Source organism: Oceaniglobus sp. K40-3, assembly GCF_055808395.1.
In genome coordinates this window covers 113331-227508 of the sequence record NZ_CM147868.1, presented here as the reverse complement: position 1 = coordinate 227508, position 114178 = coordinate 113331, and the positions used below count along the sequence as shown (strand labels likewise).

The window sequence follows — 114178 nt, the reverse complement described above, 5'->3', positions numbered from 1 at the left end:
GACGCGCAGACTTTCCAGATAGGGCACGGGCGTCTTCCTTTGATTATCAACGATTCGTTGAAATAGCTTACCACTTTGCCCCGTATTTTCGACCAATCAGAAAAGGTAATTTGCCATTGCCAGCGTCGTTATCGCCAGCAGGCATGGGAGGAAAGATGACCAACAGATCCGAAATTCGGCTGATTCTGAACGACAGAACCATCACCCTGGACCGCGTAGGCGCCAGCGACACGTTGCTGGATTTTCTGCGCATCGAGCAACGCCTGACCGGTGCAAAAGAGGGCTGCGCCGAGGGGGATTGCGGTGCCTGCACGATATTGGTCGGGCGATTGCAGGACGGTGTTCTGCGCTATCAGCCGGTCAACGCCTGTATCCGGTTGCTGGCGTCCCTTGATGGCTGCCATGTGGTTTCGGTTGAGTATCTGTCCGGCCCCGGTGGTCGGTTGCACCCGGTGCAACAGGCGATGGTTGAACATCACGCGAGCCAGTGCGGGTTCTGCACCCCGGGGTTCGTGATGTCGCTGTACGGGTTGTGGATGGAAAACCCCAACCCAAATGAAACCGAGATCGAAACCGCGATTCAGGGCAATCTTTGCCGCTGTACCGGGTATGAACCGATCATTCGCGCCGCCAAGGCCGCGACACGGCTGGGCACCCCGGGAAATGACGTCATAACCCGCGAACGTGAGAATATCACTGCCCGGCTGGCCGCCCTTGGCGATGGCCAGCGGGTTGAGGTGACCAAAGACAACAGCCGATGCATTCTGCCCGCCTCGGTTGATGATCTGGCCGATGTGCTGTTGGAAACCCCCGAAGCCACCATCGTTGCCGGGGCCACGGATGTGGGCCTTTGGGTTACCAAATTCCTGCGTGATATTTCCCCTGTGGTTTTCCTGAGCCACCTGGATGAATTGCGCGCGATCGAGGTTGGCGACGATGCAATCCGGTTCGGCGCCGGGGTCAGTTATACCGACAGCCGCGAAGCGCTGAGCGCCGATTATCCCCACCTTGCAGAGTTCTGGGACCGCATCGCCGGTTGGCAGATCCGCAATATGGGCACGATTGGCGGCAATGTGGCCAACGGGTCGCCCATCGGGGATACGCCGCCGGTTCTGATCGCGTTGGGGGCGTCGATCACCCTGCGCCGGGGGACCGCGCGGCGGACCCTGCCGATCGAGACCTATTTCATCGACTATGGCAAACAGGATCTGGCCGCAGGCGAGTTTCTGGAATCCATATCCGTACCGCGCCCCGCCACCAACACGCGGCACGCAGCATACAAGATTTCCAAGCGCCGTGACGAAGATATCTCGTCGGTCTGTGCTGCTTTCAATCTCACGGTCGAGAACGGCACGATTGCGGCCGCCCGCATCGCCTTTGGCGGTATGGCGGCGACGCCCAAACGTGCCGCAACGGTCGAGGCCGCACTGGTGGGGGCGGCCTGGAGCGAGGCAGCGTTGATTGCCGCCGCCGAGCATCTTGGCGAGGATTTCACCCCAATGAGCGATTGGCGGGCCTCGTCCGATTATCGGTTGCAGGTGTCGAAAAACCTGTTCCGCCGGTTCTGGCTGGAACAACAGGGTGCTGCGGCACCTGTGCGGCTGAGCGCGTGAGGGGGAGAACATGCAAATGAAAACCGACAAAATCGTGCCGGCCGCTGAGGTGATCAAGGGCGGCGTTCACAGTGACCTGCACCACGAAAGCGCGATCAAACACGTCACCGGGCGCGCGGATTATTGTGACGACATCCCAGAGCCAGCCGGCACGCTGCACGCTTATCTTGGGCTGTCCACCCGCGCCCACGCATTGATCCGCGATCTTGATCTGAGTGCGGTGCGCGCCGCGCCGGGCGTTGTTGGCGTTCTGACTGCCGGGGATATTCCCGGGGTCAACGATGTCAGCCCGACGGGGTTGGATGATGAGCCGGTCCTTGCAACCGACAAGGTGGAATTCTGGGGCCAGCCGATGTTCGCGGTCGTTGCCGAAACCCGCGATGCGGCCCGCCGTGCGGCGAAGCTGGCCAAGGTCACTTACGAAGACCTGCCTTTCGCGCTTGACCCGGAAGCGGCGCAAGCGGCCAATATGGGCTATGTGACGCCGCCCCTGACGCTGAAGCGTGGTCAGGCGGAACAGGCCATGGCGAAAGCCAAACACCGGGTCAAGGGCAAGCTGCGCCTTGGCGGCCAGGATCACCTGTATCTTGAGGGGCATATCGCCTTTGCCATCCCCGGTGAAGACGACGATGTGATGGTTCATTCGTCAACCCAGCATCCGTCCGAGGCCCAGCACATGGTCGCCCATGTTCTTGGGGTGCCGTCCAACGCCGTCACCGTGAACGTGCGCCGCATGGGCGGCGGTTTTGGCGGCAAGGAAACCCAGATGAGCCTGTTTTGCGCCGTCGCTGCCATTGGTGCGAAGAAATGGAACCGCGCTGTCAAAATCCGCCCGGACCGCGATGATGATATGACGGCCACGGGAAAACGCCATGATTTCGTGATTGATTACGAAGTGGGCTTTGATGACGATGGCCGGATTGAAGCGGTGTCCGGTGATTTTGCGGCGCGCTGCGGCTTTTCCTCGGATCTGTCCGGCCCGGTCACGGATCGGGCGCTGTTTCACGCGGATAACGCCTATTACTATCCCAACGTTCTTTTGCATTCGCATCCGATGAAGACGAACACCGTGTCCAACACCGCCTTTCGCGGTTTTGGCGGCCCGCAGGGCGTGGTCGCGGCAGAACGGATCATGGAGGAAATCGCCTATCATCGCGGTGTCGATACCCTGGAAATCCGCAAACGCAATTTCTATGGTGACGACGGGCGCAACGTTACGCCCTATCATCAGACCGTCGAAGACAACATCGCGCCCCGGATCGTGCAGGAGCTGGAAGAAAACGCCGACTATCAGGCGCGCCGGCGCGCGGTTCTCGACTGGAACGCCGCTGGTGGGATCATCCGCAAGGGTATTGCGCTTACGCCGGTAAAGTTCGGGATTTCGTTCACGGCCACATGGTATAATCAGGCCGGCGCCTTGCTGCATATCTATTCCGATGGGTCGATCCAGTTGAACCACGGCGGCACCGAAATGGGGCAGGGGCTGAACACCAAGGTCGCGCAGGTGGTCGCGGACGAACTTCAGGTCGATGTGGACAAGATCAAGATCACCAGAACCACGACGGAAAAGGTGCCGAATACCTCGGCCACGGCTGCGTCGTCCGGGTCTGACCTGAACGGCATGGCGGCGCAGGATGCCGCGCTTCAGATCAAGCGGCGCCTTGTCGATTTTGCCGCCGAACGCTGGCAGACCGAGGTGGGCAATGTCCGATTTGTCGCGAATGCGGTGCAGGTGGGGGATGAGGTCATTCCCTTTGCCGACTTTATCAAACAGGCCTATATGGCGCGGATTCAGCTTTCGGCGGCTGGATTTTACAAAACCCCGAAAATTCACTGGGATCGTGCCACGGGCAAGGGGCGGCCGTTTTATTATTATGCCTATGGTGCGGCCTGTTCCGAGGTGTCGGTCGATACCCTGACTGGCGAATACCGGGTGGAACGCACGGATATTCTGCATGACGTCGGGCGTTCGCTGAATCCGATCATCGACAAGGGCCAGATCGAGGGGGCGTTTGTTCAGGGCATGGGATGGCTGACCACGGAAGAGCTGTGGTGGGACAAGCAGGGCCAGTTGCGCACCCATGCGCCCTCGACCTATAAAATCCCGCTTGCCTCGGATCGTCCGCGTGTTTTCAACGTGGCTTTGGCTGATTGGTCGGAAAACCGGGAAAACACTGTCAAACGGTCAAAGGCCGTGGGGGAACCCCGTTCATGCTGGGTATTTCGGTGTTTGAGGCGCTGTCTCATGCCGTGGCCAGCGTCGGGGATTACAAGACATGCCCAAGGCTGGACGCGCCCGCAACGCCGGAACGTGTCTTGCTGGCCATCGAGCGGCTGCGGCAGGCCTGAGCGATGTCGCTTTTCGCGTTTCTGGATACTCAGCCTGCGGTGATTCACGTGCGCCTGACAGTCGTGCGCGGATCATCCCCCGCGAGGCGGGGGCCGAGATGTTCGTCGCGCCCGATGGGTTGCACGGAACAATCGGCGGCGGCCAGTTGGAATATATGGCAATCGACAAGGCGCGGGTGATGCTGCGCTCTGGTGCTGTTTCGGAAGATATGGATGTGCCCCTTGGCCCCGAAATTGGCCAATGTTGCGGCGGGCGCGTTGAATTGCGGCTGATCCGCATGGGCGCCGAGGATCGCACCGCGACCTGCGCCGCTGAACAGGCCCGCATTTCCGCTTTGCCCCATGTTTATGTGCTGGGCGCTGGTCATGTGGGGCGGGCGCTGGCCGTGTTTTTTCAGGCTCTGCCCGTGCGTTGCATTGTGATCGACAGCCGGGCGAATGAACTTGGGTTGGTAGCGGCGGATGTTGAGAAACGCCTGTCCGCGCTGCCCGAGGCCGACATTCGAAACGCGCCGCCGGGCAGTGCGTTCATTGTTCTGACCCACGATCACGCGCTTGATTTCCTGCTGACCGCCGAGGCGCTGGCGCGCAGGGATGCGGCCTATGTCGGGTTGATCGGCTCTGCCACCAAACGTGTGCGGTTTGAGCGGTTCTGCAAAAGCGAGGCGCCAAACGCGGCAATCGCGCAATTGACCTGCCCCATCGGAGCAGGAGGCAGCGCCGACAAGCGGCCCGAGGTGATCGCCGCCTTTGTCGTGGCCGAAGTCATGGCCCGGCTTACCACACCTGCAATTCAGCCAACTGAGCCTGCCGAATAACGGCACACCATCCCGCGCAACCGCCTGAGGAGGGGCGGCGCAGGATGTGACATACCAAGGGAGGGACCCCCAATGTCAGACGCGACCCATAGTTACAAAATGTTCACAAGGAGCGATTTCAGCGCCTTTTGGGCGCTGTTTACCGACAACCTTGTCAATCTGCTGATCCTTTCGGGGGTCTGTCAGTTCGTGTTTCAGATGCCCGCCGAAATCGTGTTTGGCCGCATCGTTCCGGGGGCGGCAATCGCCATTCTCGCCGGGGTGGTCGTTTATACCTATATGGCGAAATGGGCCGCCAAAAAGTATGGCAAGGACGTAACCGCCCTGCCTTACGGTATCTCGACGCCGGTGATGTTCGTTTATCTTTTCGGCGTGATCGGCCCGATCTATTGGGCGACGCAAGACCCGCTTCTGGCCTGGCAGGTTGGCATTGGGGCCGGTTTCATGGGCGGTATCGTCGCGGCCCTTGGTGCGCTCGTCGGTCCCTATCTGAAACGGATCACCCCGCGCGCCGGGATGCTGGGCACCCTTTGCGGTATTGCACTGGTGTTTATCGGCTCGGTGCCCTTGGCCGAGATTTTTGAACATCCGATCATCGGGTTTACCTCGCTGCTGTTCATTCTCTGGGGGCTGATTGGCCGGTTCCGCCTGCCGGGCAATATTCCTGCCGGGTTGGTTGCCATCGGCGCCGGGACAATCATTGCGATTTTTCTGGGCGAATCCACGTTTGACGTCAGTGGCATCGGGTTCTATCCGCCGGTGCCGTATTTCGGTGATATGATCGCGGGCATTCAATACCTGTTCGGCAACCCCGAATTGTTCCTCGTGCTGATCCCCGTGCAAATCTATAACTTCATCGAAACCATGAACAACGTCGAATCCGCCGAAGCGGCGGGCGACAGTTATCCGGTGGGTGTCTGTCAGGTGACCGATGGTGTGGGCACGATGATCGGCGCGCTGTTCGGTTCGCCCTTTCCAACAACGGTTTACATCGGTCACCCGGCTTACAAGCGTCTTGATGCCCATGCGGGATATATCGTTGGCGTGGCTGTCGTCATTGGCGCCGCCGCGTTCCTTGGGTTCCTGTCGTTCCTTGCGGGGCTGATCCCGATTGCCGCCGCTGCGCCGGTTCTCGTGTTCGTTTCCGTCAGCCTGATCACCAATACCGCCTTTGCAGTAAAGCCCGCGCATATGGCCGCCGTTTCCTTTGCGATCCTGCCGCATATTTCGGAATTCCTTATGACAAAGTGGGGGTCATTGATGAATGCCCTGCGCAACACGGGGGTTGAGGGCCTGCCGTCGCTGGGAGATTCCGCTTTGACACAGGCGTTGTTGCAGGAAGGCGCCCATTACGAGGGCCACCTTGCGCTCAGCCAGGGGGCGATTTTGACCGGGCTGATCTGGGGCGCGATCGTGGCCGATGTCATCGACGGGCGGTTCCGCACTGCGGGCGGCTTTGCGGTGGCCGCTGCCGTGATGTCATCGGTGGGGATCATCCATTCGTTTACCCTGCAAATGCCGCAGCTTGACGGCATTACGATCGGTTACCTGATCGTTGGCGCGTTCCTTTACTTTTACCCGATGTTTGCCCCGAAAGAGGATCTGGAGCATCGGATCATTGTTCCCGACGAACCCGATTTCATCGACGACAATACGCCGGCACAAACCGTCTGACGTATCAGCCGGGGCGCCCATCCCGGGCCGCCCCGGCCCCATTCACCAAAGAGGCATACCATGACCGACACGCTGTTGCGGGGGCGTCTTTTGACGTTCCATCACGAACCAACGGATGGGGACGATACCGACGCCTATACCTATCTGGAAGACGGGGCGCTGTTGATCCGGGACGGGATGATCGTTGCCAGCGGTGATTTCGCTGATGTGGTCCCCACGGCCCCCGACGCCCCCGTCACCGATCATCGTCCGCACCTGATGATGGCCGGGTTCATCGACACCCATATTCATTTTCCACAGGTTCAGATCGTGGCAAGCTGGGGCAGCCAGCTTTTGGACTGGCTGAACGGCTATACCTTTCCGGCAGAGGCCGAATATGCCAACGCACAACATGCCCGGGCGATGGCAGGGCGGTTCTGCACCCTGCTCAGCGATCACGGCACCACCACCGCTGTTGCCTATTGTTCGGTTCACAAGGCCTCGGCCGAGGCATTTTTTGCCGAGGCCGAGGCCCGCAACATGCGCATGATCGGCGGCAAGGTGATGATGGATCGCAACGCCCCCGATGGGGTGCTTGACACGGCGCAATCGGGATATGACGACAGCAAGCAATTGATTGCAGATTGGCACGGCAAGGGGCGCGCGTCCTATGCGATTACCCCGCGATTTGCGATCACTTCGACACCGGAGCAGATGGAAATGGCCGGCGCGCTCGCCGCTGAACACCCCGAATGCTATGTTCAGACCCACCTGTCAGAGAACCTCGCCGAGATCGCCTTTACCGCCGAACTGTATCCGGCGGCGCGCGATTACCTTGACGTTTACGAAGGTTTTGGCCTGCTTGGGGCGCGCACTTTGCTGGGGCATGCCATCCATCTCAAGGATCGGGAAATTCAGGCGCTGGCGGATACCGGCTCTCACCCGGTGTTCTGCCCCACGTCGAACCTGTTTCTGGGCAGCGGCCTGTTTGACGATGCCGGATTGCGCGGGCGCGGTGTGACCAGCGGCATTGCCACGGATATCGGGGGCGGAACCAGCTATTCCATGCTCCAGACCTTGAACGAGGGTTACAAGGTTCTGCAACTGCAAGACCAGAAATTGCACGCCCTGCGCGCGTTCCACTGGATCACCCGTGGCAATGCCGAGGTTTTGGGTATGGCTGACAAGATCGGAACGCTGGATGTTGGAAGCGAGGCTGATATTGTTGTTCTGAATTCACATGCTACACCGGCCATGGCCCTGCGGATGGGCCGGGCCGAAACCCTGACAGAAGAATTGTTCGTGCTTCAGATGATGGGCGATGATCGCGCCATCGCACAGACATATGTGGCTGGAACACCCCAGAAAGGACAAATGACATGATGACATTCACCCGGCTTGACGCCGCCGATGCCGACACCCTGATTGCCGGAGCGGCGGCCCATGCGGTTGAAATCGGCGTGCCCATGTGTATCGCGATCACCGATGAAAGCGGCCAGCTCATCGCGTTCCGGCGTATGGATGGCGGCAAGGTGACATCGACAACCATCGCCATAGACAAGGCCTTTACCGCAGCCGGCGCCAAGAAAGCGACCCATGACTATGGCACCGCCAGCCAGCCGGGCGCACCCGCCTATGGCATCGCATCGGCCATTGGCGGGCGGTTGATGGTGGTTGGCGGCGGCTTGCCGGTGATTGTCAACGGCGAGGTCGTCGGCGGTATCGGGGTCAGTTCAGGCACCCCGGATCAGGATCGGGCCGTCGCCCAGGCCGGGATCGACGCCTTTCTCGGCCAAGTCTGAAATTATGGTGTGGTGAATACCCCCGGGCGGCCCCTGTCGCCCGGGGGCCGATTCTATCTGAAACAGCGTGAATGCCGGAAACCGGGATTCGCCGGACGGCGTTTCTGATCAATTTGCAGGAATGTCGCTGGAAACACCTGATTTGGGCTGGCAGGGGCTAGGGGACTCGAACCCATGACCCTCGGTTTTGGAGACCGATGCTCTACCAACTGAGCTAAACCCCTGTGCCGGGGCCGTGGGTAAGGCCATTCGCCAGGGAAATCAAGGCAGGAATTCAAGGAGAACCGAAGGGATTTGAAAAGCCGGTCATTCAGCTCCCTTTGATGACTGGCGACGGGGCCTTTTTCTCTGCGCGAATCGGGGTGGCGCAGATCGACGGGATCAGCGATGGCGGCGTGTTTGCCGCCATCCGCCCCGCCATGGCTCATTGGGGCCGGCCATGCTGTCGCCCCATTGATCGGAATGCCACGGGCTGAGGTTTACAGGGGATATCCCGATCAAATTGGAAGTTGGGGCTTGATTACCCGGGGTCGGATGTGCAAGTCCCACCCATCACGCAAGGAACCCATCTATGGCCACCAAGACCAATCCGCTTCAGTTCATTCAGCAGGTACGTGCCGAAATCGCCAAGGTCGTCTGGCCAAGCCGGCGCGAGGTGGTGCTGACCACCGTGATGGTGTTCATCATGGCGACGCTGACCGCGACGTTTTTCTTTCTTGTGGATCTGTTGATCCGCACCGGGCTTCAGGCTGTATTGGGCATGTTTGGCTGAAAACGCCTTGAACCCTTGGCGCAACGGCGTTAAGCGATGCTGCGATCCCCACTATTGGCGTGCCTCGATTCGCAAGGCGCGCCGATTTTTATTGGGGCAGGGCGGGTAATCGCCTGAAACGAAAGACAGTTCCGGCACGGTCCGGCGATACGGAAGGGCGATGGCAACATGGCGAAGCGTTGGTATTCGGTGAGCGTGCTCTCGAATTTCGAAAAGAAAATCGCCGAACAGATTCGCACTGAGGTGATCGAGAAGGGTCTCGAGGAAGAGATCGAAGAAGTTCTTGTTCCCACCGAAGAAGTGATCGAAGTGCGGCGCGGCAAAAAGGTGCCGACCGAACGGCGGTTCATGCCCGGTTATGTTCTGGTGCGTATGGAAATGTCGGATCAGGGCTATCACCTGATCAACTCGATCAACCGCGTGACGGGGTTTCTTGGCCCCCAGGGGCGCCCGATGCCCATGCGCGACGCCGAGGTGAACCAGATCCTCAACCGTGTTGAGGAAAATGAAAACGCGCCGCGCACCCTGATTTCCTTTGAGATCGGTGAAAAGGTGGCGGTCACCGACGGGCCGTTTGAGGGCTTTGAGGGCATGGTCGACAGTGTCGATGATGAACACCAGCGACTCAAGGTGACGGTGTCGATCTTTGGCCGGGCCACCCCGGTCGAGCTGGAATTTACGCAGGTTTCGAAAGAAATCTGACGTCAACCGTGGAAGGCGCGGGGCCGCGGCCCCTGACCGGACCACGACAACCCAAGATCAAGGGGCGCGCCCTGCGGTCGTTGTTGGACGGGTTTCGATCCGTTCGTGACAAAGGAGAGGCCAGATGGCCAAGAAGAAAGTCGGCAGCCTGAAGCTGCAAATCAAGGCGGGTCAAGCCAACCCAAGCCCACCCGTCGGCCCCGCACTGGGCCAGCGCGGCATCAACATCATGGAATTCTGCAAGGCATTCAACGCCAAGACCCAGGAGATGGAGCCGGGCGCCCCTTGCCCGACGGTCATCACCTATTTTCAGGACAAGTCGTTCACGATGGAGATCAAGACTCCGCCGGCGTCCTACTATCTGAAAAAAGCTGCCGGTCTCAAGCCTGTCGGCAAGCGCGCGCGCCCACAGGGATCGCCCAAGCCGGGCCGTGACATTGTGGCCAGCGTCACTGTCAAGCAGGTGCGCGAGATCGCCGAAGCGAAGATGAAAGATCTGAGCGCAACGGATGTCGAAGCCGCCATGAAGATCATCGTTGGCTCTGCCAACTCCATGGGCATCGAGGTGAAGTAAGATGGCAAAACTCGGAAAACGCATCCGCGCCGCCCGCGAAGCTGTTGCTGGCAAGGCCAATCTGACCGTTGAAGATGCGGTCAAGCTGGTCAAATCCAACGCCACCGCGAAGTTTGATGAAACCATCGAGATTTCCCTGAACCTGGGTGTCGATCCGCGCCACGCCGACCAGATGGTCCGCGGCACGGTGAACCTGCCCAACGGCACCGGCAAGACGGTGCGCGTTGCGGTGTTCGCCCGTGGCGCCAAGGCCGATGAGGCCACGGCAGCCGGGGCCGATATCGTCGGCGCCGAGGATCTGATGGAAGCGATCCAGGGCGGCAAGATCGATTTTGACCGCTGCATCGCCACGCCCGACATGATGCCGGTCGTTGGTCGTCTTGGCAAAATCCTTGGTCCGCGCAACCTGATGCCGAACCCGAAAATCGGGACGGTGACCATGGATGTGAAAGAGGCGGTTGACGCCGCCAAGGGTGGTCAGGTTCAGTTCAAGGCCGAAAAGGCCGGTGTGGTGCACGCCGGTGTCGGCAAGGCATCGTTCGATGAGGCCAAGCTGGTTGAAAACGTGCGCGCCTTTGTCGACGCCGTGAGCAAGGCCAAGCCAACCGGCGCCAAGGGCACCTATATGATGGCGGTGAACCTCACCTCGTCGATGGGCCCCGGCGTAACTGTTGACGTTGCCAACGCAACGGGTAACTAAGCGAGATCTGGCAGAGAAGTCTGCCGATGGCAGGGCCGCAAGGCCCTGTCCTGTCCGAGACGGAGGGTGGGCCGAAGGGCCGTTAAATCCTTCCTGAGATGGGAAGCGAGACGAACTTTCAGAGGGATTTTCCCTCGGGCGGTTTTGGCCTCGGGACCCTGAAACGGACCCGACCCTCGGCATTCGCCGGGGTAAATGAGAGCCGGAGGGGGAGACTCTTCCAAACTTGGAGTGAAACTGTGGATAGAGCCCAGAAAGAGAAAGTGGTCGAGGAACTCGGCCAGATCTTTGAAAGCTCTGGCGTCGTTGTGGTTGCCCACTACGCCGGTCTGACAGTTGCCGAGATGCAGGATCTGCGCGCGCGTATGCGTGAAGCAGGCGGGTCCGTGCGTGTTGCCAAGAACAAGCTCGCCAAGATCGCCCTTGAGGGATCAGATTCGGCCGCAATGGCCGATCTGCTCACGGGCATGACCGTTCTGTCCTATTCCGAAGACCCCGTGGCAGCAGCCAAGGTGGCGGACGAATATGCCAAAGGGAATCAAAAGTTTCAGATTCTCGGCGGTAGCATGGGTGGAACGGCTCTGGATACTGCCGGTGTCAAAGCCGTCGCTGCAATGCCCTCACGTGATGAGCTTATCGCTTCGATCGTGTCGTGCATCGGGGCGCCTGCCAGCAACATCGCCGGGGCCATTGGCGCGCCAGCAAGCAATATCGCAAGCATCCTCTCGACCATCGAGGAGCGCGGCGAAGCCGCGTAAGCAACATGTCAATCGGCGTGGGGTTGTCAAAACGCACGTTGGAACACATCTGAAAGAACGGAAAGCAAAATGGCTGATCTGAAAAAACTGGCTGAAGAGATCGTGGGTCTGACCCTTCTCGAAGCACAAGAACTGAAAACCATCCTCAAGGATGAGTATGGCATCGAGCCTGCCGCAGGCGGCGCTGTGATGATGGCTGGCCCTGCTGATGCGGGCGGCGCGGCTGCCGAAGAGCAGACCGAATTTGACGTGATCCTGAAATCTGCCGGTGCGCAGAAGATCAACGTCATCAAAGAGGTGCGCGGCATCACCGGTCTGGGCCTGAAAGAAGCCAAGGATCTGGTCGAAGCTGGCGGCAAGGCTGTCAAGGAGCAGGTTTCGAAAGCCGAAGCCGAAGAGATCAAGGGCAAGCTGGAAGCAGCTGGCGCCGAAGTCGAACTCAAGTAATCCGGTCGCACCGGATCGCTTATCGGTCCTTGCGTCCCTCTGCGCTGTGGTTACCCGCAGCGAGAAGGGACGCAAGGACCGCCGAGCGCCAGAACAACGGCTGGCTCCGAAGTGTTTTCGGGGCCAGCCGCCCGCGTCTTGGGAAGGGCTGTGCGCCACAGTCTTTCCCAAGCCGCGGTTCAGGATCGGGAGGTCGCCTGTGGGAAGGCGGCCAGGTATTGATCTGAACAAGAGCTTTCGTGAGGGCCATCCGCCGCCGCCCACCGGTGGATTGCCCGCGAAAAGAAAGGTGACGCCACATGGCATCGACATTCCTCGGCCAGAAACGCCTGCGCAAGTACTACGGCAAGATCCGCGAAGTTCTTGAAATGCCGAACCTCATCGAGGTTCAGAAATCTTCTTACGACCTGTTCCTGCGGTCGGGTGATCAACCCGAACCGATGGACGGCGAAGGTATCAAGGGCGTGTTCCAATCGGTTTTCCCGATCAAGGACTTTAACGAAACCGCTGTTCTTGAATTCGTCAAGTACGAGCTGGAAAAGCCCAAGTACGACGTCGAGGAATGCCAGCAGCGCGACATGACCTACAGCGCGCCGCTCAAGGTGACGCTGCGTCTGATCGTGTTCGATGTGGATGAGGATACCGGCGCCAAGTCGGTCAAGGACATCAAGGAACAGGACGTGTTCATGGGCGATATGCCCCTGATGACCCACAACGGCACGTTCATCGTCAACGGCACAGAGCGGGTAATCGTTTCCCAGATGCACCGCTCTCCGGGGGTGTTCTTTGACCACGACAAGGGCAAGACGCACAGCTCGGGCAAATTGCTGTTCGCCTGCCGGATCATTCCCTATCGCGGCTCCTGGCTCGACTTTGAATTCGACGCCAAGGATATCGTATTCTGCCGGATCGACCGTCGCCGCAAATTGCCGGTGACGACCCTGCTCTATGCTCTCGGGCTGGATCAGGAAGCGATCATGGACGCTTACTATGATACCGTTACGTTCAAGCTGGAAAAGAACAAGGGTTGGGTGACCAAGTTCTTCCCCGAGCGCGCACGCGGCACCCGGCCGGGGCACGATCTGGTGGATGCGGCCACCGGCGAGGTTATCGCCGAGGCAGGCAAGAAAATTACACCCCGCGCGGTGAAAAAGCTAATCGATGAAGGTAAAGTTACCGATCTGCTGATCCCCTTCGATCAGATCATTGGCCGCTTTGTCGCCAAGGACATCATCAACGAAGAAACCGGCGCGATCTATGCCGAGGCCGGCGATGAACTGACCTGGGAGCTGGACAAGGCCGGTGAAGTGACCGGCGGCACGCTTTATGAGCTGATTGAGGCCGGGATCACCGAAATTCCCTGCCTTGACATCGACAACATCAACCATGGGCCGTACATGCGCAACACCATGGCGGTCGACAAGAACATGGGCCGCGACACCGCGCTCATGGATATCTATCGCGTCATGCGCCCGGGCGAGCCGCCCACCGTCGAGGCCGCGTCAAACCTGTTCGACACCCTGTTCTTTGATTCCGAGCGTTACGATCTGAGCGCCGTGGGGCGGGTGAAAATGAACATGCGCCTGAATCTTGATGCCGAAGACACCCAGCGCACCCTGCGCCGGGAAGATATCGTCGCCTGTATCAAGGCCCTGAACGACCTGCGCGACGGGCGTGGCGACATCGACGATATCGACCACCTTGGCAACCGCCGGGTGCGCTCGGTTGGTGAGCTGATGGAAAATCAGTATCGCGTTGGCCTGCTGCGTATGGAGCGTGCGATCAAAGAGCGGATGTCATCGGTCGAGATTGACACCGTGATGCCGCAAGACCTGATCAATGCCAAACCTGCCGCCGCCGCCGTGCGCGAATTCTTTGGCAGCTCGCAATTGTCGCAGTTCATGGATCAGACGAACCCCCTGTCCGAAGTGACGCACAAGCGCCGCCTGTCGGCCCTTGGGCCGGGCGGTCTGACCCGCGAACGCGCCGGTTTCGAAGTGCGTGACGTTCACCCTACCCACTATGGCCGGATGTGCCCGATCGAAACACCGGAAGGGCCGAACATTGGTCTTATCAACTCGCTGGCCACCTTTGCCCGCGTGAACAAATACGGCTTTATCGAAACCCCTTACCGGGTGGTCACAGACGGACAGGTGACCGACGAAGTTCATTACATGTCGGCCACCGAGGAAATGCGCCACACTGTGGCCCAGGCCAACGCCAATCTGGACGAAAACGGCAAGTTCGTGAACGAACTGGTCAGCACCCGCCAGTCGGGCGATTACATGCTGGCGCCCAGCGAAAGCGTCGATCTGATCGACGTGTCGCCAAAACAGTTGGTTTCGGTTGCGGCCTCGCTGATTCCGTTCCTTGAAAATGACGATGCGAACCGCGCCCTTATGGGGTCGAACATGCAACGTCAGGCGGTTCCGCTGCTTCAGGCTCAGGCCCCCTTTGTGGGCACCGGCATTGAAGAAGTGGTTGCGCGCGATTCCGGCGCGGCCATCATGGCCCGTCGCGGTGGTGTGATTGACCAGGTGGATGCCACCCGGATCGTCGTGCGTGCCACCGAAGATCTGGAATTGGGCGACGCGGGCGTTGATATTTATCGTCTGCGCAAGTTCCAGCGTTCGAACCAGAACACCTGCATCAACCAGCGTCCGCTGGTGAAGGTGGGCGATCAGGTGCGGGGCGGCGAGGTGCTTGCCGATGGGCCCAGCACCGACATGGGCGAACTGGCCCTTGGCAAGAACGTCATGGTCGCCTTCATGCCGTGGAACGGCTATAACTATGAAGACTCGATCCTGATTTCCGAACGGATCACCCGCGATGACGTGTTTACCTCGATCCACATCGAGGAATTCGAGGTGGCGGCCCGCGATACCAAGCTTGGGCCAGAGGAAATCACCCGCGATATTCCCAACGTGGGCGAAGAGGCGCTGCGCAACCTTGATGAGGCGGGCATCGTCTATATCGGGGCCGAGGTCGGGCCAGCCGACATTCTGGTGGGCAAGATCACGCCAAAAGGCGAAAGCCCGATGACGCCGGAAGAAAAGCTGTTGCGCGCCATCTTTGGTGAAAAGGCTTCGGACGTGCGTGACACATCCCTGCGCCTGCCGCCGGGGGATTTCGGCACGATCGTCGAGGTGCGTGTATTCAACCGCCACGGTGTGGAGAAAGACGAACGCGCGCTTCAAATCGAACGTGAAGAGGTCGAGCGTCTGGCCCGCGACCGGGATGACGAGCTGACGATCCTTGAGCGCAACATCTATGCCCGTTTGCGCAGCATGATCGAAGGCCGCGAAGCGGTGAAAGGCCCCCGGGGCGTAAAGCCGGGCACGATGATCACCGCCGATCTGCTCGATAACGATCTGACCCGCGGTCAGTGGTGGCAGTTGGCCCTGGCGGAAGAGCAGGAAGCGGCGCAGGTCGAGGCGCTGAACGCCCAGTTCGACATTCAGAAAAAGGCGCTGGATGCGCGTTTTGAAGACAAGGTCGAAAAGGTGCGTCGTGGTGACGATCTGCCGCCGGGCGTGATGAAGATGGTCAAGGTGTTCGTCGCGGTGAAGCGCAAGCTGCAACCGGGCGACAAGATGGCCGGTCGTCACGGCAACAAGGGTGTGATTTCGCGCGTTGTTCCGATGGAGGACATGCCGTTCCTCGAAGATGGAACGCCGGTCGATTTCGTGCTGAACCCGCTGGGTGTGCCGTCGCGGATGAACGTCGGTCAGATCCTTGAAACCCACATGGGCTGGGCCGCGCGCGGTCTGGGCCTGAAGGTTGACGAGGCGCTGGACGAATACCGTCGCTCGGGCGATATGACCCCGGTGCGCGACGCGATGAAAATCGCATATGGCCAGAATGTGCATGATGAAGTGCTGCACGACATGGACGAGGCGCAGATGCTTGAGGCGGCGCAAAACGTGCGCCACGGGGTTCCGATTGCCACGCCGGTTTTCGACGGCGCGAAAGAGGCCGATGTGAACGACAGCCTGCGCCGTGCAGGGTTCGACACCTCGGGTCAGTCGCGCCTGTTCGATGGCCGCACAGGCGAGGAATTCGCGCGCAAGGTGACGGTGGGCATGAAATACCTGCTGAAACTGCACCACCTTGTAGATGACAAGATCCACGCACGTTCGACCGGTCCGTACAGCCTCGTCACGCAGCAGCCGCTGGGTGGTAAGGCACAGTTCGGCGGACAGCGTTTCGGTGAGATGGAGGTTTGGGCGCTTGAGGCTTACGGCGCCGCCTATACCTTGCAGGAAATGCTGACGGTCAAATCCGATGACGTTGCCGGGCGCACGAAAGTGTATGAAAGCATCGTCAAGGGCGAGGACAACTTTGAAGCCGGGGTGCCGGAATCCTTCAACGTTCTCGTCAAGGAAGTGCGCGGCCTCGGCCTGAACATGGAACTCCTGGATGCGGAGGAAGATGAGGAGTAGGGGTCAGCCCCCTATTCCCCTTCGCGCCCATTTCCCCTTTTCGTAAGGAAAAAGATGAACCAGGAACTCACAACCAACCCGTTCAACCCGCTTGCGGCCCCCAAGACGTTTGACGAGATCAAGATCTCGCTCGCGTCGCCCGAGCGGATTTTGTCGTGGTCGTTCGGTGAAATCAAAAAGCCGGAAACCATCAATTATCGCACGTTCAAGCCCGAGCGTGACGGTCTGTTCTGTGCCCGTATCTTTGGCCCGATCAAGGATTACGAATGCCTCTGCGGCAAATACAAGCGGATGAAGTATCGCGGCGTCGTCTGCGAAAAATGCGGTGTCGAAGTGACGCTGCAAAAGGTGCGCCGCGAACGCATGGGCCATATCGAACTGGCCTCGCCCGTCGCGCACATCTGGTTTCTCAAGTCGCTGCCCTCGCGCATCGGCCTGATGCTCGACATGACCCTGCGCGATCTTGAGCGGGTTCTGTATTTCGAAAACTATGTGGTGATCGAACCGGGCCTGACCGATCTGACCTATGGTCAGATGTTGAACGAAGAAGAGTTCATGGACGCCCAGGATGTCTATGGCATGGATGCGTTCACCGCCAACATCGGCGCCGAAGCGATCCGCGAAATGCTGTCGATGATCGACCTTGAAGCCGAGGCCGACCGCCTGCGCGAAGAGCTGAAAGAAGCGACGGGCGAATTGAAGCCCAAGAAGATCATCAAGCGCCTGAAGATCGTGGAATCCTTCCTTGAATCCGGCAACCGCCCGGAATGGATGATCCTCACCGTCGTGCCGGTGATCCCGCCCGAGTTGCGCCCGCTGGTGCCGCTGGATGGAGGCCGCTTTGCCACGTCTGACCTCAACGATCTGTATCGCCGGGTCATCAACCGCAACAACCGCCTCAAGCGGCTGATCGAATTGCGCGCGCCCGATATCATCGTGCGCAACGAAAAGCGGATGTTGCAGGAATCGGTCGATGCGCTGTTTGACAACGGCCGTCGTGGCCGGGTGATCACGGGGGCCAACAAACGCCCGCTGAAATCGCTGTCCGACATGCTGAAAGGCAAACAGGGCCGTTTCCGTCAGAACCTTTTGGGCAAGCGGGTCGATTTTTCGGGCCGTTCGGTGATTGTGACCGGGCCGGAACTGAAACTGCACCAGTGTGGTTTGCCGAAAAAGATGGCGCTGGAGCTGTTCAAGCCGTTCATCTATTCGCGGCTTGAGGCAAAGGGCCTGTCCTCCACCGTCAAACAGGCGAAAAAGCTGGTGGAAAAGGAACGCCCCGAGGTGTGGGACATCCTGGATGAGGTGATCCGCGAACACCCCGTCATGCTGAACCGGGCGCCCACGTTGCACCGTCTGGGTATTCAGGCGTTCGAACCCACGCTGATCGAAGGCAAGGCGATTCAGCTTCACCCGCTGGTCTGTTCCGCCTTCAACGCCGACTTTGACGGCGATCAAATGGCCGTTCACGTTCCGCTGAGCCTTGAGGCCCAGTTGGAAGCGCGCGTGCTGATGATGTCGACCAACAACGTGCTGTCGCCTGCCAACGGCGCGCCGATCATTGTGCCGTCACAGGATATGATCCTTGGCCTTTATTACATCACCATGCAGCGTGAGGGGATGAAGGGCGAGAACATGATCTTTTCGAACGTGGACGAGGTGCAGCATGCCCTTGACGCGGGCGAGGTGCATCTGCATGCCAAAATTCAGGCCCGTCTGCCGCAGATCGACGAGGAAGGTAACGAAGTGCTGATGCGCTTTGAAACCACCCCCGGCCGGGTGCGTCTGGGCGCGCTTTTGCCGCTGAATGCCAAGGCGCCGTTTGATCTGGTCAACCGTCTGTTGCGCAAGAAAGAAGTGCAGCAGGTGATTGATACCGTTTACCGGTATTGTGGCCAGAAGGAATCGGTCATCTTCTGCGATCAGATCATGACCATGGGTTTCCGCGAGGCGTTCAAGGCCGGGATTTCGTTCGGCAAGGACGACATGGTGATCCCTGACACCAAATGGCCGCTGGTTGGCGAAACCCGCGATCAGGTGAAGGATTTCGAACAGCAGTACATGGACGGCCTGATCACTCAGGGTGAAAAGTACAACAAGGTTGTCGATGCCTGGTCCAAATGTAACGACAAGGTCACCGAGGCGATGATGTCGACGATTTCGACCTCGGGGCACGACGAGAATGGTGCCGAAAACGAGCCGAACAGCGTTTACATGATGGCCCACTCGGGCGCGCGTGGTTCTGTCACCCAGATGAAGCAGCTGGGCGGGATGCGCGGCCTGATGGCCAAGCCGAACGGCGAAATCATCGAGACGCCGATCATCTCGAACTTCAAGGAAGGTCTGACCGTGTTGGAGTATTTCAACTCTACCCACGGTGCCCGTAAGGGTCTGTCGGATACCGCCTTGAAAACGGCGAACTCGGGGTATCTGACCCGTCGTCTGGTGGATGTTGCGCAGGATTGCATCGTGCGCCAGCACGATTGCGGCACCGAACGTGCTGTCACCGCCAAGGCCGCCGTCAATGATGGTGAGGTCGTGGCGTCTTTGGGCGAACGTGTTCTGGGCCGTGTCGCGGCCGAGGAACTGATCCGTCCGGGCACCGACGAAGTGATGGTCGCCAAAGGCGAGCTGATCGACGAACGTCGCGCCGACATGATCGAAACCTCGGGTCTGGCCACGGCGCGTCTGCGTTCGCCCTTGACCTGCGAGGCGGAAGAGGGCGTTTGCGCCCAGTGTTACGGGCGCGATCTGGCCCGTGGTACGCTGGTCAACCAGGGCGAGGCGGTGGGCATCATCGCCGCGCAATCCATCGGTGAACCCGGTACACAGCTTACAATGCGGACGTTCCACATTGGCGGCGTGGCCCAGGGTGGCCAGCAATCGTTCCAGGAAGCGGGACAGGAAGGCGTGGCCGAATTCCGCAACGCCAACCTGCTGACCAATGAGGCGGGCAATTCCGTTGTCATGGGCCGCAACATGGTTCTGGCGATCATGGATGAAAACGGCATCGAACTTTCCAACTTCAAGCTGGGCTATGGCACCACGGTGCATGTGGCCGAGGGCGCGAAAATCGCCCGCGGTGACAAGCTGTTCGAATGGGATCCTTACACCCTGCCGATCATCGCCGAAAAATCCGGCACGGCGCGGTTTGTCGATCTTATCACGGGCCTGTCGGTGCGTGACGATACCGATGATGCGACCGGCATGACCCAGAAGATCGTGACCGACTGGCGTTCCGCGCCGAAAGGCAATGAACTGAAGCCCGAAATCATCATCGTGGGGGAAGATGGCGAACCGATGCGCAACGATGCGGGCAATCCGGTGACCTATCCGATGTCTGTGGATGCCGTCCTGTCGATCGAGGAAGGCGCCACAGTCAAGGCTGGTGATGTGGTTGCACGTATCCCGCGCGAGGGTGCCAAAACCAAGGACATCACCGGTGGTCTGCCCCGTGTGGCCGAATTGTTCGAGGCGCGCCGCCCCAAGGACAACGCGATCATCGCGGAAATCAATGGTCACGTGAAATTTGGCAAGGACTACAAGAACAAGCGCCGCATCGCGATTGTTCCCGTCGAGGAAGACGGCGTTCCTGTCGAATACATGGTTCCCAAGGGCAAGCACATCCCGGTGGCCGAAGGCGATTTCGTCCAGAAGGGCGATTACATCATGGATGGCAACCCGGCGCCGCACGATATTCTTGCGGTTATGGGGGTCGAGGCTTTGGCCGATTACATGATCGACGAGGTGCAGGATGTGTATCGTCTGCAAGGCGTTAAGATCAACGACAAGCACATCGAGGTGATCGTGCGCCAGATGCTCCAGAAATGGGAAATTCTGGACAGCGGCGAAACCACGCTGCTGAAAGGCGAACATGTGGACAAGGCCGAATTCGACGAGGCCAACGAAAAGGCCGCCAAGAAGGGCGGGCGCGAGGCCAGAGGCGAACCAATCCTGTTGGGCATCACCAAGGCGTCGCTGCAAACCCGCAGCTTCATCTCGGCGGCGTCGTTCCAGGAAACCACCCGCGTGCTGACCGAGGCATCGGTGCAGGGCAAGCGTGACAAACTGGTCGGCCTGAAAGAAAACGTCATCGTCGGGCGTCTGATCCCGGCAGGCACAGGTGGGGCGACACAAAAAGTGCGCCGTATCGCCGCTGAACGTGATCTTAAAGTGCTGAAAGCGGCCCAGGCCGAAGCCGAAGCCGCCGCAGCACTGGCCGCGCCGTCAGAAGATGTCAGCGAGGATGTTTTTGACAGGCTCGCTGGTGATGACACCCGAAAGCCGCGACGAGTAATCATCGCCCGGTCTTCGGACAGGACAGATTGCAAAAAAGGGCCTCGCCAACCGGCGAGGCCCTTTTCCTTTGGCAGCGGGAAATTTCGGGTCAATTTCCTGTCACGTATCGAAAATGCGGACAAACGATAATTCCACGGTAGCGGGCGCGATGCGTATGATGCGTCGTATCGGGCCGTCGGGCCCATTCTTTCCAAAAGGAATTGCCATGTCGACCCGAGAATTTCGTAAACCCGGCTTTGCGCTCGCGCTTTTGCCGATCCTGCTGACGCTGGCCGTTCTTGCGCTTCAGCTTTTTTATTATGGCAAGTTCGTTCCGCATATCCCGCTGGCCATCGGCATCGCAATCACCGCGCTGGTGGGGCTGTATCTGGGCCATGACTGGGAAAGCATCGAAGAAGGCGTGTTCCACGTCATCAAGATTTCGCTGCCATCGGTTTCGGTGCTGATTGTCGTGGGGATGATCGTCGGCGTATGGATCGCCAGCGGCACGGTGCCGACGTTGATCTATTATGGCCTGCTGGTCCTTAGCCCACAGATTTTTCTGGCGGCGGCGATGATTCTTTGTTCGGTGGTTTCGGTATCTCTGGGCACGTCCTGGGGGACGGTCGGCACGGTTGGTCTGGCGCTGATGGGCATTGGCGCCGGGTTCGGCATTCCGGTGTATTGGACAGCCGGCGCGGTTGTTTCCGGTGCGTTTTTCGGTGACAAGATTTCGCCGTTGTCAGACACCACCAACCTTGCCCCGGCGGTGACCGGCACCAACGTGTTTGATCACATCCGCAACATGCTGCCCACCACGGTGCCGTCCATGCTGGCCGCTTTGGCGATCTATATTTTTGCCGGTTACTTTCTGATCGACGGCGGCAACACGTCGTTTGAACAGATTGATGCGATCACGGTCGCGCTGAACGAAACCTTCTGGATTTCGCCCTGGTTGCTGGCGCCTGCGTTGCTGGTTATTGTGCTGGCCATTCTGAAAAACCCGCCGATCCCGGCCCTGTTCGCGGGGGTGGTTGTCGGTGGCGCCATGGCGATGTTTTTTCAGGGTGAGAACCTGCGCGACATTTTCACCTATGCCAACTCGGGGTTCTCGATTGACACCGGCGTGTCCGAAATCGACACGCTGTTGAACCGGGGCGGCGTGCAGTCGATGATGTGGACCATCAGCCTCGTGCTTTTGGCGCTTGGGTTCGGCGGCGCACTGGAGCGGACACGCTGCCTTGAGGCCGTGATCGATCAGATCATCGCGCGGGTCAAATCCTTTGCCGGGATTCAGACATCGGCGATCATGACCTCGATGGCGACCAACGTGGTTGCGGGTGATCCCTATCTGTCGATCGCATTGCCGGGCCGTATGTATGCGCCGGTGTATCGCGGGATGGGATATTCGACCCTGAACCTTGCGCGCGGCGTCGAAGAAGGCGGCACGCTGATTTCACCGTTGATTCCGTGGAACGCGGGCGGGGCCTTTGTGATTACCGCACTGGGGCTGGGGATCAGTGACGGTCACTTTGAAAACCTGCTGTATATCCCGCTGGCCTTTGCGTGCTGGCTGTCACCGCTGATCGGTATCTTCTATGCGTGGAGCGGGCTGTTTTCACCCAAGGCCAGCCCCGAGGAAGAGGCCAAATGGGACGCCGACGGTGAGGACCGGATCGCCCTGACGGGCCAGCCCGCCACCGCCTGAATACTGCCCATGGCGCCGCCCCTGCCAAAGTGGTAATGCGGCGCCATGGGTATGCTGACGGATAACATGCGCGGTGCGCTTTTGATGACGATCTGCATGGTCGCCTTCACCGTCAACGACGCCTTTATGAAATTTGTTCTGGGCGAGTTGCCGCTGTTTCAGGCCTTGTTCCTGCGCGGGCTTATCACCTCGGTGTTGCTTTTGGGTATTGGGTTGGCCATGCGCGGCCTGCATCTGCCCCGGCTTGGACGTGACCGGTGGCTGATTGCGCTGCGGACATTGGCCGAGCTGTTTGGCGCGCTGTTGTTCATGTCCGCGCTCAGGCAGATGCCGCTGGCCAATGTTTCGGCGATTCTTCAGGTGTTGCCGCTGACCGTTACCCTTGCCAGTGCGCTGCTGTTTTCCGAACCACTGGGCTGGCGGCGGCTGACCGCGATTTTCGTGGGATTTTGCGGCGTTCTGCTGATTGTACGTCCGGGGCCGGAGGGGTTCAATATCTATGCCCTTTCCGCCATTGGCGCGGTTGTCGCGGTGACCCTGCGTGATCTGGCTGCGCGGGGATTGTCGCGCGATGTCTCATCGCTCAGCGTGGCGCTGATCACCTCTGTGGGGGTGGGCGCGATGGCAGGTGTCGGCGCGCTGTTCACGCCCTGGGTGGCTGTCGCGCCCCGAGATCTGGGCCTGCTGTGCGGCGCGGGCGTGTTCGTGATCGCGGGGTATTTGTCCAGCGTCATGGCCATGCGGGTGGGCGAGATCGGCTTTATCGCGCCGTTCCGGTATGCCAGCTTGATCGCCGCGCTGATCCTTGGGTTTGTCGTCTTTGGTGACTGGCCATTGCCGCTTACCCTGCTGGGGGCGGGCATCGTTGTGGCAACGGGGGTATTTTCCCTTTACCGCGAACGCAAGCTGCGCCGCAGGCTTCAGCCCACGCCGGTTGCACCACCGGCCTAGGCAGGCTGTCGCACCATGACGCGGCAGGCCCGGGACAGGGCCTTTGCTTCGTAAGGGCGCAGGCAGGGGCGGGCGGTGTGTGTGTGGCTGATGCGGTCACTTTGCCCGGCATCCAGTTCACGCAGGGTGCCCTGCGCCCGCTGTTCGCGCACCCAATTCGCGCCGACATCCCCAAGATAAAGGGATTCAACCCATACACCGGCGGCCTGCACCAGTTCATGTTCGTCGAACAAAAGATGCAGATAGGTCACGCCAGATCCGCCGAGAGGTACGGCAGAACCCGCCAGAAATTTGACCGGAACCAGAAATTCGCCCGATCCGAACATCAGGTCGATCTCGGGGCCGGACACCGCAATCCGGTGATTGGGCGACAGGGAAAGATCAACGGGGTTGCCAAAGGCACCGGCGGGCAATGTCACGGGCCGCAGCATTGGCAACCGCGCAAGAATTGCCGCCGACAGATGGGTTTTCCCGATGGCGCGCAGGGGCCGGGCGGGGCCATCCTTGACCAGAACCTTCTGACCGGGGGACAGGGCTTCGACCGGGATGGCGCCGCCGGGCACCGCGATCAACGTCCCGGCGGTCATGCATACCGTGCTGGCCGTGCCGGGCGTCGGATCGGTTTCTTCAAAGTTGCCGTTGCTGTCACGGGCGAATGCCCGCCCGTTGGGCGCATCGGAATGTATCGATTCGCCGCCTCCCGATTGGGTCGCGCCCGCCGGAAACCCGGGTGGCGGCGTTGCGTCCCGGGGCGGGGCGCCATAGCTCATCGCGATAAAAGTGTTGTTGGCGGGGTCGTAAAGATAGACGGTGTCGAACTTGCCGCTTTCTCCGTCGGGCAGGAAATTTCCGTTGTTGGGAATTCCCGCACTGTAATACCCGGGCGGCGGCGTGCCGCTATATTCCCCCACCAGCGTTGCTGTTTCGCCGGGGGCAAGGGTATCGCCCGGCCCGAAGGTATGCAGCAATCCGTTTTTCTGGGACCAGACCTGCAATCCATCCAGCGCGGCGGTGCTGTTGCTGGTATTGGCGAATTCGATGTATTCGTCGGCCTTGGTGGCCTTGCCGTCGCCATCAGTGTCGATGGCAGTGCCGCCGGCGTTATCCGCCAAAAGCTCGCTGATATAGATCTCGCTTGCGAGAGTGTCCGCCATGCCTGTATTGCCTTCTGCCCGACCCCATGAAAGGGGTGCTGCCACCCCGGTTTGCCCGGGTGCGGCGCATTGTCAGACCTTCGTTAACCAAATGGGCGTGAATGGGGCGGAAACATGGCAATAACAAGGCGGCGCGCGGGGCCGGTGATGCCCACAGTCCTGGCGCGCTGAGTGTTGACACCCTCCGAGACTCGGCCTATACGGCGCGCACCAAGGTGGGTGGACCCTCGAGTCTTGCCCACTTTTTACAGAACTGATGTGGTCACGATCCGGTCTCTCAAGGCTCGATCCTCTGGAAACCCACCGCGTGTTCCCCGCAAGGGCGAGCAGAGCGGTTTTTGTGTTTTGCGGACGCGTGAGGCGCATGAGAATTCACCGGGGCGCGCGCCCCACATGGCCCGGTCGATGCGGGCGAAACATAGTCGCCCCGGTGGGGCGCGCATTTAAATGTGTTGCAACACGGGGATAAGACCGGAATGCCAACGATCCAACAGCTGATCCGCAAGCCGCGGCAGCCGAAAGTAAGAAGCTCAAAATCCATGCACCTGCAGGGATGCCCGCAAAAACGCGGCGTCTGCACGCGTGTTTATACCACCACGCCGAAAAAGCCGAACTCGGCCATGCGTAAGGTTGCCAAGGTGCGCCTGACCAATGGCTTTGAGGTGATCAGCTATATCGGCGGCGAATCGCACAACCTTCAGGAACACTCGGTGGTTCTGATCCGTGGCGGCCGCGTAAAAGACCTTCCCGGTGTGCGCTATCACATCCTGCGCGGTGTTCTGGATACCCAGGGCGTCAAGAATCGTAAACAGCGCCGCTCCAAGTATGGCGCGAAGCGTCCGAAATAAGAGGATTTCAGCATGTCACGCCGCCACGCCGCCGAAAAACGCGAAGTTCTGCCGGACGCCAAATATGGTGACCGCGTTCTGACCAAATTCATGAACAACCTGATGATCGATGGTAAAAAATCGGTCGCCGAGCGTATCGTTTACAACGCGTTCGAACGGGTCGAAGCCAAGCTCAAGAAGTCGCCCGTCGAGGTGTTTCACGAGTGTCTGGACAACATCAAGCCCTCCGTCGAGGTGCGTTCGCGCCGCGTTGGTGGTGCCACCTATCAGGTGCCCGTCGAAGTGCGCCCCGAGCGCCGCGAGGCCCTGGCCATCCGCTGGTTGATCGACGCGTCCAAAAAGCGCAACGAAAACACCATGGAAGAGCGTCTGGCCGGTGAATTGACCGACGCTGTCAATGGTCGTGGGTCCGCCGTGAAAAAGCGGGAAGACACCCACAAGATGGCCGACGCCAACAAAGCATTCAGCCACTACCGCTGGTAATTCAATCTGCGGCGCGCCATCCGGGCGCGCCCGCCGCACAACCTCTCTCCAGGAGCAGCCCCAATGGCACGCGACTATCCCCTCGACCGCTACCGTAACTTCGGGATCATGGCGCATATCGATGCAGGCAAGACCACCTGCTCCGAGCGCATCCTGTTTTACACCGGCAAATCGCACAACCTCGGCGAAGTGCACGATGGCGCTGCCACCATGGACTGGATGGAGCAAGAGCAGGAGCGTGGCATCACGATCACCTCTGCCGCGACCACCACGTTCTGGGAGCGGACGGAAAACGGCGTTGAGCCGGATTCCAAAAAGCACCGTATGAACATCATCGACACCCCCGGCCACGTTGACTTTACCATCGAAGTCGAGCGTTCGCTGGCCGTTCTCGATGGCGCGATCGCCGTTCTGGACGCCAACGCCGGTGTTGAACCACAGACCGAAACCGTTTGGCGCCAGGCCGACCGGTACAAGGTGCCGCGGATCGTGTTCGTCAACAAGATGGACAAGATCGGTGCCGACTTCTTCAACTGCGTCCACATGATCAAGGACCGCACAGGCGCACGTCCGTGCCCTGTTCAGCTTCCGATCGGCTCCGAGACCGAGCTTGAAGGCATCGTCGACCTGGTCACGATGCAGGAATGGGTCTGGGAAGGCGAGGATCTGGGCGCGAGCTGGGAACAGCGCGAGATTCGCCCCGCGTTGGCCGAGAAAGCCGCAGAAATGCGCAACGAAATGGTGGAAATGGCCGTCGAAATGGACGACGCCGCCATGGAGGCCTATCTGGAGGGCGAAGAGCCGGACGTGGACACCCTGCGCAAGCTGATCCGCAAGGGTACGCTCAGCATGACGTTTGTTCCGATCCTTGCCGGCTCCGCGTTCAAGAACAAAGGCATGCAGCCGCTGCTGAACGCCGTGATCGACTATCTGCCCAGCCCGCTGGATGTGGTTGATTACATGGGCTTCAAGCCAGGTGATGAAACGGAAACCCGCAACATCCCCCGTCGCGCCGATGATGACATGCCGTTCTCGGGCCTGGCGTTCAAGATCATGAACGACCCCTACATGGGCACCCTGACATTTACCCGCGTCTATTCGGGCAAGATGGAAAAGGGCGACACGCTCCTGAACTCGACCAAGGGCAACAAGGAACGCATCGGCCGCATGGTGATGATGCACTCGAACAAGCAGGACGAGATTTCCGAAGCCTGGGCGGGCGACATCATTGCGCTGGCGGGCCTGAAAAACACCACGACCGGTGACACGCTTTGTGCTGTCAACGATCCGGTGGTTCTGGAAACCATGACATTCCCCGATCCCGTGATCGAAATTGCCGTGGAACCCAAAACCAAGGCCGACCAGGAAAAGATGTCGTTGGGCCTTCAGCGCCTCGCGGCAGAAGATCCGTCGTTCCGCGTCGAAACCGACATCGAATCGGGTCAGACGATCATGAAGGGCATGGGCGAACTTCACCTCGATATTCTGGTGGATCGTCTCAAGCGCGAATTCAAGGTTGAAGCCAACATCGGCGCACCGCAGGTGGCGTACCGTGAAACGATCTCGCGCGAGACCGAGCATACCTACACCCACAAGAAGCAATCCGGTGGTTCGGGTCAGTTCGCTGAGGTGAAGATGATCATCACTCCGACCGAGCCGGGCGAAGGTTATTCGTTCGAAAGCAAGATCGTCGGCGGTGCGGTTCCGAAAGAATACATCCCGGGCGTCGAAAAGGGCGTAAAGTCGGTCATGGATTCGGGTCCGCTGGCAGGGTTCCCCGTCATCGATTTCAAGGTCCAGTTGATCGACGGCAAATTCCACGACGTTGACTCCTCGGTTCTGGCCTTTGAAATCGCAGCGCGTCAGTGGATGCGTGAAGCGATGAGAAAAGCCGGCGCCAAACTGTTGGAGCCAATCATGAAAGTCGAAGTGGTGACGCCCGATGAATACACCGGCGGTATCATTGGCGATCTGACCTCGCGTCGGGGTCAGGTTCAGGGGCAGGATTCGCGCGGCAACGCCATCGCGATCGATGCTTTCGTGCCGCTGGCCAACATGTTCGGCTATATCAACACGTTGCGTTCCATGTCGTCGGGTCGTGCGAACTTCACCATGCAGTTCGACCACTACGAGCCGGTGCCGCAGAACATCAGCGAAGAGATTCAAAGCAAGTACGCATAAGCGGGGCGGCGGGGTGAACCCCGCCCTACCCACCATCCGTAGGGCAGGGGCCTCCCTGCCGCACCCACACGAAAAGAAGGAGCCACACCATGGCAAAGGCAAAGTTTGAACGTAACAAACCGCATGTGAACATCGGCACGATTGGTCACGTTGACCACGGCAAGACGACATTGACGGCTGCGATCACGAAGTATTTCGGTGATTTTCAGGCCTATGACCAGATCGACGGCGCGCCCGAGGAAAAGGCCCGCGGCATCACGATCTCGACCGCGCACGTGGAATATGAGACCGAGGCACGCCACTATGCCCACGTCGATTGCCCCGGCCACGCCGACTATGTGAAGAACATGATCACCGGTGCGGCACAGATGGATGGCGCGATCCTGGTTGTGAACGCCGCCGATGGCCCGATGCCGCAAACCCGCGAGCATATTCTGCTGGGCCGTCAGGTGGGGATCCCCACCATGGTTGTTTACATGAACAAGGTCGATCAGGTTGACGACGAAGAGCTGCTTGAGCTGGTCGAGATGGAAATCCGCGAGCTTCTGTCGTCCTATGATTACCCCGGCGACGACATTCCGGTCATTCCCGGGTCTGCTCTGGCGGCGATGAACGGCACCGATCCCGAGATCGGCGAAGAATCGATCCGCAAGCTGATGGCGGCTGTGGATGAATTCATCCCGACCCCCGAACGTGCTGTGGATCAGCCGTTCCTGATGCCGGTCGAGGATGTGTTCTCGATTTCCGGTCGCGGCACGGTTGTGACCGGTCGTGTGGAACGCGGCGTGATCAACGTGGGCGACGAGATCGAAATCATCGGTATCCGCGACACCAAGAAAACGACCTGCACCGGTGTGGAAATGTTCCGCAAGCTGCTGGATCGTGGTGAGGCGGGCGACAACATCGGCGCGCTGCTGCGCGGTGTGGATCGTGATGGCGTCGAGCGCGGTCAGGTTCTGGCCAAGCCGGGTTCGGTGACGCCGCACACCAAGTTCGAGGCCGAGGCCTATATCCTGACCAAGGAAGAGGGTGGCCGTCACACGCCGTTCTTTGCCAACTATCGTCCGCAGTTCTATTTCCGCACGACGGATGTGACCGGGACGGTTGTTCTGGCGGAAGGTACGGAAATGGTGATGCCGGGCGATAACGTGTCTTTCGGTGTTGAACTGATCGCACCGATCGCCATGGAGCAGGGCCTGCGTTTTGCCATCCGCGAAGGTGGCCGCACCGTCGGCGCCGGCGTGGTGAGCAAGATCACCGAATAAGCGGCGCGCTCATCGCTCCCTGACGGTCGCTCTTCGCGAAGAGGGACGACAGGACCGATGAGACGCTGGATGAAAGATCAGGGTTCGATGTGGGGGTGCCAATACCGGTTCCTCCACCTCTCAACCTCAATAGCCGCGAAAGGCAATTGCAATGGCCGCTAGCCAAAACATTCGCATTCGGCTCAAGGCGTTCGATTACCGCGTGCTGGATGCCAGCACCCAGGAAATCGTGAACACCGCCAAACGGACGGGCGCCCACGTGCGCGGCCCGATTCCGCTGCCGAACAAGATCGAAAAGTTCACCGTTCTGCGTGGCCCCCACGTCGACAAGAAATCCCGTGATCAGTTCGAGATCCGCACCCACAAACGGTTGCTGGACATCGTCGATCCGACACCCCAGACCGTGGACGCGCTGATGAAGCTCGACCTGGCTGCCGGCGTCGATGTCGAGATCAAGGTATAAGGAGCGATGGATATGTTGCGCTCTGGCGTTATCGCGAAAAAGGTCGGCATGACCCGCCTTTTCATGGACGACGGGAAACAGATTCCCGTAACCGTCCTTCAACTGGACAAGCTGCAGGTTGTGGCGCAGCGCACCATCGAACGTGACGGTTATACCGCCGTTCAACTGGGTGCCGGCACAGCCAAGGCCAAGCGGACAAGCAAGGCCATGCGCGGCCACTTTGCCCTTGCCTCGGTCGAACCGAAGCGGAAGATCGCGGAATTCCGCGTCGCCGCCGAGAACCTGATCGGTGTTGGTGAGGAAATCACCGCAAACCACTACTTTGAAGGTCAGTTCGTCGATGTGGCGGGCACCTCGATCGGTAAGGGTTTCCAAGGGGCCATGAAGCGGCATAACTTTGGTGGTCTGCGGGCGTCGCACGGTGTGTCGATTTCGCACCGGTCGCACGGGTCCACCGGTCAGTGTCAGGATCCGGGCCGTGTGTTTAAAGGCAAGAAGATGGCCGGTCACATGGGGGCTGCCCGTGTCACCACGCAGAATCTTCAGGTTGTGCGCACCGATGCCGACCGTGGCCTGATCATGGTCAAGGGGGCCGTTCCGGGTTCCAAGGGTGGCTGGGTCACGATCAAGGACGCGGTGAAAAAGCCGACGCCCGAGAATGTGATCTATCCCGCTGCGCTCAAGTCTGCCGCTGAGGAAGCCGAACGTCTGGCTGCCGAAGCTGCCGCCACCGCCGAAGCCGAAGCAAAAGCCGCCGAAGAGGCCGCCGCTGCCGAAGCTGCCGCCGCTGAGGATGCCGCGCTGAAGGAAGCAGAGGCACAGATCGCATCCGAGAGTGCCGATACGGACAACTCGGACGCTGAGAAGAAGGAAGGCGACCAATGAAACTCGACGTGATCAAACTGGACGGCGGCAAAGCCGGGTCGGTCGATCTTGGCGACGAGATCTTCGGTCTGGAGCCGCGGGTGGACATCCTGCACCGTGTGGTTCGCTGGCAGCGCAACAATGCGCAGGCCGGCACCCACAAGGTGAAGACCCGCCGCGAAACCTCCTATTCGACCAAGAAGATCTATCGCCAGAAGGGCACCGGCGGCGCACGTCACGGTGACCGGAATGCTCCGATCTTCCGCAAAGGTGGTATCTACAAGGGTCCGACCCCGCGCAGCCACGGTCATGAGCTGACCAAAAAGTTCCGCAAGCTGGGTCTGCGTCATGCGCTCAGCTCGAAGATGGCCACCGGAAATCTGGTGGTGATCGAAGACGCGGCGCTGGCTGAACTGAAAACCGGCGCACTGGCCAAGCAGATTGCATCGCTTGGCTGGAAGCGGGCGCTGGTGATCGACGGGGCCGAAGTGAATGAAAACTTTGCCCGTGCCGCCGCCAACATCGACGGTCTGGATATCCTGCCCACCATGGGCGCGAACGTCTATGACATTCTCAAGCGTGACACGCTAGTCATCACCAAGGCCGGTATCGAGGCGCTGGAAGCGAGGCTGAAATGACCACCAAGGCAGAACTCTATGACGTGATCCGCAAGCCGGTCATCACCGAAAAGGCCACCATGGCCTCGGAAGCCGGAGCTGTTGTGTTCGAGGTGTCGATCGACGCCAACAAACCGCAGATCAAGGAAGCCGTGGAAACCCTGTTCGGTGTCAAGGTGAAGGCGGTCAATACCACCATCACCAAAGGCAAGGTCAAACGGTTCCGTGGTATGCTGGGCAAGCGTAAAGACGTCAAAAAGGCCTATGTGACCCTTGAAGACGGTAACACGATTGACGTTTCCACCGGTCTCTAATACCTGACCTGTTATAGCGCAGCCCCGGATTCGTTCCGGGGCTCGTTTCTTTCGAATTCGGGGACCTGCTCAGGGCCCTATACATCGGGGACCTGCAAAGGGCCCTTTATACCAAGAGACGGGCCAAATCGCCCGCAAAGCAAACGGAAGACACAAGCATGGCACTCAAGTCGTATAAGCCGACGACGCCGGGCCAGCGCGGGCTGGTGCTGATCGACCGCTCGGAGCTTTGGAAAGGACGCCCGGTCAAATCCCTTACCGAGGGTTTGACCAAGAATGGCGGCCGGAACAATACCGGACGGATTACAATGCGTCGCAAGGGCGGTGGGGCCAAGCGCCTGTACCGCATCGTCGATTTCAAGCGCAATAAGCTCGACATCGCCGCGACCGTTATTCGCATTGAATATGACCCGAACCGCACGGCGTTCATCGCGCTGATTTCCTATGACGACGGCGAGCAGGCCTATATCCTGGCCCCCCAGCGTCTGGGCATCGGTGACAAGGTGATCGCAAGCGCCAAGGCCGACATCAAGCCGGGCAACACGATGCCGTTCAGCGGTATGCCGATCGGTACGATTGTTCACAACATCGAGATGAAGCAGGGCAAGGGCGGCCAGATCGCACGCGCCGCCGGCACCTATGCCCAGTTCGTGGGCCGGGATGGCGGTTATGCTCAGATCCGCCTCAGCTCGGGCGAGTTGCGTCTGGTGCGTCAGGAATGCATGGCCACCGTTGGCGCCGTGTCCAACCCGGACAATTCCAACCAGAATATCGGTAAGGCCGGTCGCAACCGTCACAAGGGCATTCGCCCGTCGGTGCGTGGTGTCGTGATGAACCCGATCGATCACCCCCATGGTGGTGGTGAAGGCCGGACATCCGGTGGTCGTCACCCGGTTACCCCCTGGGGCAAGCCGACCAAAGGTGCCAAGACCCGTAACAAGAACAAAGCGTCGCAGCGCCTTATCGTCCGCTCGCGTCACGCCAAGAAGAAGGGGCGCTGATCCATGTCACGTTCTGTCTGGAAAGGCCCGTTTGTCGACTCGTTCGTCCTCAAAAAGGCCGAAGCGACCCGCGAGAGCGGCCGCAAGGAAGTCATCAAGATCTGGTCGCGTCGTTCGACCATTCTGCCCCAGTTCGTGGGCCTCACCTTTGGTGTGTATAATGGCAAGAAACACATCCCGGTAAACGTTTCCGAGGATATGATCGGCCAGAAGTTCGGTGAATATTCGCCGACCCGTACCTATTACGGTCACGCCGCCGACAAGAAGGCGAAGCGCAAATGAGCACGGAAAAGAACCCCCGTCGCGTTGCCGATAACGAAGCTCTGGCCAAGGCCCGCATGTTGCGCACCTCGCCCCAGAAGCTGAACCTGGTTGCCGCCATGATCCGTGGCAAGAAGGTGGAAAAGGCTCTGTCCGATCTGACCTTCAGCAAAAAGCGGATCGCGCAGGACGTGAAGAAATGCCTTCAGTCTGCCATCGCCAACGCCGAGAACAACCATAACCTGGACGTTGACGAGTTGATCGTCGCAGAAGCCTGGGTTGGCAAGAACCTGACCATGAAGCGCGGCAAGCCCCGTGCCCGTGGCCGGTTTGGCAAGATCGTCAAGCCGTTTGCCGAACTCACCATCAAGGTCCGCCAGGTCGAGGAGCAGGCATAATGGGACAAAAAGTAAACCCGATTGGCATGCGTCTTCAGGTCAACCGCACCTGGGACAGCCGCTGGTACGCTGACACCAAGGAATACGGTGATCTTCTGCTGGAAGACATCCGTATGCGCGAATTCATCAAGAAAGAATGCGCGCAGGCCGGCGTCAGCAAGGTGATTATCGAACGCCCGCACAAAAAGTGCCGTGTTACGGTTCACACTGCCCGCCCCGGTGTCATCATTGGCAAAAAAGGCGCCGACATCGAGACGCTGCGCAAGAAACTGGCCGCGATGACGGACAGCGAACTGCACCTGAACATCGTCGAAGTGCGCAAGCCCGAGCTGGACGCCGCCCTTGTGGCCGAAAGCATCGCCCAGCAGCTTGAGCGCCGGGTGTCGTTCCGCCGCGCCATGAAGCGCGCTGTGCAAAACGCCATGCGCATGGGCTCGCTCGGGATTCGCGTCAATCTTGCCGGCCGTCTTGGCGGCGCCGAGATTGCCCGGACCGAATGGTATCGTGAGGGCCGCGTGCCTCTGCACACCCTGCGGGCCGACATTGATTATGCGAACTACGAAGCCAAGACCGCCTATGGCATCATCGGCATCAAGGTTTGGATCTTCAAAGGTGAAATCATGGAGCATGACCCCTCGGGTCACGACCGTCGTCAGGCCGAGCTTCAGGAAGGCCCCACGCCGCGCGGCGCCGGCGGCCGGCGTTAAGGAGTAACGGATATGCTACAACCAAAGCGCACCAAATTCCGCAAGATGCACAAGGGCCGGATTCACGGTGATGCGAAGGGCGGGTCCGACCTGTCGTTCGGCACCTACGGTTTGAAAGCGGTCGAGCCCGAGCGGATCACCGCCCGTCAGATCGAAGCTGCCCGTCGTGCCATGACCCGCCACATGAAGCGTCAGGGCCGTGTCTGGATCCGCATTTTCCCGGATCTGCCCGTTACCTCGAAGCCCGTCGAAGTTCGGATGGGTAAAGGTAAGGGTTCGGTTGATTTCTGGGCTGCCAAGGTCAAGCCGGGCCGGGTCATGTTTGAAATCGACGGCGTGCCGGATGTTATCGCCCGTGAGGCCCTGCGCCTTGCCGCGATGAAGCTTCCGATCAAGACCCGCACGGTCGTTCGCGAAGACTGGTAAGATCGCCGCCTCGCGGTGGAAATTGAAAGCCCTCGCTGATATTCAGCGGGGGCTTTTGCCGTCATAACCTCTGAAACCCGGAGCCGAACTCCCATGTCGAAAACCTCATCTCTGTTTGTCACCCGCCTGTATCACGCCGGTTTGTCGGAATTGGGCAAGCCGGTCGATGTTGCCGAGCTTGAGGTATCCTGTCTGTCGATCGCCGAAGATGACGAGGCGGGACAGGCGTGGTGCGAGGCAAACGACTATGCGGGCTACACCAGTTATGCGTCGCTGACCGACCTGCCCTGGCGGTTTTCGATCTTCAAGGATCTGGTCAAGGTGCTGGACAAACATGTTGCGGTCTTTGCCAGGGATGTCGCTTTTGATCTGGGGGATAAAAAGCTCAAACTCGATAGCCTGTGGGTTAACATTCTGCCCGAAGGTGGCATCCACACGGCCCATATCCACCCCCATTCGGTGATCAGCGGCACCACCTATGTGGCGATGCCGACCGGAACCAGCGCGATCAAATTTGAAGACCCGCGTCTGGCGATGATGATGGCCGCGCCGGGGCGGCGCAGTGATGCGCCGCGCAAGCTGCGCCAGTTCCACTATGTCGCGCCCGAGGTTGGCGATGTGCTGTTGTGGGAAAGCTGGCTGCGCCATGAGGTGCCGATGAACTTGGCCGAGGATGACCGGATCAGCGTCAGTTTCAACTACGCCTGGGGCTGACGCGCCTATCCCGGGAAAATACGCGCCATCTCGGCGTTGTAATGTGCCCAGGTGATTGATGCCTTGTTTCCGGCCAGCCCGTGGTAATGCGATTTGCCCGAGGCGGTGGGCAGTCCCGCCCAGATTTTCGCGAGGTTCACCATAAAGGTTTCGCGCGACATCTGGCCTGACTGCAGGGCTTCCAGGCCCGCTTCGGCCAGCAGGATATCGGCCATTCTGTCCTGTGCTGCTGGCGAAAATCTGTGCTGTTCGCCCAGACCAAGGGTACGGGTGAGGCGCCGCAGGGTCGCCGGGATGAATTGATACCGCCCGATGGCGTGGGGTTGACCGGGGGTGTTTTCGATCCAGCGAAAGATTTCACCGATGGTCATTGTCGTGGGAGGTTTTACCGGCCTGATCCGCGCGCCGTGTTGCACAGCATCATAGCCGTGGCGGCGCGATTCGGCGTGGCCGATCAATTGGCGCAGTTGGTCCACAGGTGTGCCGCGCAGGGCAGGGGCGGCGTTCGTGTTGGGCGGGCGGGTGCCGACCATCGCGCGCGGTTGGACGCGGGCGAACAGGCTGGCGCCGGTCTGCCCTATAAACAGGCTTCCGGCTGCGCGGGTCGTAGTGCCGCCCTCGTGGCGGATCTGCACAAGGGGACCGCGCGCGCGCAGCAACGGGGCATCACGCACCAGCGTCACCACCTCGGCATAGGCGATGAAGGGGACGAAAAGCAGAAGAAGGGTATAGAGCAGGCGGCGCATCAATGCCTCGGTCAGGGATTCGGGGTTCAGCATCGCCCGAATTGGTTTCCAAACCCTTGCGCTGTGGACAACATCAGCGGAATAATCCGCAATCGAGCATTGGGACTTGCGCCCGAGGCCAGCGCGGTGTAGGCGAGCGGTTCATCAAGATCTCCACCGGAATCAGGGTGACCCTCAGCGGGCCCTCCAGTGATGTCGAAAGGATATGGCAATGAATGCCGCAGAACTGCGTGACAAGACCCCGGATGAGCTGAAGGATCAGCTTGCCCAATTGAAGAAGGAGGCCTTCAACCTCCGCTTCCAGCAGGCCACCAGCCAGCTTGAGAACACCTCGCGCGTGCGCGCCGTCCGTCGTGACGTCGCCCGGGTGAATACCATTCTGAACGAAAAAGCCGCTGCTGCGGCGAATGCGGAGGCGTAAGAGATGCCCAAACGTATCCTCACCGGCACCGTTACCTCGGATGCCAACGCCCAGACCGTCACCGTATCAGTTGAACGGCGCTTTACGCACCCCGTTCTGAAAAAGACGATCCGGAAGTCGAAGAAATATCGCGCACATGATGCCGAGAACAGCTTCAAAACCGGCGATCAGGTGCGCATTCAGGAATGTGCCCCGATGAGCAAGACGAAACGCTGGGAAGTGATCGTCGGCTGAGGCGTCGGGCGCTTATCGTTCCCTTCCGGTCACTCTTCGCAAGAAGCGACCGTCAGGGAGCGCCGCGCGCCCCCGTCGCACCGGCGTTCACGCCAGTTTGATCGAAACCATGGGGAGAAGGCCAGAGTAGCCCCCAAAGGTCAGGAGAAACCACATGATCCAGATGCAGACCAATCTGGATGTTGCTGACAACAGCGGCGCCCGCCGTGTTCAGTGCATCAAGGTCCTGGGTGGTTCCAAGCGTAAATACGCCTCCGTCGGCGACATCATTGTCGTCTCGGTGAAGGAAGCCATCCCGCGCGGCCGCGTAAAGAAAGGTGACGTCCGCAAGGCCGTCGTCGTGCGCACCGCCAAAGAGGTTCGTCGTGAAGACGGTACCGCGATTCGTTTTGATCGCAACGCCGCCGTGATCCTCAACAACAACAACGAACCCGTTGGCACCCGTATCTTTGGCCCTGTTGTGCGCGAATTGCGCGCCAAGGCGTTCATGAAGATCATCAGTCTCGCCCCGGAGGTGCTGTAACAATGGCAGCGAAACTGAAAAAAGGCGACACCGTCGTCGTGCTGACCGGCAAGGACAAGGGCAAGCAGGGTGAAATCACCCAGGTGATGCCTGCCCGTGGCAAGGCCGTGGTCGAAGGCGTCAACATTGCCATCCGCCACACCAAGCAATCCCAGAATGCCCAGGGCGGCCGCGTCCCCCAGGCCATGGCGATCGAGCTGTCTAATCTGGCCATCGTCGATGCAAACGGCAAGGCAACCCGGGTCGGCTTTCGCGAGGAAGACGGCAAGAAGGTTCGTTTCGCCAAGACCACGGGAGACGTGATCTGATGCTGGACAGTGCAAATTACACCCCGCGCCTTCGCACGGTTTATGCGGACACCATCCGCGCCGCCATGAAGGAAGAGTTCGGGTACAAGAACGACATGCAGATCCCGCGTCTGGACAAGATCGTTCTGAACATTGGCTGTGGCGCTGAAGCGGTGCGCGACACCAAGAAGGCGAAGTCGGCTCAGGAAGATCTGACCGCCATTGCCGGGCAAAAGGCTCTGACGACCGTTGCCAAGAAATCCATTGCGGGTTTCCGGGTGCGCGAAGACATGCCTTTGGGTGCCAAAGTGACCCTGCGTGCCGACCGGATGTACGAATTCCTTGATCGTCTGATCACCGTGGCAATGCCCCGCATCCGCGATTTCCGCGGCGTTTCGGGCAAGAGCTTTGATGGGCGTGGCAATTATGCCATGGGCATGAAAGAGCACATCGTGTTCCCTGAGATCAACTTCGACAAGGTCGACGAGGTCTGGGGCATGGACATCATCATCTGCACCACCGCTGACAACGATGCAGAAGCCAAGGCGCTGTTGAAGCATTTCAACATGCCGTTCAACAGCTGAGCCTGGGAGAAAACATCATGGCAAAGAAAGCAATGATCGAACGCGAGAAGAAGCGCCAGAAGCTGGTGGATCAGTACGCCACCAAGCGTGCGGCGCTGAAAGAGATCGCGAACGACGAAAGCAAGCCGATGGAAGAGCGTTTCAAAGCGCGCCTCAAGCTTGCCAAACTGCCGCGCAACAGCTCGGCTGTCCGTCTGCACAACCGTTGTCAGTTGACCGGTCGTCCTCACGCTTACTATCGTAAGCTGAAGGTCAGCCGTATCATGCTGCGGGAACTTGGCTCGTTGGGCCAGATCCCCGGTCTCGTGAAATCCAGCTGGTAAGGAGGGCAGACTATGAACGATCCTATCGGCGATATGCTGACCCGTATCCGCAACAGCCAGATGCGTGGCAAGTCCACGGTCATCACACCGGCCTCCAAGCTGCGCGCCTGGGTTCTGGATGTGCTGGTCGACGAGGGCTATATCCGCGGCTATGAAAAGACCACCGGAAAAGACGGCCACCCGGCCATCGAAATCGGCCTGAAGTATTACGAAGGCACCCCGGTGATCCGTGAAATCAAACGTGTTTCGACCCCGGGTCGCCGCGTTTACATGGGGTCCAAGGATCTGCCGAGCGTTCGGCAGGGGCTTGGTGTCTCGATTGTCTCCACGCCCCACGGCGTGATGTCGGATGCAAAAGCACGCAACGCCAATGTCGGCGGCGAAGTGCTCTGCACCGTATTCTGAGGAGCGCGCAGATGTCTCGTATTGGTAAGAAACCTGTTCAGATCCCCAGCGGCGTTACCGTGTCCGTTTCGGGCCAGACGATCGAGTTGAAGGGCCCCAAGGGCACCCGCAGCTTCCGCGCGACAGATGATGTCGACATGATCGTCGAAGACAACGCGATCAACGTCAAGCCGCGCGGCACGTCCAAGCGGGCGCGCCAGCAGTGGGGCATGACCCGCTCCATGGTGGCGAACCTGGCAACCGGCGTCTCTACCGGGTTCAAGCGCGAGCTTGAAATTCAGGGTGTGGGGTATCGTGCCGCGCTTCAAGGCAAGGTTCTGAAGTTGAACCTCGGCTATTCCCACGACGTGGATTTTGAAGTTCCCGATGGTGTGACGGTGACCGTTCCCAAGCCGACTGAAATCACGCTGGAAGGCATTGATGAGCAGCAGCTTGGTCAAGTGGCGGCCAACATCCGTGCATGGCGCAAGCCCGAGCCCTACAAAGGCAAAGGCATCCGCTATAAGGGCGAATTCATCTTCCGCAAGGAAGGCAAGAAGAAGTAAGGACGCGAAAAATGGCAAACAGCAAAAGAACCCTGTTTCTGAAGCGCCGCCTGCGCGTTCGGAACAAACTGCGGAAGATGAACGCCGGGCGTATGCGCCTGTCGGTGCATCGTTCGAACAAGAACATCAGCGTGCAGTTGATCGACGATGTGAACGGCGTGACCCTCGCCTCGGCCTCTTCCCTGGAAAAGGATCTGGGGATTGTGGGCAAGAACAACGTCGAAGCGGCGGCCAAGATCGGCACCGCGATCGCCGAGCGTGCAAAAGCCGCCGGTGTAGAGGCCTGCTATTTCGATCGTGGCGGTTTCCTGTTCCACGGCAAGGTCAAGGCCCTGGCCGATGCGGCCCGCGAAGGCGGTCTGAAGTTCTGAGTTACGCGGCCCCGGTGCACTCCGGGGCCGTTTCCCTTGCAGGTGGTGCGCCACCTCGATGATCCGGGGGCCGATGGCCCACCTGGATTGTGACAATCGCCCGATCCGGGCACATCCAAGGAGCCTTTCATGGCAAGAGATGACAATCAAAGGGGCGGTCGCCGCAACCAGCGTGACGAAACTCCTGAATTCGCCGACCGTCTGGTCGCGATCAATCGTGTGTCCAAGACCGTCAAGGGTGGTAAGCGTTTCGGCTTTGCCGCACTCGTCGTCGTGGGCGATCAGCGGGGCCGTGTCGGGTTCGGCAAGGGCAAGGCCAAAGAGGTGCCCGAGGCGATCCGCAAGGCCACCGAGCAGGCCAAGCGCCAGATGATCCGCGTGCCCCTGCGCGACGGTCGCACCCTGCACCACGACACCCACGGGCGCCACGGTGCCGGCAAAGTGTTCATGCGCACAGCCTCTCAGGGTACTGGTATCATTGCCGGTGGTCCGATGCGCGCCGTGTTTGAAATGCTGGGCGTGCAGGACGTTGTTGCGAAATCCATCGGGTCGCAGAACCCCTATAACATGATCCGCGCCACCATGAACGGCCTGACCCGCGAATCCAGCCCCCGGTCTGTCGCGCAGCGTCGCGGCAAAAAGGTGGCCGATATCCTGCCCAAGCGCGAAGATGCCACCCACGCATCCGATCAAGTGGCTGAGGAGGCCTGATCCATGGCTAAAACCATCGTTGTCAAGCAGATCGGAAGCCCGATCCGCCGCCCCGCCATCCAGCGTGCAACGCTGAAAGGCCTGGGCCTGAACAAAATGCACCGCACCCGCGAACTTGAGGACACCCCCTCAATCCGTGGCATGGTCGCCAAGGTTTCCCACATGGTGGAAATCATCGAAGAAAAGGGCTGACATGTCGATTCGGTGAAAGCCCGTCCCATGATCAGATCAATCAGCGCCCCGGTCAGAAATGACCGGGGCGTTTTGTGTTTCTTGGCTTTTGCTCTGGCGCGGCCTAGTGTCAGGTCATTCCGCTGCGTCAGGTGGCGGCAAGGGGGGGCATGGCAAATTTGTTGGAAAGCTGGCAGTTCTGGGCGGTGTCGGCGGCGGTTTTCGCCGCGTTGACGGCCATTCTTGCCAAAGTCGGGGTTACGGATGTCGACCCGGACTTCGCGACATTTTTTCGAACGATCGTGGTGGCGCTGGCCTTGGGCACCCTCGTGTTTGCCACTGGGAAAATGCAAAGCCCCGGAGCGATTCCCTCTCGAAGTCTGGTGTTTCTGGTCCTGTCGGGCTTGGCGACGGGGGCGTCCTGGCTGTGTTATTTCCGCGCGCTTGGCCTTGGCAATGCGTCGCGGGTGGCACCGGTGGACAAGCTGAGCATTGTTCTGGTCGCGGTGTTTGCGGCGATTTTCCTGGGTGAAACCCTGTCTGTCACGGCCTGGTGTGGAATTGCCCTGGTCGGGGCGGGGTCATTGTTGGTGGCGATTGGCTGAAACGGGCGGCCTTTTGGCTTGATCTGCCCTATTGGGCGATTTATACGCGCCAGGTGGCCATCCGCGCCACTGATTCACGTAAAGCCGTGGCCGTGCCGCTCCCGTCGCTGGGGGCATGCGTCCGGCATAAGGAGCAAGCGACATGAAATTGAATGAACTGCACGACAATCCCGGTGCCACCAAAAAGCGCAAGCGCGTTGGTCGCGGCCCGGGTTCGGGCACAGGTAAGATGGCTGGCCGTGGTATCAAGGGCCAGAAGTCGCGCTCGGGCGTGGCGATCAAGGGCTATGAGGGCGGCCAGATGCCGCTTTATCAGCGTCTGCCCAAGCGTGGCTTTAACAAGCCGAACCGCAAGGAATTTGCCGTCATCAACCTGGGCATGATCCAGAAATTCGTCGATGCGGGCAAGCTGGGCGCCGAAATCACCGAGGCCGAGCTGGTGGACAGCGGCGTTGTGCGCCGCAAGCTGGACGGTATCCGTGTGTTGGCCAAGGGTGAAATCACCTCTGCCGTCACGCTGACAGTGACCGGCGCGTCCAAGGCCGCCGTTGCGGCGGTTGAAAAGGCGGGCGGCTCGCTTACGGTCACGACAGCGGCAGCCACCGAATAAGCGGTTGTGAGCGGCCGCCGCGCCGCTTACATCTGTTTCAGTATTTTCCTAGCGCCGCGTGATCCGGGAAATCGGTTCCACGCGGCGTTTGCATGAAAGAGACCCGTAATGGCATCAGCAGCAGAGCAGATGGCCGCGAACATGAGCTGGGGCGCCTTCGGCAAGGCAACCGAGCTGCGCGCCCGCATCCTGTTTACCCTCGGCCTTCTCGTCGTTTACCGCCTCGGCACCTATATTCCGGTTCCGGGCATTGACGGTGCGGAATTGCGCCAGTTCATGGAACAGGCCTCCACCGGCATCGGCGGCATCCTGAACATGTTTACGGGCGGTGCGATTTCCCGCATGGGCATTTTTGCCCTGGGGATCATGCCCTATATTTCCGCCAGTATCATCATTCAGTTGATGACCGCCATGGTTCCCCAACTTGAGCAACTCAAGAAAGAGGGCGAACAGGGGCGCAAGAAGATCAACCAATATACCCGCTATGGCACCGTTCTGCTGGCCACGTTTCAGGCCTTTGGTCTGGCCAAAAGCCTTGAGGCTGGCGGCCTGGTGACCGATCCGGGCATCTATTTTCAGGCCGCCTGTGTGATCACCCTGGTGGGTGGCACCATGTTCCTGATGTGGCTGGGCGAACAGATCACCAACCGTGGCATTGGCAACGGTATTTCGCTTATCATCTTTGTCGGTATCGTTGCCGAGGTTCCCGCCGCGCTGGCGCAGTTCTTTGCATCGGGCCGCAGTGGCGCGATCAGCCCGGCGGTGATTGTCGGGGTGATATTGATGATTGTTGCTGTCATCGGGTTCGTCGTGTTCATGGAACGGGCGCTGCGCAAGATCCACATTCAATATCCGCGCCGTCAGGTGGGAATGAAAGTCTATGACGGTGGGTCGTCGCACCTGCCGATCAAGGTGAACCCGGCGGGCGTTATCCCGGCGATCTTTGCCTCTTCGCTGCTGTTGCTGCCCACCACCCTGGCCACCTTCAGCGGTCAGCAGACCGGCCCGGTGATGTCGACCTTGCTGGCCTATTTCGGCCCGGGTCAGCCGCTCTATTTCGCCTTCTTCACCGCGATGATCGTGTTTTTCACCTATTTCTATACTGCCAACGTCGCGTTCAAATCCGATGACGTGGCCGAGAACCTGCAAAACCAGAACGGGTTCATTCCCGGCATTCGCCCCGGCAAGAAAACCGAGGAATACCTCGATTATGTCGTGGCGCGGATTCTGGTGCTTGGGGCAGGATATCTGGCGGCGGTCTGTCTGCTGCCTGAAATCCTCCGCCACCAGCTTGCAATTCCGTTCTACTTTGGGGGTACGTCGGTTCTTATCGTTGTCAGCGTGACCATGGACACGATACAACAGGTCCAGTCCCATATGCTGGCCCACCAGTACGAGGGCCTGATTGAGAAATCTCAGCTGCGCGGTAAACGGCGTGGCAAGAAAGGGACAAGCAGACGATGAACATCATTCTTCTCGGGCCGCCGGGGGCGGGCAAAGGAACTCAGGCCCGGCGTTTGGTGGACACGCGCAACATGACCCAGCTTTCAACCGGCGACATGCTGCGCGAGGCACGCACAAGCGGCACAGAAATGGGCCGCGTCGTGGCCGAGGTGATGGACCGGGGCGATCTGGTGACCGACGAGATCGTAATCGGGTTGATCGAGGAAAAGCTGAACGGCGATCACGGCGGCGGTTTCATCTTTGACGGGTTTCCACGTACCCTGGCCCAGGCAGATGCCTTGGGCGACTTGCTGGCCCGTCATGATACCACTCTGGATGGTGTGATCGAAATGCAGGTGGACGATACTGCATTGGTGCAACGGATCACCGCGCGGTCCACCTGTGGTGATTGTGGTGAGGTTTATAACGACATCACCAAGCCCCAGCCAGCCGATGGAAAATGCACAAACTGCGGTGCGAGCAATTTCGTGCGCCGGGCGGATGACAACGAAGAGTCCCTGAAACAGCGGCTGATGGAATACTACAAGAAAACGTCACCCCTGATCGGCTATTACTATGCCAAGGGTGATTTGCGCACGGTTGATGGGCTGGGTGAAATTGATGCCGTTGCGGCAGAAATCAGCAAGGCACTGGGGTAGGTGGGCAGGGGGTTGACCCTGCCGCGAATCCCTCGTAAGCCGCGCCATCCCACTAGGGAATCGTAAGTTTCGGGGTCGCGCCCTGAACCCTGCAATCAGATAATCGGTGCAGCCCGTGGCAGAAATCGCCTCGGGCTTGCGTTGTGAAAAAAGGGTCTGGCACTACGGACCCGCAACGAAGAAGGAACAAACCACGTGGCACGTATTGCCGGCGTAAACATCCCGACTGCAAAGCGGGTTCCAATCGCCCTGACATATATCACCGGAATCGGCCCCAGCTCGGCCAAATCCATCTGCGAAGCGGTCAACATTGATCTGACCCGTCGCGTCAACGAATTGTCCGATGCCGAAGTGCTGGCGATTCGCGAACATATCGACGCGAATTTCACGGTCGAAGGTGACCTGCGCCGCGAGACGCAGATGAACATCAAGCGCCTGATGGATCTGGGCTGCTACCGTGGCCTGCGCCATCGTCGCAACCTGCCTGTGCGCGGCCAGCGGACCCACACCAATGCGCGCACGCGCAAGGGCCCCGCAAAAGCCATCGCCGGCAAGAAGAAATAAGGGAGGACCTGACAAATGGCACGTGATCGTCGCGTTAAAAAGAAGGTCTCCAAGAACATCGCCGCTGGCGTTGCTCATGTGAATTCTTCGTTCAACAACACCAAGATCCTGATTTCCGATGTGCAGGGCAACGCCATTTCATGGTCGTCAGCCGGCACTTGCGGGTTCAAGGGATCGCGCAAATCCACCCCTATGCCGCGCAGATGGCCGCTGAAGATGCGGGCAAAAAGGCACAGGAACACGGCGTGCGCACGCTGGAAGTGGAAGTTCAGGGGCCGGGTTCGGGCCGCGAAAGCGCCCTGCGCGCCCTGGCTGCCGTCGGGTTCAACATCACGTCGATCCGTGATGTGACGCCCATGGCCCACAACGGGTGTCGCCCGCCAAAGCGCCGCCGGGTCTGATTACATTTCGAAACACGCGCAGGTCATGGTTCCCCGTGGCCTGCGCGCGTCATTTTTACCTCGGGTTGTCGGTCGTCGGGGACATGGGCGGCAGACGTGAATTGAGGAGATACGCATGATCCACAAGAATTGGGCCGAGCTGATCAAGCCGACACAGCTGGTCGTCAAGCCCGGCAATGACCGGATGCGCCAGGCCACCGTGATTGCCGAACCGCTTGAGCGTGGCTTTGGCCTGACTCTCGGCAATGCCCTGCGCCGCATTCTGATGTCGTCGCTGCAAGGCGCGGCCATCACCAGCGTTCAGATCGACAACGTGCTGCACGAGTTTTCGTCGGTGGCTGGTGTGCGCGAAGACGTGACCGATATCGTTCTGAACCTCAAGGGCGTGTCGATCAAGATGGATGTCGAGGGCCCCAAGCGGGTGACGATTTCCGCCCGCGGTCCGCAGATCGTGACAGCCGGTGACATTTCCGAATCCAGCGGCATCGAGGTGCTGAACAAGGAACATGTGATCTGCCACCTCGACGATGGCGCCGATCTGTTCATGGAACTGACCGTGAACACCGGCAAGGGTTACGTATCGGCCGACAGGAACCGCCCCGAAGATGCGCCCATCGGCCTGATGCCGATCGACGCGATCTATTCGCCGGTCAAAAAAGTGTCGTATGATGTGCAGGCGACCCGCGAGGGTCAGGTGCTCGACTATGACAAACTGACGCTGAAACTGGAAACCGATGGGTCGGTCACCCCGGACGATGCCGTGGCCTATGCCGCGCGCATTCTTCAGGATCAACTGTCGATTTTCGTCAACTTTGACGAGCCGGAATCGGCCCGCACCGACAACGACGACGAGGGGCTGGAATTCAATCCGCTGCTGCTCAAGAAAGTTGATGAACTTGAACTGTCGGTCCGTTCGGCCAATTGTCTCAAGAACGACAACATCGTCTATATCGGTGATCTGATCCAGAAAACCGAAGCTGAAATGCTGCGCACACCGAACTTTGGCCGCAAATCCCTGAACGAGATCAAGGAAGTGTTGTCGGGCATGGGCCTGCACCTTGGCATGGACGTGGAAGAATGGCCGCCCGAGAACATCGAGGATCTGGCCAAGAAGTTCGAAGATCAATTCTAGGAACTGACACGCGGGGCAGGGTCTGCCTGCCCCGACGACGACCCTGGGCAATTCCGCCCCAACAGAGCGCCGGACACGCATCTGGCTGCCGTACAAAGTACAAATAGGAGAAACGACAATGCGTCACGCACGGGGCTATCGCCGCCTGAACCGCACCCACGAACACCGCAAGGCGCTGTTCGCCAACATGGCCGGATCGCTGATCGAACACGAACAGATCAAGACGACCCTGCCCAAGGCGAAAGAACTGAAGCGGATCATCGACAAGCTGATCACGCTTGGCAAACGCGGCGATCTTCACGCCCGTCGTCAGGCCGGATCGCAGTTGAAGCAAGATGCCTATGTCGCCAAACTGTTCGACATCCTCGGCCCGCGCTATGCCGAACGTCAGGGCGGGTACTGCCGCGTTCTGAAGGCCGGATTCCGGTATGGTGACATGGCGCCCATGGCCATCATCGAACTGGTTGACCGCGACCCCGACGCCAAAGGCGCCGGCGACCGCGCCCGGTTGGAAGCCGAAGAAAACTGATCTGCACAGCCCTGTGACACAGGCTATGTGATCCGAAAAGGCCCGATGTTGATCGGGCCTTTTTTGCGTTTTGGCGCAGGTTCAGCCGTCGCTGCCGCCTTCGCCCACCAGAACGAAGGGCGCCCAGATGCGGGGGTGGGCAAACCGCGCCTCGGAGGTGTCCTGCATCAGATCCAGCATGGCGCGCTGCAATGCCTCGGCCCGGGGACGGGGATCGGCGCCATACATCCGGTCGAGCATTCCCGTGGTCAGCACCGATGCCGCGTAATCATCGACCGGCCAGTGGGACACAAGGATCGCCCGCGCCCCGGCATAGAGAAACGCCCGCGCCAACCCCGACAGCCCCTCTGCCCCCGGTGTCCCGTCGCTGCCTGCGGTGTTGCAGGCCGACAGGATCACCAGTTCCGCCGACAGTTTCAACTGCGCCGCCTCGCTGGCTGTCAACAGGGCATCGTCGCGTTCGCTGGGCGTGGCTGGTGGGGTAAACACCAGCGCCGGTTCCCTCAGTCCCGGCAGTCCATCGGCCAGCAACCCGTGGGTGGCAAAGGCAACGACACGGGTATGGCTGAAATCGCTGTCCTTTACCTGTGTTTCTGTCGCGCGTTCACCCAGATAAAGCGCGGTGTCATCCGCCCCCATGGTGGCCGCCAACCGGCGCAATTCACGCGCGGTATTGGGCAGGGGGGCGAGATCGGCGACCCGGGCAACATCGTCGTAAACGCCACGGGTGATGATCGTGGGTGCCCCGGTATCGGCCTGCGCCAGATCAAGGCGATACCCCAGCACCGGATCGCCAAAGCCGATGAACGGATCACGCGCGCCCCCGTCGCTGCGCCCCCGCGCAAACCGCAGCACCCGCAGGGCCGAAACATTGGGCAGCGTGGTTAACGCATGGTGACGGATCAGCCAATCCGTGGCACGCAGCGCCGCCGGATCACCGTCGTCACCCTGGGGGGCATCGCGCACCAAAAGGGACAGGGGCAGGCTGGTCAGAGGGCCGTCAAGCACAGTCATCACATGCCGCGCATGGCCAAAGACATGCTCCAGCGGCGCGAAAAGATCGGCATATATGTCATGGGCGGTGTCCCGGTCGAACGGTTGGGCCTTTGGTTTGGCCCGGCCGGGGTTCAGGGCGATCCCGGCCCGTTCACCGCCCTGCGCCGAAAGCTGCTGACGCAGGTGTTTCACCCGCGCGCTGCGATCCTCAAGATAGGTTTCCGAACGATACCAATCGGCGGCAGTGGGGGTGATCGCCCAGATATAGGTCAGCTTGGTGTCGCTCAGGGTGAACAGCAGGGCCTCGTCCGGGTCAAGAATCGCCTGCACCTCGGCCACGCTCAGGGGGGCCGGGCGGGTCAGCTCGCGGAATTCGGGAAACCCGGCGCCGATGTCGGTGTCAAGTTCGCGCAGACGGGCGCGCAGGGCGGTGATTTGGCGGGTCAGGTCGGCCTGCCGCACCTCGCTTGCCGCGCCGTTTATGCCCGCCGCGCGGGTCAGTGCCGTGGTGAGTGTGGCGAGGGTTTCGCCGCCATCCTGCTGTTCGCGCAACAAGGCGGCCAGTTCCGCACTGCCTGACGCGATGCGAGTGGCCGATTGGGCCAGCGCCTGACTGGCGGCTGTGATCGCTGCACGCTGGGCGGTGATGAACACATGATCCATGATTTCGGCCCGCGTCGGTGCGGCGCTGGCCCCGGTGGCGCCAGGCAAAAGCAGGACTGTAAGGTAAAGGCGGAGCAGGATTGCCAACATGGCCCTGATTATTCCACCGCTTTGGGATTCTGGGAAGCCCCGCACGGATGACAAACATGGTCAGCGTTTGACGGCGCCGCGAATGTCGGACAGGGCAAAGGCGCCGATCCGGGTGCCGATCAGGTAATAACTGCCCATCCCGATCAAAACCAGCAGGGCAAGCGCAAGAAATTTCAACCCGGCCATGCCGAACAGCGGGCCTAGCAGAACCGCGCCAAGCCACAGGCACAGGCCCATGCCTGCCGAGGCAAGGGTGATCCGCCAGACCCGGCGGCGCAACCGGTTGTCAAACCGCGCCGCCGCCCCCATCGAACGCCCGCCCCGCGCCAGCAGCCAGACCATGGCCCAGGCGGCCACCGTGGTGCCGATGGCTGCGGCCAGATACCCGATCAGCGGCATAAGCCCGATGGCCAGCACTGCATTGACCACCAGCGACACCAGCGCAAAGCGGAACGGCGATCTTGTGTCTTCGCGGGCGAAAAACAGGGGTTGCAGCACCTTTTGCAGAACGAACGCGGGCAGGCCCAGCCCATAGATGGCCAGCGCCAGCGCGGTTGCGGCGCTGTCGTCGGCCCCGAAGGCGCCGCGCTGAAACAAGGTGGTGACAAGAGGCAGGGGGATCACGACAAAGGCCACCGCCGAGGGCACAGTGAGGGTCAGCGCCATCTCCGCCGCGCGGTTAAAGGCATGTTGCCCGCCTGCCGTGTCGTCGGCGGCCAGACGGCGCGACAATTCGGGTAACAGGACAACGCCAATGGCAATGCCCACCACCCCCAGCGGCAGTTGATACAGCCGGTCAGCATAGTTCAGCCATGCAATGGCACCGTCAAAGAAACTGGCCACTTGCCGCCCCACCAGCAGGTTGATCTGCACCACACCGCCGGCCAATGCGGCGGGGGCGGCGATGATGGCCAGCTTTTTCAATTCGGGTGTCAGGCGGGGGCGGCGCAGGGTCAGCCGGAATCCGGCCCGCGCGGCGGCGACCCAGACCAGCGCAAGCTGGGCGATGCCGCCAACGGGCACCGCCCATGCCAGGGCCAGACCAACCCGGGCGCTGAGCGCTTCGGAGGTTGCAGCTCCGACAATTCCGACACCCAGAAGGGTGGCGATGAACACGACGTTCAGCAGCACCGGCGCGGCGGCAGCGGCCAGAAACCGGCGGTTGGCGTTCAGAACGCCCGACACCAGCGCGGCGAGAGAGATGAACAGGATATAGGCGAAGGCCATCCGCCCATAGGTGACAGCCAGATCAAACCGTTCGTCCCCGATGAATCCGCTGGCCATGGCGGTGACAAGGGCGGGCATGAAGGCGATCCCGACCAAAGTGAACAGCGACAGCACCAGGATCATCCCGGCAAAGGCATCCTGCGCAAACCCACGCGGATCATCGCCGCTTTCCAGTTTCTTGGAAAACAGCGGGATAAAGGCCATGTTGAACGCGCCTTCGGCAAAAAAGCGGCGGAACATGTTGGGCAGGGAAAAGGCGACAAGAAACGCCTCGGCCACCGGCCCGGCGCCCAGATAGGCGGCGATCAGGATGTCGCGCACAAAGCCCATGATCCGGCTGGCCAATGTCCAGGCGCCGACGGTGAAAAAACCACGCAGCATCAGGCGCGCGCCCGCTCCGAGCCTTGGGTGATGGCTTCGCGCAGTTTGCGTTCCAGCCCGCGTTGCTTGCTTTCGGTATAGAATTTCAACCCGAACATATCCTTGACGTAAAAGGTATCGACCACCTGTTCGCCATAGGTGGCGATCACGGCGCTGGCGATGGAAATATTCGCGGCGGCAAGGGTGCGGGTGAGATCATACAAAAGGCCCGGGCGGTCGCGGGTATCGACCTCGATGATGGTATAGATTTCCGAACCGTCATTGTCGAAGGTGATCGAGGTTGGCACACGAAAGCCGCGTTCGCGCTTTTTCATCTTGTCGCGGGGTTCAAGGGCGTCGCGCGCCACCACTTCGCCTTTCAGCGTGCGGTCGATCATCTTGCGCAACCGGCCCAACCGCGATTCCTCATAGGGCGATCCTTCGCCGTCCTGCACCCAGAACACCGCCGTGGCAAAACCATCGTTGCTGGTATAGGTGCGGGCATCCACGACATTTGCACCCACAAGGGCCAGGGCGCCCGCGAGACGTGAGAAAATACCCGGGTGATCGGCCATGGCAAAACAGGCGCGGGTTGCGTCGCGCTCGGGGTCGGGTTTCAGGTCAATCCGAATATCGCCTTCGCCCATATCGCGCAGCAGGCGGGCAAACACCTGATGGGCGCCGGTATCCAGGCCTTGCCAATAGGGCGGGTAATGGCGCTGGGTTTCAACGCGCAGGGCGGATTTATCCCAATCGGCCAACGCCTCGCGCAGGCGTTTGCGCGCTTCGGTGCCGCGGGTTTCACGGTTGAGATCCTCCAAGCCGTTTTCCAGCGCATCGGCCGTTTCCCGGTGCAGGGTGCGGATCAACTGGGCCTTCCAGTTGTTCCAGGTGTTTGGCCCGACCCCGCGAATGTCACAGACCGTCAGCAACGTCAGCAGATCGAGCCGCTTGCGGTTGCGCACCGCCTTGGCGAAATCGCGGATCGTGCGCGGGTCGGACAGATCACGCTTTTGCGCGATGTCGGACATCAGAAGGTGATAACGCACCAGCCATTCAACCGTGTCCACCTCGGCCTGTTTCAACCCCAGACGCGGCGCCACCTTGCGCGCGATCCTGGCCCCCAGAACCGAGTGATCCTCATCGCGGCCCTTGCCGATGTCGTGCAGCAACAGGGCGACATACAAAACCTTGCGGTTCAGCCCGCCGCCTTTGGTGATGCCTGTGGAAATGGGCAGTTCGCTGTCAAGGTCGCCATGTTCGATCTGGGCCAGGGTGCTGATCACCTGGATCGTGTGTTCGTCCACGGTATAATGGTGATACATGTTGAATTGCATCATCGCGACGATGGGTTCGAATTCGGGCAGGAACGCCGCCAGCAGGCCCAGTTCGTTCATCCGCCGCAGGGCGCGTTCGGGGTTGGGGTATTTCAACAGCAGGTCCATGAAAATCCGCACCGCCTCGGGGCTGCGGCGGACCGGATCGTCGATCAGGCGCAGATTGGCGGCGATGGTCCGCATGGCATCGGGGTGCATCAGGTTGCCGGTGCGCATGGCCTCATCGAAGATGCGCAGCAGGTTCAGCGGATCGGCCAGAAACGCCGCGCGATCCTCGTAACAGATCCGGTTGTGGCGGATCGTATAGCCGGGGCGCACCCGTTTGCGGCGGCGTCGCAGCAGCCCGACAAGGCTGGGCGCCTCTTTCTTGTGGTCGGCCTCAAGCGCGGTGAGCAGGATGCGCGTCAATTCACCCACCTTGGTGGCGTGGCGGAAATAGCTCTGCATGAAATGCTCGACCCCGCGCCGCCCGCCCTTGTCCTCATAGCCCATACGTTCCGCCACTTCGACCTGCATGTCGAAGGTCAACTGATCCATGGCGCGCCCGGCGATCAGATGCAAATGGCAGCGCACGGCCAGAAGAAACGTCTCGGCCTTGTTGAAGCTGCGGTATTCATCTTCGGTAAACACGCCCGCCTTGACCAGTTGTCTGGCCTTGGTGACACCGTTCACATATTTGGCGATCCAGAACAGGGTTTGCAGATCACGCAAACCGCCCTTGCCCTCTTTCACGTTCGGTTCGACCACATAGCGCTGACCGCCCTGTTTGCGGTGGCGTTCGGTGCGCTCTGCCAGTTTTGCAGCGATGTATTCGGCGCCGGTGTTTTGGAACAGCTCGGTTTTCAGCTTGCGTTCCAGCAGTTTGGCAAGTTTTTCGTCGCCGCACAGGAACCGGCGTTCCAGCATGGCGGTGCGCACGGTGTAATCTTCGCGGGCCATGGCGATGCAATCGCGGATCGTGCGGCTGGAATGGCCGACCTTCAGGTGCAGATCCCAAAAGACATAGAGCATGGATTCGATCAGGCTCTCGGCCCAAGGGGTGAGCTTGTGAGGCGTGACGAACAGCAGGTCGACATCGGAATAGGGGCACATTTCGGCGCGCCCGTATCCCCCTATGGCCAACAGCGAAATACGTTCCTCTTCTGTGGGGGGCTGGCCGGGTGCAGGTGGCGGCGGGCCGCATCAAACACTGTCGTCACCAGGCAATCGGTCAGAAAGCTATAGGCGCTCACGGTTTCGCGTGCGGCGTGGGAATCGGCAGTAAAGGCCGCATCGATCAATGCGCGGCCATGGTCCATCGCGGCCTTCAGGTGACGAACGATGCAGGCCCGGCGCTCCGAGGCGCCGGAAAACTGTGCGATGTCATCGTCGATTCCCTGCCGGACGGCGGCAATGTCGAAAATCGCATCGCTTGCGCAGATCAATGGCACCGGCCGCACCTGGGACGTTGCCACCAAGGGGCGATCCATGTTGTCCGCCCTAGAAACCGGCACCACCAAAGCTTCTTGGGGCGGGGTCGATGACGACAACCTGATTGTTCTGGATCTGGGCCACGGCCATGCCCCGCTGATTCGTGCCATCGGATTTCAGCCGGAAAACCCCGTTGACCCCTGCAAAACCGGACCCTTGGGTCAGGGCGCGGGCGGTCAGGGCATCCTGTTTTCCGGCCGCGACAAGGGCGCCGATGGCCGCGATGCCATCATAGGCCAGCCCGGCAATGGGGTGCGGCGCGGTGCCATAGGCCTGTTGATACCGGCTGTTGAAACGGGCGCTCAGGTTCGGATCGGGAAGCGCGAACCAACTGCCCTGAATACCCTTGAGCGACAGCGCACTGTTGGGAATATCCAATCGTTGCAGGCCGATATACTGCGCCACCGATGGCGGAAGGCCCGCCGGAGGGAGCCCGTCAACAAGGTACGACAGCGCGCCGGCGGTGCCCGATGTCATGAACACGGCATCCGCCCCTGCGCTTTTTGCCTCAGCGGCGATGCCGGGAATCGCGGCGTTCACACCCTGTTGCGACAGTTCGAAAGAGGCAACACCGGCCAGCTTGACGCCATTGGCCCGAATCGCGCCAAGGATGGCGTCGCGCCCGTGCTCTTCGGCGGTGCTGCGCCCGTGAACCACAAAGATGTTGGATTTGCCCTGACTGCGGGCATAGCCGACCAGCCGGTCCGCCGTGTTCTGAAAGGTGTTGCCCAGCACAAACACGTTGCCCCCGGCAATCGAGGTGTTGTTGGACAGCGTCAACAGGTTGACCCCGCGCGACGCCACGGCAACGCCAGCGGCGTTTGCGGCCTGGGCAAAGACCGGGCCGATGATGATCTTGGCGCCTTCATCCACAGCGCGGGTGGCCACCTGCGCGGCGGTTCCGGCCTGTCCGGCGGTGTCATAGACCCGCAAATCAATTTTCACCCCGTCCAGATCGGCAATCGCCAGGCGGGCGGCATTTTCCAGACTTTGCGCCAGAATTGTCCCGCCATCGGGGGAACTGGCCGGAACCAGCAGCGCCACAGGCACCGGGGCCGCGGTGTTGATCGACGGCCCGCCGCCGCCGCCGGCTCCTATTGCGACTGGGTCGCACCCGCTCAGGGACACGGCGGTTATCGCGACGGCTGCGATCCGGGCAATCGGCTTGCAGGCGGTGGACAAAAAGGCAAACATCGGCGAACTCTCTTGCGGCACAGGTGGATCGGGCCTTTTGACCCTAGGCGCTGTTGGCCACGGTGTAAATCGGAGACAGCCGCGATGACACGGATAGCGCAAATTCGCCCACTCGCGCCGGGGCTGCATCTGGTGGCGACGCCCATCGGAACGGCGCGTGACATCACGCTCCGGGCGCTGGATATTCTGGCGTCCGCCGATGTGATCGCCGCCGAAGACACCCGCACGACGCGGCACCTGATGGATTTGCACGGCATTCCCCTGGGGGATCGCCGCCTTGTGGCCTATCACGATCATAACGGTGCGGCAGTGCGGCCAAGGCTGCTTGACCTGATGGAGGAGGGGCAATCGCTCGCCTATGCCTCGGATGCGGGAACGCCTTTGGTGGCTGATCCGGGGTTTGCCCTGGCCCGTGATGCCATCGCAAGGGGAATCGCGGTGACTGGCGCGCCCGGTCCCTCGGCGGTGATGGCGGCGCTGATGATCGGCGGCTTGCCCACGGACCGGTTTTTGTTCGCCGGGTTCCTGCCAACGGCCAAGGGCGCGCGGCGCCGGGCGCTGGGGGAACTGGGGCCGGTGCCCGCCACATTGGTTTTTTCGAATCGGCCAAGCGGCTTTTGCAAACTCTTAAGGAAATTGGTGCAACACTGGGGCCAGAGCGGCAGATTGCGGTGTGCCGCGAATTGACCAAGAAATTCGAAGAGGTACAGCGCGGCACGGCGGACCAGGTGGCCGAACATTATACGGCCCATCCGCCAAAGGGCGAGGTCGTGATCCTGATTGATCGCAACCGCGCCGGGGCCAGCGCCGAAGATATGGAGACTGCGTTGCGCGATGCGATGGAACGGATGTCACTGAAGGATGCCGCGCGCGCCGTGGCCGAGGATCTGGGTTTGGCCCGGCGCGACGTTTATCAGGCGGCGTTGGCCATGGACGGCGGGGAATGAGCGGGCTTGTGTCCTATTGCGCCGGTCTGGCCGCCGAAGACCGGATCGCGGCGGAGTATGAACGACGCGGTCACCGGGTGTTGCAACGGCGCTGGCGCGGGCAGGGCGGCGAAATCGACCTGATCGTGCAGGGGCCGGGCGGGTTGGTCTTTGTCGAGGTTAAGGCATCCCGCACCCGTGCCCGCGCGGCGCAAAGGGTCAGCCGCCGCCAGATCGAACGTCTGTACAACGCCGCCGCAGAATATCTGGCGGATACGCCCGATGGACAATCCTCAGAGGTTCGGTTCGATGTGGCGCTGATGGATGGCGGCGGGCAGATCGATATCATCGAAAACGCGTTCATGTGATCCCGGCGCCCGATCTGGCCCCCGAAGTCGGATCAGACCATTGTCATGTCCGCAACACCGCGCCATGAAGGGAAAAACACGCACAGGAGAAAACATGCCCCTGAAGGTCGCCATCCAGATGGACCCGATCGGCCCGGTCGATATCGACGCCGACAGCACGTTCCGCATCGCGGAAGAGGCACAGGCGCGGGGGCATTCCCTGTTTTATTACACCCCTGACCGGCTGTCCTGGCAACAGGGCCGGGTCATGGCGCGGGGCTGGCCGCTGACGGTACGGCGTGAACGGGGCAATCATTTTACCCTCGGCGATGAGGTTGAGGTCGATCTTTCCGACTACGATGTCGTTTGGCTGCGTCAGGATCCGCCGTTTGACATGGGCTATATCACCACGACCCATATCCTCGATTTCCTGTCACCCGGCACCTTGGTGGTGAATGATCCGTTCTGGGTGCGCAATTATCCCGAAAAGCTGCTTTGCCTGCGCTTTCCTGATCTGATTCCGCCCACCACCATCGCCCGCGATTTGCCCACCCTGCGGGCGTTCAAGGCGGAACATGGCGATATTATCCTCAAACCGCTTTACGGCAATGGGGGCGCCGGTGTGTTCCGCCTCGGCCCCGATGACCGCAACATCGCCAGCCTGCATGAGCTGTTCGCGGGCATCAATCGCGAACCCCTGATCGTGCAGAAATACCTGCCCGCCGTCACCAAGGGTGACAAGCGGGTGATCCTGATTGATGGCGAACCCGTGGGCGCGATCAACCGCGTTCCCGCTGCCGGCGAAACGCGGTCCAACATGCATGTGGGCGGGCGGCCTGAAAAGGTGGCGCTGACGGAGCGTGACCTTGAAATCTGTGCCGCCATCGGCCCGCTTTTGCGCGAAAAGAACCAGATTTTCGTGGGCATTGATGTGATCGGCGATTGGCTGACCGAAATCAACGTGACCTCGCCCACCGGTATTCAGGAATTGGAACGCTTCGACGGCATCAACATCACCGCCGGGCTGTGGGATGCGATCGAGGCGCGCCGCTGACGGTTTGATTGTTCGGGGTCAACTGCCCGGCGGCAGGCGAAAACTCAGCGCCTCGGCGATATGGGTGGCGCTGACGTTTTCGGTGTCATCAAGATCGGCGATGGTGCGCGCCACCCGCAACACCCGGTGATAGCCCCGCGCCGAAAGGCCGAACCGGTCCGCCGCGCGCAGCATCAGGGCGCGGCCATCGGCGTCTGGCGCGGCGATACGCTCCAACACGCTGCCTTCTGCATCGGCATTCACGCTCACCCCATCGTCCCCGGTGAATCGTGCGGTTTGTCTGTCTCGCGCTGCGGCCACGCGGGCGGCCACCATCTCGGATCGTTCGCCGGTTGCGGGCAGGTCGAGATCGCTGAACGCCACCGGCGGCACATCGACCCGCAGATCGAACCGGTCCATCAGCGGCCCGGAAATGCGCCCCAGGTAATCTTCACCACACACCGGCGCGCGGGCGCAGGCGCGGGCCGGGTCGGCCATATAGCCGCATTTGCAGGGGTTCGCCGCCGCGATCAACAGAAACCGGCAGGGATAGCGCACATGGGCATTGGCCCGGGCGATCACGACCTCGCCGGTTTCGATGGGCTGGCGCAGGGTTTCCAGAACGCTGCGTTCGTATTCGGGGAATTCATCCATGAACAACACACCGTTATGGGCTAGCGAAATCTGCCCCGGCTTTGCGCCTTTCCCGCCCCCCACAATGGCGGCGCGCGATGCGGTGTGGTGCGGTTCCATGAAGGGGCGGTTGCGTGAAATGCCGCCCTCGCTCAGCAATCCGGCAAGCGAGTGGATCATTGACGTATCCAGCGCCTCGCGCGGGGACAGGGGCGGCAAAATGCCGGGCAGGCGCTGTGCCAGCATGGATTTCCCCGACCCCGGCGCACCGATCAACAACAGATGATGGCGCCCGGCGGCGGCGATTTCCAGCGCCCGCTTGGCCCGTTCCTGGCCTTTCACCTCGCTCAGATCGCGCAGGGTGGCCGGGGTGTTCACCTGACCGGCGGTGGCGGGGGGCAGGGCGGCCTGCCCGGTGTAATGGCGGATCGCGGCGGTCAGGTTTGCGGGCGCAATCACCGTGGCGGCGGCAACCCATGCGGCCTCGGCTCCGCAGGCCTTGGGGCAAAGCAGGGTCTTTTCCTCTTCGGCGGCGGTCATGGCGGCGGGCAGGGCGCCAATCACCGGCACAAGGGTGCCATCCAGCGACAATTCCCCAAGGGCCAGTGTGGATTCAACCGAATCCTTGGGCAGGATATCGAGCGCGGCAAGCAGGGCGAGCGCGATGGGCAGGTCGAAATGTGACCCCTCCTTGGGCAGGTCGGCGGGCGACAGATTGATGGTGATCCGTTTGCTGGGCAAAGCGATGGACAGGGCGTTGAGCGAGGCGCGCACCCGTTCGCGGGCCTCGCTGACGGCCTTGTCGGGCAGGCCGACGATGCTGAACGCGGGCAGGCCGGGGGCAACGGCGCATTGCACCTCGACAAGGCGCGCCTCGATCCCCTCAAAGGCCACCGTATAGGCCCGCGTTACCATGAATTCCCCTTTCGCCCTGATGGTTAACGGCTAGGGGGTCATGGTTTAGGAATGGTTAACGACGCATCACGGCGCGATCCGATCTATTCACGCAAGATGATTGATCGGCGCCGCCGTGCCGGGGGGCCATAGGTGATGCGGGTCAGCGACAGGTTATCAATCCTATGGCCCAAAGCCTGTTCCGGGGTCTGCCCGGTGGCGCGGGCGATCTGGGTCAGGATCACACCGATATGGGCCACGGCGATGATGTTTTGCCCTGTATGCAGGCGGTTCATGGCATCCACACAGCCGCCGATGCGGGCCGTGGCCATGTTCCAGCTTTCGCCGCCCGGGGGTAACATCGCCGGGGCGTTCCCAATAGGCGCGCGACAGATCGGGGTCGCGGGCGGCGACGGCATCAAACGTCATGCCATCCCACACCCCGAAATCAAATTCGCGCAGGGCGGGGGCATGGGGCAGGCGGTGGCGCGCGCCGACAATCGCATCGGCGGTGGCGATGGAGCGGATAAGATCGGAGGAAATGACCAGGGCATCACCGGGCAGATAGGTGCTCAATCGCTCAAGCGCGGCGGTGTCTGACAGATCGGCGGGCACATCGCGGTGGCCGGTAAAGGCCTTTTGATGGGTGGGGCCATGGCGCACCCACCACCAGACCGCGCTCATGTCATGGCCTCGGGCAGGGTGCCTTTCAGCACCATGGGCAATCCGGCCATGACGGCAACCACCAGACCGGCGCGCGCCGCCATCTGCCGGTTCAGCCGCCCCTGAGCGTTGCGGAATTGCCGCGCCAGCGCGTTGTCGGGGACGACGCTTTGCCCCACCTCGTTGCTGACCATGACCACCGGGCAGGGGGCGCGCGACAATGCGGCAAGCAGTGCGTCACAGGTGGCGGTGATGTCCGATCCCGCCAGCAGATGATTGCTCAGCCACAGGGTGAGACAATCAATCAGCACGACATCGCCCGGCGCGGCAGCGGCCAGCGGCGTGGCCAGATCAAGGGGCGCCTCGATCGTGTGCCAATCCGGCCCCCGGGCCGTGCGATGGGCCGCGATCTTGTCGCGCATTTCACTGTCAAACGCCTGCGCCGTCGCGATATAGACCCGCCGTAACGGCGCGCAACACACCAGTTTTTCGGCAAAATCCGATTTCCCGGAACTGGCGCCCCCTAGCACGAGGGAAAGTTTAGGCAATGTCATAGGCAACTTTCTTTGATCCGGCGGCGTTCCTGCACTGTATATTGTTTGTAAATGTTCACTACCGCCCGGTGTGCCGGGTCGCAACTGGGGGATATTGCCATGGCCCTTGATGGCTTCAACGATCAGACCTTGCCCCGCCGTGCCATGAAGGCCGAGCTTCTGGATGCCGAAACCGAACTGCGCCTTGCCTATGCGTGGCGCGACCAGCGTGACGAACAGGCGCTGCACCGGTTGATCACAGCATATATGCGGCTGGCGATTTCCATGGCCGCCAAATTCCGCCGCTATGGCGCGCCCATGAATGACCTGATCCAGGAGGCATCTTTGGGCCTGATGAAAGCGGCTGATAAATTCGATCCTGATCGCGGCGTGCGGTTTTCAACCTATGCGGTCTGGTGGATCAAGGCCAGCATTCAGGATTATGTGATGCGCAACTGGTCGATGGTGCGCACCGGGACGACCTCATCGCAGAAATCGCTGTTTTTCAATATGCGCCGGGTTCAGGCCCGGCTGGAGCGCGAAGCCACCGCGCGGGGCGAACAGCCCGACAAGCATCGCCTGCGCGAGATGATTTCAACCGAGGTTGGCGTGCCGCTGCGCGATGTCGAAATGATGGACGGGCGGCTTTCGGGGTCGGATTTTTCGTTGAACGCCACTCAAAGCGCCGAGGATGAAGGGCGCGAATGGATCGACGCCCTTGAGGATGAATCAGAACAGGCCGACGAAGCGGTTGCGCGTGACAAGGATCTGGACACCCTGCGCCAATGGCTTTTGTCGGCGATGGCGCAGTTGAACGCGCGGGAACAGTTTATCGTGCGCGAACGCAAATTGCGCGATGACGGGCGCACGCTGGAATCCCTCGGAAACGAATTGGGCCTGAGCAAGGAACGCGTGCGTCAGCTTGAGGCGGCGGCGTTTGGCAAGATGCGTCAGAGCCTTGAGGGGCATTCGCAGGATGTTCTGGATCTGATCGGGTGAGGGCGGTTGTTCCGCTGGCCCTGCTGTTGTGCGTGGCGGGCGGCTGGCCGGTGACGGTGGCGCCCGGTTCGGTCGCGCTGGGCGGGTATGATGTGGTGATCATGGGCGAGGTCCACGATAACCCCACCCACCACGCCAATCAGGCCGGATGGGTGGCGCGGCTGGCGCCAAGGGCGCTGGTGTTTGAAATGCTGACCCCGGCTTTGGCCGACGCCGCCGCACAATCGGGCGCAACCGATGCGGTGACACAATGGAGCGCGCGTGGCTGGCCCGATTTCACCATGTACGCCCCGATATTTGCAGCCGCCCCCGATGCAGAGATTTTCGGCGGTGACGTGGGGCGTGATCAGTTGCGCCTTGCCGTGGGGCAGGGGGCGGCGGCGGCCATGGGGGATGCGGCGGCAATTTTCGGGCTGGATGTGCCGCTGCCCCGGCTTGAGCAGGAGGCCCGCCAATCGCTTCAGGCTGATGCCCATTGCGGGGCTTTGCCCGATGCCATGCTGCCCGGCATGGTCGAGGCGCAGCGCCTGCGCGATGCTGCCCTGGCCCGCGCGGTTGTGGCCGCTTTGGTGGCGGTCGGCCCGCCCGTTGCGGTGTTCACCGGCAACGGCCACGCACGCACCGATTGGGGCATGCCGGTGGCCTTGCGCGCCGCCATGCCCGATCTGAAAATCCTGTCTATCGGCCAGTTGGAAACCGCCCCGACCGAGGTACAGCCCTATGACGTGCTGACCCTGGCCAATGCGCCCGACCGGGGTGATCCCTGCGACGCGTTCCGCTGAGCGGTGGGGCGATTGCCTGTTTCGGTGCAACGCCCTAGGATCATGCGAAACAGATGGGCGAGAGATGATGCAGGGCAAACATATCCTTTTGATCATCGGCGGCGGAATCGCGGCGTTCAAATCGCTGGATCTGATACGCCGGTTGCGGGAACGCGGGGTGCGCGTCACCCCGGTGATGACCCGCGCCGCCCATGAATTTGTGACCCCCCTGTCGGTGTCGGCATTGGCGGGGGCAAAGGTGTTTACCGAGCTGTTCGATCTGACCGCCGAGTCCGAGATGGGCCATATCGAACTGTCCCGCGCTGCCGATCTGGTGGTGGTGGCCCCGGCCACCGCCGATCTGATGGCCAAGATGGCAGGGGGGCATGCCGATGATCTGGCCTCTACCGTTCTGATGGCGACGGACAAACGGGTGCTGATTGCGCCTGCCATGAATGTGCGGATGTGGAATCATCCGGCAAATCAGCGCAATCTGGCCATTCTGCGGGGCGATGGCATTTTGGTCTGTGGCCCGAACGAGGGCGATATGGCCTGTGGCGAACACGGCCCCGGGCGCATGTCGGAACCGTTGGAGATTGTCGCGGCGATTGAAAATGCCTTTGGTGATGGCCCGTTGAAAGGGCGTCATGTGTTGGTGACATCGGGGCCGACCCACGAACCGATTGATCCGGTGCGCTATATCGCCAACCGTTCGTCCGGCGCGCAGGGCACGGCGCTGGCCCGGGCGCTGTTGGATCTGGGGGCAAGGGTGACATTCGTAACCGGCCCGGCGCAGGTGCCGCCGCCCGTGGGGGCCGATGTGGTGGCGGTGGAAACCGCGCGCCAGATGCGCGATGCGGTGATTGCCGCGCTGCCCGCCGATGCGGCGGTGTTTGCCGCGGCGGTGGCCGATTGGCATGTTGTGGGCGCGTCGGATCAGAAGATCAAGAAAACCAAGGGCGGATTGCCCAGCCTGAGCTTTGGCGAAAACCCCGATATTCTGGCCGAAGTGGCGCAGATGCAAACCGGGCGTCCGGGGGTGGTGGTAGGCTTTGCCGCCGAAACCGAAGATGTGATCGCCCATGCAACCGCCAAAAGGGCGCGCAAGGGGTGTGACTGGATCGTCGCCAATGATGTGTCACCCGCAACCGGCATCATGGGGGGCGGAAAACGCGGTGACCCTGATCAGCGACAGCGGCGCCGAGCCATGGCCCCGGATGAGCAAAGACGCCGTGGCCGCAGGTCTGGCGCGACGGCTGGCCGACGCATTGGGCGACTAAGCGTTTCTCGCAGTTTCCAAAGCATTCACCATCACCCAGCGCGTTGAAATCTCTGATTTCAGGCCGTGTTCGGTGATTCAGGTTTTTGCGAAAGTGTTTTGGCGAAACCGCGCGCCAATGGCGGCAACCGCCCCGAATGCATGGTCGGGCACTTGACGGTTCGCGGTGACATCCTTACATACCGACGGTCGGTTTGTATTCGGGGCGAAAAATGAACACTTCAAAAGATGCCGTGGCGTCGATGCCCAAGCGCCAGCGCTTGGCACCCGAAACGCGTCGGGCGCATATTCTGGACGCGGCGCAAGAGATGTTTTTTGCCCGTGGCTGGGAAGATGTAACGATTGCCGATGTGATTGCCGGGGCGGGTATGTCGAAAGGTGGGTTTTATCACCACTTTGCGGCGAAAGAGGATCTGCTTGACGGTGTGGTCGAACGGTTCACCAATCAGGCCTTGACCGCTGCCGAGACCGCCCGGGCAGGCACCTCAGGTGGCGCGCTTGCGCGGTTCAACGCGTTTCTGGCCGAGACGAGCCGCTGGAAGGCGGCGCAGGCGCCGCAGATGCGGTTCTTTATGGATGTCATGGTGCGCCCGGGAAATGATTTTCTGTTCCATCGCATTTCGCGCGCCGCCAGCGCCGCCGCATTGCCTGTATTGCAGGGGATGATCGCCGAAGGTGTTGCAGACGGCAGTTTCACCGTGACCGACACGGAACTGGTTGCCGAAACGATCACGGCGCTGTCCCAAGGGCGGCGCGGGGTGGCCGAAGCCGCGGTTCAAAGGGCCGAGGCCGGTGATCTGGATGGGGCGACCATGCTGTTGAACACCCGGATGGAGGCCGAAGGCGCGTTGATCGACCGGCTGCTGGGCTTGCCCCAGGGCAGTATCACACTGTCCAACCCCACCGAATACCGTCTCATGCTGCGCGCAATCGCGGGCGACTGAGCCATGGCAGGGCGGGAACCCGCCCGGTTCACCTTACCGAAAGCAGAAAGGAAACATCATGCTGACCGTAAAAGAACTGAAACCAAACGTTTGGGAAGTGACCCTTCAGGGCGTTCTGGAAAAGAGCGACATCGAAACGATGGAGCGCACGCTGACCCCGGCCTTGAAAGGGCAGCACCCGCTGGGCCTGATCATCCGGGCCGAAGGCTGGAAGGACGTTACTGCCGGTGCCATTGCCGAGGATATGAAGTTCGAATTCGGCCTTTTGGCCCAATGGGCGAAAATCGCGAAAATGGCGCTTGTGACGGATCTTCAGGCCTTCGCGGCCGTGCTGAAATGGATAGACCCGATCATGCCGATGATCGACATGAAGACGTTCGGTTCCTCTGATGTTGCCGCCGCCGAGGCATTCGCCGCTGACCTGCCCCCCGCCAAAGACCGGGCCGCTGGCCGTGGCGTGACGCTTTTGGCGGATGGCACGGACGGGGTCATCGCGTTTGAGATCGACGGGATGATCACCACGGACGATCTGCAAAAGGTGATGGAGCCACTGGGGCCGATCCTTGACGGGGACGGGAAAATCAACCTGCTTGCCAAGTTTACCGACTATGGTGGCTTTGATCCTGCTATCCTCATGGACGGGTCGTTCATCGGCTCGAAGATGGGCGCGATCACCCATGTGGGGCGCTATGCCATCGTTGGCGCGCCAACGTGGATAAAGACCATGGTTGCAGGGGTGGCGCCGATGATGCCGTTCGAAATGCGGTTGTTTGATGCGGACGATGAGGCCGAGGCCGGCAAGTGGGTCGGCTTGGCCTAAAGGGAAAAGGGGCGGTTTGACAGCGGACCGCCCTTGTTTCGATGCAGCCGGGCAGGCGCAGCGACAGCCTTTTGCCTGCGCAATTCCACATCTAATTCAAGGAGATCGCCCGTGGCGCGCCGATCCAGCCCAGACACCACCGCGACGCAACCCCCGCCAAGCCCGATTGGGCGATGAGCAAGGGCGAGGCCGAGCGTGCGCGCCGCACCGCTGCGGGCCTGCCGCAAAAGCGGCGCAAGTGGCCGTGGATCATTCTTGGGCTGCTTGTGGTTGCGGGGGCTGGATACGCCTATTTTGCCGCGCAGAAAGGCGCGACCCCGACAGATACAGCGGCACTGCCCGAGGCATCCGCGCCGGTGATGCAGGTGAACACGGTCGAGATGACGACCCTGCAACCGATGACATTGCAGCGTACCGTCAAGGTGATCGGCACGCTTGATCCGGTGCGCCAGGCACAGCTTTCGGCGCAGGTCAGCGGCCGTATCGAAGAGGTAAAGGTGCGGCCCGGTGACAGTGTCGTGGCCGATGATGTGGTGGTGCAGGTCGATATCGAAACGCTGACGCTGGAACTTGACCAGATGAAAAGCAATGCCGCCGCGACCAAGGCGCAACTTGAACTGGCCGAGGCAAAGTTGGAACGCGCGCAGGCGCTGGTTGATCGCGGGATCACCACGACCTCTAACTTTGACGAGGCGAAAAGCAATGTGCGCGGGCTGCGCGCCAGCGTCAGCGCGTTGCAGGATCAGGTTTCGGGGGCAGAACTGCGGCTGCGCAACGCCACGGTCCGCGCGCCTTTCGATGGGGTGATTTCGGCCCGCGCGGTCGAACCGGGGCAATATGTCGGCACTGGCGCGGCATTGGTTACGGTGGTTGATCTTACCTCGGTTGAAATGCAGGCGAATGCGCCGGTCGGGGCCGGATCGTTGTTGCAGCGGGGTCAGAACGTGACCGTCAAGGTTGACGGAATCGCGGGCCGGTCGTTCACCGGCAAGGTGACACGGATCAACCCGGTGGCACAGGAAGGCACGCGGACAATCCCCGTATATGTGTTGATCGACAACGCGGATCACGTTCTGTTGGGCGGTATGTTCGCCACCGGCCAGATCGTTGTGCAAGAGGAGAAAGACGCTTTGGCCGTGCCCACGGGCGCCTTGCGCGAAGATGCGCAGGGCCATCACCTGTTGGTCATTGACGGCGATCATCTGCGCGCGCAGCCGGTTGAAACGGGCGGCGAATGGGCGGGGGGCCTGACCCGGATCATATCAGGGTTAAAGCCCGGTCAAAAGGTTGTCACCGCGCCCCTGCCAGAGCTTGCCGATGGCGACGCTGTTGAGATCGTGGGGAAATAAGCCAATGTTCCTGACCCGTATCAGCGTCAACGCACCCGTCTTTGCCACAATGATCATGGCCGCGCTTTTGGTGATCGGCAGCTATTCTTTCATGCGTCTGCCCATCGAACAATTGCCCGATGTCGATTTCCCGGTGGTCGCTGTGGTGGTCAGCTATCCCGGGGCGGCCCCCGAGGCGGTGGAAAGCGACGTTGTCGAACCCATCGAGGAGGCGGTGAACACGATCAGCGGCATTGATTACATTCAAAGCACATCGCGCGCGGGGCAGGCGATGGTGATCCTGTTCTTTGACATGGACGTGGACAGCTCGATCGCCATGCAGGATGTGCGCGACAAGATGGGCGGGCTTTCCGGCCAGTTTCCCGACAATGCCGATGATCCGTTGCTGTTCAAATTCGACCCTTCGGAACTGCCGGTTATCTCGCTTGCCGTCAGCGCCGACTCCATGTCGTTGCGCGATCTGACCGCCCTGACCGAAGACGTGATCGAGCCTCGGTTTTCGTCCATTCAGGGGGTCGGGCGCGCCAGCGTGGTGGGGGGCATTCCGCGCCAGTTGAATATCTTGATCGACCCCGACCGCCTGACCGCCTTTGGGGTGGGTGTGGCCGAGGTGACAGCGGCCCTCAGGCAGGAAAATCAGGATCTGCCCGCCGGTGCAATCCAGCAAGGCCTTGAGAAACAATCGATTCAGGTCGAAGGCCGGATCATCAACAGCGCCGATTTTCTGGATATCATCGTTGCGCGCCGGGGCGGTCAGCCGGTGCGCCTGCGCGATGTCGCCACATTGGTGGATGGCGAGGCCGAGGCAAACAGTATCGCCCTGTTGAACGGCGAAGCGGCACTGGCGGTGGATGTGGTCAAGACACAGGGCGCCAACACGGTTGAGGTGGCCAAAAAAATCCGCGCGGCGGCGGTTGCGCTGATGAACGATGATCTGCCCGAGGGGGTCAAGGTCGAGGTGGTGCGCGACAACGCCAAACCGGTCGAGGAAAGCTATCACGGGGTGCAGAACATGATGGTTGAAGGCGCGGTTCTGGCCGTGCTGATCGTGTTTCTGTTCCTCAATTCATGGCGTTCGACCGTTATCACTGGCCTGACCCTGCCGATTTCGGTGATCGGCACGATGACGGTGCTGTATTTCCTTGGCTTTACCCTGAACATCATGACGCTTCTGGCGCTGAGCCTTGCCATCGGTCTGTTGATCGACGATGCCATCGTGGTGCGTGAAAACATCATGCGGCATCTGCATATGGGCAAGACGCACCGGCAGGCCGCGCTGGACGGGACCAACGAAATCGGCCTTGCCGTGCTGGCCACCACCCTGTCGATTGTTGCGGTGTTCCTGCCTGTGGCCTTCATGGAAGGGATCATCGGCAAGTTTTTCCTGCAATTTGGCATCACCGTTTCGGTGTCGGTGCTGATTTCGCTGTTTGTCGCCTTCACTCTTGATCCGATGATGTCGGCGGTCTGGTATGACCCGTCGGCGCACCCCGGGGCCAAGCGCGGATTTGTGGGGCGGCAGGTGCAGAAGTTCGGCGATTTCTTTGACCGGCTGGCACTGGGGTATCGTTCGGTTTTGCGGTGGTCCTTGCGGCACCGCGTCACCACGCTGCTGATTGCGTTTCTGGCATTCGTTGGCAGTTTCTTCCTTGTGCCACTGGTTGGGGCCGAATTTGCCCCCGCCGTGGACAATTCCGAATTTCAGGTGGAGGTGGAAACGCCGGTGGGTTCATCGCTGGATTACACAGCGGCCAAGATTCGCCAGATCGACAGTGTGTTGCGCGCTTTCCCCGAAGTCACCGGGACATATGCGACGATCAACGGCGCCTCGTCCAATGGGGGCGAAAATGCCGCCACTGTTGCCGTCACCATGGTTGGCCCGTCCGAACGCACCCGCAGCCCGCAGGATATGACCGCCCCCGTCCGCCAGGCCCTGGCGCGCATCCCCGGGGTGGATGTGACCATCGGCGCGGCGGGCGGTCTGGGGGGTGTTGCCGCGCCGGTTCAGATCAACCTGTATGGTGATAACCTCGACGTGCTGGGGCCGTTGTCAAACCGTCTGGTACGGGCGTTGCAAACCATCGACGGGCTGGAGGATGTGACATCTTCCCTGGATGCCGCGCAGCCGGTGCTGGGGGTTCGGATCAACCGGGATGCCGCCAGCGATCTTGGCGTTTCCCTGCAACAGATCGGCGCCACACTGCGCCCGATGCTGGGCGGCGACGACGTAAGCGACTGGACCTCGCCCGACGGGCGCAGTTTTACCGTTACCGTGCGTCTGCCTGCCGAAATGCGTGACGATCTTGAGGTGTTGCGCGCCCTGCCTGTGGCGCAAAGCGGTGCGACGGGCAGTTCCGGCATGGTGCGGCTGGATCAGGTGGCCGACATCGTGCAATCTTTTGGGCCATCGGAAATCAAGCGGCGCGACCTGTCGCGTCAGGTGCTGGTCAGCGCAAACCTGTCGGGGGTCACTTTGGGCGACGTGATGCCAAAGGTACAGGCGGCGATGGACGATCTTGACGTGCCTATCGGGTATCGCGTGACGACCGGCGGCGATGCCGAGCAGCTGGCCGAAACCGCAACCGCCGCCGCCTCGGCGTTGGCGCTGGCGGTGATTTTCATCTATCTTGTTCTTGCCTCGCAATTCGGCAGTTTCCTGCAACCCGTGGCGATCATGTTTGCCCTGCCTCTGGCGTTGGTCGGGGTCATGCTGGGCCTTCTGGTCGGGGGATCGACGCTCAATATGTTTTCGATGATCGGGTTCATCATGCTGATGGGGCTGGTGGTGAAAAACGCGATCCTGTTGGTGGACAACGCCAATCAGCATGTGCGCGAAGGTGGCATGAACCTTTATGATGCCTTGCTTGAGGCGGGTCAGACGCGGTTTCGCCCGATCATCATGACGACGCTGGCAATGATTTTCGGGATGCTGCCGCTGGCGCTGAACATCCATCAGGGATCGGGGCAGAACGCGCCCATGGCCCATGCGGTGATCGGCGGGCTGATTTCGTCCACCATTCTGACGCTGGTGGTGGTGCCGGTGGTGCTGACCTATGTTGACAGCTTTGGCCGTATGGTGGCGCGGCTGTTTCCGGGGGCGCCGGATGATGCCCATGATCCCGTCGCCAACGAGGTGGCGCAGGATGCCTCTGGCAATTAAGTAATTGAAGGCCCGGCCTTGGTTGAATAGCGCAGGGCAGGCACATATGAATGCGCGTGGGCCGTCGGAGGGTTGGAATGCAGATCAAGGTTTTGGACCCAAGAGTGTTCGATTGGGGGCTACCGCGGTTTCAGACCAAAGGCGCAGCGGCCGTAGACCTGTTTGCCTGCGTCGATGATGTTCAGGCGATCAAGGCCCAGGAGGCGGCTGTTCTGATCAAATCCGGGATTGCGATCTCGTTTGATAATCTTGCGGTGGCTGGTCTTGTGCTGCCAAGATCCGGGTTGGGGCACAAGAAGGGCCTTGTTCTGGGAAATACAATTGGCCTGATTGATCCCGATTATGCGGGCGAGATTTTGATCAGTGTCTGGAACCGCAATCCGGCGGGTGCGCCACCCATCGAAATCCGCCCCGGAGAGCGGATTGGCCAGTTGGTTTTCGTTCCGATCGTGCGCCCCGCGTTCGACGTGGTTGATGAGTTCAGCCAGCAAACAACGCGCGGGGCAGGTGGGTTCGGATCGACCGGAAGCTGAAAAACGATTGCGGTTTGCCTGTCAGGACCGATGCAAGGGATTGGAAAGAATGAACGTCACCCGGTTTCCTGTCCTGCGTAAACCTTGCTGCGGGCCTGCGGGATGGTAATGGTTCTGATTCTTGGGGCCGTGCTGTGGGGCATTGGCGCGTTGGTGAAAATGCCCGTGGCGGCGCGCCAGGGCATGGTTGGGCTGCTGTTTCTTGCCGTCCTCGGGGTGCAGTTCGCGCTGCCCGTCGGGCACCCCTTGCGCGAATCCACGGGCGGATCGGCCGGCGAATGGTTGGTGCTGGCCGGTCTGGTGGCGCTGGTCTGGCTTTATTCCTTCGGGCTGCGGCGGCTCAGGGCGCGGGTGCGCCCTGAAAACCGGCCCGCCCCGGCCCCCACCGGGGCCTTTGGCGAGACCGAGCTTGAACGCTATGCCCGGCACATCATGCTGCGCGAAATTGGCGGGCCGGGGCAACGGGCGCTGAAACAGGCGCGCGTGCTGGTGATCGGCGCTGGCGGGCTTGGCTCGCCCGTGATGCTTTATCTGGCGGCGGCGGGGGTTGGCGCCATCGGGGTGATTGACGACGACGTGGTCGAGGCAAGCAATCTGCAACGGCAGGTCATCCACACCGACGCGCGGATCGGCATGCCCAAGGTGTTTTCCGCCGAGGCCGCGATGAAGGCGCTGAACCCATGGGCCGATCTGCGCCCTTATCACCGGCGCCTGACCGAGGATATCGCGCGGGATTTGTTTGCCGATTACGATCTGATTCTGGATGGCACCGATAATTTCGCCACCCGGTATCTGGCCAATCGCGTTGCCGCCGAACTGGGCCTGCCGCTGATTTCGGGCGCGCTGACCCAATGGGAAGGGCAGGTTTCGACCTTTCATCCGGCCAGTGGCGCGCCCTGTTATCAATGTATCTTTCCCGAAGCGCCGGCGCCCCATCTTGCCCCAAGCTGTGCTGAGGCGGGCGTTTTGGGGCCTTTGCCGGGCATGATCGGCACGATGATGGCGGGCGAGGCGATCAAGGAAATCACCGGCGCGGGGCAGGGATTGCGCGGGCGCATGGTGATCTGGGATGCGCTTTTTGCCGAAAACCGGGTGATCACGCTGACCCGGCGCGCCGATTGTCCTGTCTGCGGCGACGGGCAAGGGGTGGCACGCGGGGCGCCAGCACCCTAGGTAAAGGGAAACACCAACCGGAGCCATGCCCATGACCACCCCTCTTCTTGACGATTGGCAAACACCGTTCGGCCTGCCCCCGTTTGCCGACATCACCGACGATCAGTTCGGCCCCGCCTGCGACGCGGCGCTGGACGAGGCGCGCGCCAATATTGCCAAGATCAGCGGGCACCACGACGAACCGACATTCGCCAACACCATCGAGGCGCTGGAACTGGCAGAGCGCAAGCTGAGCCAAGTTCTGGGCGTATTCTATACCCTTGCCGGGGCCGATTCGAACCCGGCGCGCGAAGCGTTGCAGCGCGATTTTTCGCCCAAGCTGGCCGCTTATGGGTCGGAAATTACCATGAACACCGAATTGTTCGCGCGGATCGAGGCGCTTTGGCTGCAACGCGAATCCCTTGATCTGACCGAGGAACAGCAGCGGGTTCTGATGCTGACCCGGCGCAGTTTCGTGCGCCAGGGCGCCCAGTTGGAGGGGCTTGCCCGTGACCGTCTGGGCGTGGTGAAAGAGCGCCTTGCCGTTTTGGGCACGCAATTCACCCAGAATCTGCTGGCCGATGAACGGTCATGGTTCATGGAACTGAACGAGGGCGATCTCGAAGGCTTGCCCGGTTTCGTGGTGGCCAGTGCCCGGGCGGCAGGGCGTGAAAAGGGCGTGGATGGCCCGGTGATTACCCTGTCACGGTCGCTGATTGTGCCGTTCCTGCAATTTTCACCCCGCCGCGATCTGCGCGAACGCGCCTATGAGGCATGGGTGTCGCGCGGGGCCAACGGGGGTGAGACGGACAATCGCGATATTGCCGGTGAAATCCTTGCCCTGCGGGCCGAACGCGCGGGGCTTTTGGGCTATGACACCTTTGCCGAATACAAGCTGGAAACCGAAATGGCCGGCACACCGCAAGCGGTGCGCGATCTGTTGATGAAGGTCTGGGAACCGGCCCGCGCCGCCGCCGAGGCGGATTCCACGCGCCTGACCGCGATGATGCACAATGACGGGGCGAACGGCGATCTGGAGCCTTGGGACTGGCGCTATTATTCGGAAAAACGCCGGGCCGCCGAACATGATCTGGATGAGGCCGCGCTGAAACCCTATCTGCAACTGGATCGGATGATCGAGGCGGCATTTTCTTGTGCCAACCGATTGTTCGGGCTGGAATTTTCGCGCCTCGATGTGCCGATGTATCACCCCGATGTCCGGGCGTGGGATGTGACGCGCAATGGCGAACATCTGGCCGTGTTCATTGGTGATTATTTTGCCCGAGGGTCGAAACGCTCTGGCGCGTGGTGTTCGGCCATGCGCAGCCAGCAAAAGCTGGCCGGGGATATCCGGCCCCATGTGATCAATGTGTGCAATTTCGCCAAACCGGATGCGGGCGCGCCTGCGCTGTTGTCCTATGACGATGCGCGCACGTTGTTTCACGAGTTCGGCCATGCGCTGCATCAGATGTTGTCGGATGTGACCTATGAATCGATTTCGGGCACATCCGTGGCGCGGGATTTCGTGGAACTGCCCAGCCAGCTTTATGAACACTGGCTGGAGGTGCCAGAGGTTCTGGGTGAATTTGCCACCCATGCCGAAACCGGCGAACCGATGCCCAAGGAATTGCTGGAGCGTCTGCTGGCGGCTTCGACCTATGACATGGGGTTTTCGACCGTCGAATATGTCGCCTCGGCCCTTGTGGATCTGGCGTTTCATGATCTGGAGGATGCGCCGGGCGATCCCATGGCGCTTCAGGCTGAGGTGTTGGAGGATATCCAGATGCCCCGCGCCATTCGGATGCGCCATGCCACGCCGAATTTTGCCCATATCTTTGCGGGGGATGGATATTCGTCGGGATACTACAGCTATATGTGGTCCGAAGTGATGGACGCCGACGCCTTTGATGCCTTTCAGGAAGCAGGTGGCCCGTTCGACCCCGAGATGGCGAAATCGTTGGAAAAACACATCCTGTCGGCGGGCGGATCAAAGGATGCCGCCGCGCTTTATACCGCGTTTCGCGGGCGGATGCCGGGGGTAGAGCCTTTGTTGAAGGGGCGGGGGCTGCTGCCCGCCGGGTAGACGCTCAGTGTCGTCAGACCAGATGCAAAAACGCCCCGGAGATGATCCGGGGCGTTTCGTTTTGTATATGACGGCCGATTTAGTTGCTCATGCCGATCAGGCCCATGCTCTCAAGCTTGAGCAGGATCTTGTGGGCGCAATGGTCAACGTCGATACCGGTGGTTTCCACGCGCAGTTCAGGGTTTTCAGGCACATCATAGGGGTCGGAAATGCCAGTGAATTCCTTGATCTTGCCTTCGCGGGCCAGTTTATACAGCCCCTTGCGATCACGATCTTCGCAATCCTCGATCGAGGTGGCCACGTGGACTTCGACAAAGGCACCGAAGGTTTCGACATCTTCGCGTACCGCGCGGCGTGTCGCGGCATAGGGTGCAATGGGGGCGCAGATGGCGATGCCGCCGTTCTTGGTGATTTCCGAGGCAACATACCCGATGCGCCGGATGTTCAGATCACGGTGCTCTTTCGAGAACCCCAGTTCCGAGCTGAGGTTCTTGCGCACGATATCACCGTCAAGCAGTGTCACCGGACGGCCACCCATTTCCATCAGTTTCACCATCAAGGCGTTGGCGATGGTGGATTTTCCCGATCCTGAAAAACCGGTGAAGAACACGGTGAAACCCTGCTGGCTGCGCGGCGGCTTGGTGCGGCGCAATTCCCTGACGACCTCGGGGAACGAAAACCACTCGGGGATTTCAAGGCCCTCGGACAGACGACGGCGCAATTCGGTGCCCGAGATGTTGAGGATTGTGACATTGTCGCGATCCGCGATTTCATCGTTGGGTTCGTATTGGGCGCGTTCCTGCACATAGACCATGTGTTTGAAATCGACCATTTCGATGCCCATTTCGTCCTGATGCTTGCGGAACAATTCCTGTGCATCATAGGGGCCATAGAAATCAACGCCCTGGCTGTTTTTGCCCGGACCGGCGTGATCGCGGCCAACGATGATGTGCGTGCAGCCGTGGTTCTTGCGGATCAACCCGTGCCACAACGCCTCGCGGGGGCCGCCCATGCGCATGGCCAGGGGCAGCAGGCTCATGGTGGTGGTGGCCGACGGATATTTGTCCAGCACCGCCTCATAGCAGCGGACGCGGGTGAAGTGATCGACGTCGCCCGGCTTGGTCATGCCGACCGAGGGATGGATCAACAGGTTGGCCTGCGCCTCTTTCGCCGCGCGGAACGTCAGTTCCTGGTGGGCGCGGTGCAGCGGGTTGCGGGTTTGAAACGCGACAATGCGGCGCCAACCCATCTTGCGGAAATAGGCGCGCAATTCGTTCGGCGTGTCGCGGCGGGCCTTGAAATCATAGTGCACGGGCGGCTGAATGCCGGTGATCGGGCCGCCCAGATACACATTGCCGGCCTGGTTGTGCAGATAGTTGACGGTGGGGTGGGCGCTGTCGTCGGCGCCAAAGACGCCTTCGGCCTCTTTCGATTTGTTGGGCACCCATTTGTCGGTGATCGTCATGGTTGCCAGAATAACGCCTTCCTGATCGCGCAGGGCGATGTCCTGACCCAATTCAACGGTGTCTGCGTATTTGTCGGACACGTCCAGGGTGATCGGCATCGGCCACAGCGCGCCGTCGGCCAGACGCATATTCGCGACGACACCGTCGTAATCGGCCTCGCTCATGAACCCTTTCAGGGGGTTGAAGCCACCGTTCATCAACAGCTCCAGATCGCAGATCTGGCGTGGGGTCAGATCCCATGACATGAGATCGGCCGCTTCCATTTTGAGTTTTTGCGCACTGTCGAGCGACACGTAAAGCTCTGGGATGGGTGCCAGGTTGTTTTGCATGAATTTGGTCCTGTGTTTGAAAGGGGATAGGCCCGAAGCGGTGCCGGTCAGTTCTGCATGAAGTGCGTCGTATTCGGCAAACTTGCGGGCCAGAAATTGATCGGTGAGGCGGTTCTTTTCCGTCGCCCCGCGCGCGGTGATGGCGTAGGCATAGCGCGCCCGTTTGTCGGGCCCGTCGTGATCCGAGATGCTCACAAGCCTCTGTTCTTTGGCTTGTCGCAACAATGCGTTGAGCCGCCCCAGGGACACGCCGATGGCCTGCGCCATGACGCGCTGGGACGCACCGGGCACAAGATCCAGCTGCCGCAGCAGGCGGAACATCTGATCCTCCTGTTCAGAGGCGATTCTGGTGGGCGAGGTGGTCATTGGGACTCGGAAGTTTGTTCACGAATGAACAAATATATCAAAATCCGGCTGACGCAAGAAAAAACTTTGCCCGCGTGAGGGGAGACCTGGGTGTTGAGAATGGGCAACAGCCGCCCTGCCGTCAAAGACAGCAGAGCGGGCCGTGCCGTTTCGATTCAGCGGTGAGGTATCAGGCGCCTGCCGCCTCGGGGGCGCCGTGGCCCAAAGGCTCGGTCGTGTCCAGGCCGGATTGTTCGCCGTGTTCGGCCAGAAACCGCTCGGCCTCCAGCGCGGCCATACAGCCCATTCCGGCGCTGGTGACCGCCTGACGATAGATGTGATCGGTCAGATCACCGGCGGCAAACACCCCCGGAATCGAGGTGGCGGTGCTGTCGGGTTTCGTCACCACATAGCCGCCGAATTGGGTTTCCAACTGATCTTTCACCAATTCCGACGCCGGGGCGTGACCGATGGCAACAAAGAACCCCTTGCAGGGAATTTCGGTGATCTCGCCGGTTTTTACGTGTTTGGCACGCACCGCTTCGACCCCAAGGGGGGCTTCGGTGCCGGTGACTTCTTCGATCTGGTGATCCCAGAGGATTTCAACCTTGGGATTGTTCATCAGGCGGTGTTGCAAAATCTTTTCGGCCCGCAGTTCATCGCGCCGATGCACCAGCGTGACCTTGCTGGCGAAATTGGTCAGAAACAGCGCCTCTTCCACGGCAGTATTGCCGCCCCCGGCGACCACCACCTCGGCGCCGCGATAAAAGAACCCGTCGCAGGTGGCGCAGGCTGACACGCCAAAGCCCTTGAATTTCTCTTCCGATGGCAGGCCCAGCCATTTGGCCTGAGCGCCGGTGGCAAGGATCAGCGCGTCGGCGGTATAGGTGGTGCCGCTGTCGGTTTGCGCGGTGAAGGGGCGCTTGGACAGGTCAACGGATGACACATAATCCGATACGATCTCGGCGCCCATTTCCTTGGCGTGATGTTCCATCTTGACCATCAGGTCAGGCCCCATGATCGAGGCTTCGCCGGGCCAGTTTTCAACATCGGTGGTGATGGTCAACTGCCCCCCCGGTTGCAGCCCCTGAATAAGAACCGGCGACAGCATCGCGCGTGCGGCATAGACGGCGGCGGTATATCCGGCGGGGCCGGACCCGATGATCAAAACCTTGACGTGTCGCGTATCTGCCATGATGGCCCCCAAATCTGCGTTTCCCGGGCCGATATAGGGGCGCTTGGCGCGCGGGGAAACCCCCCGCCGCCCGGTTTGCCACCACGGCCCGGGCGTGGTGCAGTGGAATTAAGGATGTTGCGCAATGTTGAAACATTGTTGCGCCGTTCGCCTGTCTGGCGTAAGGTTCGGGCAATATTTTCAGAGGAAATCATGGCGTCAACCAAGCTCGACCCGATCGATCGCATGATTCTTGCCGAACTTCAGGCCGATGGCAGGATGACAAACGTGGAATTGGCCCGTCGCGTCGGCATATCCGCGCCGCCCTGTCTGCGCCGGGTGCGCACCCTGGAAGAGGCGGGATATATTCGCGGCTATCACGCCACGGTCAATTCCCGCGCCCTGGGGTTTGAGGTGCAGGTGTTTGCCATGGTCGGCCTGCAAAGTCAGGCCGAGACCGATCTTTCGGCGTTCGAGGCCCGCTGCCGCGACTGGCCGCTGGTGCGCGAATGCCACATGTTGAACGGTGAGGTGGATTTCATTCTGAAATGTGTCGCCCCCGACCTTTCAACCTTTCAGACATTCCTGACCGAACAACTGACCTCGGCCAGCAATGTGGCCAGCGTGAAAACATCGCTGGTGATCCGGGGCGCCAAGGACGACCCGGGTGTACCGTTCGAGGTGCTTGAGGAGCGGCTGAAGAAAGACGCGTAAAGCGCGCCTCAGTCTTCGGTTCGCTCCAGCGCGTCAAGGCGGGCCTTCAGCACATCGTTTTCTTCGCGGGCTTTCTGGGCCATGGCGCGCACGGCGTCGAATTCTTCACGGGTTACAAAATCGCGATCCGCCAGCCAACGGTCCATGACCGATTTCATCGCGGTTTCGGCCTCGGTTCGGGCGCCCTGTGCCACGCCCATGGCGTTGGTCATCAGTTGCGAGATGTCGTCAAATATCTTGTTGCGGGTCTGCATGGTGCTCTCCGGTCTGTGTTCCGGTGTTATATGGTCTGGCGGCGCGCAATTCTCAAGGTTGACTTCGCCCTCACTTGGGGGTGTTTCATGCGCCCATGATGCACGCGATCCCATTCCCCGATATTCACCCCGAGATTTTTTCAATAGATCTGGGCGGTTTTACCTTTGCTTTGCGCTGGTATGCGCTGGCCTATATCGTTGGCATCCTTCTGGGGTGGCGATTGGCGGTGATGGCGGTGCGGCGGCAATATCTGTGGCCCGGCAATCTGGCCCCGATCGAACCCGAGGCGGTGGAAGAACTGATCACCAGCGTGATTCTGGGCATCATCCTTGGGGGGCGGCTGGGCTTTGTCCTGTTTTACGAACCGGCCCATTACCTGAGCAACCCATGGGAAATCCCGATGATCTGGAACGGCGGGATGTCGTTTCACGGCGGGCTTTTGGGGGTGACGCTGGCCGGGCTGTGGTTTGCGTGGCGGCGCGGTATCCGGGTGCTGAGCGTTGGTGACATTATGGCGCTGGGCACGCCGCCGGGGCTGTTGTTGGGGCGGCTGGCGAATTTCATCAACGCCGAACTGTGGGGGCGGCCCACGGATTTGCCCTGGGGGTGATTTTCCCCGGTCAGGCCGCGCAGGATTGCGGGTTGGCTGCGGGCCAGTGCGCGCGCCATCCCTCGCAGCTTTACGAGGCGGGGCTTGAGGGGCTGGTGCTGGGTGCGCTGCTGATTGCGCTGGTGTTCGGGGCGCGGTGGCTGAAAACGCCGGGGGCGGTGATGGGCGTGTTCCTTGTGGGCTATGGCGCCGCGCGGATGTTTATCGAGCTGTTCCGTCAGGCCGATGCCCAGTTTATCACCGCGACCAACCCCATGGGATATGTGGTGCAATTCGGCGGTGCGGGCCTGTCCATGGGGCAGGTTCTGTCGCTGCCGATGATTGTTCTGGGGTTGGCGCTGATTGCCTGGGCACGGGGCCGGGCACGGTGACGCCGCTTGACCAAATCCTGCGGCGCCAGATCGCGATTCAGGGTCCGTTAAGCATTGCCGAGTATATGAATACCTGCCTGCTCCACCCGGAACACGGCTATTACACCACGCGCGATCCGTTTGGCGCGGCGGGCGATTTTATCACCGCGCCTGATATCAGTCAGGTGTTTGGCGAATTGATCGGCCTGTGTCTGGCACAGGCGTGGCTGGATCGCGGATCGCCCGCGCCTTTTGCGCTGGCCGAACTTGGGCCGGGGCGTGGCACGCTGATGGCCGATGCCCTGCGCGCCACGCGCGGGGTGCCGGGGTTTCACGCGGCAATGCAGGTGCATCTGGTCGAGGCATCGCCGGTGCTGCGCGGCCAGCAGGAACAGGCGTTGGCAGGCTATGCGCCCCATTGGCACGATTCGGTTGTTGATCTGCCCGATTTACCGCTTTTTCTGGTGGCCAATGAATTTTTCGACGCCCTGCCGATCCGGCAGTTTTTGCGCAGCGGTGATGCCTGGCGCGAACGGGTGATCGGGGTGCGCGACGATGCGCTGGTCTTTGGCCTGACCGATCCGGTGGCGCCGCCGGTGCTGATCGACCGGCTGACTGATACCGCCGAGGGGGATCTGGTGGAAATCTGCCCCCCGCCGCGGCTTTGGCCGAGCATATCGGCGGGCGGATTTTGGCCCGGGGTGGTGTGGCGCTGATCGTGGATTATGGCGCGGCGCAGTCGTTGGGTGATACATTTCAGGCGGTGCGCGACCATCAAAAGGTGCCCCCCTGAGCGCGCCGGGGCACTGCGATCTGACGGCCCATGTCGCCTTTGGCCCCATGGTGCAGGATGTGCCCTGCCGCGTGGCGCGGTTGACGGAACAGGGGGCCTTTCTTGATCGGTTGGGCAGTGGCCCGCGCCATGGCGCGCTGGCCCGGGGCCGGGACGATGCGGTGATCGAAGCACTGGTCAGGGCGCATCGGCGGTTGACCCACCCGTCAGAAATGGGACAATTGTTCAAGGTGCTGGCGTTGTACTCGGACGATGGGCCAGCCCCCGGAGGGACCGAGGCATGACCATCGAACTGATCACCGCCGAAAGCCTGATGCCGCTGACCCATGGGTTTTTCACCCGGCGCGGCGGTGCGTCGTCTGGGGTGTTTCAGGGGTTGAATTGCGGCAAAGGTTCATCCGATCAGGCCGATGTGGTGCGGATCAACCGCGCCCGGGTGGCCGAAACCATGGGTGTCGCCCCTGAGGCGCTTATCACCCTCAATCAGGTGCATTCTGCCGATGTGGTTCATGTGACCGGCCCTCTTGACGGTGCCGCACTGCCCCGGGCCGATGCCATGGTCACCGCCACGCCGGGTCTTGCCCTGGGTATATTGACCGCCGATTGCCAGCCGGTGTTGTTCGCCGATGCCGAGGCGGGTGTGATCGGCGGTGCCCATGCGGGGTGGAAGGGGGCGATCGGCGGGGTGCTTGAGGCGACGGTTGACGCAATGGTTGCGTTGGGCGCACGCCGCGAGGGGATCGCGGCGGTCATCGGTCCGGCGATCAGCCAGCGCAACTACGAGGTTGGCCTTGAATTTCTTGAAACCTTTTTAGACGAAGACCCCGACCATGCCCGTTTTTTTGCCCAGGGCGAGGGGGACAAGGTGCAGTTTGATCTGCCGGCCTTCGGGCTGTTTTGTCTGCGGCGCGCCGGAATCGCGCGGGCGGAATGGACGCGCCATTGCACCTATGACGAGCCGGACAGGTTTTATTCCTATCGGCGCAGCGTCCATCGCCGAGAGGCGGATTATGGCAGGCTGATTTCGGTTATCCGGCTTTAACAGGGGGAATTGCGGCGCGGCGCTGCCAATTGTGGCGGGATTCCGACGCACCTGCCCAGATGTTACCCCTGATGGCCCTGAAATGAACCAATCGTTAACCTTAATGCGCCTTGGGGCCGCCCGATTCAGAGGCGAAAAAGGATCATCGAATGAAGCAACGGCCCCAACCGGCCACCCGAGCAGAAAGTTAGGAACAGATCATGGCTATCAAGCGTCGTTGGTTGCAGAGTGCCCTGGAAGAAACCAAGAAGCCCCAGCCGAAAATGCCGTGGCAAAGCCGCAAGATGGCAACCGCGATGCCGAAAGTGGCGGCATTGGTTGATACACGCAGCAGCGCCACTGCCTGATCCTCAGATTATTTCGTGATGCAGAGCAAAGGCGCCGATGGGCGCCTTTTGTATGTGATACGGGCCAATCGTTTCGATGCCGCCAACGATGGATCGCACAGCGCCACATTGTGTGCGATCCATGCTAAATACTGATGATGGGCAGGAAACGGTATTGGCCAGAGCCTATGGATTGTTAACCTAAATTTTTGAATTCATACAATTATTTTGACTTTGGAGGTCGATTCTGCCATGACTGACAAACCAACTGCACATTCGGTGGGGGCCGATGCAGTGTGGACAGACCGAAAGGCTGCTCGCATGACATACTCCCGCCACGCGCTTCCGGGCGCGGCTTCTGGTTCGGTCTCTACCCAATGGACAGTTCGCAGGCGCGCAGCGCCCCGTGTCGAACACCGTCCGACGCGCCGGTTTTCGGTGCAATGGATTGATCGCGCTGGTAACTTCGATGACCTGAACAAACTGGCGCCGGCCATGCCCCTGTTTGAAGGTGCGTTCTCTGCATTCGGGCGGGGCGCCCTGATTCCCACCATCGACGGCCCCGTTGCCATCGAAGATCTGTTGCCGGGCACCCTTGTGGAAACCACCACCGGAATTGCGCCGCTGATGTGGGTTGGCGCCATGACCGTGGCGCCGGGCAGCGCCGCACAGGAGGCGTCACCGCTCAGAATGTACCGGGTGGCATCCGATGCTTTTGGCCTTGGGCGGCCAATGCCCGATCTGTTGCTGGGGCAGGGCGCGCGGCTGTTGAACCGGGGGCCTTCGGTGCGCGCACAGCACGGCACCGACGCCGTGCTTGAAACCATTTCCTCGATGGCTGACGGGATGAGCGTGATCGAGATTTACCCCGTATCAACCATTCAGACCTATCATCTGGGGTTCATGTCCCACCGCACCCTTTTGGCAAATGGTGTGGAGGTGGAAAGCATGCACCCCGGGGCGATCAACCCCGGCCGGATTGATCCGGTTCTGATGACGCTTTATCTGTCGATGTTTCCCCATGTCCGCCAGATTGGCGATTTCGGACGATTGTGTTATCCGCGTGTTGGCAACGAATCCGGTGAAGGGGTATACGCCGCCTGACGGCAGGGCGTCTTTGTCCGCGCAATGCAGCAAAGCCACGGTGTGTATCGGTTTCGGCGTCACATCTTGTGGTGTTCGCGGGGTTCAGTCTCTATCAGCCTTGCTTGACAGCCCGCCCCCGGGCCGTGAGATGAAGGACGACAGGTGACGCATACTCCGTTGAACCAACCCGATGACGAGGCGCAGGGCCTTTCTGCCCTGTCTGTCATTCGCAAACATGCGGCGGTTCTTGTGACCGTCGTATTGTTCGCGGCGGGGGCTTACGCCCTTTACCGGCTGTTGTCGCCGCTGAATTTGCACGAGGTGATGGCCAGCCTGCGGGCGGCGTCGTGGCATTCGATCATTGCGGCGATCGGGGCGACGGTTGTGGGATATGTCGCGCTGGTCGGTTATGACTGGTCGGCGCTGCACCATATCGGCAAACGCCTGCCGCTGCCCGCGATCCTCATGGGCGGGTTTCTGGGCTATGCCTTTGGCAATACCATCGGGCTAAGCGCGGTTTCCGGTGGCGCTGTGCGGTACAGGATATATTCGGCGCTGGGGCTGGATGCCTATGACGTTGCGGCCATCGCATCCTTTGCGGCCCTGTCCTATGGGATCGGCGCGACGCTGATCGGGTTGGGTGCGCTGGCCTGGCACCCGGGCGATTTGCGCGACATCGTGGCGATTGCGCCCGAAACGGTCAGGCTGTGGTCACTGGTCATTCTGGTGTTTGCATCGGTGATATTGATTGCGCTGGCCATATGGGGTGGGCGTTTGCGGCTGGGGCGGTTCGTGCTCAAGGCGCCGTCGCTGGGGATACTTGGTGCGCAGCTGGTGTTTACCGGGGTCGAGATATGCATGGGCACGCTTGTGCTTTATGTTCTGCTGCCTGATGGCGCATTGCCGTTTTCCAACCTTGTGATCGTCTATTCCATCGCCACCATGGTCGGGATCGCCAGCCATGTTCCCGGTGGTGTCGGCGTATTTGAAAGCGTGGTGATCGCAGCCTTGCCGGGCCATGTTGCCCTGAACGACGCGGTGACGGCGCTGTTGTTGTTCCGTCTGATCTATTTCTTGCTGCCGTTCATTGTGGCGCTTGCGGGCATGTCGGTGGTCGAGGCGTGGTCGGTCACGGGGCGCCGGCTTCCCCGGGTGGGTGCCCTTGCGCCGGTTCTGGCGGCGGGCATGGGCATTGTGCCGGTCGCCATGGGGTTTCTGGTGCTGGCGTCGGGGTTGTTCATGATGCTGGCGGGGCTGTTGCCCAACCCCGAGGCGACGGCGGAAGATCTTGAATCGATCCTGCCTCTGGCGATGCTGGAGGGCGGCGCGTTGGTGTCCAGCATTCTTGGGGCGTTTCTGGTGGTGCTGTCGGTCAGCCTGTTTCGCAAGTCACGTCAGGCCTTCTGGATTGTTGTCTGGCTCTTGGCTGTCGGGATTCTGACGGCGGCGATCAAGACTCAGGACATGGAGCGGGTTGCGCTGCTCACCTTCATGCTTGTGGTGCTTTTGCCCTATGGCGGCGCGTTCACCCGGACGGCCCGGATTGCCCAGGGGCTGTGGTCGGTGCAATGGGTGGGAATGATCGTGGCGGTCGTTTTTGCGCTCGGCCTGACCTGGCTGCTGGTTCATGCGAATGCGGAGTCGTCCGGTGTTGCATGGTGGCAGTTCGGCAAGGATGTGCCAGCACTTACGGCGGGGCGGGCCGGGTTGGCGGCGGTTGTGGTTCTGGCCCTTGCAGTGCTGTCGTCGGCCCTGCGCACGGCACGCGTACGGATGCGCGCACCCGACCCCGACGCGCTGGACGAGGCGCAGCGGATCATTGCCGTCCATGGGCAAGGGGGTGATATGCTGGCGCTGACCGGCGACAAGATGCTGATGTTTGCCGAAGATGGCGGCGCGGTCCTGTCTTATGGGGTCAAAGGGGCATCCTGGATCGCCCTTGGCGCCCCGACCGGAACCGGCGGCGCCCGGGCCGAACTGGCCTGGGCGTTCCACGATGCCGCCCGGGCCGCCGGGGCGCGCCCGATGTTTTATGAAACCCCGGCCTCGTTCACCCAGACCGCTCTGGATATGGGGCTGTCGCTTCACAAGATGGGCGAAGAGGCGGTCGTGCCCCTCGGTGCCTTTTCGCTGGATGGCCCCGCGCGCAAAAAGCTGCGCACCACCTTTACCCGTGCCGGGCGCGACGGCCTGACCCTTGATATTCTGCGCCCGCCTCATGCCGAGGCGGTGATTGCGCAGCTCAGGGCAATCTCTGACGAATGGCTTGCGCTGCACGCGGCCCGGGAAAAGCGGTTTTCCGTGGGCCGGTTTGATGCAGCCTGGCTGGCGCGGTGCCGCATTGCCGTGGTGCGCGCGGGTGATGAAATCGTCGCCTTTGGCAATATCCTTGAGGCTGGACAATCGCGCACCGCCGCCATCGACCTGATGCGCCACATCGGCGACGCGCCGCCCAACACCATGGAATTCCTGTTTACGGCCCTGATGCTGCGCCTGAAGGATGAAGGCTGTGCCAGTTTCAGCCTCGGGATGGTTCCCTTTGCGGGGCTGGTCACCCACCCGGGCGGGGTGAAACATGGCGATCTGTGGATCCGGTTCGGGACGTTGATCTATGAACGCGGTGGCAAGTTTTACAACTTCGAAGGATTGCGCCGGTTCAAGGCCAAGTTCGACCCGGAATGGCACCCGCGCTATTTGTGTTGTCGCACCGTTTTGCCGCCGGTTGCCCCCCTTGCCGATGCTGCGTTGTTGATTGCCGGGTCGGCACGGGGCATCATCGGCAAATAAGCCGTGGCATCACGGCCCGGTTATTGTTGAAAGTTACGCCATGGTTTTGCGGCCCCGTTTTTTGTTTCTGGCCCTGTTGGCAGGGGCGCTGATTGCGACCGCAGGTGCCCCTGCCGCCGCCGACACCTTTCGTGCGTTGCTGGGGGGCGGGTTCTTGGCACGCTGGAGTTTCAGCCGGGCCTGTTGCGTACCACACTTGATAACACGCCGCTGGGTGTGGGTGACGGTGTGTTTGAGGGGCGTTCGCGCCCCGTAACAACCGAGGCCGGCCAGCGGGTGCTGCAATATACCGGCAACAGCCGCTCCTCCAGTGAAACGCGCCAGATTTCGGTGCTGTTGAAAAAAGGCGGGGTGCTGGGCGTCACGGTGGCCCCGGCAAGCGAACGTACGGCTCTGTCGGATGCCGCCAAGGTGCCTGCCGGCGTGCTTGATCCGGTGGCCGCATTCGCGCGGATGATCGGCGCGGGCGATTGTCCGGCGGTGTTTCGCATTTATGACGGGCGGCGCGTTATTCAGGTATCGCCCAGGGGCGCGGTGGCCGATGGCAGCCGCAAGACCTGCAACATGGCCTATGACGTGATTGCGGGGCCGGGGCATCTTTCGCCATTCCGGTTCAAGTCGCTGAACCTGGATCTGACCTATGATCGTGGTGCGCTGGTGGAAATGGATGTCAGCACCGGCCCCTTTACCTTGCGGCTGGTGCGCTAGGTTAGGGGAAAGGAGGCGCCAATGCCCCATGATCACAACCACGACCTTGACGTACATTCCGGCGACCGCCGGGTTGCGTTGGCGATTTTTGCCAACCTTGCCCTGACCTTTGCGCAACTTGTCGGCGGAATACTGGCGGGCAGTCTGGCCCTGATCGCCGATGCGCTGCACAATTTTTCGGATGTCGCATCGCTTGTTATCGCATTTGGCGCGCGCAAGATCGCCCGCCGCCCCGCTGACGGGCGGATGACCTTTGGCTATGGCCGGGTCGAGGTGGTGGCGGCGCTGATAAATTATACCACGCTGATCATCGTCGGGGTGTATCTGATCTATGAAGGGGGGATGCGGTTTATCGACCCGCCCGAAGTTGCCGGGTGGCTGGTCGTGGTGCTGGGCGCCGTGGCCCTGGCCGTGGATACGGTGACCGCGCTGCTGACCTATTCGATGCAGAAGGGCAGCATGAACATCCGGGCGCTGTTCTTGCACAACCTGTCCGATGCCCTCGCCTCGGTCGCGGTGATTATCGGCGGGACATTGATTTTGCTCTATGATCTGCGCTGGGTCGATCCGGCGATCACGATTTTGATTGCGGCCTATATCCTGTGGCTGGCCTTCAGTGAAATCGGCGGCACCATTCGTCTGCTGATGTTGGGCAGCCCGCCCGACATCGACACCGATGCCGTGATTGATGCGGTCGCCGCGATTGATGGGGTAAGCGAGGTTCATCACGCCCACGTCTGGCAGATGCAGGAACATGCGGCTGCACTTGATGCCCATGTGGTGATTGACCCGGCCCGCTGGTCAGAGGCCGATGACATCAAGGCGACCATCAAGGCCTGTCTGTCGAAACGTTTCGCCATTTCCCATTCCACGCTGGAGTTTGAGCGGGCCGACCACGCCTGCCCCGATCCCGCCCGGATCGGCCGCGGCGCGGTGGGATCGTGACAAAGCCCGGCAGGCTGTAAAATACTGCAAAACCTGCTGTCACGCTACAACAGGCGCAGTTATCCACGCTTTCCCGCTTTTATCCCCAATAAAAAGCTTTACAGGTGATTCCATTGGCCACACCATATCTGGTAAGGACGGCATATAGGCACCGCCGTACTTAGGCAGAACACCCAAGCTGTGGTGGGGGCGACGCTCCGAAATCAGCGATAACAAAACACGAGGCCAACATGTCGCTAGCAGAGCAGTACTTCGAGTCCGAAGATCTTCACCCTATCGATATCGTCGAAACCCTGGCGGAACATCACGCGTGGGAATTTGACCGCGTCGCCGATGACCAGATCGCGATGGCGGTCGAGGGGCAGTGGCGGACATATTCCATCACCCTGGCCTGGTCGGGGTATGACGAAACCCTGCGCCTGATCTGCACCTTCGAGATGGAGCCGCCCGACGACAGGCTGCCACAGCTTTACGAGGTGCTGAACGCCACCAACGATCATTGCTGGTCGGGTGCGTTTACCTTTTGGCCCGCGCAAAAACTGATGGTTTATCGCTATGGTCTGGTGCTGGCGGGTGGTCAGATGGCCGGGCCAGAGCAGATTGACACGCTGATCAAGGCGGCGGTTCTGTCGGCCGAGCGGTTTTACCCGGCGTTTCAACTGACGGCCTGGGGCGACAGCACCCCCGAAGACGCCATGCAGGTTGCCATTGCCGAGGCCTATGGCCGGGCCTGACGCGGCGGATTAACCAAAAGGTTAACAAAAGGTTAACAAAGGCGGCTGTCCGGGTTATTTATAGGGATGCCCTATGAACTCGAACTTGCCGCGATCCTATGCTCTTTCGTCCTTGGGGGCGATGTCGAGGTCAGCCATGGATATTCCGTGGGGTATGATCTGCACCGTATCCGGGTGGATTGCGAAACCGATATGCAGGTGGTCGAGGTGGGGCTTGATAAACGCTCCTCGCTGGATTCCGTGCAGCAGGCGCTGTTTGCCGCGTCCCTGACCGGCAAAACGCCGGTAGTGGCAATGATCGACACCGACGGACGCGAGGGGCCGTTTGAGTTGCGCATTCGCACGGCGGCGCGGATGGCCGGGGTGCGATACGACAGCTATCATATGAATGCGCTGATCCGGTTGCAGATGACATCCTGGATGCGCGCCCGGAATCTGGCTTTGCCGGGGTCGTAGCCCTGTGAAAATCGCGCCTTTACCTCGTGGCGTGGCGCAGTAGGCTGCGGCACGACCAAGGAGGGCAGTGATATGGACATGAACGACGTGCGCGACCGGGGGCTGGTGTTGCTGGGATGCGGCAAGATGGGTTCGGCGATGTTGCAGGGCTGGCTGAAGGGCGGATTGCCTGCGGGATCGGTCTGGGTGATTGATCCGCATCCGTCGGACTGGCTGCGGGGCATCGACGGGCTGAACCTGAACACCGATCTGCCCAAGGCGCCGGCGATCGTTCTGGTGGCGGTCAAACCACAGATGATGGCCGATGCGTTGCCCACATTGGCCGCCATGGGCAATGGCGAAACCCTGTTTCTGTCGGTCGCGGCGGGCACCTCGATTGCCCATTACGAAAGCGTTTTAGGCGACAAAACCCCGGTGATCCGCGCCATGCCCAACACGCCTGCCGCCGTGGGGCGCGGGATCACGGCGATCATCCCCAATGGCCCCGGTGCGGGCGGCATGGATTTGGCCGAGGCGCTGCTTTCGGCGGTGGGGCAGGTGGTTCGTCTGGAAAATGAAGGGCAGATGGACGCGGTAACCGGTGTGTCCGGCTCTGGCCCGGCTTATGTGTTTCACCTGATTGAAACGCTGGCGGCGGGGGGCGTGGCGCAGGGGTTGCCCGAAGATCTGGCCATGCAACTGGCCAAGGCGACGGTGGCGGGCGCGGGGGCGCTGGCCGAGAATTCGCACGAGGATCCGGGGCAGCTGCGCGTCAACGTCACCTCGCCCCAAGGGACCACGGCGGCGGCGCTTGAGGTGCTGATGAACGGCAAAACCGGGTTTCCGGCCCTGTTGCCCCGGGCGGTCAAGGCGGCGGCAGACCGGTCGCGGGAATTGGGCAAATGATCAGTTTCGATGATTTCATGGCGGTGGATATTCGCGTGGGTGTTATCACCCGCGCCGAACCCTTTCCCGAGGCGCGCAAGCCCGCCATCAGGCTTTGGGTCGATTTCGGCGATGATCTGGGGGAAAAGAAAAGTTCGGCCCAGATCACCAGACATTATACCCCCGAGGCACTGGTGGGGCGACAGGTGATGGCCGTGGTCAACTTTCCGCCACGCCAGATCGGGCCGGTGATGTCGGAGGTTCTGGTGCTGGGCGTGCCGGATGAAGACGGTGAAGTGGTGTTGATGCGCCCCGATCTTGACGTGCCCGTGGGCGGGAGGATGTTCTGATGAAAACGCTGTTGATTACCCGCCGCCTGCCCGATCCGGTGCTGGACGCCGCCCGGGCGCGGTTTGAGGTGACCCTGCGCGATGACACCACACCGATGGATGAAACTGCGGTGGCCGATGCGCTGGCCCGGTATGATGCGATTCTGCCGACTTTGGGCGATCAGGTGACGGCGGGGGCCTTTCGGGGTGACATACGTTGTCGGGTATTGGCCAATTTCGGGGTGGGGTATAACCATATTGATGTGGCGGCGGCCAAGGCGGCGGGGGTTGCCGTGTCCAACACGCCGGGGGCCGTGACGGATGCCACGGCTGATATTGCCATGACCCTGATGCTGATGACCTGCCGACGCGCTGGCGAGGGCGAGCGGATGGTGCGGGCCGGGCAATGGGCCGGTTGGCACCCCACGCAACTTTTGGGGCAACACGTCAGCGGCAAGACCGTGGGCATCGTCGGAATGGGCCGGATCGGCAAGGCGATTGCGCGGCGGTGCCATTTCGGCTTTGGCATGGATGTGGTGTTTTACAACCGTTCGCAGGTTGAGGATGCGGGGGGCTGCGCGCCAGCTTGGATCGTTGGCAGAGGTCGCGGCGGCAAGTGATGTGTTGATCGCAGCGGTTCCCGCGACGCCGGAAACGCGGCATCTGATCGATGCTGATGTGTTTGCAGCGATGAAACCCACGGGTGTGTTCGTGAACATCGCACGGGGCGATATCGTGGATGAGACGGCGCTGATCGCGGCCTTGCAAGCGGGGCGGATTGCCGGGGCGGGCCTGGACGTTTACGAGTTCGAACCGCAGGTGCCAGAGGCGCTCAGGACATTGGAGAATGTCACTCTTTTCCCACACCTTGGAACGGCCACCGAAGAGGTGCGCACGGATATGGGGATGATGGCGGTGGCCAATCTGGTGGCATTTTTCGACGGTCACGCCCTGCCCAACCCGGTGTGATCCAAAGGCGGCGCGCAAAGCGCGCCACACGATATTTTGCGTGCGCCCGTTGCCGGTGTCAGTGCGGATCGCCCATCACGGCGAGGGCGGCAAAGGTGGGCGCATCATCGGCGGGCGGGCGTCCATCCATGTGCCGTCGGCTTTGGCCGAGGCCACTGCGGTATGAACCGCCGCCATGCTGCGCAGCCCGTCTTCGGCGCGGGGGTACAGGTTGGCGGCGGGATCAATCGCGCGGCCCGTCTTTTCGGCGCGGATCGCTTCGGCCAGATCGGCATAGATGTTGGCAAAAGCCAGCGGCATGCCTTCGGCGTGGCCGATGGTGACGCGGCTGGTGCGGTCGGCCTCGGGCGACAGGCCCGCTTCGCCGCGTTCAATCACCTGCACCCGGCCATTGGTCGGGGTCCAGAACAATTGATTGGGCTGTTCCTGCGCCCACCGCAGCCCGCCCAATTCACCGAACACCTGAATGCTCAGCCCGTGCATCCGCCCCACGGCCACGGCGCTGGTCCAAAGGCGCCCGACCGCCCCGCCGGTCATGCGGAAATTGACCATGGCGTCGTCTTCCAACTGGCGGGATGGGATGGTCGAGGCGAAATCGGCGCTCAGCCGCTCCACCTCTTGCCCCGTGACGAAACTGGCCATGTGCAGGGCGTGGATGCCGCAATCGGCAAATTGTGCCGATACGCCCATTTGGGCAGGATCATAGCGCCAGCGGATGCGCGGGTTGTCGGCCTGCGCGGCATCGGCGTGGTGGCCATGGGCGAATTCGGCCACCACAACGCGCACCGCCCCCAGATCGCCACGCGCAATCATCGCCCGCATGTGGCGGACAAGCGAATAGCCGGAATAGCCATAGTTCACGGCACAGATTTTCCCGGTGGCGCGGGCGATCTTCACGATGTCTTCGCCTTCCTGGACAGTCATCGTCATCGGTTTTTCGCACAGCACGTGAAAGCCGCCTTCGAGAAATGCCTTGGTGATTTCGAAATGGGTGGCGTTGGGGGTGGCCACTGTCACCAGATCGCAGCGATCCGCGCGGGCGGTTTCCCCGGCCAGCATGTCGTGCCAGTCGCCATAGGCGCGGTCGGGGGCGATGCCCAGTTCCGCCCCATAGGCGCGCCCGGCGTCGGCGTTGTGATCCAGCGCGCCGGCCACCATGGAAAATGCACCGTCCAGCCCCGCACCGAGCCGGTGCGCCGGGCCGATCTGGCTGCCTTTGCCACCGCCAATCATGCCCCAATTCAACTTTGTCATATTACCCTCAAAATCCGATGGATTGCAGATAGTTACGGTTTTCCTTTGCGTCGCTTAGCGGGACGGTTGCGCCTTCGGGGTCGCAATCCTGTTCGACGGTACACCAACCATCAAACCCGGCATCCAGCAGCACCTGCCGCACGGCGGGGAAATCCACATCGCCCTGACCGAGATTGCAGAAAATGCCCTGACCGCAGGCATCGTAAAACCCGGTACGGTTTTCCACGACGCGGGCCTTTACCGCCGGGTCGATGTCTTTGAAATGCATATAGCTGATCCGCCCGATGTTGCGCTTCATGAAGGCCACGGGATCATATCCGGCATAGGAATGATGGCCGGTGTCGAAACAGATTTTCAGATGCGCCTCGTCCACTTCCGACAACAGGCGTTCCAATTCCGGTTCGAAATCCATGAATCCGGCAGCATGAGCGTGGATGCCCACGGTCAGGCCGTATTCCTCGGCACCCAGTTTCGCGACGGTGGCGATCCGGTCGCGAAATGCGGCCCATTCGGCGTTGTCCATCTGTTCGGCTTCATCGGCCCGTCCGGCGGTGGGGGCGCGGCGGGGTGAGATGGAATCAATCAGCACGAGGTGTTTGGCGCCATGGGCGGTAAGGGCGCGGCAGGTGCGCACTGCGCCATCCATCACATCATCCCATTGGGCCGGATCGTGAAAGGCGCGAAACACCACGCCGCCGATCAGGGTCTGACCGTGTTCTGCCAATGCGTCGCCCAGTTCGGCGGGGTCTTCGGGCATGAAACCGACGGGGCCAAGCTCGATTCCCGTGTATCCGGCGGCGGCGTTTTCGCGCAGAACGCGGCGCCAGTCGGGGTTGCGCGGATCGTCTGCGAATTCGACCCCCAGGAGCAGGGGGCATTGCCGATGGTGATCATTGGGGTGTCCTTTCAGAAATCGGCGACCTGCACCCAGGTGCCTGTGTCATTGCTGGCCCAGGCGGCTTCGATCACCCGGTTTACTTCCATGCCCTCGCGGAAATCGGGCCATTTGCTCTGGCCTGCGTGGATCGCTTCGAGAAAATCCTTGGCTTCGATGATGATCTGATCCTGATAGCCGGTGCCGTGGCCCGGCCCCTGACAGAAGGGCAGGTAATCGGGGTGATCGGGACCGGTCAGGATCTTGCGAAAGCCGCGCGTGGCGGTTGGGCCGTCCATCTCATACAGCCACAGGGCGTTCTGATCTTCGCCGTCGAACCGGATCGCGCCTTTTGTGCCGTGGATTTCATAGGCATAGCCCATCTTGCGCCCGGTGGCGACGCGGCTGAACATCAGATGGCCGGTGACGCCCGAATCGAAACGCACCATCATCTGCGCCTGATCGTCATTGTCGACGGTTACACCGCCCCGGTCGCGATGCACGGTTTCGATCTGCGCCGACAGGTTGGTGATCGGTCCCATCAGGGCGCGGGCGGCGTTGATCATATGGGGCGAAAGATCGCCCATACAGCCGTTGGGCCGCCCCTGACAGCGCCATGTGGCGGGGGTGGTGGCGTCAGCCAGAAAATCTTCGGTATGTTCGCCCCGAAACCATGTGGGATCACCGATTGCGCCATCGGCCAACAGGCGGCGGGCGAATTGCGAGGCCGGGGTGCGGATATAGTTGAAGCCGCTCATGTTGACCACTTTGGCGGCCTCGGCGGCGGCGACCATGGCGCGGCTGTCGGCCAGGGATGCGCCCAGAGGTTTTTCGCAAAACACCGGTTTGCCAAGGGCAAAGGCGGCTTCGGCGATGGCGCGGTGGGTGGCTTGGGGGGCGGCGATGACCACGGCCTGAACGTTGGGGTCGTTGATCACCGATTGCCATGTATCTGCCGCCTTTTCAAAGCCATAGGCGGCGGCATATCTTGCGCTGCTCGCTGGCGAAGATCCGGCGATGGCCACCAGACGTGGCCGCAGGGTGGTTTGAAAGATTGCGCCGACGGCGCTGTGGGCCACGGCGTGGGCCTTGCCCATATATCCGCCGCCGATCAACCCGATCCCGATCTGAGCCATGGCGTGATCCTTTTCAAAAACTGTTTGCAACCGGTTGCAAAAGGCGTATCCTTGTCTTGCCCACCGGGTCAATGGCCAATCTGCAATGACGTGTCTGGAGAATGATTTGAGTGACCAACCCGAAACTATCCGGCTGACCACGGCGCAGGCGATCATTCGGTATCTTGCGGCGCAATTCATCGAAATCGACGGCGTGAAAACGCGCCTTTGTGGCGGTGGCTTTGGCATTTTCGGCCATGGAAACGTGACCTGTCTGGGCGAGGCCTTGTATGATGCCCGCGACATCCTGCCGCTGTATCGCGGGCAGAATGAACAGGGGATGGGGTTCGCCGCTGCCGCCTATGCCAAATATCACCTGCGCCAGCGTTTCATGTTCTGCACGGCCAGTGCGGGGCCGGGGACGGCGAACCTGTTGACCGCGTCGGCGCTGGCCCATGCCAACCGATTGCCGATGTTGATGTTGTGCGGTGATACCTTTTTGACGCGGCTGCCTGATCCGGTGCTGCAACAGTTGGAGCATTTCGGAAATCCGGCACTGGGGTTGAATGACGGGTTCAAAGCGGTGACGCGGTATTGGGACCGGATCACCCATCCGGCGCAGGTGGTGCAATCGCTGCCTGCGGCACTGGCCACGATGCTGGACCCGGCGGATTGCGGGCCGGCGTTTTTGGCGCTGCCGCAGGATGTGCAGGGGTGGACGTGGGAGTATCCGGCGGCGTTTTTTGCCGAGAAGGTGCATCGCATTCGCCGTCAGGCCCCTGATGTTGATGAAGTGGCGGAGGCTGTCGCTCTTCTCTTGGGCGCAAAGCGCCCGGCGATCATCGCTGGGGGAGGCGTGCAATATTCACGGGCGGTGGCCGAGTTGACGGCCTTTGCCGAGGCGCGGGGCATTCCGGTGATCGAAACCATCGCCGGGCGTGCCAATCTAATGAATGACCATGCGCTGAACCTTGGCCCCGTTGGCGTGACCGGATCGGATTGCGCCAACTGGGTGGCCGAGCGGGCGGATGTTATACTGTCGGTCGGCTGCCGGTTGCAGGATTTCACCACCGGATCCTGGACCGCCTTTTCCCATGACGCGCGGTTTGTCTCTCTCAATGCGGCGCGCCATGACGCGGGCAAACATATGGCCCTGCCCGTGGTGGGGGATGCGAAACTGGGGTTGGCGGCGCTGGACGATGCGCTGGGCGATTATCGCGCTCCGGGTGGTTGGCTGAAAGAGGCACAGGGCGAGCGGGCCAAGTGGGATACATACGTCGCGGATAATGTGCGTGCCGGGAACGGCCCGAATTCCTATGCCCAGGCGATCGGCGTGGTGAATGCCCTGTGCGACCCGTCTGATCGGGTGGTTGCGGCTGCCGGGGGGCTGCCTGCCGAGGTGACGGCGAACTGGCGCACCCTGAAAACCGGCACGGTGGATGTGGAATTCGGGTTTTCCTGCATGGGATACGAGATTGCCGGCGGCTGGGGCGCGCGGATCGCGCAATCCGAGGCCGAGCCAGAGCAGGACACCATCGTGTTTTGCGGCGATGGCAGTTACCTTTTGATGAATTCCGACATTTATTCCTCGGTTCTGACCGGGAAAAAGATGATCGTTCTGGTGCTGGATAACGGCGGTTTTGCGGTGATCAACAAGTTGCAGAACAACACCGGGCAGGACAGTTTCAACAACCTGATCGCCGACACGCCCACCGCCATTCATCAGGTGGGCGTGGATTTTGCGGCCCACGCCCGCGCCATGGGGGCCAACGCGGAAACCGTGGCCAATCCGGGCGAATTGTCCGAGGCGTTCAGGCGGGCCAAGGGGGCGGATCGCACCAGCGTGATCGTGATGCAGGTTGACCCCTATGAAGGCTGGACAACCGGCGGCCACGCCTGGTGGGAGGTGGGAACACCCCACGTTTCGAACCACGAAAATGTCAACAAGGCCCATCGGGACACGGAAAATGCCCGGGGGCGTCAGCGGAAAGGTGTGTGAATGAAACGCTTTACTCGTGAAACGGCCGATCCGGCGGCGATTGTCGAGGAATTGCTGAACGGCGATGGCGCGGTCCTGATCTCGGGCCTGTTCACGCCCGAGCAGATTGCCGAGGCCCGGGCGATTGTCATGGAGCATTCCGAGCGGGACGTGGACAAGGTGACCCATTTTCAGGGCGCGGCGAAAGAGGCGGGCAAGCTGACCCTGCAACGCCGGGTGTGGAACCTGCTGGCCAAGGGCGATGTGTTTTCGCAGATGGCGACGCAGCCGGTTATCATGGCGATCCTGCGCCGGTTTCTGGGAACCGAGTTCATCATGGGCAGTATTGCGGCCAACCGCATTTTGCCCGGTGGCCCGGGGCAGGAGCCGCATGTGGATTACCCCTATTGGGATTTTCACAAGCCCGAAACGCACCCTATTGGCCTGAACGGCAGTTTCCCGATGAATGCGCAGGTGTCGGTCATTCTTGATGCGTTCACCGAGGAAAGCGGCGCGACGGCCTTTGTTCCCGGCTCGCAAAAGGAGCTGCGCTATCCCACCGAGGCGGATGATTTTCACGGAAAATCGGCGCGGATGCTGGGCGAACCCGGTGATGTGGCGTTGTTTTACGGTGTGGCATGGCATTGCGCGATGCCCAACCGCAGCGATCACGACCGTTCGGCGGTGTTGATCAATTATCTGCCCAAATGGGTGAAACCGCTGGAGGACATGCCCGGCGCGCTGCCCGACGAATTTTTGAACGATGCCAGCCCGGAATTGCGTCAGTTGATGGGGTTTGATTACCGCTATCCCGAGGTGCTCGATTCAGCGCGGCCTGAAAACGCAGCAGGGCGCGTATGAGCGTGATTGACGGCATCCGGCAGAATAATTTTCTGGTCATTGGTCGCGCAGGCATGGATTTTTTCCCCGATCCCCCCGGCACCCGTACCGAAGACGGCGTGACGTTCAAGGCGGGGCTGGGTGGCAGTTCCGCCAATATCGCCGCGGGGATTTGCAAATTCGGTGGCAAGGCGGCGCTGGTCACCCGGGTCAGCGACGATTCGATCGGGCGCTATTGCGTGAACCAGTTGCGCCATTACGGTGTGGATACGACCCATGTGAAACCAGTGGGCGGGGAATACCGCAACTCTCTGGCGGTTTACGAAAGCCGGGTGGAACAGCACCAGACGGTGATCTATCGCAACGGCGCCGCCGATTTTCAGATGGATCGTGCGGATGTCGAGGCGGTGGATTATGGGGCTTATGGCGCCCTGATCACGGCGGGCACCGTCTTTGCCGCAGACCCGTCGCGCAGCGCGGCGTTTCACGCTTTTGATCTGGCGCGCAAGGCGGGCTTGCCGATCATTTTTGATGTGGATTACCGGGCCTATTCCTGGCCGTCGCCCCAGGTGGCCGAAGAGGTGCTGAGCCGGGCCGGGGCGTTGGCGGATGTCATCATCGGCAATGATGAGGAATTTGGTTTCATGGCCGGGGGCATCGACAAGGGGCTGGCCAAGGCGCGGGAACTGGCCACCAGCACGGCCAGCGTCGTGATCTATAAAATGGGCGAAAAGGGCGCGATCACCTTTTTTGAGGGTGAGGAGATCCACACGGGGATCTATCCGGTCACTGCCCTGAAACCCACCGGCGCGGGCGACAGTTTCATGGCCGGGCTGATGACATCACTGGCGGCGGGGCAGGATATGCGCGCGGCTGTCCTGCGCGGCTCGGCCTGTGCGGCGATCACCGTATCGCGCCCCGGCTGCGCCCCTGCCATGCCCGACGCCGCCGAACTGACCGATTTTCTGGGCCGCCATCCAGGCCCCAACGCATAAGGAAGCACACCATGCACATCGCCCCTTTTGATAACCAGAACAAACCGATTGTCGATGTGGATGACGGCTGTGTGCCGTTGAATTATTTCAATATCGTCAAGCTGAAGAAGGGGCAGGCATTTGAATATGCCGTGCCGGGCTATGAAACCTGTATCGTGCCCGCGACGGGTACGGTGGATGTGGATATCGAAGGGTTCAAGGTTGCCGCATTGGGCAAGCGCACCGTCGATGTCTGGGATGGTGAACCAGAGGGGGTTTATGTGCCCACCGGCGCCAAGGCGACCATGGTATGTACCACCGACACCGCCGAAGTGTTCGTGGCGGGCGCGAAATACGACAAGGTGCTTGATCCTTTTGCGGTGCGTGCCGATGAATTGGACAAGGTGCAATATGGCAGCGACGACACAAAAACCCACCGCAAGATCAAACATATCCTTGGCACAAAATACCACGACAAGGTGGGCCGTCTGCTGGTGAGCGAGCTGTTTACGGTGGGGCAGGGCGGTTGGTCGGGGTTTCCCAGCCACAAGCACGACACCGACCGTCTGCCGCTTGAAACGCGCCATGATGAAACCTATAATTTCCGCTTTCGGCCCAACCACGGCAGCGGCGTGCAGATGTTGCAGCGCGAGGATGGCAAACCGGGCGATGCCTATCATCTGGTGGATGGTTCAACGATCTGCATCGACAAGGGATACCACCCCTGTGCCGTGCTGCCGGGGTATGAGATGTATTATTTCACCATCCTTGGCGGGCTGTCCCAGCGCAGTCTGGTGCAGTATTTTCAGCCGTCCCATGCCGATCAGTTGGAAACCATCCCGGGCATCAAAGATATGATCGCCAAGTTCAAATGAATGTTCGGCCCGGCGGCACGCCGGGCTGCGCCGACCCGCCCCCACGGGGCGGCGCAAACGCCACCCCTCGGGTCGGCGCAGCCCTTATCGCACAAGGCCACAACCATGACCCTCGCAACCCTTGCCGATGTTTTGCAACCCGCGCTTGCGGGCCGTTATGCCGTGGCGGGCCTTGTCACCCTTGGATGGGAGGATATGCGCGCCTTTGTCATGGCGGCCGAATCACTGGGCGCGCCAGTGATCCTGCAGGCCGGGCCATCGTGCCGGGCGCATACGCCGCTGCCCGTGTTGGGTGCGATGTTCCGCAACCTGGCCGAAAGCGTTTCGGTGCCCGTGGTGGCGCATCTTGATCATGGATATACGTTTGAGGAATGCCAGCAGGCGTTGGACTCCGGCTTCACCTCGCTGATGTTTGATGGGCTCGCGCAAGCCGCTGACGCAAAACATCGACGAAACCGCCCGGATTGCGGAAATGGCCCATGGTGCGGGCATTTCCTGCGAGGGCGAAATCGGCTTTGTCGGCTATTCCGGTGGCGAAAATTCGGCCGGCACCGACCCGGACGAGGCGGCGCAGTTTGCCCGTGAAACCGGTGTTGACGCCATGGCGATTTCTGTGGGCAACGTGCATTTGCAGCAGGATAAAGAGGGCGGCCTGGACGAACCCCGCATCCGCGCCATCGAGGCCGTGACCGAGGTGCCTTTGGTAATCCATGGCGGGTCGGGTGTGCCGGTGCCACAGCGGCGCAGCCTTGCCACCACTTCCAGCGTTTGCAAGTTCAACATCGGCACCGAATTGCGCATGGCCTTTGGGGCGGCCCTGCGCGATGCTGTCAATTCTGACGCCGCCCGATTCGACCGGGTGCAGATATTGCAGGACACCCATGATCCGGTATTCAACGCCACGCGACGGGTGCTTTGTGCCTTTGGCGCCCCGGATTTGCGGGCCTGAGGGGCGCGTTTCCGCTTTGGCACAGTCTGACGTTGCGCTGTCCATTGAGATTTGCACAATGCGATGCTATGTAACACCCATGCCCGGCGCCGGGGCCCTGACGGCGTGCTTTGAAGGAGGACAATGATCTGTCCCTGTCCCAAGATGCAGCCGCTTGCGTGGCTGCCCCGGCCCGACGCATGACCGCCGAAGGTTCCACGCTGACCTCTGAGCAGCTTCTTGCCGAAATTCTGAAATCCCTGGATGATGACAAGGCCGAAGAGGTGGTCACCGTTGACCTGCGCGGCAAGTCTGAAATGGGCGATTATATGGTGATCTGTTCGGGCCGTTCGTCCCGTCAGGTGACGGCGCTTGCCCAGAATCTGACCGATCACCTCAAGCAGGATCATGATCGCCTGTGCAAGGTCGAAGGCAAGGATGCCGGCGATTGGGTGCTGATCGACACCGGCGATGTGATCGTCCATGTGTTCCGTCCCGAAGTGCGCGAATTCTATCAGCTTGAAAAGATGTGGCTGAATCCGGGCGAAACCGTTCAGGCCCCGGTCTGATCCCCGCCCATGCGGGTGCATATCTGTGCTGTGGGTCGGTTGCGCACCGGCCCCGAGCGCGCCCTGATCGACGATTATCTGACGCGGTTTGACCGCACCGGGCGCGCCTTGTCCCTTGGCCCCGCCAAACTGTCCGAGGTTGAGGACAAGAAGGGCGGCGGCATGGCGGGCGAAGCGGCCCTGTTGACGCGCGCCATTCCCGATGGCGCGCTGATTTGCGTTCTGGACGAACGGGGGCGCACGTTTTCCTCGCCTGAATTTGCCACCCAACTGACCACCTGGCGCGATCAGGGGCGCAGTGATCTGGCCTTTGTCATTGGCGGTGCTGACGGCATTGACCCCGCGCTGCGCGGTGATGCTGACGCGGCGCTGTCATTTGGGGCCATGGTCTGGCCTCATATGCTAGTCCGGGTGATGCTGGCCGAACAACTTTATCGTGCCGCGTCGATCCTTTCGAACGGGCCATATCACCGGGCGTGAGTGTGTCGTTTGATGAAAATGGCCAGATTTTGCCCATAACCATCACGCGCCCGGTTTCGGTTGCGCGGCGTTCGCGCTATCAATCGGGCAAATCAGATGAGGCGCTGAAATGACCACTCCGAAACCTGTTGTGCTGTGCATTCTCGATGGCTGGGGCATCAACCCCGATACATCCGCCAATGCCCCTGTTCTGGCCGATACCCCGACGTTCGACCGGATCATGGCGACCTGCCCCAATGCGACGCTGATCACCTTTGGCCCCGACGTGGGGCTGCCCAAGGGGCAGATGGGCAATTCCGAAGTGGGCCATACCAACATCGGCGCGGGGCGGGTTGTGGCGATGGATCTGGGGCAGATTGATCTGGCGCTTGAGGATGGCACCTATGCCGACAAGAAACCGTTGCAAGATTTCATCGCGACGCTGAAGAAAACCGGCGGCACGGCGCATCTGTTGGCGGTGGTGTCTGATGGCGGGGTGCATGGGCACATCGCGCATCTGATCGAAACGGCGAAATTGTTACATCGGCAGGGCGTGCCGGTTGTCATTCACGCCATAACCGACGGGCGCGATGTGGCGCCTGTTTCGGCAGAGAAATTTGTCGATATGCTTCAGGAACAATCCCCCGATACACCTATCGCCACGGTCACGGGGCGTTATTTCGCCATGGATCGCGACAACCGGTGGGACAGGGTCGAACAGGCCTATCGCGCCATGGTGCAGGGGCAGGGGGCCACGGCCCCCACCGCCGAGGCGGCGTTGAAGCAGGCCTATGACGCGGACAAGACCGATGAATTCATCCCCGCCACGGTGATCGGGGATTACGCCGGCATGCAGGATGGCGACGGGGTGTTCTGCCTTAACTTTCGCGCTGACCGGGCGCGCGAAATTCTGGCCGCCATCGGGTTTGACGATTTTGACGGGTTCGAGCGGGGCACGCGCCCGAAATTGGCGGCGCGGCTGGGCATGGTTGATTATTCCGAGGCCCACAACGCATTCTGGACGGCGGTGTTTCCCAAACAGGTTCTGGTGAACACCATCGGCGAATGGGTGGCCAAGCACCACAAGACCCAGTTCCGCTTGGCTGAAACCGAAAAATACCCCCACGTGACGTTCTTTCTCAACGGGGGCGCGAAACCCCGCAAGAGGGCGAAGATCGCGCGATGCCGAAATCGCCCAAGGTGGCGACCTATGACATGCAGCCGGAAATGTCGTCGGTCGAGGTGACGGACCGCTTTGTCGAGGCGATCGAAAAGGGGTATGATCTGATCGTTTGCAATTACGCCAACCCCGATATGGTGGGCCACACCGGCGATCTGGACGCGGCCAAGGCGGCCTGCGCGGCGGTGGATGCCGGGCTGGCCCGGGTGGTTGCGGCGCTGGAAAAGGCGGGCGGTGCGATGATCGTGACCGCCGATCACGGCAATTGTGAAACCATGGTCGACCCGGTGACAGGCGGCCCGCACACCAGCCACACAACAAATCTGGTGCCCGTGGCGCTGTTTGGTGGGCCGACGGGCGTAACCCTTCGCGATGGGCGGCTGGCCGATCTGGCGCCGACGCTGCTTGATCTCATGGGGATGGAATTGCCCGATGAAATGACCGGGGAAACCCTGATCGTCCGATGATCCGCGCCGCGTTCTTTCTGCTGCTGGCCGCGTTGCCGACGCTGGCCGTGGCACAGGCCGATCCGGCCGCGATTGCGCGGCGGGCGGCGGCGCAACTGGATCAGGCCGCCAAGGATCTGGCCGATGCCGATGGATCGCGCAACCGGATTGCCGCCCTGACCCAGACGATCCGCGCCTATGAGGGGGGCTGGCCGCCCTGCGCGAAGGCCTGCGTCAGGCCAGCACGCGCGAGGCCGATATCCGCGCCCGGTTCGACCGCGAATCAGACCGGCTGGGCAGCCTTCTGGCGGCGCTTCAAACCATGCAAGGCAGCCCCGAAGCATTGCTGTTGCTGCATCCCTCGGGGGCGCTTGGCACTGCGCGTTCGGCGATGATCCTGTCGGATGTGACCCCTGCCATGCTGGGGCAGGTGAACGAGTTGCGCGGTGATCTGTCTGAAATCGCCACCCTGCGCGCCCTACAGGCCAGCGCGGTGAAAACCCTGCAAACCGGCCTTGCCGGGGTGCAAAAGGCGCGCACCCGGCTTTCAACGGCGATTTCGGATCGGGTGGATCTTCCACAGCGGATGACCGAGAATGCCGAACAGATGCAGCACCTGATCGACAGCACCGAAACCCTGGAAGGGTTTGCCAGCGGGCTGACCGACCTGCCCGAAGATGACATCCTGCGCGATTTGCCTGATTTTGCCGAGGCCCGGGGCGATCTGCGGTTGCCGGTACGCGGAAGGATGATTGCGGGGTTCAACGACCCTGACGCCGCCGGGGTGCGCCGCCCCGGTATTTTGCTGGCCACAGCCCCCGGCGCATTGGTCACGGCGCCCTGGCCTGCGACGATCCGCTATCGCGGGCCGCTGCTGGACTACGGAAATGTGATGATCCTTGAGCCTGCGGCAGGCTATCTGATGGTTCTTGCCGGGCTGGAACAGGTCTATGGTGAAACGGGGCAGGTTATTCCGGCAGACACGCCGGTCGGTCTGATGGGTGGCGCAGGAGCGCCGGAACTGGCAGGATTTGAAACTGCGCCCCGGGTTGAGGATGACAAAGAACGGCAAGAAACGCTTTACATCGAAGTGCGAGACGGGTCAGACCCGGTGGATCCCGCCCTGTGGTTCCGAATGGATGAGGAATAATCGACAGATGAGAAAATTTGTAATCGCCGCCGTTGGGGGCACCCTTGCCGGCATTCTGCTGACCACTCAGGTGGCCGGGCCGCTTTTGGCGCAGGAAAACGACAAGGGCGCCAGCGTCTATGAACAGCTTGATCTGTTTGGGGATATTTTCGAGCGGATTCGCGCCCAATATGTCACCGAGGTTGATTCTAAAAAACTGATCGAGGCGGCCATCGACGGCATGCTGACCTCGCTTGATCCCCACTCCAGCTATCTGTCCGCCGATGATGCGGCGGCCATGCGGGTGCAGACCCGGGGCGAATTCGGCGGTCTGGGCATTGAAGTGACCCAAGAGGAAGGCTTCGTCAAAGTCGTGTCGCCCATGGATGGCACCCCGGCCGATGCGGCGGGCGTCAAGGCGGGGGATTTCATCACCCATGTGAACGGCGAATCGGTGTTGGGCCTGACGCTGGATGATGCGGTCGATCTGATGCGTGGCCCGGTGGGCAGCGAGATATTGATCACCGTGGTGCGCGAAGGCACCCCCGACCCGATCGACATTTCGATCATCCGCGACACGATCAAGGTCACCGCCGTGCGCACCCGCACCGAGGGCCATTCGGTGGTTCTGCGGATCACCACCTTCAACGATCAGACCTTTCCCAACCTTGAGGAAGGCCTGGCAAAGCAGGTGAAAGAGGCCGGTGGCATCGACAAGGTGAACGGGTTCATCATTGACCTGCGCAACAACCCGGGCGGTCTGTTGACCCAGGCGATCAAGGTGTCGGATGCGTTTCTTGAAACGGGCGAAATCGTCAGCACCCGTGGCCGCGACCCGGCCAACAGTGACCGCTATAACGCCACCCCCGGCGATCTGGCACAGGGCAAGCCCGTGGTCGTGCTGATCAATGGCGGTTCTGCCTCGGCCTCTGAAATTGTCACTGGCGCGCTTCAGGATCATCGCCGTGCCATTGTCATTGGCACCAAAAGCTTTGGCAAAGGCTCGGTGCAAACGGTGATGCCGCTGCGGGGCGATGGGGCGATGCGCCTGACCACTGCGCGGTACTACACGCCGTCGGGCCGGTCGATCCAGTCGCTGGGCATCTCGCCCGACATCGTTGTGGCCCAGCCGCCCAAGCATGACGTGGACACCGAAGAGGATACCCCCAAGCGGGCCATCCGCTCTGAAGCGGACCTGCGCGGCGCCATCAGCAACGATTCGGTGACAGAGGATGAGCGCAAGATCATCATCGAGGAACAGGAAAAGGCCGCCGAGGCCGCCAAGCTGCGCGATGAAGATTATCAACTGGCCTATGCCATTGATATCCTCAAGGGTCTGTCTGCCCTTGGTCCCAAAGAGTGACCCGTGCCTGCGCCCCGGAATTTTCGGGGCGCAGGACCAAGACCCCGGAGCGGCGCATGACCCCTGACGAGATTTCCAAACTGCCCTATCGCCCCTGTGTCGGGGTGGTTCTGGTCAACCCTGCCGGTCAGGTTTTCGTCGGTCAGCGGATCGACAGCCCTGTGGCCGCATGGCAGATGCCCCAGGGCGGAATCGACAACGGCGAAGACCCGCGCACGGCGGCCCTGCGCGAATTGCGTGAAGAAACCGGCGTGACCCCGGATCTGGTGCGGATCGAGGCGGAAACCGATGGTTGGATCGCCTATGACCTGCCCGCCGATCTGGTGGGCAAGGTGTGGAAAGGCCGGTATCGCGGGCAGGAACAGCGGTGGTTCCTGATGCGGTTTCTGGGCGATGATGACCGGATCGACATCACCCAACCCCCGACCGAGTTTTCCGCGTGGCGCTGGCTGCCCAAGGATCAGCTGGTTGACCAGATCGTGCCGTTCAAACGCGCGGTCTATGCGCAGGTCATGGATGCCTTCGGGGCGCGAATTTGATGCGTGGTCTGGTCTTGGTTCTTGCCCTTGCGGTGTCCGGGACGCAGGCAACCGCGCTGTCCTGTCGCGCCGTCGCACCGCGCGACAGTTTCACCAGCGCGGCAGAGGCGGAAGAAACATTTATCGTGGTCCATGGGCGTTTTGCCTTTGATCCCGGCCAATTGCCCCAGAGCCATAGTGAACCGCCAGCCCAAGACGCCGCGGTTCCGGCGATGTTCAGTGGAACGGGCCTGACCCGCGACGGATTTACAACGTCACTGGATTTTCCTGTGGTGCTGGATGCCGCCTGTCTTGGGCCATGGTGCGGAGGGCTGACCCCGGATGTGCCGTTGCTGGCGTTTCTTGAACGGCACGGCGATGGGTATCACCTTGAGGTCGGCCCTTGCCCCGGGCGCAGCTTTGCCAGCCCCGCTCAGGCAACATTGGACCAGATGACCAAATGCCTGAACGGCGGCTGTGACGCGCCCGGTTAACCGGGTTTTGTCGCCTGCATCGACGGACGCTGGGAAAAGGTTTCGTACCATGCCGCCAGCGCGTCATTTCCGGTGCGCCATTGCCGGATGTCGTGGCGAAAATCCAGATACCCCAGCGCACAGCCCACCGCGATCTGGCCCATGTCCAGCGGGCCGTTCAGGTGGCTCATCCAACGGGTGCCAAGGGCGGTCAGGGCGCGCGATGCCTTGCCCCATTGCGCCTCGATCCACTCGTCGGATTGTTTGCCTTCCGGGCGCAGGCGGCGTTCATAGGTCATGGCCACGGCGGCATCCATGATCGCGTCGCCTGTTGCCTCAAGGGTCAGGGTATCCCAGATCCGGCTTTCGCGGTACAGTTTGCCCCCGGCGCGCGCATCCAGATAGCGGCAGATCACCCGGCTGTCGTACAGCGCAGGGCCATCGGGGCGGCTGAGCGCGGGAATTTTGCCGGTGGGGTTGTGGGGCAGGATTTCGGGCGCCGAATTCATCGGGGTCGTTGCGACGGTGACCAACTCCACATCGCCGGTCTGGTCGGTTTCGTGAAGCGTGACAACCACCTTGCGCACAAAGGGCGAGGCGGGCGATTGAAAGAGTTGCATATGGCGTCTCCGGGGTTGATTTTCCGCACCCTAGGGCTTGGGCGGCGGGCTGTCCATGAGGGCGGCCAGCAGGGCGGTGTCCTGCCCGATGCCCTGAGCGGCCATCCGTGCGGCGGCCCCCTGACGCGCGCTGTCGGGTTTGTTCTGGCCCAGCTTCCATGTGCTGTCGATGCTGGTGATGGTCAGGCGGCACGGCACGATCTGGCGCATCATCCGCTCCATCACGCCGGGGGTCATCTTGTCGCTGTGCCAAGGGGTTTTGGGCGTCAGCATCTGTTCGAAATGCCCCGAAAGCCGGTTCAGCACATCGCGCAGGCTGTCATCGGGCAGACGCTCCAGCGTGCCGCGCAGATGCACCGCCACATAATTCCACGTCGGCACCTGATCGGGCATGTCATACCAATCGGGTGAGACATAACCATCAGGCCCCTGTACCGCGATCACCGCCTGTTGCGGCGTATCCAGCAGGCGCAGTATCGGGTTTGAACGGACCAGATGCAGATCGGCGATCTGGGCGACCTTATCCAGAAGAAACGGCACATGCGCCAGCAACGGCCCGCCTTCGGCGTTCAGCGCCAGCGTGCCGAACCCGCGTTCACGGGCAAAGGCCGCAGATTGCCCGTCCGGGGTGGCGCGAAAGGCAGGATTGGGGTGCATGGCGGTCTCCTCTGGGCGCAGGGTTAACCGGTTTGCGGCGCCTTATAAAGCGGATGCTTGGCCATGATCGCGGCAAAACGCGGGCTGTTCAGGTGACGGTCCAGCCATGCCGCAAGGCGGGGCCAGGGCTGGGCGTCAAACCAGGGCCGGTCGATCATGGCAAACTGGCGGATGAACGGAAACAGCGCCGCATCTATCAGGGTGTCGCGCGGGCCGCACAGAGCGGGATGGCGGGCAAGACGATCATTCAGTACCATCAGGTGTTCCGACGCGGCCTGACGTGCCTTGCGCGCGTCACTTTCGGGAAAGCGGTCGGCATATTTCGTGCGGTCCAGCGCCCGTTTGAAGGGGCCGTCATTTGTGGCGATCAGTGCGTCATCGTCCGGCGAATGGTCAAGCCAATGCTCGGGGTCGTTTTGTGCCAGCGCCCAGTGCATGATGCCAAGGCTTTCGTCGATCACGCCCTGGTCGGTTTGCAAAACAGGCACCGTTCCCTTGGGCGAGGCGTCCAGCATCGCGGCGGGTTTGTCGCGCAGCAGGATTTCGCGGTGTTCAACCGCAACGCCCGCCACATGCAGCGCCAGACGCGCCCGCATGGCAAAGGGGCAGCGGCGGAACGACCACAGGATCGGCGTCACAACGGCGTTGCGCGAAGCTGAGTCGCGTCATGGCCGATGATCCGCGCAGGAACGATGCCGCCGACGGGCTGATCCCTGTCAAACAGGGTTTCGGTGAATTGCGCGGTGCGCCCCATGCGCGGGGTTTCCATCAACACCGCATGATCAGTGCCATTCTGCGCCGCCAGATGGCGCGCCACCTGAGCGGCCCCGGCGGCGCGCAACAGGGCCGCGCGCGCCTTGATCACCCCGCCGTCCACCGCAGGCATCCGTGCGGCCGGGGTGCCCTGGCGGGCGGAATAGGGAAACACATGCAGCCAAGTCAGATCACATTCGCGCACGAGATCAAGCGAGCCCTGGAACATCTCATCTGTTTCCGTCGGAAACCCGGCAATAATATCGGCCCCGAACACCATGTCCGGGCGCAGGCGGCGCGCCTCTTGGCAGAACCGGATGGCATCGTCGCGCAGGTGCCGCCGTTTCATCCGTTTCAGGATCATGTCGTGGCCGTGTTGCAGCGACAGATGCAGATGGGGCATCAGGCGCGGCTGGGTGGCGATCGCCTCTAACAAATCCTCGTCCACCTCGATGGAATCGATGCTGGAAATCCGCAGGCGGGGCAGATCGGGGATCAGCCGTAGAATACGCATCACCAGATTGCCAAGGCGCGGCGTTCCGGGCAGATCGGCGCCCCAGCTTGTCAGATCAACGCCGGTCAGCACCACCTCGTTATAACCGCGCCCGACCAGACGCCTGATCTGTTCCACCACCACCCCGGCGGGCACAGAGCGCGAATTGCCCCGGCCATAGGGGATGATGCAGAAGGTGCAGCGATGATCACAGCCGTTCTGCACCTGCACATAGGCGCGCGAGCGCGTGCCGAACCCGTCAATCAGATGGCCGGCGGTTTCGGTGACAGACATGATGTCGTCGACCTGCACCTTTTCGGTGCCAAGATCGCTTTCCAAATTCTGCCATGTGCCGGGCTGCATCTTTTCGGTGTTGCCGATCACCCGGTCCACCTCGGGCATCTTTGCAAATGTCTCGGGTTCGGTTTGGGCGGCGCAGCCGGTGACGATCAGGGTCGCGTCCGGGTTTTCACGGCGCAGCTTGCGGATTTCCTGCCGCGCCTTGCGCACGGCCTCGGCGGTGACGGCGCAGGTGTTGACGACAACGGTGTTTTCCACCCCGGCGCTTGCGGTCAATTCGCGCATCGCCTCGGTTTCATAGGTGTTGAGCCGACAGCCCAGCGTGGCAAAGATTGGCGCATTCATGTCAGGTTTTCCAGAAACGCGGGCGTCAGTTCGCCGGTGAACACATGGGCGGTGGGCCCGGTCATCCAGACGCCATCATCGCGCCAGTCGATGTGCAGGGTGCCACCGTCCAGATCAATCCGCGCGCGCCGCCCGGTCAGCCCGCGCCGGGCCGCTGCAACCGCCACCGCGCAAGAGGACGACCCCGACGCCAGCGTCAGGCCAGCCCCCGTTCCCACACCCGCATCCGCAGGTGATCGGGGGCCACCAGATGGGCCACTTGTACGTTCGTACGTTCGGGAAACAGCGGGTGATGTTCATGGCCGGGGCCGAAAGAGGACAGATCGACCGATTCGGCATCATCGACAAAGAACGTGCAATGGGGGTTACCCATGCCGGTTGCCACCGGATCGCCCGCAATCGGCAGGTGCAGCGTATCCATGGCGTGGGCCAGCGGCACATCGCCCCAATCCAGCAGGGGTGCGCCCATATTCACCGAGGTCAGCCCACCACCCGCGTCCGTCGCCTGCAACACACCCCGTTCAGTGCGCAGAGTCAGGTTTGTTGCGCCAGTGTCGTTCATCACATGGCGCGCGATGCACCGGGTGGCATTGCCACAGGCCCCGGCGGTGGACCCGTCGGAATTGAAAAATGTAAGGGCGACATCGGCCGTTTCACTCCGGTCGATCAGGGCCAGTTGATCGAATCCCACGCCGCGATGGCGGTCCCCGATGGCCTGCGCCAGCGCGGCCGTCATCTGTAGCCCGCCGGTGCGGCGGTCGATCACGACAAAATCATTGCCCAGCCCGTGAAACTTCATGAACTGCACGGCGTTTCCTGCTCTCGTGTCCTGCATGGCGGGCATATATCCCGCGCTTTGAACATTTGAAAGGGACACCCCCAATTTTGTCCGGTTTTGCTCTTGACCCCCAAAACCACTACGGGTAGCAAGCGCCGCAGTGGGCCTGTAGCTCAGTTGGTAGAGCAACTGACTTTTAATCAGTAGGTCTCGGGTTCGGATCCCGACGGGCTCACCATTTTATCTTTTGATATTGTGATCAGTCAGACCTTTTGGACTCTGGCGTCACGATTCTGTCCTTTTCAGTCAGAGTTTTGTCCTTTGGGCATTTTTCGGGTTCTGAGGGACGGGAAGCGGCCAATTTTCATTGGATGACATGTGTGCGGCATTGTTGCAGAACTCACTCTTGAGGTGTGAGTTTCCCTTTCCCCACTGACGTCATGCCACACGAAGGATCTCGGCGGTTGCCGCCTGACTGTGAATCGGCATGCGAAATTGCCCCACTTAGGTGGGTTATGAGCGAGTAAAATTGACCCACCTGTTTCGTTAACATCGGCGCTTCAAGTGCGGAGGGAAGAGCAGGTGTTATTGATGGAAAGTGTATCGAAGATCCGTCTGTGGGTGCTGGTTGAAGGGCGCAGTATCCGGTCTGTTGCGCGGGCGACGGGATTATCGCGCAACACGATCAAGAAGTATCTGAAGGATGAGAGCCCGCCGAGCTACCAGCGCCAAGCCCCGCCGGTTCGGCACAAACTGTGCAACGGGTTTGATCTTCGGCTTCAGGAGCTGTTCGAGCAGGACCAGAAGCGACCACGCCGGGAACGGCGAACGGCCGTGAGGCTTTACGAGCAGCTTGTCTCGGAAGGTTATCCTGGTTCCTATTCGCCGGTTCAGCGATTTGTCCGCGATCTGAAGCAGGCCGGTGCCGGTTCGGGCGAGGCTTTTATCCCGCTTTATTTTGCGGCAGGTGACGCGCTGCAATTTGACTGGAGCGAGGAACGGGTTGTCCTGGGCGGTGTCGAGCGATCGGTGAAGGTTGCCCACTTCCGCCTGTGCCATAGTCGCAAGCCCTTTGTCGTCGCCTATCCCGGCGAAGCCCAGGAGATGGTGCTGGATGCCTTTGTGCGGGCGTTGTCCTTCTACGGCGGGGTCCCGCGACGGGGTGAACATCGACCCACCGAAGGTGGCAAACCGTCCGGGGGACGGTTTGAGATGTGAACGGGCGGAGCCCCGGGATTATCGACCCACCGAAGGTGGCAAACCGTCCGGGGGACGGTTTGAGATGTGAACGGGCGGAGCCCCGGGATCATCGACAATCCCAAAACGATGGTGACCTATGTCTCCCGCTCGAAGGACCGGATATTCCATCCGCGGTTCCTCGCGTTGATGAACCACTATGTCATGGAGCCGCCGTCCATTGGGCTTGAACCAATGGCGCCCTTCTGGACGGCCCTGCCCCCCGCGTCGGGCTGGGAGAAGGGTCAGGTCGAGAACCAGGTCCAGTTTTTGCGAGGCCGGTTGTTTGCCCCAATGCCAGCCTTCGATGATCTGGATGGGCTGAACGACTGGTTGCGCCTGCGCTGCGAGGAGCTGGCAAATCGCGCTCATCCTGAACATTCGACCCGCACGGTTGCAGAGGTTTTTGAAGATGAACGCGCCGGGCTGCGCCCCCTGGGGCGGGCTTTTGATGGCTATGTGGAGAAGACGGTGCGTGTCCGCTCCACCTGCCTGGTTCAATATGCCAGCAATCGCTACAGCGTGCCGTCCCGGTTTGCAGGCCAGCATGTCTCCTTGCGCGCCTATGCGGGCCGGATCGTGCTGGTGTCAGGCCAGAATGTCATTGCCGAACACAGGCGCCGCTTCACCCGCAACATCAGCTACTTTGAGCCGTGGCATTATGTTCCTCTGCTGGATCGCAAACCCGGTGCCTTGCGCAACGGGGCGCCCTTCGTGGATTGGCAACTGCCAGATGCCATGCATCGGATCAGGGAACATTACATGGCCGGCAAAGGTGGGGATCGGGAGTTTGTCGATCTGCTTCTGCTGGCCCAGGATCACCGGATCGAGGTCGTCGAGATTGCGTGTGATCTGGCGGTGGAGCAAAACACCCTGCGCCTGCCCGCCATCATCAACCTGATTAACCAGCTGGTCGAGCCGGTCATCACCTCCTTGAGCGAAACATACGTCTATCCACAGCTGACCCTGCGCCCGGAGGCCGATTGTAAGCGCTATGAAACGCTGTGCTCGGCAGAGGGGGCCGTCATATGAACGCTCTCATTGATCAACTGACCGCCCTGAGGCTGCATGGAATGGCAGCTTGCGCACATGATTTGCTGTCCGCGCGCAAGCCGCCCAGTCTGACCACAGCGATAAAGCAACTGATCGACGCAGAAACTGTAGAGCGCCGGGTGCGCTCCATCTATTAGCTGACAGGCGATGCTTTGCATCGCCGAGAGGCCAGTATCAAATGCGCATCGCGAAGTTCCCGCATCACAAGGACTTCGCCACCTTCGATTACGGCGCGGCAGCCGTCACCAAGGCCCGGATCGAGCCCTTCTGCTCGGGCCAGTTTACCGAAGAGGCACACAACCTCATCCTGGTGGGTGGAACCGGAACAGGCAAAACCCACATCGCCATCGCGCTTGGAACCGCCTTGATCAACAACGGCAAAAAGGCCCGCTTCTTCAACGCGGTCGATCTGATCAATGCCCTCCCTCTCATGCATGTAAACATGCACTGCCGGGCAGTGGATCAAGGAACAGGCCGATGGCAACGCCGGGAAGATCATCCGGCAACTGTCGGCCCTGGATTGCGCCATCATCGACGAGTTGGGCTACATCCCCTTCCCGAAATCCGGCGGCGCACTGCTGTTCCACCTGATCAGCAAGCTCTACGAGAAAACCAGCGTCATCATCACCACCAATCTGGAGTTCGGGGAATGGGTCGCTGTCTTCGGCCCCTCTCATCGCTGCAAGCAGCGACTGCCGGGCAGTGGATGCCAAGATGACAACCGCGCTCTTGGATCGCGTCACGCACCACTGTGCCATCATCGAGACCGGCAACACCTCATACCGCTTCGCGCAGAGCAAAAGCCGCAGAGAAGAATAACCGCACCGCAAGCAAAGCCCACAGACGGACTCGCTATATGAGGGCGGCCCGCCTGAGGGCTTTGCCTCCCAATAGGCGGGTCAAAATCAAATGCTGAAACCGGGTCAGTTTTGAACGCTCATTGACAGGGGAGTTCGAGCGGAAGCACGCCCTCGCCATACTTGGGCGCATGAGTGAGCGACCTGAGGCGGCAAATAATCTTTTGAAGCGACTGCGTATGCTTCTGAACTATGCAGTGGAAATTGAGATGATTTCCGTAAACCCCATGGCTGGGATAAAAGGCTACAAATCGAAGGGTGAGGGCTATCACACTTGGACGGAAGCTGAAATTGCGCAATTTTCTGCTAGACACCCACCCGGAACCAAAGCGCACCTTGCGTTGATGCTCTTGCTCTGCACGGGGCAACGCAAGTGTGATGTTGCGCGAATGGGATGGAAGGATGTTTCCGACGGCAGAATTTCGGTCATACAGCAAAAGACGAACACCCCGCTAATGATCCCTTTGGCATCAGAACTCAAAGTTGCAATTGAAGGGGTATCAAAGGATGCGCCTGCATTTGTAGCAACAGAGTACGGCAAACCGTTCTCGGTTGCTGGCTTTGGCAACTGGATGCGGAAGCGATGCGATGAGGCTGGTTTGCCTAAGTGTACATCCCATGGCCTACGTAAGGCATGTTCTGTGCGTTTGGCCGAAGCAGGCTGCACATTGCATGAGATTAAATCTATTACCGGCCACAAATCTGATGCGGAAGTGCGGCGCTACACGCAAAAATCCGACCAAATACGGCTTGCTGACAATGCATTGGACAAGCTTCAACAGACGAATGGAAACACGAAATTTGCTAACCACCCTGACAGGGTTAGCAACCACGAGGATTAACCCAATGAAACACAACAATTTTCGAGTGGAAGTGGCAGCCCGTAGGGGAATCGAACCCCTCTTTCCAGGTTGAAAACCTGGCGTCCTAACCGATAGACGAACGGGCCACTGTCGGTGCGGGCTGTCTAGGGAAACTGTGGAGGAAGGGCAAGTGGAATTCTGCGTAAAAGTACGAAAATATTTCGCATGGAACCAACCGGGCGCGTGAGAGGGCCGGATCACGCCGGTGCGGCGTCATCCAGGCGCAATTGCGCGCGGCTGCGACCGCCCCAATGGTTGATTTCCAGCCGCCCTGTCAGGTGAAACCGTGCTCCGCCGTGACGTTCCAGTGCGCCCCCCAGCGGCCCATCATAAGCCCCGAAACATATGGCATCGATTCGCGGCCCCATGCCATCGCCGAAGGTGATCTTGAGATGGCTGTCCCCCACCCGGCGCGCGGCGTGGATCGCACAATCGGGAAAGGCAAAGCGCGGCGCGGGGGCGCCCATTCCGAACGGCCCCGCCTGTTCGATCTGCCCGATCAACTCGGGCGTTGCGGCGCCCGGCATCAGCACAGCATCCAGTCGCAGGTCCTCGCGCCCGCCCATCCCTGCCCCCTGCCGGGCCAGCAATTCGCCCAGTCGCGCCATGGCCGGTTCCAACTGCGCCCCGGCGACGCTCAGCCCCGCCGCCATGCGATGACCGCCCCCTTTCAGCAGCAACCCCTCACTGGCCACCCGTTGCACCGCCGCGCCCAGATCGACGCCTGACACCGACCGCCCCGAGCCTTTGCCCATCCCGGCCTCATCCAGCCCGATCACCACCGCAGGGCGCCCGAAGGCCTCCTTCAGCCGGGCCGCCACGATCCCGACCACGCCCGGATGCCACCCGGCCCCCGCCGCCCAGACCAGAGGCCCGTCCGCGCCCCGTGCCTCGGCCTGTGCCATGGCGGCGGCGCGCACGGCGGCCTCGATCTCGCGGCGTTCCGTGTTCAGTTGGTCAAGCCTTTCGGCCAACGCGCCGGCCTCGGCGGCATCATCGGTGGCCAGCAGGCGCGCCCCCAGATCCGCGGCCCCGATCCGCCCACCGGCGTTCACCCGTGGGCCAAGCAGGAACCCCAGATGATAGGGCGTGGGCGCCACATCCATCCCTGCCACATCGGCAAGAGCCACCAGCCCCGGGCGCTGCCGTCGCGCCATCACCACCAACCCCTGACGCACCAGCGCCCGATTGACCCCGATCAGCGGCGCCACATCGGCCACCGTGGCCAGCGCCACCAGATCAAGCATTGCCATCAGATCGGGGCCGCTAACGCCATCCCCACGCAACCGGCGGTTCACCTCGACCAGCAACAAAAACACTACACCAGCGGCGCAGAGATGCCCCAGATCACCACTTTCGTCCTGTCGGTTCGGGTTCACCACGGCAACGCAATCCGGCAGAGTTTCCCCACCCAGATGGTGATCCAGAACGATCACCTCGGCCCCCACCGCCGCCGCGATCGGCCCATGGGAAAGTGTCCCGCAATCGACGCATACAATCAGATCATGACGCGCAGCCAGATCCGCCATGGCCTCGTCGTTGGGACCATAGCCTTCGTCGATCCGGTCGGGGATGTACAGCGTCGCCTGCCGCCCCATCTGCCGCAACCAGCACAGCAGCAGAGCCGCCGAAGCCCCGCCATCGACGTCGTAATCGGCGAATACCGCAATGCGTTCGCGCCCGTTCACAGCGGCCAGAAACCGCTCTGCCGCCGCGCCCATGTCGCGCAACCCCATGGGATCGGGCAACAGATCGCGCAATGCCGGCGCCATAAAACCCGCCGCATCGGCAGGGGCCACACCGCGCCGGGCCAAAACCGCCGCAAGAGCCGCAGGCAGGCCGGTTTCCTGCGCCATCGCCTCGGCCAGACGCGCTGTGTCCACCGAAGGGCCAACCCAGCGCCGCCCGGTCAGCGAGACCTCAACCCCGAGAAAGGCATCCATATCCTGTGTCATCCCGCACCCCTAGCGGATCACCCCGACAAACAAAAGGCCGCCACATTCCGCAATGCGCCGGCCCCTCTTTTTACTGATAAAAATACTCTCGCGCCGAAGGCGTCCGGCGCCAGCCCCTACCGGGTCGGGTTGCGATAGGTCATCCGCCGCACCGATCCGGTTTTCGACCGCATCAGAATTGTTTCGGTGGTCAGGAACCCCGGCTCGCGCTTGATGCCGGCCACGACTGATCCGTCGGTCACCCCGGTGGCGGCAAAAATGACGTCGCCGCTTACCAGATCGTTCAGGGTATAAACCCGGTCGAAATTGGTGATCCCGGCCTTTTTCGCGCGGCCTCGCTCGTCATCATTGCGGAACAACAGCTTGCCATAGATTTGCCCGCCCATGCATTTGAGCGCGGCGGCAGCCAGCACGCCCTCGGGGGCGCCGCCCGATCCCATATACATGTCGATTCCGGTCTTTTCGGCCTCGGCGCAATGGATGATCCCTGCCACGTCACCATCGGTGATCAGGCGGATCGCCGCCCCGGTGGTGCGCAATTCGGCGATCATGTCCTCGTGGCGTTCACGCTCCAGAACGCAGACGGTGATGTCCTCGGTGCTGCATCCCTTGGCGGCGGCCAGCGCGCTCACCCGCTGACTGGGGCTCATGTCCATGGTGACGACGCCGCGCTTGAACCCGGGGCCGACGGCCAGTTTTTCCATGTAAACGTCGGGCGCGTGCAACATTGATCCCCGTGGCCCCATGGCAATCACGGTCAGGGCATTGGGCATGTCCTTGGCCGTCAGGGTGGTGCCTTCCAGCGGGTCCAGCGCGATGTCAACGGCAGGGCCGCTGCCGGTGCCCACCTCTTCACCGATGAACAGCATCGGCGCCTCGTCGCGTTCGCCTTCACCGATGACGACCACGCCGGCGATGTCCAGTTTGTTCAACTGGTCGCGCATGGCGTTGACCGCCGCCTGATCCGCCGCCTTTTCATCGCCCCGCCCGATCAACCGGGCCGAGGCAAGCGCCGCCGCTTCCGATACCCGGGCCAGG

The 114178-nt window shown here is 61.2% G+C and carries 98 protein-coding genes, 3 tRNA genes and 18 pseudogenes (2 of these 119 only partly in view); 94 read left to right on the top strand and 25 right to left on the bottom strand.

Annotated features, from left to right (window positions below):
* Positions 1–27: pseudogene (locus tag AC0L7P_RS01210) on the bottom strand (LysR family transcriptional regulator) (it extends 959 nt beyond the left edge of the window).
* A 128-nt stretch (positions 28–155) separates the two neighbouring features.
* Between AC0L7P_RS01210 and xdhA the strand changes: the two are divergent.
* The 6 genes and pseudogenes from xdhA (at position 156) to AC0L7P_RS01180 (ending at position 8235) form a co-directional block, all read left to right on the top strand.
* Positions 156–1613 carry a xanthine dehydrogenase small subunit gene (gene xdhA / locus AC0L7P_RS01205; protein WP_473434136.1) on the top strand — a complete coding sequence of 486 codons (1458 nt, stop codon included), beginning with the start codon at positions 156–158 and terminating at the stop codon, positions 1611–1613.
* A gap of 16 nt (positions 1614–1629) precedes the next feature.
* Positions 1630–3962: pseudogene (gene xdhB / locus AC0L7P_RS01200) on the top strand (xanthine dehydrogenase molybdopterin binding subunit).
* 98 nt (positions 3963–4060) lie between these two features.
* On the top strand, positions 4061–4780 hold the full coding sequence (gene xdhC, locus AC0L7P_RS01195; RefSeq protein ID WP_473434135.1) for a xanthine dehydrogenase accessory protein XdhC: 720 nt from the start codon (positions 4061–4063) through the stop codon (positions 4778–4780).
* Between the two features lie 72 nt (positions 4781–4852).
* A complete protein-coding gene (locus AC0L7P_RS01190; RefSeq protein ID WP_473434134.1) occupies positions 4853–6454 on the top strand; it encodes a xanthine/uracil/vitamin C permease in 1602 nt (533 codons plus the stop codon).
* Positions 6455–6514: 60 nt separating this feature from the next.
* The gene (gene guaD / locus AC0L7P_RS01185; RefSeq protein ID WP_473434133.1) at positions 6515–7816 is read left to right on the top strand and encodes a guanine deaminase; all 1302 of its coding nucleotides are present in this window, start codon (positions 6515–6517) and stop codon (positions 7814–7816) included.
* Positions 7813–8235, top strand: a complete 423-nt coding sequence (locus tag AC0L7P_RS01180) for a GlcG/HbpS family heme-binding protein (protein WP_473434132.1) — start codon at positions 7813–7815, stop codon at positions 8233–8235. The genes guaD and AC0L7P_RS01180 overlap by 4 nt, the downstream gene beginning before the upstream one ends.
* A 148-nt stretch (positions 8236–8383) precedes the next feature.
* Here the strand turns inward: AC0L7P_RS01180 and AC0L7P_RS01175 are convergent.
* Positions 8384–8459: transfer RNA gene (locus AC0L7P_RS01175), tRNA-Trp, on the bottom strand.
* Between the two features lie 99 nt (positions 8460–8558).
* Between AC0L7P_RS01175 and AC0L7P_RS01170 the strand changes: the two genes are divergently transcribed.
* The 11 genes and pseudogenes from AC0L7P_RS01170 to AC0L7P_RS01120 all read left to right on the top strand — a co-directional run bounded on the left by AC0L7P_RS01170 (position 8559) and on the right by AC0L7P_RS01120 (position 23567).
* Positions 8559–8711: a hypothetical protein gene (locus AC0L7P_RS01170; protein WP_473434131.1), complete on the top strand. Its 153-nt coding sequence runs from the start codon at positions 8559–8561 to the stop codon at positions 8709–8711.
* Positions 8712–8806: 95 nt separating this feature from the next.
* The gene (secE, locus tag AC0L7P_RS01165; RefSeq protein WP_473434130.1) at positions 8807–9007 is read left to right on the top strand and encodes a preprotein translocase subunit SecE; all 201 of its coding nucleotides are present in this window, start codon (positions 8807–8809) and stop codon (positions 9005–9007) included.
* Between the two features lie 168 nt (positions 9008–9175).
* Positions 9176–9709 carry a transcription termination/antitermination protein NusG gene (gene nusG / locus AC0L7P_RS01160; RefSeq protein ID WP_473434129.1) on the top strand — a complete coding sequence of 178 codons (534 nt, stop codon included), beginning with the start codon at positions 9176–9178 and terminating at the stop codon, positions 9707–9709.
* 124 nt (positions 9710–9833) lie between these two features.
* Positions 9834–10283 (top strand): 50S ribosomal protein L11, encoded by a 450-nt coding sequence (gene rplK / locus AC0L7P_RS01155; protein ID WP_473434128.1) that lies wholly within the window; start codon positions 9834–9836, stop codon positions 10281–10283.
* 1 nt (position 10284) lies between these two features.
* On the top strand, positions 10285–10983 hold the full coding sequence (gene rplA / locus AC0L7P_RS01150) for a 50S ribosomal protein L1 (protein ID WP_473434127.1): 699 nt from the start codon (positions 10285–10287) through the stop codon (positions 10981–10983).
* A gap of 239 nt (positions 10984–11222) precedes the next feature.
* A complete protein-coding gene (rplJ, locus tag AC0L7P_RS01145; RefSeq protein WP_473434126.1) occupies positions 11223–11741 on the top strand; it encodes a 50S ribosomal protein L10 in 519 nt (172 codons plus the stop codon).
* A gap of 69 nt (positions 11742–11810) precedes the next feature.
* Positions 11811–12188, top strand: coding sequence for a 50S ribosomal protein L7/L12 (gene rplL, locus AC0L7P_RS01140; RefSeq protein WP_473434125.1), 378 nt, complete (start codon positions 11811–11813; stop codon positions 12186–12188).
* 299 nt (positions 12189–12487) lie between these two features.
* A complete protein-coding gene (gene rpoB / locus AC0L7P_RS01135) occupies positions 12488–16630 on the top strand; it encodes a DNA-directed RNA polymerase subunit beta (protein ID WP_473434124.1) in 4143 nt (1380 codons plus the stop codon).
* 54 nt (positions 16631–16684) lie between these two features.
* Positions 16685–20927, top strand: a pseudogene (rpoC, locus tag AC0L7P_RS01130) (DNA-directed RNA polymerase subunit beta').
* A 207-nt stretch (positions 20928–21134) separates the two neighbouring features.
* Positions 21135–22616 (top strand): Na+/H+ antiporter NhaC, encoded by a 1482-nt coding sequence (nhaC, locus tag AC0L7P_RS01125; protein ID WP_473434123.1) that lies wholly within the window; start codon positions 21135–21137, stop codon positions 22614–22616.
* 45 nt (positions 22617–22661) lie between these two features.
* On the top strand, positions 22662–23567 hold the full coding sequence (locus tag AC0L7P_RS01120) for a DMT family transporter (protein ID WP_473434122.1): 906 nt from the start codon (positions 22662–22664) through the stop codon (positions 23565–23567).
* Here the strand turns inward: AC0L7P_RS01120 and AC0L7P_RS01115 are convergent.
* Complete coding sequence (locus AC0L7P_RS01115) at positions 23564–24721, bottom strand: Hint domain-containing protein (protein ID WP_473434121.1); 1158 nt, start codon at positions 24719–24721, stop codon at positions 23564–23566. The two genes, AC0L7P_RS01120 and AC0L7P_RS01115, sit on opposite strands and share 4 nt — an antisense overlap.
* A gap of 476 nt (positions 24722–25197) precedes the next feature.
* Here AC0L7P_RS01115 and rpsL point away from each other — a divergent pair, with 476 nt between their 5' ends.
* The 14 genes from rpsL (at position 25198) to AC0L7P_RS01045 (ending at position 35263) form a co-directional block, all read left to right on the top strand.
* Positions 25198–25569, top strand: a complete 372-nt coding sequence (gene rpsL, locus AC0L7P_RS01110) for a 30S ribosomal protein S12 (protein WP_099826128.1) — start codon at positions 25198–25200, stop codon at positions 25567–25569.
* Between the two features lie 12 nt (positions 25570–25581).
* A complete protein-coding gene (gene rpsG / locus AC0L7P_RS01105) occupies positions 25582–26052 on the top strand; it encodes a 30S ribosomal protein S7 (protein WP_473434120.1) in 471 nt (156 codons plus the stop codon).
* A 63-nt stretch (positions 26053–26115) separates the two neighbouring features.
* The gene (gene fusA, locus AC0L7P_RS01100) at positions 26116–28233 is read left to right on the top strand and encodes an elongation factor G (protein ID WP_473434119.1); all 2118 of its coding nucleotides are present in this window, start codon (positions 26116–26118) and stop codon (positions 28231–28233) included.
* Between the two features lie 89 nt (positions 28234–28322).
* The gene (tuf, locus tag AC0L7P_RS01095) at positions 28323–29498 is read left to right on the top strand and encodes an elongation factor Tu (RefSeq protein ID WP_473434118.1); all 1176 of its coding nucleotides are present in this window, start codon (positions 28323–28325) and stop codon (positions 29496–29498) included.
* Between the two features lie 151 nt (positions 29499–29649).
* Positions 29650–29961, top strand: a complete 312-nt coding sequence (rpsJ, locus tag AC0L7P_RS01090) for a 30S ribosomal protein S10 (protein WP_148472188.1) — start codon at positions 29650–29652, stop codon at positions 29959–29961.
* A gap of 12 nt (positions 29962–29973) precedes the next feature.
* Complete coding sequence (gene rplC, locus AC0L7P_RS01085; protein ID WP_473434117.1) at positions 29974–30846, top strand: 50S ribosomal protein L3; 873 nt, start codon at positions 29974–29976, stop codon at positions 30844–30846.
* Positions 30843–31463 (top strand): 50S ribosomal protein L4, encoded by a 621-nt coding sequence (gene rplD / locus AC0L7P_RS01080; RefSeq protein ID WP_473434116.1) that lies wholly within the window; start codon positions 30843–30845, stop codon positions 31461–31463. The genes rplC and rplD overlap by 4 nt, the downstream gene beginning before the upstream one ends.
* Positions 31460–31756, top strand: a complete 297-nt coding sequence (locus AC0L7P_RS01075; RefSeq protein WP_473434115.1) for a 50S ribosomal protein L23 — start codon at positions 31460–31462, stop codon at positions 31754–31756. Before rplD ends, AC0L7P_RS01075 begins: the two co-directional genes overlap by 4 nt.
* A gap of 158 nt (positions 31757–31914) precedes the next feature.
* Positions 31915–32757, top strand: coding sequence for a 50S ribosomal protein L2 (gene rplB / locus AC0L7P_RS01070; RefSeq protein ID WP_473434114.1), 843 nt, complete (start codon positions 31915–31917; stop codon positions 32755–32757).
* A 3-nt stretch (positions 32758–32760) separates the two neighbouring features.
* Positions 32761–33039 (top strand): 30S ribosomal protein S19, encoded by a 279-nt coding sequence (gene rpsS / locus AC0L7P_RS01065; protein WP_473434113.1) that lies wholly within the window; start codon positions 32761–32763, stop codon positions 33037–33039.
* Positions 33036–33416, top strand: coding sequence for a 50S ribosomal protein L22 (rplV, locus tag AC0L7P_RS01060; RefSeq protein ID WP_473434112.1), 381 nt, complete (start codon positions 33036–33038; stop codon positions 33414–33416). Before rpsS ends, rplV begins: the two co-directional genes overlap by 4 nt.
* Positions 33416–34123 (top strand): 30S ribosomal protein S3, encoded by a 708-nt coding sequence (rpsC, locus tag AC0L7P_RS01055; protein WP_473434111.1) that lies wholly within the window; start codon positions 33416–33418, stop codon positions 34121–34123. Before rplV ends, rpsC begins: the two co-directional genes overlap by 1 nt.
* 12 nt (positions 34124–34135) lie before the next feature.
* On the top strand, positions 34136–34549 hold the full coding sequence (gene rplP, locus AC0L7P_RS01050; protein WP_473434110.1) for a 50S ribosomal protein L16: 414 nt from the start codon (positions 34136–34138) through the stop codon (positions 34547–34549).
* A 93-nt stretch (positions 34550–34642) separates the two neighbouring features.
* Positions 34643–35263: a TIGR02466 family protein gene (locus AC0L7P_RS01045; protein WP_473434109.1), complete on the top strand. Its 621-nt coding sequence runs from the start codon at positions 34643–34645 to the stop codon at positions 35261–35263.
* A gap of 5 nt (positions 35264–35268) precedes the next feature.
* On the opposite strand, the gene AC0L7P_RS01040 is transcribed toward AC0L7P_RS01045, so the two are convergent.
* Entirely contained in the window at positions 35269–36042 is a 774-nt protein-coding gene (locus AC0L7P_RS01040) for a lysozyme family protein (RefSeq protein ID WP_473434108.1), read from the bottom strand.
* 178 nt (positions 36043–36220) lie between these two features.
* Between AC0L7P_RS01040 and rpmC the strand changes: the two genes are divergently transcribed.
* From rpmC to rplQ, 19 genes and pseudogenes are all read left to right on the top strand, one after another.
* Entirely contained in the window at positions 36221–36430 is a 210-nt protein-coding gene (gene rpmC / locus AC0L7P_RS01035; protein ID WP_473434107.1) for a 50S ribosomal protein L29, read from the top strand.
* Between the two features lie 3 nt (positions 36431–36433).
* The gene (rpsQ, locus tag AC0L7P_RS01030) at positions 36434–36664 is read left to right on the top strand and encodes a 30S ribosomal protein S17 (protein WP_473434106.1); all 231 of its coding nucleotides are present in this window, start codon (positions 36434–36436) and stop codon (positions 36662–36664) included.
* Between the two features lie 154 nt (positions 36665–36818).
* Positions 36819–37187 (top strand): 50S ribosomal protein L14, encoded by a 369-nt coding sequence (gene rplN / locus AC0L7P_RS01025; RefSeq protein WP_226779720.1) that lies wholly within the window; start codon positions 36819–36821, stop codon positions 37185–37187.
* Positions 37188–37189: 2 nt separating this feature from the next.
* The gene (gene rplX / locus AC0L7P_RS01020; RefSeq protein WP_473434105.1) at positions 37190–37495 is read left to right on the top strand and encodes a 50S ribosomal protein L24; all 306 of its coding nucleotides are present in this window, start codon (positions 37190–37192) and stop codon (positions 37493–37495) included.
* Positions 37495–38058: a 50S ribosomal protein L5 gene (gene rplE, locus AC0L7P_RS01015; RefSeq protein WP_473434104.1), complete on the top strand. Its 564-nt coding sequence runs from the start codon at positions 37495–37497 to the stop codon at positions 38056–38058. The genes rplX and rplE overlap by 1 nt, the downstream gene beginning before the upstream one ends.
* Before the next feature lie 17 nt (positions 38059–38075).
* Entirely contained in the window at positions 38076–38381 is a 306-nt protein-coding gene (gene rpsN / locus AC0L7P_RS01010; protein ID WP_473434103.1) for a 30S ribosomal protein S14, read from the top strand.
* A 12-nt stretch (positions 38382–38393) separates the two neighbouring features.
* Positions 38394–38786, top strand: a complete 393-nt coding sequence (rpsH, locus tag AC0L7P_RS01005) for a 30S ribosomal protein S8 (RefSeq protein WP_473434102.1) — start codon at positions 38394–38396, stop codon at positions 38784–38786.
* A gap of 11 nt (positions 38787–38797) precedes the next feature.
* Positions 38798–39331, top strand: coding sequence for a 50S ribosomal protein L6 (rplF, locus tag AC0L7P_RS01000; protein WP_473434101.1), 534 nt, complete (start codon positions 38798–38800; stop codon positions 39329–39331).
* A gap of 11 nt (positions 39332–39342) precedes the next feature.
* On the top strand, positions 39343–39702 hold the full coding sequence (gene rplR, locus AC0L7P_RS00995) for a 50S ribosomal protein L18 (protein WP_473434100.1): 360 nt from the start codon (positions 39343–39345) through the stop codon (positions 39700–39702).
* A 129-nt stretch (positions 39703–39831) separates the two neighbouring features.
* The gene (gene rpsE, locus AC0L7P_RS00990) at positions 39832–40413 is read left to right on the top strand and encodes a 30S ribosomal protein S5 (RefSeq protein ID WP_473434099.1); all 582 of its coding nucleotides are present in this window, start codon (positions 39832–39834) and stop codon (positions 40411–40413) included.
* 3 nt (positions 40414–40416) lie between these two features.
* Positions 40417–40605 carry a 50S ribosomal protein L30 gene (gene rpmD / locus AC0L7P_RS00985; protein WP_473434098.1) on the top strand — a complete coding sequence of 63 codons (189 nt, stop codon included), beginning with the start codon at positions 40417–40419 and terminating at the stop codon, positions 40603–40605.
* Positions 40606–40754: 149 nt separating this feature from the next.
* A complete protein-coding gene (locus tag AC0L7P_RS00980) occupies positions 40755–41189 on the top strand; it encodes an EamA family transporter (protein WP_473434097.1) in 435 nt (144 codons plus the stop codon).
* 142 nt (positions 41190–41331) lie between these two features.
* Entirely contained in the window at positions 41332–41799 is a 468-nt protein-coding gene (gene rplO, locus AC0L7P_RS00975) for a 50S ribosomal protein L15 (protein WP_473434096.1), read from the top strand.
* Positions 41800–41907: 108 nt separating this feature from the next.
* Entirely contained in the window at positions 41908–43263 is a 1356-nt protein-coding gene (gene secY, locus AC0L7P_RS00970; protein ID WP_473434095.1) for a preprotein translocase subunit SecY, read from the top strand.
* On the top strand, positions 43260–43901 hold the full coding sequence (locus AC0L7P_RS00965; RefSeq protein ID WP_473434094.1) for an adenylate kinase: 642 nt from the start codon (positions 43260–43262) through the stop codon (positions 43899–43901). Before secY ends, AC0L7P_RS00965 begins: the two co-directional genes overlap by 4 nt.
* A gap of 195 nt (positions 43902–44096) precedes the next feature.
* Positions 44097–44465, top strand: coding sequence for a 30S ribosomal protein S13 (gene rpsM, locus AC0L7P_RS00960; RefSeq protein ID WP_473434093.1), 369 nt, complete (start codon positions 44097–44099; stop codon positions 44463–44465).
* A gap of 15 nt (positions 44466–44480) precedes the next feature.
* Positions 44481–44866: pseudogene (gene rpsK / locus AC0L7P_RS00955) on the top strand (30S ribosomal protein S11).
* A gap of 115 nt (positions 44867–44981) precedes the next feature.
* Positions 44982–45998 (top strand): DNA-directed RNA polymerase subunit alpha, encoded by a 1017-nt coding sequence (locus AC0L7P_RS00950; RefSeq protein ID WP_473434092.1) that lies wholly within the window; start codon positions 44982–44984, stop codon positions 45996–45998.
* 118 nt (positions 45999–46116) lie between these two features.
* Positions 46117–46527 carry a 50S ribosomal protein L17 gene (gene rplQ, locus AC0L7P_RS00945; RefSeq protein WP_473434091.1) on the top strand — a complete coding sequence of 137 codons (411 nt, stop codon included), beginning with the start codon at positions 46117–46119 and terminating at the stop codon, positions 46525–46527.
* Positions 46528–46608: 81 nt separating this feature from the next.
* Here rplQ and AC0L7P_RS00940 read toward each other — a convergent pair whose 3' ends face one another.
* From AC0L7P_RS00940 to AC0L7P_RS00925, 4 genes and pseudogenes are all read right to left on the bottom strand, one after another.
* Positions 46609–48276, bottom strand: a complete 1668-nt coding sequence (locus tag AC0L7P_RS00940) for a CHAT domain-containing protein (RefSeq protein ID WP_473434090.1) — start codon at positions 48274–48276, stop codon at positions 46609–46611.
* A 60-nt stretch (positions 48277–48336) separates the two neighbouring features.
* A complete protein-coding gene (murJ, locus tag AC0L7P_RS00935; protein ID WP_473434089.1) occupies positions 48337–49884 on the bottom strand; it encodes a murein biosynthesis integral membrane protein MurJ in 1548 nt (515 codons plus the stop codon).
* A pseudogene (locus AC0L7P_RS00930) lies at positions 49884–52669 on the bottom strand ([protein-PII] uridylyltransferase). Before AC0L7P_RS00930 ends, murJ begins: the two are co-directional and overlap by 1 nt.
* Before the next feature lie 10 nt (positions 52670–52679).
* Positions 52680–53864, bottom strand: coding sequence for a penicillin-binding protein activator (locus AC0L7P_RS00925; protein ID WP_473434088.1), 1185 nt, complete (start codon positions 53862–53864; stop codon positions 52680–52682).
* An 84-nt stretch (positions 53865–53948) separates the two neighbouring features.
* Between AC0L7P_RS00925 and rsmI the strand changes: the two are divergent.
* The 3 genes and pseudogenes from rsmI (at position 53949) to gshB (ending at position 56191) form a co-directional block, all read left to right on the top strand.
* Positions 53949–54811: pseudogene (gene rsmI, locus AC0L7P_RS00920) on the top strand (16S rRNA (cytidine(1402)-2'-O)-methyltransferase).
* Positions 54808–55158, top strand: a complete 351-nt coding sequence (locus AC0L7P_RS00915; RefSeq protein WP_473434087.1) for a YraN family protein — start codon at positions 54808–54810, stop codon at positions 55156–55158. Before rsmI ends, AC0L7P_RS00915 begins: the two are co-directional and overlap by 4 nt.
* Before the next feature lie 94 nt (positions 55159–55252).
* Positions 55253–56191, top strand: a complete 939-nt coding sequence (gene gshB, locus AC0L7P_RS00910) for a glutathione synthase (RefSeq protein ID WP_473434086.1) — start codon at positions 55253–55255, stop codon at positions 56189–56191.
* An 18-nt stretch (positions 56192–56209) separates the two neighbouring features.
* Here gshB and AC0L7P_RS00905 read toward each other — a convergent pair whose 3' ends face one another.
* From AC0L7P_RS00905 to cobU, 3 genes and pseudogenes are all read right to left on the bottom strand, one after another.
* Positions 56210–57718: a YifB family Mg chelatase-like AAA ATPase gene (locus AC0L7P_RS00905; RefSeq protein ID WP_473434085.1), complete on the bottom strand. Its 1509-nt coding sequence runs from the start codon at positions 57716–57718 to the stop codon at positions 56210–56212.
* Between the two features lie 83 nt (positions 57719–57801).
* Positions 57802–58381, bottom strand: a pseudogene (locus AC0L7P_RS00900) (histidine phosphatase family protein).
* Positions 58378–58914, bottom strand: coding sequence for a bifunctional adenosylcobinamide kinase/adenosylcobinamide-phosphate guanylyltransferase (gene cobU / locus AC0L7P_RS00895; RefSeq protein WP_473434084.1), 537 nt, complete (start codon positions 58912–58914; stop codon positions 58378–58380). The pseudogene AC0L7P_RS00900 and the gene cobU overlap by 4 nt, the downstream one beginning before the upstream one ends.
* Before the next feature lie 99 nt (positions 58915–59013).
* Between cobU and AC0L7P_RS00890 the strand changes: the two genes are divergently transcribed.
* The 10 genes and pseudogenes from AC0L7P_RS00890 (at position 59014) to AC0L7P_RS00845 (ending at position 71973) form a co-directional block, all read left to right on the top strand.
* Positions 59014–59892, top strand: coding sequence for an RNA polymerase factor sigma-32 (locus tag AC0L7P_RS00890; protein ID WP_473435512.1), 879 nt, complete (start codon positions 59014–59016; stop codon positions 59890–59892).
* Positions 59889–60674: a ChaN family lipoprotein gene (locus AC0L7P_RS00885; protein ID WP_473434083.1), complete on the top strand. Its 786-nt coding sequence runs from the start codon at positions 59889–59891 to the stop codon at positions 60672–60674. The genes AC0L7P_RS00890 and AC0L7P_RS00885 overlap by 4 nt, the downstream gene beginning before the upstream one ends.
* A 64-nt stretch (positions 60675–60738) precedes the next feature.
* A pseudogene (gene coaBC, locus AC0L7P_RS00880) lies at positions 60739–61933 on the top strand (bifunctional phosphopantothenoylcysteine decarboxylase/phosphopantothenate--cysteine ligase CoaBC).
* Positions 61934–62144: 211 nt separating this feature from the next.
* A complete protein-coding gene (locus AC0L7P_RS00875) occupies positions 62145–62876 on the top strand; it encodes a TetR/AcrR family transcriptional regulator (protein ID WP_473434082.1) in 732 nt (243 codons plus the stop codon).
* Between the two features lie 58 nt (positions 62877–62934).
* Complete coding sequence (locus tag AC0L7P_RS00870; protein WP_473434081.1) at positions 62935–63696, top strand: SpoIIAA family protein; 762 nt, start codon at positions 62935–62937, stop codon at positions 63694–63696.
* Positions 63697–63869: 173 nt separating this feature from the next.
* Complete coding sequence (locus AC0L7P_RS00865; protein ID WP_473434080.1) at positions 63870–65045, top strand: efflux RND transporter periplasmic adaptor subunit; 1176 nt, start codon at positions 63870–63872, stop codon at positions 65043–65045.
* Positions 65046–65049: 4 nt separating this feature from the next.
* The gene (locus AC0L7P_RS00860) at positions 65050–68205 is read left to right on the top strand and encodes an efflux RND transporter permease subunit (protein ID WP_473434079.1); all 3156 of its coding nucleotides are present in this window, start codon (positions 65050–65052) and stop codon (positions 68203–68205) included.
* Between the two features lie 77 nt (positions 68206–68282).
* Positions 68283–68738, top strand: a complete 456-nt coding sequence (dut, locus tag AC0L7P_RS00855; protein ID WP_473434078.1) for a dUTP diphosphatase — start codon at positions 68283–68285, stop codon at positions 68736–68738.
* A gap of 102 nt (positions 68739–68840) precedes the next feature.
* Positions 68841–69911, top strand: a complete 1071-nt coding sequence (locus tag AC0L7P_RS00850; protein WP_473434077.1) for a HesA/MoeB/ThiF family protein — start codon at positions 68841–68843, stop codon at positions 69909–69911.
* A 31-nt stretch (positions 69912–69942) separates the two neighbouring features.
* A complete protein-coding gene (locus AC0L7P_RS00845; protein WP_473434076.1) occupies positions 69943–71973 on the top strand; it encodes a M3 family metallopeptidase in 2031 nt (676 codons plus the stop codon).
* A 79-nt stretch (positions 71974–72052) separates the two neighbouring features.
* Here AC0L7P_RS00845 and AC0L7P_RS00840 read toward each other — a convergent pair whose 3' ends face one another.
* Complete coding sequence (locus AC0L7P_RS00840) at positions 72053–74089, bottom strand: bifunctional sulfate adenylyltransferase/adenylylsulfate kinase (protein WP_473434075.1); 2037 nt, start codon at positions 74087–74089, stop codon at positions 72053–72055.
* A gap of 214 nt (positions 74090–74303) precedes the next feature.
* Entirely contained in the window at positions 74304–75308 is a 1005-nt protein-coding gene (trxB, locus tag AC0L7P_RS00835) for a thioredoxin-disulfide reductase (protein WP_473434074.1), read from the bottom strand.
* Positions 75309–75500: 192 nt separating this feature from the next.
* Between trxB and AC0L7P_RS00830 the strand changes: the two genes are divergently transcribed.
* A complete protein-coding gene (locus tag AC0L7P_RS00830; RefSeq protein WP_473434073.1) occupies positions 75501–76001 on the top strand; it encodes an Lrp/AsnC family transcriptional regulator in 501 nt (166 codons plus the stop codon).
* 8 nt (positions 76002–76009) lie between these two features.
* Here the strand turns inward: AC0L7P_RS00830 and AC0L7P_RS00825 are convergent, their stop codons facing one another.
* Positions 76010–76255, bottom strand: coding sequence for an accessory factor UbiK family protein (locus tag AC0L7P_RS00825; protein ID WP_473434072.1), 246 nt, complete (start codon positions 76253–76255; stop codon positions 76010–76012).
* A 95-nt stretch (positions 76256–76350) separates the two neighbouring features.
* On the opposite strand from AC0L7P_RS00825, the pseudogene lgt reads away from it, so the two are divergent.
* The 13 genes and pseudogenes from lgt to AC0L7P_RS00760 all read left to right on the top strand — a co-directional run bounded on the left by lgt (position 76351) and on the right by AC0L7P_RS00760 (position 88255).
* Positions 76351–77237 (top strand): annotated as a pseudogene (lgt, locus tag AC0L7P_RS00820) (prolipoprotein diacylglyceryl transferase).
* Positions 77234–78293, top strand: a pseudogene (locus AC0L7P_RS00815) (class I SAM-dependent methyltransferase). Before lgt ends, AC0L7P_RS00815 begins: the two co-directional pseudogenes overlap by 4 nt.
* Positions 78290–79051 (top strand): peptidoglycan editing factor PgeF, encoded by a 762-nt coding sequence (gene pgeF, locus AC0L7P_RS00810; RefSeq protein WP_473434071.1) that lies wholly within the window; start codon positions 78290–78292, stop codon positions 79049–79051. The pseudogene AC0L7P_RS00815 and the gene pgeF overlap by 4 nt, the downstream one beginning before the upstream one ends.
* A gap of 200 nt (positions 79052–79251) precedes the next feature.
* Positions 79252–79398 (top strand): hypothetical protein, encoded by a 147-nt coding sequence (locus AC0L7P_RS00805; protein WP_473434070.1) that lies wholly within the window; start codon positions 79252–79254, stop codon positions 79396–79398.
* Positions 79399–79872: 474 nt separating this feature from the next.
* Positions 79873–80481 (top strand): Hint domain-containing protein, encoded by a 609-nt coding sequence (locus AC0L7P_RS00800; RefSeq protein WP_473434069.1) that lies wholly within the window; start codon positions 79873–79875, stop codon positions 80479–80481.
* Between the two features lie 144 nt (positions 80482–80625).
* The gene (gene mprF / locus AC0L7P_RS00795) at positions 80626–83250 is read left to right on the top strand and encodes a bifunctional lysylphosphatidylglycerol flippase/synthetase MprF (protein WP_473434068.1); all 2625 of its coding nucleotides are present in this window, start codon (positions 80626–80628) and stop codon (positions 83248–83250) included.
* Between the two features lie 183 nt (positions 83251–83433).
* A complete protein-coding gene (locus AC0L7P_RS00790; protein ID WP_473434067.1) occupies positions 83434–83958 on the top strand; it encodes a hypothetical protein in 525 nt (174 codons plus the stop codon).
* Between the two features lie 21 nt (positions 83959–83979).
* The gene (locus tag AC0L7P_RS00785; protein WP_473434066.1) at positions 83980–84903 is read left to right on the top strand and encodes a cation diffusion facilitator family transporter; all 924 of its coding nucleotides are present in this window, start codon (positions 83980–83982) and stop codon (positions 84901–84903) included.
* 230 nt (positions 84904–85133) lie between these two features.
* A complete protein-coding gene (locus AC0L7P_RS00780) occupies positions 85134–85637 on the top strand; it encodes a type III secretion system chaperone family protein (RefSeq protein ID WP_473434065.1) in 504 nt (167 codons plus the stop codon).
* A gap of 66 nt (positions 85638–85703) precedes the next feature.
* The gene (locus AC0L7P_RS00775) at positions 85704–86093 is read left to right on the top strand and encodes a hypothetical protein (RefSeq protein WP_473434064.1); all 390 of its coding nucleotides are present in this window, start codon (positions 85704–85706) and stop codon (positions 86091–86093) included.
* A gap of 72 nt (positions 86094–86165) precedes the next feature.
* Positions 86166–86978: a pyrroline-5-carboxylate reductase gene (gene proC / locus AC0L7P_RS00770; protein ID WP_473434063.1), complete on the top strand. Its 813-nt coding sequence runs from the start codon at positions 86166–86168 to the stop codon at positions 86976–86978.
* On the top strand, positions 86975–87307 hold the full coding sequence (locus AC0L7P_RS00765) for a tRNA-binding protein (RefSeq protein ID WP_473434062.1): 333 nt from the start codon (positions 86975–86977) through the stop codon (positions 87305–87307). The genes proC and AC0L7P_RS00765 overlap by 4 nt, the downstream gene beginning before the upstream one ends.
* Positions 87307–88255, top strand: a pseudogene (locus AC0L7P_RS00760) (2-hydroxyacid dehydrogenase). The gene AC0L7P_RS00765 and the pseudogene AC0L7P_RS00760 overlap by 1 nt, the downstream one beginning before the upstream one ends.
* Positions 88256–88330: 75 nt before the next feature.
* Here the strand turns inward: AC0L7P_RS00760 and AC0L7P_RS00755 are convergent.
* The 3 genes and pseudogenes from AC0L7P_RS00755 to AC0L7P_RS00745 form a co-directional block, all read right to left on the bottom strand.
* Positions 88331–89509: a Gfo/Idh/MocA family protein gene (locus AC0L7P_RS00755; protein WP_473434061.1), complete on the bottom strand. Its 1179-nt coding sequence runs from the start codon at positions 89507–89509 to the stop codon at positions 88331–88333.
* A gap of 7 nt (positions 89510–89516) precedes the next feature.
* Positions 89517–90403, bottom strand: a pseudogene (locus tag AC0L7P_RS00750) (sugar phosphate isomerase/epimerase family protein).
* A gap of 12 nt (positions 90404–90415) precedes the next feature.
* A complete protein-coding gene (locus tag AC0L7P_RS00745) occupies positions 90416–91519 on the bottom strand; it encodes a Gfo/Idh/MocA family protein (protein ID WP_473434060.1) in 1104 nt (367 codons plus the stop codon).
* 106 nt (positions 91520–91625) lie between these two features.
* Here AC0L7P_RS00745 and iolD point away from each other — a divergent pair, with 106 nt between their 5' ends.
* The 12 genes and pseudogenes from iolD to AC0L7P_RS00685 all read left to right on the top strand — a co-directional run bounded on the left by iolD (position 91626) and on the right by AC0L7P_RS00685 (position 103251).
* Positions 91626–93497, top strand: coding sequence for a 3D-(3,5/4)-trihydroxycyclohexane-1,2-dione acylhydrolase (decyclizing) (iolD, locus tag AC0L7P_RS00740; protein WP_473434059.1), 1872 nt, complete (start codon positions 91626–91628; stop codon positions 93495–93497).
* The gene (locus AC0L7P_RS00735; RefSeq protein ID WP_473434058.1) at positions 93498–94337 is read left to right on the top strand and encodes a phytanoyl-CoA dioxygenase family protein; all 840 of its coding nucleotides are present in this window, start codon (positions 93498–93500) and stop codon (positions 94335–94337) included.
* Positions 94334–95311, top strand: a complete 978-nt coding sequence (iolC, locus tag AC0L7P_RS00730) for a 5-dehydro-2-deoxygluconokinase (RefSeq protein ID WP_473434057.1) — start codon at positions 94334–94336, stop codon at positions 95309–95311. The genes AC0L7P_RS00735 and iolC overlap by 4 nt, the downstream gene beginning before the upstream one ends.
* Positions 95312–95322: 11 nt before the next feature.
* On the top strand, positions 95323–96165 hold the full coding sequence (locus tag AC0L7P_RS00725) for a 5-deoxy-glucuronate isomerase (RefSeq protein ID WP_473434056.1): 843 nt from the start codon (positions 95323–95325) through the stop codon (positions 96163–96165).
* Positions 96166–96270: 105 nt separating this feature from the next.
* Positions 96271–97114, top strand: a pseudogene (locus AC0L7P_RS00720) (class II fructose-bisphosphate aldolase).
* A 179-nt stretch (positions 97115–97293) separates the two neighbouring features.
* On the top strand, positions 97294–97662 hold the full coding sequence (gene rsfS, locus AC0L7P_RS00715) for a ribosome silencing factor (RefSeq protein WP_473434055.1): 369 nt from the start codon (positions 97294–97296) through the stop codon (positions 97660–97662).
* Between the two features lie 9 nt (positions 97663–97671).
* A complete protein-coding gene (gene rlmH / locus AC0L7P_RS00710; protein ID WP_473434054.1) occupies positions 97672–98142 on the top strand; it encodes a 23S rRNA (pseudouridine(1915)-N(3))-methyltransferase RlmH in 471 nt (156 codons plus the stop codon).
* A gap of 109 nt (positions 98143–98251) precedes the next feature.
* Positions 98252–99768 (top strand): annotated as a pseudogene (gpmI, locus tag AC0L7P_RS00705) (2,3-bisphosphoglycerate-independent phosphoglycerate mutase).
* Positions 99765–100897, top strand: a pseudogene (locus tag AC0L7P_RS00700) (murein hydrolase activator EnvC family protein). The pseudogenes gpmI and AC0L7P_RS00700 overlap by 4 nt, the downstream one beginning before the upstream one ends.
* A gap of 7 nt (positions 100898–100904) precedes the next feature.
* Positions 100905–102239, top strand: coding sequence for a S41 family peptidase (locus AC0L7P_RS00695; protein WP_473434053.1), 1335 nt, complete (start codon positions 100905–100907; stop codon positions 102237–102239).
* A 56-nt stretch (positions 102240–102295) separates the two neighbouring features.
* Complete coding sequence (locus tag AC0L7P_RS00690; protein WP_473434052.1) at positions 102296–102778, top strand: RNA pyrophosphohydrolase; 483 nt, start codon at positions 102296–102298, stop codon at positions 102776–102778.
* Complete coding sequence (locus tag AC0L7P_RS00685; protein WP_473434051.1) at positions 102778–103251, top strand: hypothetical protein; 474 nt, start codon at positions 102778–102780, stop codon at positions 103249–103251. Before AC0L7P_RS00690 ends, AC0L7P_RS00685 begins: the two co-directional genes overlap by 1 nt.
* Here the strand turns inward: AC0L7P_RS00685 and AC0L7P_RS00680 are convergent.
* From AC0L7P_RS00680 to dapF, 5 genes and pseudogenes are all read right to left on the bottom strand, one after another.
* Positions 103248–103850, bottom strand: coding sequence for a glutathione S-transferase (locus AC0L7P_RS00680; RefSeq protein WP_473434050.1), 603 nt, complete (start codon positions 103848–103850; stop codon positions 103248–103250). The two genes, AC0L7P_RS00685 and AC0L7P_RS00680, sit on opposite strands and share 4 nt — an antisense overlap.
* Positions 103851–103880: 30 nt before the next feature.
* Complete coding sequence (locus AC0L7P_RS00675; RefSeq protein WP_473434049.1) at positions 103881–104507, bottom strand: FMN-binding negative transcriptional regulator; 627 nt, start codon at positions 104505–104507, stop codon at positions 103881–103883.
* 23 nt (positions 104508–104530) lie between these two features.
* A complete protein-coding gene (locus tag AC0L7P_RS00670; protein ID WP_473434048.1) occupies positions 104531–105145 on the bottom strand; it encodes a glutathione S-transferase in 615 nt (204 codons plus the stop codon).
* Positions 105142–106398, bottom strand: coding sequence for a tRNA (N(6)-L-threonylcarbamoyladenosine(37)-C(2))-methylthiotransferase MtaB (mtaB, locus tag AC0L7P_RS00665; RefSeq protein ID WP_473434047.1), 1257 nt, complete (start codon positions 106396–106398; stop codon positions 105142–105144). Before mtaB ends, AC0L7P_RS00670 begins: the two co-directional genes overlap by 4 nt.
* Positions 106395–107242 (bottom strand): annotated as a pseudogene (gene dapF / locus AC0L7P_RS00660) (diaminopimelate epimerase). The gene mtaB and the pseudogene dapF overlap by 4 nt, the downstream one beginning before the upstream one ends.
* Before the next feature lie 96 nt (positions 107243–107338).
* Between dapF and AC0L7P_RS00655 the strand changes: the two are divergent.
* From AC0L7P_RS00655 to AC0L7P_RS00635, 5 genes and pseudogenes are all read left to right on the top strand, one after another.
* Positions 107339–107414: transfer RNA gene (locus AC0L7P_RS00655), tRNA-Lys, on the top strand.
* A 353-nt stretch (positions 107415–107767) separates the two neighbouring features.
* Positions 107768–108337 (top strand): annotated as a pseudogene (gene istA / locus AC0L7P_RS00650) (IS21 family transposase); the annotation flags it as partial.
* Between the two features lie 123 nt (positions 108338–108460).
* Positions 108461–109444 (top strand): Mu transposase domain-containing protein, encoded by a 984-nt coding sequence (locus AC0L7P_RS00645; protein WP_473434046.1) that lies wholly within the window; start codon positions 108461–108463, stop codon positions 109442–109444.
* Positions 109441–110284, top strand: a pseudogene (locus AC0L7P_RS00640) (ATP-binding protein). The gene AC0L7P_RS00645 and the pseudogene AC0L7P_RS00640 overlap by 4 nt, the downstream one beginning before the upstream one ends.
* Before the next feature lie 169 nt (positions 110285–110453).
* Positions 110454–111164 (top strand): tyrosine-type recombinase/integrase, encoded by a 711-nt coding sequence (locus AC0L7P_RS00635; RefSeq protein WP_473434045.1) that lies wholly within the window; start codon positions 110454–110456, stop codon positions 111162–111164.
* Between the two features lie 32 nt (positions 111165–111196).
* Here AC0L7P_RS00635 and AC0L7P_RS00630 read toward each other — a convergent pair.
* The 3 genes from AC0L7P_RS00630 to glpX form a co-directional block, all read right to left on the bottom strand.
* Positions 111197–111271: transfer RNA gene (locus tag AC0L7P_RS00630), tRNA-Glu, on the bottom strand.
* Positions 111272–111382: 111 nt separating this feature from the next.
* Complete coding sequence (recJ, locus tag AC0L7P_RS00625; RefSeq protein ID WP_473435511.1) at positions 111383–113128, bottom strand: single-stranded-DNA-specific exonuclease RecJ; 1746 nt, start codon at positions 113126–113128, stop codon at positions 111383–111385.
* Between the two features lie 128 nt (positions 113129–113256).
* A protein-coding gene (gene glpX / locus AC0L7P_RS00620; RefSeq protein ID WP_473434044.1) for a class II fructose-bisphosphatase crosses the window boundary here: on the bottom strand, positions 113257–114178 show its 3' portion. Its footprint extends 44 nt past the window's final position; the window shows 922 of its 966 coding nt (coding positions 45–966); its start codon lies off the right edge, out of view; the stop codon is at positions 113257–113259.

What these genes read in the sequence shown, in the direction of transcription:
- AC0L7P_RS00950 (WP_473434092.1), top strand. Translation starts at nt 44,982, where the DNA reads ATGATCCACAAGAATTGGGCCGAGCTGATCAAGCCGACACAGCTGGTC.
- AC0L7P_RS00825 (WP_473434072.1), bottom strand. Translation starts at nt 76,255, where the DNA reads ATGCAGACCCGCAACAAGATATTTGACGACATCTCGCAACTGATGACC.
- AC0L7P_RS01170 (WP_473434131.1), top strand. Translation starts at nt 8,559, where the DNA reads ATGACTGGCGACGGGGCCTTTTTCTCTGCGCGAATCGGGGTGGCGCAG.
- AC0L7P_RS00870 (WP_473434081.1), top strand. Translation starts at nt 62,935, where the DNA reads ATGCTGACCGTAAAAGAACTGAAACCAAACGTTTGGGAAGTGACCCTT.
- AC0L7P_RS00690 (WP_473434052.1), top strand. Translation starts at nt 102,296, where the DNA reads ATGACCCCTGACGAGATTTCCAAACTGCCCTATCGCCCCTGTGTCGGG.
- murJ (WP_473434089.1), bottom strand. Translation starts at nt 49,884, where the DNA reads ATGCTGCGTGGTTTTTTCACCGTCGGCGCCTGGACATTGGCCAGCCGG.
- rplD (WP_473434116.1), top strand. Translation starts at nt 30,843, where the DNA reads ATGAAACTCGACGTGATCAAACTGGACGGCGGCAAAGCCGGGTCGGTC.
- rplQ (WP_473434091.1), top strand. Translation starts at nt 46,117, where the DNA reads ATGCGTCACGCACGGGGCTATCGCCGCCTGAACCGCACCCACGAACAC.
- AC0L7P_RS00785 (WP_473434066.1), top strand. Translation starts at nt 83,980, where the DNA reads ATGCCCCATGATCACAACCACGACCTTGACGTACATTCCGGCGACCGC.
- AC0L7P_RS00780 (WP_473434065.1), top strand. Translation starts at nt 85,134, where the DNA reads ATGTCGCTAGCAGAGCAGTACTTCGAGTCCGAAGATCTTCACCCTATC.
- cobU (WP_473434084.1), bottom strand. Translation starts at nt 58,914, where the DNA reads ATGACATTGCCTAAACTTTCCCTCGTGCTAGGGGGCGCCAGTTCCGGG.
- AC0L7P_RS00725 (WP_473434056.1), top strand. Translation starts at nt 95,323, where the DNA reads ATGCACATCGCCCCTTTTGATAACCAGAACAAACCGATTGTCGATGTG.
- AC0L7P_RS00840 (WP_473434075.1), bottom strand. Translation starts at nt 74,089, where the DNA reads ATGTTCCGCCTGCTGCGGCAGCTGGATCTTGTGCCCGGTGCGTCCCAG.
- iolC (WP_473434057.1), top strand. Translation starts at nt 94,334, where the DNA reads ATGAGCGTGATTGACGGCATCCGGCAGAATAATTTTCTGGTCATTGGT.
- AC0L7P_RS01040 (WP_473434108.1), bottom strand. Translation starts at nt 36,042, where the DNA reads ATGCTGAACCCCGAATCCCTGACCGAGGCATTGATGCGCCGCCTGCTC.
- rpsS (WP_473434113.1), top strand. Translation starts at nt 32,761, where the DNA reads ATGTCACGTTCTGTCTGGAAAGGCCCGTTTGTCGACTCGTTCGTCCTC.
- AC0L7P_RS01180 (WP_473434132.1), top strand. Translation starts at nt 7,813, where the DNA reads ATGATGACATTCACCCGGCTTGACGCCGCCGATGCCGACACCCTGATT.
- xdhA (WP_473434136.1), top strand. Translation starts at nt 156, where the DNA reads ATGACCAACAGATCCGAAATTCGGCTGATTCTGAACGACAGAACCATC.
- AC0L7P_RS00915 (WP_473434087.1), top strand. Translation starts at nt 54,808, where the DNA reads ATGAGCGGGCTTGTGTCCTATTGCGCCGGTCTGGCCGCCGAAGACCGG.
- AC0L7P_RS01045 (WP_473434109.1), top strand. Translation starts at nt 34,643, where the DNA reads ATGTCGAAAACCTCATCTCTGTTTGTCACCCGCCTGTATCACGCCGGT.
- AC0L7P_RS00675 (WP_473434049.1), bottom strand. Translation starts at nt 104,507, where the DNA reads ATGCACCCCAATCCTGCCTTTCGCGCCACCCCGGACGGGCAATCTGCG.
- AC0L7P_RS00980 (WP_473434097.1), top strand. Translation starts at nt 40,755, where the DNA reads ATGGCAAATTTGTTGGAAAGCTGGCAGTTCTGGGCGGTGTCGGCGGCG.
- rpoB (WP_473434124.1), top strand. Translation starts at nt 12,488, where the DNA reads ATGGCATCGACATTCCTCGGCCAGAAACGCCTGCGCAAGTACTACGGC.
- rpmD (WP_473434098.1), top strand. Translation starts at nt 40,417, where the DNA reads ATGGCTAAAACCATCGTTGTCAAGCAGATCGGAAGCCCGATCCGCCGC.
- AC0L7P_RS00800 (WP_473434069.1), top strand. Translation starts at nt 79,873, where the DNA reads ATGCCCCTGTTTGAAGGTGCGTTCTCTGCATTCGGGCGGGGCGCCCTG.
- rpsL (WP_099826128.1), top strand. Translation starts at nt 25,198, where the DNA reads ATGCCAACGATCCAACAGCTGATCCGCAAGCCGCGGCAGCCGAAAGTA.
- AC0L7P_RS00765 (WP_473434062.1), top strand. Translation starts at nt 86,975, where the DNA reads ATGATCAGTTTCGATGATTTCATGGCGGTGGATATTCGCGTGGGTGTT.
- dut (WP_473434078.1), top strand. Translation starts at nt 68,283, where the DNA reads ATGCAGATCAAGGTTTTGGACCCAAGAGTGTTCGATTGGGGGCTACCG.
- AC0L7P_RS00890 (WP_473435512.1), top strand. Translation starts at nt 59,014, where the DNA reads ATGGCCCTTGATGGCTTCAACGATCAGACCTTGCCCCGCCGTGCCATG.
- rplE (WP_473434104.1), top strand. Translation starts at nt 37,495, where the DNA reads ATGCTGGACAGTGCAAATTACACCCCGCGCCTTCGCACGGTTTATGCG.
- AC0L7P_RS00685 (WP_473434051.1), top strand. Translation starts at nt 102,778, where the DNA reads ATGCGTGGTCTGGTCTTGGTTCTTGCCCTTGCGGTGTCCGGGACGCAG.
- AC0L7P_RS00635 (WP_473434045.1), top strand. Translation starts at nt 110,454, where the DNA reads ATGAGTGAGCGACCTGAGGCGGCAAATAATCTTTTGAAGCGACTGCGT.
- rplX (WP_473434105.1), top strand. Translation starts at nt 37,190, where the DNA reads ATGGCAGCGAAACTGAAAAAAGGCGACACCGTCGTCGTGCTGACCGGC.
- rlmH (WP_473434054.1), top strand. Translation starts at nt 97,672, where the DNA reads ATGCGGGTGCATATCTGTGCTGTGGGTCGGTTGCGCACCGGCCCCGAG.
- rplV (WP_473434112.1), top strand. Translation starts at nt 33,036, where the DNA reads ATGAGCACGGAAAAGAACCCCCGTCGCGTTGCCGATAACGAAGCTCTG.
- AC0L7P_RS00925 (WP_473434088.1), bottom strand. Translation starts at nt 53,864, where the DNA reads ATGTTTGCCTTTTTGTCCACCGCCTGCAAGCCGATTGCCCGGATCGCA.
- fusA (WP_473434119.1), top strand. Translation starts at nt 26,116, where the DNA reads ATGGCACGCGACTATCCCCTCGACCGCTACCGTAACTTCGGGATCATG.
- AC0L7P_RS00830 (WP_473434073.1), top strand. Translation starts at nt 75,501, where the DNA reads ATGGCGTCAACCAAGCTCGACCCGATCGATCGCATGATTCTTGCCGAA.
- AC0L7P_RS00745 (WP_473434060.1), bottom strand. Translation starts at nt 91,519, where the DNA reads ATGGCTCAGATCGGGATCGGGTTGATCGGCGGCGGATATATGGGCAAG.
- rplC (WP_473434117.1), top strand. Translation starts at nt 29,974, where the DNA reads ATGTTGCGCTCTGGCGTTATCGCGAAAAAGGTCGGCATGACCCGCCTT.
- AC0L7P_RS01075 (WP_473434115.1), top strand. Translation starts at nt 31,460, where the DNA reads ATGACCACCAAGGCAGAACTCTATGACGTGATCCGCAAGCCGGTCATC.
- trxB (WP_473434074.1), bottom strand. Translation starts at nt 75,308, where the DNA reads ATGGCAGATACGCGACACGTCAAGGTTTTGATCATCGGGTCCGGCCCC.
- AC0L7P_RS00755 (WP_473434061.1), bottom strand. Translation starts at nt 89,509, where the DNA reads ATGACAAAGTTGAATTGGGGCATGATTGGCGGTGGCAAAGGCAGCCAG.
- rpsN (WP_473434103.1), top strand. Translation starts at nt 38,076, where the DNA reads ATGGCAAAGAAAGCAATGATCGAACGCGAGAAGAAGCGCCAGAAGCTG.
- nhaC (WP_473434123.1), top strand. Translation starts at nt 21,135, where the DNA reads ATGTCGACCCGAGAATTTCGTAAACCCGGCTTTGCGCTCGCGCTTTTG.
- rplP (WP_473434110.1), top strand. Translation starts at nt 34,136, where the DNA reads ATGCTACAACCAAAGCGCACCAAATTCCGCAAGATGCACAAGGGCCGG.
- rsfS (WP_473434055.1), top strand. Translation starts at nt 97,294, where the DNA reads ATGACCGCCGAAGGTTCCACGCTGACCTCTGAGCAGCTTCTTGCCGAA.
- AC0L7P_RS00965 (WP_473434094.1), top strand. Translation starts at nt 43,260, where the DNA reads ATGAACATCATTCTTCTCGGGCCGCCGGGGGCGGGCAAAGGAACTCAG.
- AC0L7P_RS00680 (WP_473434050.1), bottom strand. Translation starts at nt 103,850, where the DNA reads ATGCAACTCTTTCAATCGCCCGCCTCGCCCTTTGTGCGCAAGGTGGTT.
- rpsH (WP_473434102.1), top strand. Translation starts at nt 38,394, where the DNA reads ATGAACGATCCTATCGGCGATATGCTGACCCGTATCCGCAACAGCCAG.
- secY (WP_473434095.1), top strand. Translation starts at nt 41,908, where the DNA reads ATGGCATCAGCAGCAGAGCAGATGGCCGCGAACATGAGCTGGGGCGCC.
- AC0L7P_RS00865 (WP_473434080.1), top strand. Translation starts at nt 63,870, where the DNA reads ATGAGCAAGGGCGAGGCCGAGCGTGCGCGCCGCACCGCTGCGGGCCTG.
- AC0L7P_RS00735 (WP_473434058.1), top strand. Translation starts at nt 93,498, where the DNA reads ATGAAACGCTTTACTCGTGAAACGGCCGATCCGGCGGCGATTGTCGAG.
- rplA (WP_473434127.1), top strand. Translation starts at nt 10,285, where the DNA reads ATGGCAAAACTCGGAAAACGCATCCGCGCCGCCCGCGAAGCTGTTGCT.
- rpmC (WP_473434107.1), top strand. Translation starts at nt 36,221, where the DNA reads ATGAATGCCGCAGAACTGCGTGACAAGACCCCGGATGAGCTGAAGGAT.
- mtaB (WP_473434047.1), bottom strand. Translation starts at nt 106,398, where the DNA reads ATGAATGCGCCAATCTTTGCCACGCTGGGCTGTCGGCTCAACACCTAT.
- AC0L7P_RS00695 (WP_473434053.1), top strand. Translation starts at nt 100,905, where the DNA reads ATGAGAAAATTTGTAATCGCCGCCGTTGGGGGCACCCTTGCCGGCATT.
- pgeF (WP_473434071.1), top strand. Translation starts at nt 78,290, where the DNA reads ATGACCATCGAACTGATCACCGCCGAAAGCCTGATGCCGCTGACCCAT.
- rpsG (WP_473434120.1), top strand. Translation starts at nt 25,582, where the DNA reads ATGTCACGCCGCCACGCCGCCGAAAAACGCGAAGTTCTGCCGGACGCC.
- AC0L7P_RS00850 (WP_473434077.1), top strand. Translation starts at nt 68,841, where the DNA reads ATGGTAATGGTTCTGATTCTTGGGGCCGTGCTGTGGGGCATTGGCGCG.
- guaD (WP_473434133.1), top strand. Translation starts at nt 6,515, where the DNA reads ATGACCGACACGCTGTTGCGGGGGCGTCTTTTGACGTTCCATCACGAA.
- AC0L7P_RS00805 (WP_473434070.1), top strand. Translation starts at nt 79,252, where the DNA reads ATGGCTATCAAGCGTCGTTGGTTGCAGAGTGCCCTGGAAGAAACCAAG.
- AC0L7P_RS00875 (WP_473434082.1), top strand. Translation starts at nt 62,145, where the DNA reads ATGAACACTTCAAAAGATGCCGTGGCGTCGATGCCCAAGCGCCAGCGC.
- xdhC (WP_473434135.1), top strand. Translation starts at nt 4,061, where the DNA reads ATGTTCGTCGCGCCCGATGGGTTGCACGGAACAATCGGCGGCGGCCAG.
- AC0L7P_RS01115 (WP_473434121.1), bottom strand. Translation starts at nt 24,721, where the DNA reads ATGGCGGACACTCTCGCAAGCGAGATCTATATCAGCGAGCTTTTGGCG.
- gshB (WP_473434086.1), top strand. Translation starts at nt 55,253, where the DNA reads ATGCCCCTGAAGGTCGCCATCCAGATGGACCCGATCGGCCCGGTCGAT.
- rplL (WP_473434125.1), top strand. Translation starts at nt 11,811, where the DNA reads ATGGCTGATCTGAAAAAACTGGCTGAAGAGATCGTGGGTCTGACCCTT.
- recJ (WP_473435511.1), bottom strand. Translation starts at nt 113,128, where the DNA reads ATGGATGCCTTTCTCGGGGTTGAGGTCTCGCTGACCGGGCGGCGCTGG.
- rplF (WP_473434101.1), top strand. Translation starts at nt 38,798, where the DNA reads ATGTCTCGTATTGGTAAGAAACCTGTTCAGATCCCCAGCGGCGTTACC.
- AC0L7P_RS00905 (WP_473434085.1), bottom strand. Translation starts at nt 57,718, where the DNA reads ATGGTAACGCGGGCCTATACGGTGGCCTTTGAGGGGATCGAGGCGCGC.
- AC0L7P_RS00845 (WP_473434076.1), top strand. Translation starts at nt 69,943, where the DNA reads ATGACCACCCCTCTTCTTGACGATTGGCAAACACCGTTCGGCCTGCCC.
- AC0L7P_RS00860 (WP_473434079.1), top strand. Translation starts at nt 65,050, where the DNA reads ATGTTCCTGACCCGTATCAGCGTCAACGCACCCGTCTTTGCCACAATG.
- rpsJ (WP_148472188.1), top strand. Translation starts at nt 29,650, where the DNA reads ATGGCCGCTAGCCAAAACATTCGCATTCGGCTCAAGGCGTTCGATTAC.
- rplK (WP_473434128.1), top strand. Translation starts at nt 9,834, where the DNA reads ATGGCCAAGAAGAAAGTCGGCAGCCTGAAGCTGCAAATCAAGGCGGGT.
- AC0L7P_RS01190 (WP_473434134.1), top strand. Translation starts at nt 4,853, where the DNA reads ATGTCAGACGCGACCCATAGTTACAAAATGTTCACAAGGAGCGATTTC.
- rplN (WP_226779720.1), top strand. Translation starts at nt 36,819, where the DNA reads ATGATCCAGATGCAGACCAATCTGGATGTTGCTGACAACAGCGGCGCC.
- rpsE (WP_473434099.1), top strand. Translation starts at nt 39,832, where the DNA reads ATGGCAAGAGATGACAATCAAAGGGGCGGTCGCCGCAACCAGCGTGAC.
- rpsQ (WP_473434106.1), top strand. Translation starts at nt 36,434, where the DNA reads ATGCCCAAACGTATCCTCACCGGCACCGTTACCTCGGATGCCAACGCC.
- rplR (WP_473434100.1), top strand. Translation starts at nt 39,343, where the DNA reads ATGGCAAACAGCAAAAGAACCCTGTTTCTGAAGCGCCGCCTGCGCGTT.
- AC0L7P_RS01120 (WP_473434122.1), top strand. Translation starts at nt 22,662, where the DNA reads ATGGGTATGCTGACGGATAACATGCGCGGTGCGCTTTTGATGACGATC.
- rpsC (WP_473434111.1), top strand. Translation starts at nt 33,416, where the DNA reads ATGGGACAAAAAGTAAACCCGATTGGCATGCGTCTTCAGGTCAACCGC.
- proC (WP_473434063.1), top strand. Translation starts at nt 86,166, where the DNA reads ATGGACATGAACGACGTGCGCGACCGGGGGCTGGTGTTGCTGGGATGC.
- nusG (WP_473434129.1), top strand. Translation starts at nt 9,176, where the DNA reads ATGGCGAAGCGTTGGTATTCGGTGAGCGTGCTCTCGAATTTCGAAAAG.
- rplO (WP_473434096.1), top strand. Translation starts at nt 41,332, where the DNA reads ATGAAATTGAATGAACTGCACGACAATCCCGGTGCCACCAAAAAGCGC.
- rplB (WP_473434114.1), top strand. Translation starts at nt 31,915, where the DNA reads ATGGCACTCAAGTCGTATAAGCCGACGACGCCGGGCCAGCGCGGGCTG.
- AC0L7P_RS00775 (WP_473434064.1), top strand. Translation starts at nt 85,704, where the DNA reads ATGCCCTATGAACTCGAACTTGCCGCGATCCTATGCTCTTTCGTCCTT.
- AC0L7P_RS00940 (WP_473434090.1), bottom strand. Translation starts at nt 48,276, where the DNA reads ATGTTGGCAATCCTGCTCCGCCTTTACCTTACAGTCCTGCTTTTGCCT.
- secE (WP_473434130.1), top strand. Translation starts at nt 8,807, where the DNA reads ATGGCCACCAAGACCAATCCGCTTCAGTTCATTCAGCAGGTACGTGCC.
- tuf (WP_473434118.1), top strand. Translation starts at nt 28,323, where the DNA reads ATGGCAAAGGCAAAGTTTGAACGTAACAAACCGCATGTGAACATCGGC.